Source organism: Asticcacaulis benevestitus DSM 16100 = ATCC BAA-896 (assembly GCF_000376105.1).
Taxonomy (GTDB): domain Bacteria; phylum Pseudomonadota; class Alphaproteobacteria; order Caulobacterales; family Caulobacteraceae; genus Asticcacaulis; species Asticcacaulis benevestitus.
The window spans coordinates 1-114,619 of the sequence record NZ_AQWM01000011.1 but is presented as its reverse complement, the minus strand read 5'-3'; the positions used below and the strand labels follow the sequence as shown (position 1 = coordinate 114,619).

Below are 114,619 nucleotides of genomic sequence, written 5' to 3'. Positions count from 1 at the left end.
TTCGCTGGTCGGCCTTTGCCATAGCTAGAACCTTTCGATGGAGAAGGTTGAACTGCTCCAGAAGGGCCTGTCGGGCGTCGAGTATTGACCTGGCGATCTGCGTCAGCNNNTCATGACCTTCGCAAAGTTCAAGTATCCGAGCTTCGAATCCTCCGGTTGATATGGCGCCTACCTTCAGGCCAAAGCCCCGAAGAATACCACGAAGACTTTTCTCGATGTCTAGAAGCTTTGTTTGCAGAAGCTTGCGTGCGGTCAAGACCGCACGGACTTCCTGAGCCGGCTGAGATTTGCAATGTACAGGGCGGAACCAGCCCAGCCGCATCAGTTGAGCAATGCCGCGAGCATCCTTCTTGTCGGTCTTGACCGGCATAATTTTAAACGCCGTACGCACATGCCGGGTCTCGATCAGTTCGCAGGATAACCCTTTGGCCGTCATCTCGGCATAGAGCCATTGCGACAACGGACCGGCTTCAAGGCCGATGAGCTCGAGCTCAGTTCCCAAGGCCGCAAACCACGCGACCAGGGATTCAGGATCGCTCAACGCTTCGCCTTCGCGACAAATTTTTGCCCGCCGCATCGACAACGCATACACTTGAACGTTCCAAAGACACATCAATTCCGGCATAGTATTTCATGGTCGTCTCTCGATGATGCTTGGCGCAGGCCACTAACCTGACGCCGTTGGTTGATGACACCATCATTCTGAGGGACGACCACCAAAGCGCAAGCCCTGGCTAAAGCCGGCCCGTTACCCCATCTTTAGGGCCTGTATGCAGGGCTAATTTATAGCGACGCTTGCCGGCGCATGACAGGCAAGCGCTGGAAGCGGCACAGATGACCACCTGGGTTTAGGCCTTATCTGTCTGTTTCAGCTCAGATAGTAACAGGCCATATCTGGTCATTGTTACGGGGACATGCCAATTGCACCTCACCCCGCCGCTTCGCGCCTCATTTCAGCCCCAAAGCCACCCAACCCTTACCGCCTTGTCGCAGCGTTTCGACGCTGTCGTATAGACGACTTATTGGCGCCCTCCTGATTTTCCATGTTCCGGCCACCCGCTTGCCCGCCGCACGCGAACCCATTGGAAAACCGACGACATGCGCAAAAACAGCCTTCTGACCGCCACCGCTCTTGGGCTCGTTCTGAGCGGAGGCCTGAGCCCCTTCGCCGGTCAGGCATTCGCTGAAACCAGCCTCTCTTCCTCGACCACCTCTCCGCTCGTCACCAGCACAACGGGCGATCTGACCGTCACGTCCGACGGCGCGATCACCCTGACCAACGGCACCGCCATTACGGTCAACAGCAACAACGCCATGAGCTTCGCCGGCGCCATCAACATGGCGGCCTCCGCATCGGGTTCAACCGGCATCCTGATCACCGACTACGCTGACCGCACAGCCGCCCTGACCTTTACCGGCGACATCACAGTTACAGACGATTATACGGCGACGGACACCACCAGCCTGGACGGCACGAAAGACGGCTATGTCGAAGCGCCGTGGGCAGAGGGCACCGGCCGATACGGCATCCACTCCACCGGAACTTCCCCCTTCGTGGGCGATATCGATATCGTCAGCAGCTCGGCCATCGACGTCGAGGGTAACAACTCCTACGGCATCCGCTTCGAAAACAAGATCGACGGCGCCTTCACCTACGACGGCAGCATGACGCTGATCGGTGATAACTCAACCGGCATCTCACTGGAAAAAGGCGTGACCCGCAATGTCTACCTGTCGGGCTCGGTGACGGCCGTGGGTGAAAACGCCTCGGCCATCAAGATTACCGGCGACCTGGGGGGCAGTCTGCTGATCGACGGCACCTACAGCGGCTACGCCTACAGCTCGACGTCTTCGCTGACCCAGGCCGTCTACAACAACCTGATCCCTGGCCAAAATCTGTTACAGGCAGGCCCGCTCGTCACCATCGCCGGCAATGTCGCCAATGGGGTGCTGCTCGGTGCCTCGGTAACCAGTCAAGACGCCAACAACACCGACGAAGACGGCGACGGTCTGATAGATACGGAGCAGACCACGGCCTCTTTATCGCAATATGGCAGCGCACCGGCGCTTGTCATCGGCTCGACGACCGAGAACATCACCCTGGGCGGCCTGACCTACACCTCGACGGCGATCGATCCGCCGTCCGTCAACTATGGCCTGCTGATCCGCGGCAACGTTGCGGCCTCCGGCGTCCATCCCGGCGTGACGTCAAACGCCCTGGTTATTGGCGGTACAGGCTACACCACTACCATCGCCAACGGCATCGGTATCAAAGGCTCAGTCACCTCTACATCTTATGGTGGCGACACCGCAGCCATATCCCTGCTTGAGGGCGCCACCACACCGCAGCTTGATATCAACGGCAAGGTCAGCGCCACCACCACGCGCTACCTGACCACCACGGAAGACGATGCCGGCAAGATCACGTCTTACACCGTATCGAATGTCGGCAAGGCCACGGCGCTCAGCATTGCCTCTGGCGCAAGCCTTGGAACCGTCAATGTCGCCGCCAGTTCCGGCATCTACGCCTCCTCCAGCGGCTCGACCGGCAGCGCCACAGCCATTATCGACGCTTCGGGCACCCTTTCCAGCATCACCAACAATGGTTCGATCAGCGCCACCATAACGGCCACGGATGATAACGGCGACGGCGTGACCGAGACCGTCACCGGCACGGCGACTGCCATCGACGCCCGCGCCAATACCTCCGGCGTCACCATCAAACAGGTCGACACCGCCCCTACTGACAGCGATGAGGACAAGGCGATCGCTGCCCCCTACATCTACGGCAATATCCTGCTGGGTTCGGGTAACGATTCGATCTCGTCTTCCGGCGGCTCTATCTATGGCAATATCGATTACGGTGCCGGCACCGGTAGCCTTACCCTGACAGATGAGGCCGTTTTCCTCGGCAAGCTGACCTCCACCGGCGCGATCGCCATGGATATCGATTCGGGCGCCAAGGCCGGCCTGACCGCCGGCAGTTCAGTCCTGCTCTCCAGCCTCCATGTCGGGGCCGACAGTACCCTGGCGCTTACCCTGTCCCTGGACAGCCCCTCGACACCGATCCTGACCAATACCGGTGCCGCGGTCTTCGATAACTCTGCCCTGCTCTATCTCTCGCTCGACAAGATCCTCACCACCCCGACCACCTTCACGGTCATGACAGCCTCGAGCTTTAGCCTTGGCAATATGCCAACCTCGACGCTCGACGGCTATATCCCTTACCTCTACCATGCCGATCTGGAGACCAATACGGACGGCACTGAGCTTTACGCCAACTTCCGCCTCAAGACCAAGGAAGAGGCCGGCTATTCCGACAACCAGTACAAGGCTCTAACCCCCATCCTTGCCATCGTGGCGCAGGATTCAGGCGCCGAAAGCGCGCTGCTCAGCGAGACCACCAAGGCCAGTTTCGACCAGATCTATAATCAATACCTGCCGGACTATTCGGGTGAAAACCTGCTCAACCTGTCGCTCGGCTCATCTGCACTCAACCGCTCGCTCGGCAACCTGACCGTCATCCCCGACAACAATGGCGGCCAGTACTGGCTGCAGGAATACGGTTTCAACACTAAGCGCGGCTATAGCGACACCGCCGGATTCAGCTCGACCGGCTTCAGCCTGGCCGGCGGCCGTGAACGGCAGGTCTATGGCAACCAGATGGTCGGGACCTATATGTCACTGACCTCGTCCTCGCCGAAAGATACCTTCGCCATTGGCAATGAGATCGCCTCGATTTCCGATATCACCCTGGGCGGTTACTGGCGTCTCAACGCCGGCGCCTTCAAGGGCTGGGCCCATGCCGGCGCCGGCTACACCCAGTTCAAGACCACGCGCAATCTGCTCACCACCACGGTCAGCCATACCGCCATCGCCAAATGGGACGGCTATTCGACCAGCGCCGGCGCCGGCGCCGCCTACGATCTGACCTCCGGTAAATTCGGCATCACCCCGCAGGTCTTCGTCGATTATTACGGTCTCAATGAAAGCAAGCATGCTGAATCCGGCGGCGGCGACTATTTCGACCTGACGATCGATGAGCGCGAGGGCCATCTGCTCAGTTCGACCGCGCAGATCAATGTCAGCTATAAGACGGGAATGATCAAGCCCGAGCTCTGGCTGGGCTACAAGCAGAACATCTCGGCCACGCTGGCCGATACCGTCGCCCGCTTCTCCACAGGCGACCCGTTCGCCCTCAGCGGCGGCAACATCGAAGGCGGCGGGCCGGTGGCCGGCTTCCGTATCTCGGCCGATAACCCCTACAGCTATTTTGCCATTGAGGCTGCATACGAGAAGACCGACGCCTATACCAACACCTCCATCTCGCTGCGCACACGGTTCCAGTTCTAAGCGGACGCTGACGAGGCGCGTTACGGAAGATTATTCCGGATAGAAGACATAGACCGTAGCCTCTGCCTTCACCGGCTTGCTCCTGGCCACCACCTCGCCCGCCGTCACCAGCCCGGCGCGCGGCTATTCCTTGCCTAATACAGATCGCGACGGTAGCGACCCGAGACCTTGGCATCATCAACCCAGGCCTGCCCCATGATGCCGGCCAGCGCGTTTTCGACCTCGCGCCCCATGGCCAGACCACCGCAGCACATGACCGCGCCTTCATGGCCCAGCCAGTCCTTGATGGCTGCAGCAGACGACGCCACAACCGCCTGAACGTAGCGTCCTTCACCCTCATCCGGACGTGAGAAGGCGATGTCGAGCCCCTGCAATGTCCCTTCGTCGCGCCATGCCGTCATGGCCTCCGTCAGCGCACCATCATGAAGCGGATGGCGCTCGCCATAGATCAGCCAGGCAGGCCGGCCTATTTGGGCGGCTTGCAGAATATGCGCGCGCAAGCCCGCCAGTCCCGAACCGGCGCCGATCAGCAAAAGCGGCCCCTCGCCTTCCGGCGCATGGAAGTTGCGGTGCGACTTGAGTCTTAGTGGCAGGCTGTCGCCGGCTTGCAGCCCGTGGATCAGCAGGCCCGAACCATCGCCATAACTGCCATCGGTTTTAATAACCTCACGGACATAGAGATCGAGGTGGCCTTCTTCCGGCAGGCTGGCCAGCGAATAATCACGGCGATGCCCCTGTGGTGTGACAATCTCGATCAGATCACCCGCCTGCCATGACGGCGCCTGATCCGACACGAACCTCAGATGATACAAAGGATTATCACCGAGTGGATTGAGGCGGGTGCGTTGCTCCAGTCGCCACGGCACACCGGCCTCGGTGGCGCTGTCCCCCTTGCCGCCGAGCGCATGGATCAGCTCGTCCCATCGTTTCAGGGCTGCGGCGTCCAGATCATCGACCTCGATCAAGGGCTGAGCCTTCCCTCCGCACACCACCAGCCAGTCGAATACCCGGCGTCCAAAAGCACAAAACTGATCATAGTTGCGGTCGCCAAGCGCCAGCACGGCCACACTCTGACCAGACAGATCAGGTCTGTCCTGCATCAGGCTTTGCGCAAAGCGCAGGCCTTCGTCCGGCGCATCGCCCTCGCCGGTGGTAGAGATCACGCACAGAATCGTCTTGGCAGCTTCTAAGTGCGCCACAGTGACCTGCGCGATCGAAAGCGCCTGCGCGTCTCGCCCACCCGCCAGCAAGGCTTTGGCGGTGTTACGCGCAATCTCTTCGGCCTGACCGGTTTGAGACGCATAGAGCACGAGGTAGTCGCTGGTGGCTGTCGTGCGCTTTCGGCCTTTCAGCCCCGCCCACAAACAGACCAGTCCGAACGCTGCCGCCGAGCCGTAAGCCCATGCCAGCCGAGTCGGATCGTCCGTTAGGGTCTCCAAAATCATAGCCAGCCCTCCAGACGCGGACTGCGCACAGCACGAAGGCCGTTATGCAAGGTCTCGGCACGCACCCACAGCAGAGAGGGAATTTCGTGTTGCCGGGCAAACTCGATCGCCCGTTCTTCGCCCATCACCATCAGGGCTGTGGCCAGGGCGTCAGCGCGCCAGCACTGCGGATCGAACACCGTGGCGCTGACGATATCGGAGCGGGTCGGCGATTGCGTCACGCTGTCGATGGTGTGCGAATGGACCTGCCCCTCGTGCATGAACGAGCGCACGCGCTCACCAGAGGTCGCCACCGCCCACCCACATAAGGCCGCCACGGTGCGCGGCTCTTTCGCGGTGTCCGGTGCTTCAATCTCCACCCACCACGGCAGGCCGTCGGGCTGCACGCCCCAGCCCTTCAGTTCACCACCAATTTCGACCAGAGCGGCCCTTACGCCGGGCTCGGCCTGCAACAGGCGCATCAGTTCATCGACCGCGAAACCCTTGGCGATGGCGCACAGATCTAGCCGCACTTCAGCCGGCTTGACCATCCCCCCGTCCTGCACGACCAGATCGCGCCAGCCATGCTTTTGCCCACGCAAGGCGCTGACATCGCTGGCTTCTGGCAGACCTTCGGCAACGACACGGGCGCCAAAGCCCCACAGTTCGACCGCCGACAACAGCGCCGGATCAAAGGCGCCGGCGCTTAAGGCCGCGATCTCCACCGCATGCCCCACCGCAGTGCGCAGGGAGTCCGGCAGGCTCACAAAACCGCCAGCGGGCGCGAGATTAAAACGCGTCAGGTCGGAGTCGATACGATAGGGACTCATCTCTTTATCGATGCGGTTCAGCACGGCCTGACAGCGAACATCAAGCCCTTCCGGCACCGTATCGGCATAGAGCGCGATCGACCAGGTGGTGGCGAAGGCCTTGCCCTTCACATCCATGCGCCGCGCCTGCGGATACCGGTCCGGCGCCTCGTCGAGATCGTGGATCAGTACTTGGCGATCCAGAGTATAGGCCGGCGGGGTCATCAGGCGTGAACAAACAGCAGGAAGAGGATGAAGGGCGCCAGCAAACCGAACGCCACCAGCGGCCAGGTGATACGGCGTCCTTTGGAATAGAGCCACAAAAGGCCAAGGCCGGTGATCGAAAAGACGACGCAGGCTACGGCGATCAGGTCGATGAACAGCGACCACACTGCCCCGGAATGACGCCCCTTGTGCAGATCATTGAGCACGGCAATGAGGCCGCGATCGGTGCGTTCATAAACGATATGGCCGTCATGACGATCGATGGTCATGGTGGCATCGATGCCCGGCTGTGGCATGGCGAGATAGATTTCATCGTCATCGACATCGGGGGCGGTCTTGCCGACATCGACGCCGGTCGCGAGTTTGATCGCCGCGGTTTGCGCCACGCTCAGCGGCATCTTGTCGGCAACGCTCGCCATGGCGACCAGGCCCTCGGCGGTCAGGTCTTTCTCTATCGTGACGATCTGCGGCTTAGCCTCGATCTGGCTGGCGTGATTGAGCGTGAAACCGGTGACGGCGAAAAGCGCCAGCCCCATCAGCGAAATGGCCGAACTGATCCAGTGCCACTGGCGCAACTGATTACGCCAGAAGGTTCCCCAGAAGGAGGGAGAGGTTGTCGGAGAACCGGCCATGGGAAACGCGCACCGTTAGTATTTGATAATCATTCTCACCTAGCAAACTCTATGGGCAGTGACAAGCTTTCCGGTGCTTTATTCATGCACAGGTGGCCTTTTGATGGGTCTGGTCAGGGATTTAACAACAAAAGCCGGCTTTATCGCTCCAGCTTGGCCGCCAGAATGATCGAGGTCGTTGTACGCTCCACGCCATCAAGCAGGCCGATCCGGTTGATCAGTTCGTTCATCTCGATACTGTCGGCAGCTTCCACCAGCACAATGATGTCGTACTCACCGCTGATGGCGTAGATGGCGGCGATCTCGGAAATCTCCGCCAGCCGGATTTCGACTTCCTGGCATAGCCGCGGCAGGGTCTTGATCATTACGTGCGCCCGCAGGCGCGATTTGGAATAGGCCTGCCCCAAACGTACCGTATAACCGTCGATGATGCCCTCAGCCTCCAGCCGTTCCAGCCGCGCATAAACCTGAGTGCGCGGAATATCGAGCATGGTGGCCAGTTGCGACACCGGCAAACGCGAATTTTCGCGCAAACTGGCCATCAGCTTGCGGTCGGTCGGATCGAGTTCGGGAGCAGGCTTGCGAGTCGTCATTTATTTGAGCTTTTCATCGCCATAGATCGCCGTTTGGATAACGGGAGAATCGGAAGAGATCGTCCCACGATACATCCCCAGATCATTGATGGCAAAGGCCGGCTTACCATCGGCGCCCATGGCGATCAGGCCACCGTCTCCGCCGATACTGCCAACCGACATGATAGTGTCGTAAGCCGCCTGTTCGATGCCTTCGTGGTTCCAGCGTACGCGATCGCAAACCTGACGCGCCGCCGAATCGCGGATGAAATATTCGCCGGTACCGGTGGCCGAAACCGCGCAATCACCGTCACGCGCATAGGTGCCGGCGCCGATGAGCGGTGAATCACCGATGCGGCCCCATTGCTTGCCGGTCAGGCCGCCCGTAGACGTGGCCGCCGCCAGATGGCCGTCACTGTCCAGCGCCACCGCGCCGACCGTTCCATACATATGGGTCGGGTTGATCATCGCCGTATGATCCTTCTTCCAGTCAACGAGCATCTGCTCGCGTTCCGGCGTATGGAAATAGCTCGGATCGACCTGCTCAAGCCCCTGCTGCAGGGAGAAGGCGTCCGCCCCCTCACCAGCCAGAAAGACGTGGCGGGTCTTGTCCATGACGGCGCGCGCCGCCATGATCGGGTTCTTCGTGCGGGTGATCGAAGCCACCGCGCCGGCCTTCATCGTGCCACCATCCATGATGGCCGCATCGAGATAGGTCTTGCCGTCTGCGGCGATGGCCGCCCCCTTGCCGGCATTGAACAAAGGATTGTCCTCCAGCGGTTTCAGCGCCGCCTCGACCGCATCGAGCGACGAACCGCCCTTGTCGAGCACCGCCTGACCGGCCTTGAGCGCTTCGGCCAGACCGGCGCGATAGGCCGCGTCCTTTGCCCGCGTCAGGTCGCCGCGATCAATCACGCCGGCGCCGCCATGGATGGCCAGCGACCAGTGCTTTTGCTGGGTCAGCACGCCATCAGTCACATCATAGGTGCGCGTGAAGGACGGCTGACCGACCTCCAGCGTTCTGATGTTGAAAGTGCTGGCCTTGCCGATACCGGTGACACTGACATTCTTCACATTGAGTTTTTTACCAAGGGCCAGGTCATGGACCTCACCGCCCTGCACCAGCCAGGCGTGGCCATCGAGATTGGAATAGACCTTCGCCGTACCGTCCGTCTCCACCGTCATCGCCGCCTCTTCATCGATGCCGAGACCGACGAGCGGGTGAGCATAGCGCTTATTCGGCGAGGCGCGCAGGGCTTCGGCCTTGATCACAAAGGCGATCAGGCGGCCGAGCCGGTCGCGGATGCCGAAATGGCTGTCGGTGACGATGTTACTCATCAGCTCGGAATGCAGGAAGTCGCCCTCAATGGTGTTGGCCGCCCCCATCGGATCATTCATGGCTTCGGGCGAGGTGATGCTGCCGCCATCCATGGCGCCGTAGAGCCAGCTTCCCTGCACAGCAAGGCCCGCCGAGGTGCCACCGATCGGCTTGTTGGCCGCGACGTGGGCGTCGAGCGCCGCGTTCAGCGGTGTGCCCTTCCACATCCGCACATAGTTCGACTGATCGCCACCCGCCAGAAAGATGCCGTCGGCGTTCTTCACCGCTTCCAGCAGCTTGGCGTCATAGGACGCCTTGCGGTCGGTGAAGAGGAAGGTGCGAATCGAGGTGACGCCCTTGACGGTCTTGTACATCTCGTCCTGAGTCTCGGTCGTGCCCGAAGCCCGCAGCACGACGATATGGCCGTGGCCCGAATGCGTCGTAAACCAGCGGAAGGCGTCGAGTGCCCAATCGCCGCCGCCACTTAAAAGAAAACCACCCGTCACCGGATCGGGCGTCGGCTTCTTTTCGTCGCCGATGACGAAGGTTTTGTAACCCGGACCGCTTTTCCACGGTGCGGCCTGTGCCGCATGGCCGAAACTTAAGGCGACAAGCGCGAGACTCAGGGCAAGTTTTGAGGCTAGATTGCGGCGGGACATGCGGGGCTCCGTGCGGTTAGTGCGCAAATGCAACATATACGCACAACTGTGATCGCAAATTGACCTGATGGCAACAATTTGATTGCCACGCATGACACATTGATGTCACTTTTGCTCAAGTTATCTCGCAATTGGTACAGTTTGAAACCATATTTGCGAAATTCCTTTATTTAGCAACCGCGAACGCCACTATGGTAAAAGGAGACTTCCCGACATGACGAGATCGAAGTTCACCCGCTTCTGCAAGCTCACCCTGCTGGCAGGATGCAGCCTATACAGCCTTCATGGCGTGGCGCAAGCTCAGGATGCGGCTACCGCACCGGCGGCTGACGAACCCACCACCGTCACGGTGCTCGGTTCGCGCATTCCCCGCACGCAAAAAGAAGGGCCGGCGCCCGTTACTGTGATCACATCCAGCGATATCAGCGCCCGCGGCTTTGCCAGCGTGCCGGATATCTTGAAGTCGGTCACGCAAAACAGCGGTCAAACCTTAAGTCAGCAATCCTACGGTGGCGCCATCATGACACCGGGTTCGGCGCAGGTCGATCTGCGTGGCCTCGGTCCTAACCACACACTGATCATGATCAACGGCCGTCGCGTGGCGGACTTCCCGATGCCGTTTAACGGATTGAGCAACTTCACCGATATTTCCAATATTCCTGCCGCCCTCATCGACCGCGTCGAAGTTTTGTCGGGTTCGGCCTCCGCCATCTATGGTTCGGACGCCATCGCGGGTGTCGTGAACTTCTCCATGAAGAAAAATGTTGAGGACACCACACTCAACTATCGTTACGGCATGACCGAGCAGGGTGGTGGTGCCAGCCACCGCCTCTCACTGGCGACCGGATTTAATAAAGACCGCCTGAGCGTTACCTTTGGCGCGCAATACGATAAGCAAGACCCTCTGTGGGCTTTTGACCGCAAAATTCAGGATTCCCGCGATGACGCGCCGACAGCGCGCGCCCGTTTCCCGTTCAAGGTGGCGCAGCGCTATGACGATGACGCCGATACCGCCACCGAGGGCGGAACGGACTGTTCTGGTCTAACAAAGCTGGCCGGCGGTACGGTCGTCAAAACGACCGACCGCTCTGACGATTATTATTGCGCCTCACCTACGGCTGTGGCCTACGGCACTATTTTATCGCAAAGGGAAGCGCTGAACACCTTCACCAACATCAATTATCAACTCAACGATACGACGAGCCTGTTCGCAGAAGTATCTCTTGGCACCAGCGACACGGCCCTGATGAACGATGTCACCTACTGGCGCTATCAACTGCCCGATGGCAGTATCTCCGCCTTCTATAATGATTATTCCAGCGGCTATGAAAGCTGGTCGCGCGTGTTCATGCCGGAGGAAATGGGTGGGCTGAAAAAAGGCATGATCACCAATCACTCATCGACCATATCGGTGTCGCCGGGCATTCGTGGGCAATTCGGCGAACAGTGGACCTATGAAGCGGCTTTGAATTATTCGCAATATTCCAGCACGATCAAAATTCCGCAGATTGTTGCCGCCAAGGCCAATGCTTTCTACCTGGGTGAATCTCAGGGCGTGGATTCGGATGGCTACGATATCTTCAACGCGGATCCTGCCAAACTGTTCACGGCTCTGACGCCGGCACAATATGCTTCCATTTCCGAAGAAGCCCGCACCAGCGCCAAGGCCACGACGAAGGGCGTCTCTCTTACGCTGAATCACCCGGATATCTTCGACCTTCCCGCCGGTCCGGTCGGCTTTGCCGTCGTCGCCGAACTCGATCATCAGAACTACTTGGTCAATCCAAATCCAGAAGCTACGAACTTTGGCTATTACTACCAATATGCCGCAACCTCTGGCGCAGGTGAACGCAATCATCAGGCCCTCGGCGTCGAATTCAACCTGCCCCTGCTCTCGACATTGCAAGGCAGCCTCGCCACGCGCTATGATCAGTATAAGTATGACGGGCACACCATCGGCAAACTCACCTACAATGCGGGCCTTGAATATCGCCCTGTCAAAGAGGTGCTGCTTCGTGCCGCTTATGGCACCGGTTTCCGCGCCCCGGATCTGCACTATGTTTTCGCCAATCTCGATCTCTTCCATCCGTCGGTCACCGACTATTACAAGTGCCGCATCGAAGAACCTGGCACCGACTACTCGGACTGCTCCTATTCCGATGAGGACATTCTGAAGCATCGTGAAGGCAACCGGAACCTGAAGCCGGAAACCTCTTCGTCATATAATTATGGCGCGGTCTGGCAGCCTAACCGTTATTTCGACATCTCTGTTGATTACTTCAACGTCGACATGAAGGATCAGGTCAATGACATGAGCCTTGATCAGGTGTTGCGAGATGAGGCCGATTGCCGGGTCGGCGCCACTGAGACAGGAACCGCCGTCAACAGCGGCTCTCCGACCTGCGTTGACGCCCTTTCTCGCGTGCACCGCGACGAAGATGGCAATATTTCCTACGTCTATATCAACCCCATCAACGTCTCGAATGAAAAGACCGATGGCATTGATGTCGAAATGCACGCCCTGTGGCCAACCCCCTACGGTCAGTTCAAGCTGGCCGCCGGTCATACCCACGTCCTGAACCACACTTCCGTCCAGTATGCCGGCGATGCCGAGGTTGATCGCCTGGCGAAGGATAGCGACTACTACATTCCGCGTGACAAGACCAACATGGCGCTAACCTGGTCGCTGGCGCCGGTATCCGTTACCGTGTCAGGCACCCGCATTGGCCGCTTGCCCAACTATGATGAAGATGCGTGGGTGAAGCCTTGGACTCTCTATAATGCAACAGCGCTCTGGGATATCACGCCTTCCGTGAAAGCGACCCTGACCATCAACAACCTTCTCGACACTAAGCCGGCCAAAGACAATACCTGGGCAGGCTACCCCTACTACAATTCCAACTGGTACGATTCCGTGGGACGTAGCGCCTATCTCGAACTCAGCTACAAGTTCAAATAAGCTTTGCAGCTTTAGACCTGAAAAGGCCGGCGGGTTCCCCTCGCCGGCCTTTTTTGTTGTCAGACGACTTCAACCGGTGCCTGCACACTCATTCTTTGGCCTGATAGACCACCTTGCCGCCGACCATGGTCAGCAACACCTGTGTGCCGGAAATCGCTTCTGGTTTGATCTCCAGCAGGTTACGGTCAAGCACGATCAGATCGGCGAACTTGCCCGGCTCAAGCGATCCCGTCACCTTGTCCTGCCGCAGACTGTACGCCGCATTGATCGTGATGGCGCGAATCGCCTGCGCGATCGTGAGCCCCGGGTCGATACCGAGACGGCCGGGATATTTAACCGCGTCTTCGCCCACCGCCGTGCGCGTCACCGCCACCTGCAGGGCCAGCCATTCATCGAGCCTATCGACCGGCCAGTCCGAACCGTAGACAATCCGCGCGCCATATAGCTCCAGCAGTCCGGTCGGCTCAATCAGGGCATAGCGCAGCGGCCCAAGCGCCTCCTTCGAGGCTGCTATATCGACCGACGGCTTGCCCCACTGGAACGACAGCACCGGCAAGGCGCCCACCTCGGCGTAGCGCTTGTAATCGGCCGGATCGATGATTTCGTCATGAGCGATGGCCGGACGGATATCCTCGCCCGGATGGACCTTGCGCATGGCCGCGATGGCGTCCAGTCCCTGGCGCACCGAACCGTCACCATCGGCATGCATGTGCGGATTAAGCCCTGCCGCCGCGAGCTTGATCAGCGTATCGTCGAGTTGCGTCTGACTGAAATAGGGCTTCGGACCGTAATTTTGCCCAGGCCGGCCATGCTCGAAATAGGGTTCGACCATTACCGCCGAAAAGGCCGGTGCCGAATAGACGCCATCCAGGAACAGCTTGGCGGTATCGACCTTCATCACCGGCTTCACGCCATCGTCCTTTTGCTCGAACTCGGCCTTCTGGCGCAGGACTTCGGCTATCGCCTTATCCGCGTCATAATCCGCAGGCGAATCGATCAGCACGGCGAAATGCGCCCGCGCCGTCAGCCCGCCTTCTGCGGCCACCGTGCGATAGGCCGTCATGGTTTCGATATCGGTATAGGCGTCGAGGAACGATGTGATTCCCTGCTCGCGCATGGCTTCCAGCGCCAGGTGCGTAGCCCTATAGTTCTTTTCCACCGAAGGCGGCGGCACCAGCTTATCGACCAGATCCTGCGCGGCCTCTTCCAGCAGGCCGGTCGGTTGGCCGTCAGCGTCACGCACGATCCGGCCGTCTTTCGGGTCGGGGGTATCGCGGGTGATCCCCGCCAGGGCCATTGCGCGCGCATTGACGAGATTGGAATGGCCGAACGACGAATGCACCATGATCGGTCGCGCCGTCTTGACGCCCTCGAGCGCTACGTGCGTCAGCACGGTTCCCGCCGGCTGCATGTTCTGCTCGAACCAGTTGATCACCACCAGCCAGCTTTCGGGACCGGCCTCCGTGTCGGCATCAACGCATGTCTGGATGCGCGCCTGAAACTGCGGGATGGTCAGGGCTTCGTAATTGAGATTGCAGTTGAGCATCCGTAGGCCGCCCGATTGCGGGTGCATATGACCGTCGATCAGCCCCGGCATGACCATGCGGCCTTTAAGATGAATGACCTGCGTCTTTTTGCCGATCAGCCGCTTTGTGCCGGCATCATCGCCGATATAGATGATTTTACCCTCACGCAGCGCCAGGGCCTGCGCCACACTGTCCCTGGCGTCGACCGTATAGACATAGCCATGCAAAAAAACGGTATCCGCCTTGGGAATGGGCCTTGCTTCGGCAGAACCGGCAAACAGAGCCAACGCAACTATCAGATATTTCATGTCGCTTCCTTCCCCCTCGCCCCGTTTACGGGGAGAGGGCCGGGGTGAGGGGTAATACAACCGACCGGCCCGCCCCTCACCCGGCTCGAAGATCGAGCCACCCTCTCCCCGAAAACAGGGAGAGGGGAAGGCAAGTTACATCCCCTGTCGTTTTTTGGCGTATGCACGACTATATAGGGCGCACGCTACCCGGCAAAGGAAATCATATGGATTCGGTCATCTCGATCAAACAGCTCGACAAGACGTACAAGAGCGGCCACCGGGCGCTGAAATCCATCGATCTCGATATCAAACGCGGCGAAATCTTCGCTCTGCTCGGCCCTAATGGCGCCGGAAAGACCACCCTGATTGGCGTCGTCTGCGGGCTGGTGAAGCTGACCGGCGGCACGGTCATCGCCGATGGCCACGACATCACGAAAGACTATCGCGCCGCCCGCGCCAAGATCGGCCTCGTGCCGCAGGAACTGGCTACCGATATGTTCGAGACCGTCTGGGCCACGGTCAGTTTTTCGCGCGGCCTCTTCGGACTGGCGCCCAATCCGGCCCATATCGAAAAGATCCTGAAAGACCTCTCCTTGTGGGACAAGAAGGACAACAAGATCGCCACGCTTTCCGGAGGCATGAAGCGCCGCGTGCTGATCGCCAAGGCGTTGTCGCATGAACCGAAGATCCTGTTCCTCGACGAGCCGACCGCCGGCGTCGATGTCGAGCTGCGCCGCGACATGTGGGCCATGGTTGGCCGGCTGCGCGATCAGGGCGTTACCATCATCCTCACCACCCACTATATCGAGGAAGCCGAAGAGATGGCCGACCGCATCGGCGTCATCAATAAGGGCGAGATCATTCTGGTCGAGGAAAAGCACGCCCTCATGAAGAAGCTCGGCCAGACCCGCGTTACCATCGGCCTGAAGTCAAAACTGGACGCGCCGCCGGACATACCGCAAAAACTCGATCTGTCCGAGGACGGCGAAACCCTGACCTTCACCCTGACCGGTGAAGGCGATTCGGAAGATGCCGGCGTCGCCGATGTGCTGAAAGCGTTGATGGAACGCAAGGTCGACTTCAAATCGGTCAATACCAAGCGCTCGTCGCTCGAAGATATCTTTGTCGATCTGGTGGAGAAAAAGACATGAGCCTGAACCTCCACGCCGTACGCGCCATCTATATGTTCGAGTTGCACCGTACCTGGCGCACCCTGTTCCAGAGTATCGCCGCGCCGGTCATCTCGACCTCGCTCTATTTCATCGTCTTCGGTTCGGCCATCGGCAGCCAGATGACCACGATCGACGGTGTCTCCTACGGCGCCTTCATCATTCCCGGCCTGACCCTTCTCAGCATCCTGACCGAAAGCACCTCTAATGGCTCTTTCGGCATCTATCTGCCGCGCTTTACCGGCACGATCTACGAGTTGCTGTCAGCGCCGGTTTCTGTCGCCGAAGTACTGCTGGGCTATGTCGGGGCGGCGGCGACGAAATCGGTCATCCTGGGCTCAATCATCCTGCTCACGGCGCGCCTGTTCGTGCCCTATGAGATCGTCCACCCCGTCTGGGCGGCGCTGTTCCTCGTCATGATCGCCCTGACGTTTTCGCTATTCGGCTTTATCCTTGGCGTCTGGGCCGATGGCTTTGAAAAGCTCCAGATCGTGCCTCTGCTGATTATCACGCCCCTCACCTTCCTCGGCGGCACCTTTTATTCGATCAAGATGCTTCCGGAATTCTGGCAGACCGTCACCCTGTTCAACCCCATCGTCTATCTGGTCAATGGTTTCCGCTGGGCTTTTTATGGCAAGGCCGATGTCAACGCGATGGTCAGCTTCGGCATGACCGCGCTCTTCATGCTGGCCTGTGTGGCCGCCATCACCTGGATATTCAAGACCGGTTACCGCCTGAGAAGTTGAATCATGCGGAGCGTGCAGACGCGTCGAAGAAGCCTCGCGACACCACCACGATGTCGCGCGAGGGCTTAATAAACTGAAAAAGTTGCACGCCAAAGGTGTCTCACTCAACGCAGCCAGCTTCGCGCATCAAAGCCATGGCTTCCGTGTCAAATCTATAGGCAGGCCGTGCCGAATAGGGCATAAGAGCAGACCCGATCCTTATGCGACCCTTGCGAGCCCTCATGACGACCGACGCGAATGTGCCTGCCGCCGCCCCCACCTTGCGCCAGAAAATCGCCCGCTTCGCCCATGCCCTGTGGAATGCCGATGACAAGACCCTGCGCTGGGTGCTCGGCGTACTGATCGTCATTCTGGCGGTGTTCAACTTCGCCCGCGATATCAATAATCCCAATCGCGCCTTCTGGGACGAATCCTATTATCTGACCTCGACCCAGCGCTACGAAGAAGGCAAGGCGCAATACGCCTCGCATCCGCCGCTTGGTTTCATGTTCATGGATGCCGGCGTCAAGGTCGGCTATATGTTGGGCGTCAATACGGACGTCAACACCCATGCGCTCGGCGATCTGAAGAAGATCGATTCGCGCGTCGTGCCCAAGGCTTACAACTTCACACCGGTCCGGATGCCTTCGGCGCTGTTTGCCGTTCTAAGCGCCCTGCTCTTTTACCTCATGATTCTGCGGCTCAATGGTGAACCGTTCGAGGCCTTTGTCTTCTCGCTGCTGTTCGTCTTTGAGAACGCCTACATCGTCCATTTCCGCGCCGCCCATCTCGATTCCTACCAGTTCACCTTCACCCTCGGCTCGATTCTGGTATGGCTGCATACCTTCGGCAAGGAACCGAAACGGCCGCTACTGATGTACGGCCTATTCGGTCTGCTGTGCGGACTGTCGTTCATGGTCAAGGTCAATTCGCTGGTCATGCTGGCGCTTGGCGCCTTAAGCCTGATCCGAGCTGTCTGGATCGACCGTTCGCGCCACAACTGGCTGCGCCAGATTGGTAATGGCGCCGCTATCGCCGGGGCCTTCGTGGCCGTGGTCGTCACCGTCTTCACCCTGCATGTCGTCTTCAATCCCAATCTGCCCGATTCGACCACCAAGGCCGGCCAACGCGACCTGCGCGCCATGGGCCAGACCTACAAGGATTACCTGGCCGATAAACGCGGTCTGTCACCCGCCGTGGTCTGGGATGCTACCGCCGGCTATTACAAATACATGAAGTACGACTTCACCGGCGAGGTGAAGACCGAACCCAACGGCTCGCAGCCGGCACTTTGGCCCTTCATGGCCAAGGCGATCAGCTACCGCTGGGACTTCGACGGCAAGCGCACCGCCTACACCCATATGGTCGGCAATCCGGTGGACTGGGGCTTAGGTATTGTCGGCATCGTCGGTGCCTGCGTGCTGGTTTTGCGCCGCCGTTTCGACAAGGAAGCCGCGCAGGTTTCGCAGGATTACGATCGCCTCGAAGCCCTGCTCGCCATGTACATGATCTTCTGGACCTTCCACATCTATCTCGGCATCCACCGGGTCATGTACATTTATCACTACTTCATCGGGCTCTCGCTGAGCTTCTTCCTGGTGGCGCTCAGCTTCAAGATCGCCGCACGACAGATCCCGCTGATCGAGAAGCATCGCTTCATAATTCTCTGTGCGATCAGCGTGGCCATCGCCGGCAGCTATCTCTTCTACGCGCCTTTGACCTATCACCACTACCTCACGCGCAAGCAGTGTGAATGGCGCAATATTCCGGTGACGCTGATCGTCTGCCAGCCCTCCAGGAAAAAGCCGGCGCCGTTACCGACGCCGGCTGTTGTGGCCAAGTCTCTCTAGACCTAGATCGCCACGCCGAGATCAATGCTCGGCGGTATAGCCATTGTTACTAAGGCCACAGCGATACGCTGAGATTACGACCAATGTTCAGGTCGGTTTATGGGGTGTTAGGAAGCTTTCCAGCAACCGCAATTTCGAAAGGCGAGGCCTTAACTCTTCGGCGGCAGGTCGATATCCGAGATCATCCGCTCACCGCCGAATCGCGACAACTGCACCACCACGTCGATCAGCGACGAGGCGTAGCTCAGGGTTTCCAGCCGCGTCAGTTGTGTGCCCGATTGCATCACCATCAGGGCGATCTGCTCCAGCGCGCCCTTCGGCGTATTGGCATGCACCGTAGTGAATGAACCCGGGTGGCCGGTATTGATGGCGCGCAGGAAGGTAACCGCCTCCTCGCCGCGAATTTCGCCGACGATGATACGGTCAGGGCGCAGGCGCAGACTGGCCTGCAGCAGGTCGTTGATGGTGACGCGCGCCTCGCCCATCTCGCCTTTCACCGCCACCAGACGCAGGGCATTGGCGTGGTTGTCGGCGATTTCCGGCGTATCCTCGACCAGGATAATGCGTTCATGCGGCGGAATCGTCTTGAGCATGGCGTTAAGGAAGGTGGTCTTGCCGGATGACGTGCCACCAGAGATCAGGATCGTCTTGCGCGCCAGCACGGCCTCTTTCAGGAAGGCGACCGGGTTCTTGCGGGCATAGGCTAGGTCATCGCGCTGAACCTGGCCACCGATATCCGGAATGGGGCCGCGGTCATAGGCTTCGAGCGATAAGTCAACCATGCGGTGACGGCGTATGGCCAGCGCCCAGTGCTTCGCCGCCGGCGGTCCAACCAGTTGCACGCGCTCGCCGCTCGGCAGGCTCGCCGCCAGCAGCGGATTTTCGCGGTTGATGCCCTGGTGCGCCATACGAGCGATTTGCGCCGCCAGACGGCTGAGCAGGACGTCATCGACCTCCGGCAGTTCGATGCGCTGCATGTGTGCCTGTCCGGAGACCTCAATCCATATCTCGCCCGGCTGGTTGACGAGGATTTCGGTGATCTCATCGCGTTCCAGAAACGGCAGGAACGGACGCAGATAGGTGCGTAAATACACCCCATCCAGAGCCACAACGCTATTGTCTGGAGCGGCCATGCTATCCCTACTGATTGAAATCGAGGTCGCGCGCGGCGAAGACCTGGATCGGCGCGCCTTGCGGCACCTTGATCGTCGGCGGGATCTTGATGTCGTTGGACAGCGCCTCCCCCATAACGCCGGAGGCATCTTTCGAGGTCCCGATGACAATGGTCGAGGAACTCTTGCCGCTCAGGGCGCCGGACACGCCATTGACCACGGACAGCAGCATCGCCGAGCCGAAGCGCTTGGCGAAGTGGGTATCGACCTTGCCGGTCATGCCCGCCTGACCAAGATCATCGGTCCCCGGCGAGGCCAGTTGCACCGACAGGCCGTCAGGTCGGATGAGGCGGTTCCAGATGATGAAGGCGCGGGTCTCGCCGCTGGTCAGCCCACTCTTGTATTGCCCGATAAGACGCGAACCGCGCGGAATGAGGATCGCCGTGCCGTCGAAGCTGCGGATATCGCGCGAAACAATGGCGCGGGTGTAGCCCGGCAGGTCGGAATTGATCGCGGTTTCCAGCACGGCCGGGATGACGGCGCCCTGCGGCACGACCTTCGACGGATCGCCGATTTTCCAGGCGCGCTGCGACACATCCGAGGTCTGCGCCGCCAGGAATTGGTCATTGGCATTGCCCGCCGGCTTGGCCGCCAGAACAGCCTGAGCCTGCGCCGCCTGCTGTCCGGCCGGATTGCTGTTGTCGATGATCAGGGCCGGCGATCGCACACTGTTGTCCGGCGCGGGCGCTGCCACAGGTTGCTGCAAGGGCTGTACCGGCTGCGGCATCAGGAAGGATTGCGGCGGTTGTTCGACCGGGTTCAGCGAGGGATCGACCGGCGGCAGAGTCGATGGCTGCGACTGTGGCGGTGCAATTTGTTGGGTCGGCTGTGGCGCAGGCCGCTGCGGCTGCTGGCCGATACTGAACCAGGTGATGGCGCCCAGTCCCATAGCCCCTAGGATACCGAGCATCAAAACGGCGCTGTCGCCCATGGCGGATGAACGCGCGACCTGTGGCAGGGCCTGCGTATTGGCGGCGTCGAGTTCATCGGCGTCGATCTTGAGGCGCGGATCGTTGCCTTGCGGCAAACGACGACTCAGGGTCGGATCTTTGGCGTCGGGTATCACTTTATGCTCCCTTGGCTCTTGGAACGGGGCTTGGGCGACAGCGTGTCCAGCCCCTGCACCACATAGGTATCGTTATAAAGCACGGTTTTGAGATCGCCACGGCGCAACACGAAGCCGCGCGCCACCTGTTCGATGACGAAATAATCCCCGCGCGAGGCATAGTTGACGAGGCTTTCGGTATTATCCGGATTGAGCGCATAAACAGCCGGAACACTGACGCCGGCGGCCCATTTCATATAGGTCGAGGTGCCGTCATCAAACACCCGGATCGGCACCAGCGTTACGTCGCCCGAATAGGTATAGGCGGCGTTACGCTTTTCCGGCACCGGCAGGAAGGCGTTCGGGTCGACAGGTCCCGATGGCGCATTGGCTTCCGGCTTGGCTGGCGCCGGCGGATAACGAAAACGTAGTTCATAGGATATGCGGCCACGGGTACAGTCAGACGCACTGGCCGTGCGCAGCTCGAAATTATAGCTGCGCTTGTCGCTTACCACCGTCATATTGGTATGTCCGCTGCCAGCCGTCGCCTTCACGAACAGGAGATTGCCGCGCTTGTTCGGCATCACCTGCCAGCCGGCAGAATCGCCGACGCCGACGTTCTCGACATGCTCATCCGAGGCAAAACTGATCATGGTCTGGAAATTGACGCAGCCTTCCAGACGCACCACTGCCGCCGGATCATAGTCAATCGTCTGCAGGCGGGAATCGGCCTCGTAGCCTTGCGCAAAGCTTAACTGCGGCAGGGCAAGCAACAGGCTGACAGCCAATGAAATGCGGGTCTTAGTCATGAGGTCGGTCCCTTAGGGACATTTGGGGGTACATTAGGCGTTACAGGTGCGGCGCCGGATGGCTGCATATTAGGCATGGTCGGCGCATTGCGGAAACGCTGGCCCAGCCCCTGAACGCGGCTGAAGCGGTCGGCGCTGCCCTGACGCCCCAGTTGATCGTAAAGCCCGAGCGTCTCGGTGCGGCCGACCGTGCCGGTGGCGGCACCGGCCGCCACATCGGCGCTGCGGGTGATGGCGGAAATCATCGGCTCGGTGCGGTCATAGGATGCGTCCCCGCGCGCGCCCTGCCCGCCACCAGTTTGCCATATGGCGGACTGACTGCCTTGCGACATCATAGGCACCTGCCCCCCCGGGATATCGGTCGCCGGTTTTTCGCGTAAGGCCGCCTGCCAGTCGCGCACCAGCGAGGCTGCGACCCAGATCAGCGTGAAGAGGAATCCGCAATAGATCAGCGAGCCCATGAACAGAATGACCATGGGCTGTATCGCCCTGACCGCGCCCAAGGGGTCATTACTGATATTCTCAATCAGCGGCACAAGCAGCATCAGCGCCGCTGTACCGCCCAGCACGACCAGCATCGGCGAGAGGGCGAACACCACCGTGGTGCGCAGCCAGCCATTGAAGAGGCCTCGCGTCTGCGGAAACAGCGCGAAGACGATGAAGATCGGCCCCAGAATCAGCAGTAGATACAGCACCAGCCGCGTCAGGATCAGCACCCCGAGCGTCGAAACCAACAGGAACAGGCCCGATAGCCAGAACAGGGTCACCGGCATGGATTGCGGCAGCACCAGCACAGGCTGCGCCGTTGTGGTCACCACATTACCGGCATTGGCGGTATAGGCAGGATCAAGACGTCGGGCGATATCGGCGAAACGCACGAACAGGCCGTCCAGAGACTGGGCGAAATTCATCACCGCGCTGCCTTTTTGCCCCAGAAGCGCCGCCGCCACCTCGTCAGGGCCATTCATCATCAGCCCGTAGAAGACGGCGTGATAGGCCGGCCAGAACGACACGAAGGTCAGCACCAGCACCATGGTCATGATGCGCGGGCTCATCATGGTCAGGGTCAGGCGCGTGCGGCCGGTCATAAAGCCGATGCCGATCAAAGCGACATATATACTGAGCAGCACGAAAAGTGCCGAGCCAAAGGCGCCACCCGCACCAAACAGACGGTCATAGCCGGTCTGGACCGCCGCATTGATCTGGCAGTCCATGGCCTGAAGTGACCCCGAAACCGAGGTCTCACCGACCAGATTGATGGCGGGGCAATAACCGGCCATTACAGCCTCCCGGTCTGGCTTGGGACGCTGCCGGGATAGGGCTGGCCAAGCAGATGCGGCCACCAGTCAGCCGGCGCATCGCCATACTGGGCACGCAGTTCATCAAGCTGACGCACGCTCGATTCACGCCCGGAAAGCACGGTTAGGATATCGGGCATCGCCCCCAAATCAAGGCGCGCCACCACCGAATGATTGCCGTGCTTGATCAGGAAGGCGCGTGACGAGGCCGGCAAGGCGCGGATCAGATCGAGTTCATGCAGGGTAAGGCCGAAACCGACGCAATAGTCCTCTTCCTGGGCACGCGGATTGGGCATGAAGATTTGCGTCGCCGCCTGTTCGATGATCGCCGACGAAATGCGGCTGTCGAGCGCATCGCGCGCGCTTTGCGTGCCAAAGCCAAGGATGGCGTTGCGCTTGCGCAGCGTCTTCATCCAGTTACGGATGGCGGCGGCGAACACCTCGTCATCGAGCGCCTTCCAGCCCTCGTCGATGATGATAAGGGCCGGCGTGCCGTCCAGACGTTCCTCGACGCGCTGGAACAGATACATCATGCAGGGTGTGCGCAGGGTCGGCTCATTGAGCAGCAAGGTCATGTCGAACCCAAGCGTGCGGGTCTCCATGTCCAGTTCGTCCTCAGCATTATCGAACAACCAGGCGTGTTCGCCCTCACCGACCCATGGATTGAAACGGGCGGCTAGATCGCCGTGTGTCGGCCGGCGCACACCGCCGAGCAATTCTCGGAAGAAGCGCAGGCGGCGATATCGCGGTTCCTGATCGAAATTGGCGTCGACCGCTTCAGAGATGATCGCCTCTTCTTCCGAATTGAGCGGCAGATCCGGACGCACGATCAGTTGTGCGATAAGCGAGCGTAAAAAAGCGCGATTGCCGGCATTATCCGGCAGTTGCAGCGGATTGAAACCGGTCGGCTCGCCGGGTCGCAAGGTGGCGTAGTGGCCGCCGATGCTGCGGATGAAGATTTCGGCGCCGCGGTCCTTGTCGAACAGCACGGTGCGTGGCTTGAACTTCTGCGATTGCGCCGCCAGGAAGTTGAGCACCACCGTCTTGCCGGAGCCCGATGGCCCGATGACGGTGAAATTGCCAAGATCGGCCTTGTGGAAATTGAAATAATAGGGCGTACCGGACGACGTCTCGAAGATGCAGACCGCCTGCCCCCAGTGGTTGCCCTCCGGCTGGCCGATCGGAAACCCGTGCAGGCTGGCGAAGGAAGAATAGGCGCCTGTGCTGATCAGCGCCTTGCGGGCGATATAGCCCTCATTGCCGGGGAACTGCGCCCAGAAGGCCGGTTCCAGATTGACATCCTCGCGCACCGCCACGGCGCCGAGATCCGCCAGGGCGGCAAGAGATTGCGCCACCGCCGGATCGAGTTGCGCCATCGACTTGGCGCGCACCAGCAGGCTCATATGATGTTCGCCCAGCCCCATGGCGCCGATCGAGAGGTCATCCTTGGCCGACATCAGCCCTTGACGCAGGCTCATCGCCTCTTCGTCGGCGGCACGCATGCGTCGCAGAGCCAGGTTGATGCGTTCCAGCCCGATCTGACGATCGACGAAGCCAAAGCTCTCGGTCAGCACCATCTCGAACGGCAGACGCAGGATGGCATCGCACATGCCCGGCGTGGCGTGCGGCGGATAGTCCTTCAGCGACATAATTGCGGCGAAGTCTTTGCCGTTGCCAAGGCTCGACTGCTCCATCGCTTCCAGCCCGAAGCTGACGCGGCGATAGGGGATATATTGGCCAAGATCGGTGGCCGGACGCAAAACAGGACGCATCTCGCCGTTATAGATGGCCGACAGAAGTTCAAGCGGCTCCGAACAACGGCCATTGGCGGTTTCGTAACCGCTCAAAATGCGTGGACCATAGGCCTGCAAGGCCGCCAATAAGGCTTCGGTCGCGCCCTGCAGCTCCTTGTGATCGCGCGCCAGACCCGCCGCCTGGCTGTTTTCGCCCATCCCGCGACCGAACATATCGGCCAAGCTTTCGGCGAAACCGACCTTGCCCTTGGGGTTGCGACGGACCACGGTGATGAACAGGTCATTGACGAACAACTGGCGCGACGACAGCTTGTTCTGCCAGCGCTGCTGGATCAGGTTGCACACCGGATCATCGAAGGTCGAGTTCAGCCCCACACTGACGCGACGGCGGATAATGTGGTGATAGAGCACGAAGCGCGACGAACCAATGGCGCGCAGGGCGGCGGCGCGGATGATCTGACGGTGGTTGACCTCTTCGGTATCGGCCGTCTCGAAGGCGAACCCTTCGAGATAGATGGACTGCATCAGCGAGCCGTCACGCATCACGATCGTGCGGTCATCGAGCAGTCGGTCATAGGGCAGACGGTCGCCGACACGCTTTTCCGTGGCGAACCAGCTTGCGAAACCCTTCAAAGTTTTTGGACCGGCGGCCATCGTTTGTTATGTTCTCTGGCTTTACGGAAGATACGAATTGCAGCGCCAGTGGCGCCAATTACGAATACGGGTGCAGCGCTGCACCTTGGTCATCCACAGATCGAAAACGCGCGGCTCCCGCAGACAGGCCAGATAACCGATGGCATGGACGACAAGCGCCACGCCAAATGCCCAGAAGGAGCGCGTGATCAGGAAGACCTCGGTCGTCACCACGGCGTTGATGATGAAATAGCTGTAGGTCACGCCGGCGAACATCTGGGGCTGGGTCAGCGCCTTGAAGACCGGCGATTTGATCAGATCAGACATTAATTCGCAACGGCCTGGATGCCGCCGACAATAGTCGCCGCGCCAAACAGGATAAAGCAGCCAACGATAACCGTAGCGCCAAAGCGCCAGTTCATACGGCCGGTCAGCATCATGAAGCCAACGGCCGCGACAGCGATAACGGCGACAGTCGTCGCCACCTTGCCCATCAGGGTACCCTGAATCCAGTCGAGCGCGTTTGAGATCGGCGAAGACCCTTGCGGATTCATCGCCTGCGCATGGGCCCGCGTGGCCAGCGACATCATGGCGGTGGAAAGCGCCACCAGGGTATGGGAAACGATCTTCATTAGCTACCTCGCCGTCAATTCCGGTTATGCTTGGCGCCCCTGAGCTTATCCGTGACGCGCGTCGGATTCGCCAAATGCGGGATTGACCTACTTTTGCCGAAAGACACGCCTGAATCAAGGGGCGGAATCAGAGGTTTAGATGACGAAAGCGTATATTCGGTAAAGGGCCGCTCACATATTCCGCACAATCGCGTCACCTGAATGGCGGCGTGTTGCCTTTTCGACATCATCAGCCAGCAAAGGTGACGGTGACGCCCTTTTTCTTGAAGTAGGACTGCATCAGCTTGCGTCCCTGACGGTTGTTCTGCGCCAGACGCGCAGGCTCGACCACGGCCTCTTTCAAACCTTCTTCGGTCAGGGCCGTCTTCAGATCCTTGATGGCCGCGTCGAGTTCGACATTGTCGTTGGCCAGGGACTCATAGATTTTTTCGAGGGCGTCGTGAACGGTCAAGGCAGGTCTCCAGCATACAGGTGCGCATGTTAAGCGCCGCTGTTACCAGCATTTGCCGTCCGACATCAAGACTTCTTGATATTGTCCAGGGTCGCTTGCTGGCTGCGGCCATAGCTTGCCGGCACGGTCTCGACCTTGACGGCGGCCTTCTTGGGCTTGCGGACTTCCTTAGTGCTCTTCTTTTGTCCCTTGGCCATCGTCGTCTCCTTGTTCGCCAAAATGGCGTAAACATGGTTATCGCAGGTTATCGGCCGTAAAGCGCGTTAAATATCTACTTCGATCTTCAGCGCCTTTAAAACCTCATCCGGAATCGTCTGCTTTGTCGTTGCGAAATCGGCCCACGGGTCGCTTTTCAACTGCGCCAGACGTTTGGCAATCGTGCTGATCGTATAATCCGAAGGCTGGAGTTTTACGTTCAATTCGTCCCAGACTAGCGGTGTCGCCACCCCGGCGCCTTCACGCGCGCGCACCGAGAAGGGCGCCACAGCCGTCGCTGTCAGGTCGTTGCGCAGATAGTCGACGAAGATCTTGCCCTTGCGCGCGGCCTTGGTGGCCACGGCGATATATTTGTCCGGCATGTCATGCGCCATCGATTGGGCGATGGCACGCGTGAAGGCCTTGACGGTGTTCCAGCTATACTTGCGCGTCAGCGGCACAACGATATGCAACCCCTTGCCCCCGGTGGTTTTCAGAAAGTTTTTCAGACCAAGCTCGTCCATGCGCGCCTTTACCTCGTGCACGCCGTCGATCACCTGCTTCCAGGGTGTTTCCGGATCGGGGTCGAGATCGAAGATCATCTTGTCCGGCAGGTCGGGCTTGTCGGCCTTGCAGCCCCAGGGATGCAACTCAATGACGCCCCACTGCACCAGGGTGATCAGGCCTTCGCGGTCTTTGATCATCATATAGTCTTCGTCGCGCCCTTTGACCGCAATGCCCGTGTCGTAGATGTGCTTCATCTCGCCATGACCGATGTGACGCTGGAAGAAGCAGGCGTCGCCTATGCCTTCGGGACAGCGCAGCATCGACAACGGACGCTCCCTGACATAGGGCAGGATCAGGTCGGCCACACTGTCATAATAGTGCGCCAATTGCAGCTTGGTGACATCCAGGCCCGGAAAAATCACGCGCTCCGGATGCGAGATACGGATACCGGCGACTTCTCCATCTTTGCTTTTGGCGGTACTTTTTCGGGCCGGCTTTGGTTCTTCGGTCATGGCGGGCGACTCCGGTTCCAAAACCTTTTTCGTCACATGCAGTTCGCGGTCGCTGCCAATCTCGCTGGCCGGCTTGTCTTCGCGCAAGCCCTGAAACGACGGGTGGCGCAAGCGTCCGTCCGTCGTCCATTCGGTGAACTCGACCTCGCAGACGACCTCCGGCTTGACCCAGTGGGTGCCACGCCGTGCATTGGCCGGCACTTTGTCGTCATAGGCCGGCTTGTCCTGCTCCAGCGCGTCGAGCTTTTTCCGAATAGCCACCGATGATTCGCGGTCGAAGCCGGTGCCGCACTTACCGGCGAAGACGAACTTTTCTTCTTCATAATAGCCGAGCAACAGCGCGCCTATGCCACGTTCGGCGTGGGCAGGTTCGGAAAAGCCGCCGATGACAAACTCCTGCCGCTTGTGACATTTTACCTTTAGCCACGACTTGCCGCGCCCACTGACATAGGTGGAATCAGCGCGCTTGCAGATGATGCCTTCCATCTCCAGATCGCAGATTTTATTCAAGAAACCCTTGTCGGCTTCGAGAAAATGATCGCTGTAGATGATGCGCTCGCTGAGGTCTTTGCCTTTCAGCAAGGCTTCCAGACGCGCCTTGCGCTCAGTCAGGGGCAATTTGCGCAGGTCCTCGCCATCGAGGTGGAGCAGATCGAAGACATAATACTGCAGGTCGGCGCTATGCCCCGCCAACAAGGCATCCTGCAAACCCTTGAAACTCGAGCGTCCGGCCTCGTTGATCGCCACGATCTCGCCATCAAGGATGGCCGAAGTAACGCCGAGATTTTTAAGCCCTTCGGCCGTGTGGCGGAACTTGTGCGTCCAGTCGAGACCGGTGCGCGTCATCATTCTCACATCATCGCCTTCGATCATGGCGAGGGTGCGGTAGCCATCAAACTTGACCTCGTGCAGCCAGTTTGTACCGGTCGGAATCGCATCCGCGAGGGTAGCCAGTTCGGGCGCGATAAATGTCATCGCGTCCTTTGCGGGCGCTGCCTTTTTGGGCGATGAATTCCACACCTTGCCGCCCGCGGCCGCGATTTCATCCATGGTCCGGTCGGAAACGACACTGGTGATGTTATCGCTTAAAAACTGATCATGGTCGCCTTCGACCATATGCTCATCGTGGTGCTTGATCAGCAACCAGTTGTTGCGGCCCTTATCCTGAGGTCGCGGCTTCATCCGCACCAGCACCCATTCGCCTTGCAGACGCTTGCCGCTGAGGCGAAACTTCAGGTCGCCTTTTTTCAGAGCTTCGTGCGGGTCGCCGATGGGTTCCCCAATAAACTCCCATGTGCCTTCGTCCCACAGCATGACCGTGCCGCCGCCATACTGGCCTTTCGGGATGGTGCCTTCAAATGTGCCATATGAAACCGGATGGTCCTCAACCTCAACCGCCAAACGCTTATCAGCCGGATCGAGACTTGGCCCCCTGGTCACCGCCCAGGATTTCAGTGTGCCGTCCAGTTCCAGCCGAAAATCATAATGCACGCGCGTGGCGTCGTGCTTCTGGATCAGGTAGCGGTTGCCCGTCGTCTTTTTCAAAACACCTTCGGGTTCGGCGGTCAGCTTGAAATCGCGCTTCTGGCGATACTTATCCAGATTATCCGCCATAGCTTAGCTCGCTTTTCGTGTCGTCGCCCTGGTCTTCTCGGTCGATTTCGGCGGTGTCGCCTTGCGGGTGCGTTTCGGCGCCGGCGTCTTCGCCCTGGCGGGCGCATCACTGCCCCCCTTTTCACGCAGCGACTGACGCAAGGCGTCCATCAGATTGACGACCTTGGCGGTCGGGCGCTCTTCTTCCACCTGGCGCGGCTCACGGTGCTCAACGCGCGCGTCGATAATCTCCTGCAAGGCCTCGCGGTAATGGTCATGGAACTTGCCGGCGTCGAACTTGACCGTCTTGCGCTTGATCAGCTCCTTGGCGAGATCGAGTTCCTCGCTGTCGGGCTTCTTGTCGCGGATGCCCTCGAAATAGGGATCGGTCTCGCGGATCTCGTCTTCGTAACGCAGGGTTTGCAGCAGAAGCCCGCTGCCGCACGGCTTGATGGCGCATAAGCGTTCACGCCCCCCTATCGCCAGTTGCCCTACCCCCACCTTCTTTGAATCGCGCAGGGCATCGCGGATCACGGCGAAGGTGGCGTCATTGCCCTTGCCATCGGGCGCGATGAAATACGGGCTTTCCATATAGACGTCGTCGATCTCGTCGGTATTGACGAACTCGACGATATCGAGCGTCTTGCTGGAGGGAATTTTGAGATCTTTCAGTTCGTCCGGCTCGATCAGGACATATTCGCCCTTCTCGTATTCATACCCCTTGATCACCTCGTCGCGCTCGATCGTCTTCTCACCGGCCACCAGTTCATGATGGACGCGCTCGCCGGTCGGACGATAGATTTCGTGAAAGGCGATGGTTTTGGAGCGATTCAGCGCCGCGTACATATTCACCGGCAAGGATACCAGCGACAGCCGGATGGTGCCGCTCCAGTAAGGACGTAAGGCCATAGATGCGCTCCCGATTGCAGCCTTAAAGCTTAGGCGCGGGAGGGTAAGGAACGCAGCGTGAAGACACGCCGCGTCCATAAATTTCGGGTAAACCTAACTGCGTAAAGTGCGGTTAAACAGGGCCCGCGTGCGCGACCACGCCAGTTTGGCCGCATCAGGATTGAAGCGCGGCGTGGTGTCGTTGTTGAAGCCGTGCTCGGCGCCGGCGTAGACAAAGGCCTCGTAATGGATATTGGCGGCTTTAAGCGCTGCCTCATAAGCCGGCCAGGCCTCGTTGATGCGCTGGTCGTTGCCGCCCATATGGATCAGCAGGTCAGCCTTGATATTCGCCACCTGATCGAGCGGTGGNGGCGAGCCATAGAACGGCACGGCGGCCTTAAGCCTCGGCAGCTTGGTCGCCAGAAGGTTGGCGATGCCACCACCATAACAGAAGCCGACAACGCCCAGAGCGCCATTGCCGCCCGCGACCGTCTCCGCGTAATGCGCAGCCGCCACGAAATCTTCGCGCGTCTTCGCCTGATCCAGTTGGCCAAAGAGCGCCCGCGCCTTGTCTTCGTCACCGGGATAACCGCCGAGCGTGGTCAGGGCATCCGGCGCGATGGCGATGAAGTTATCGAGGGTCAGACGACGGGCTATATCCTCGATATGCGGATTCAGGCCGCGGTTTTCATGCACCACCAGCACTACCGGAAGCTTGCCTTCAGACTTCAAAGGCCGCACGACATAGGCCTTGATCTTGCCGTAGCCACTGGGTGACGCGATCTCGACCCATTCCGTTTTCAGGCGCGCATCATCGGGTTTGACCTGCTGGGCCCGGGCAAAATTGGGCGTCAGCGCCGCCAGGGTGGCCACCGCACCGGCGGCACCGGCAGTATATTGCGCACATTGGGTGAGGAAAGCGCGACGGTCCATAAGGCCGTGCACATACTTGTCGAACAGTTGCAGGACCTCGGGCTTGAAGCTATCCGAGGCAGGCATATCTGGCTTATCCGTCATGATTGTGTCTCTCGTTGAAAGCGCCCCGGAGCCTAGGTTTAACATGGCCAGGCCGTCAGATGAACCGGTATTTATATCAGCCGCCTATGCACCTGCCTTCAACGCAACGGGAATATCGCGCCCTGGGTTTCGCCATGACGTGTCTCACGATCATACTCTATATCATATTGATTCAGACGCTTAACAGCCGCTTGTCCCACCCTGTTGGCATCGGCGCATCCAGCGGGTCTGATCGCCGCCGCAACCTCATCCATGTGTTCGTAAGCGTGTCGGATATGGCCGGTCTCATGGGTGATCAACGCCGACATGTAGCGATTCCAGTCGTTCCGGACCTCTGGTGTCAGGGCGTCAATTGTGGTCAGTCGCGGCAACAGCACATCGGCCGAAAATCTCATCCGGACCTGTGACGTCTGACAGACGCCGTTGATGACAGGCCAGCGCCAGGAGATATGCCAGCGCGTCATGGCGTCAAAAACGCCACCGTCATTTGGGTCTTTCGCTCCGTGCGCATTCATATAGGCGCGAATGGAGCGGACATCGGTACCCGTGACGTTGTAATACCTTACAGTCGTATTCGGAAAAGCCTTAAGAGGGTTTGAAACCGTCGCGGCCGCCGAGGGCTTCAAAGCCAGGCCATGACCGGCGACCGGCGCGCCGACCGTTACCATCACGATCGCTGCGGCAAAATAGACCTTTATCGCTCTCAGACTCATGGTTGCCCTCCCCCCGTTCCTCTGGTCTGATCTGAAGTTTAGCGTCTTTATGTCCCGCCTACAAACGGAACCCTTCTTCCCTATCGTTTTCCCAGTGCGCCTGTTTCAGCCTTAAGGCTATGAAAACCGCCGCCCTGCTCAATCTGGAAACCCCGCCCGTCCTCGATGGCGCCGCGCAGGCCAAAGCGCAAGGTTTGCGCTATGTCAGCGATCAGACGCCGGGTTTCACGCGTCGCAAACATGGAAAGCACGTCCTGTTCTTCGACACCAAGGGTGAGCACATCCGCGACGAGGCGGTCATCACCCGTATCCGCAAGCTGGCCATTCCGCCGGCTTACAAGAATGTCTGGATCTGCCCGCATGCCAATGGCCATATGCAGGCCACTGGTCTGGATGCGCGCCGTCGCAAGCAATACCGCTATCACGGCGACTGGCGCGCCTTGCGCGAGGCCTCGAAATTCAGCCACATCCTGGCTTTTGGCGAGTTTCTGCCCAAGCTGCGCGAGATCACCCACGAACATATGAGCCAGCGCGGCCTGACGCGCGACAAGGTGCTGGCCACAGTCGTCACCCTGCTGGAAAAGACCCTGATCCGTGTCGGCAATGATGAATACGCCAAGACCAACAAGTCCTACGGCCTCACCACCCTACACCACAAGCATGTCGACGTCGAAGGCCACACGATCCGGTTCCGCTTTCGCGGCAAGTCCGGCAAGGAATGGAACCTGAAACTGGCCGATCGTCGCATCGCCAGGGTCGTCAAGGCCTGCGCCGATATCGAAGGCCAGGAACTGTTTAAATATGTCGATGACAACGGCACTGTGCGCGATGTCACCTCCGGCGATGTCAACGCCTATTTGCAGGCCGTGACCGGCGAACCCTTCACCGCCAAGGATTTCCGTACCTGGACCGGCACGGTTCTGGCCGCCATGGCCTTGCAGGACTACGCCCACTACGACAGCGAAGCCCAGGCCAAGAAAAACGTCGTGGCAGCCATTGAGCATGTCGCGAAAAAACTCGGCAACACCCCGACCGTCTGCCGCAAGAGCTATATCCATCCGCAGATTATCGATGCCTACCTGGACGGCAGCCTGATCGCGCAGATCAGCCGCGACATCGACGCCTCGATGCAAGCCAACTATGCGCAACTGACGTCGGAAGAGATTCTCGTGCTCGCCTTTCTCAAACAGCGCCTGCACGAAAACGCTATTTGACCGGCGCCTGTGGCCAGCACATAAACAGCGTTAAAATTAGGAGTCCCTCATGAGTGATATTTCGGTCGCCGTTATCGTCGGCAGCCTGCGCAAAGAGTCGATCAACCGCAAGCTGGCGAACGGCGTGGTCAAGCTCAAGGCGCCCGGTTTCGTCTTCAATTTTATCGAGATCGGCGGTCTGCCACTCTACAATCAGGATTTCGAGAGCGATCCCTCGCCGGTCGTCGATGACTTCCGTGCCAAGGTGGCTGCGGCGGATGCCCTGCTCTTCATCTCGCCGGAATATAATCGCTCCCTGCCGGGCGTGCTGAAAAACGCCATCGATGTCGGTTCGCGCCCTTATGGCCATAACGCCTGGGGCCAGAAGCCCGCTGGCCTCTTCGGCGCTTCACCGGGCGGCATCGGCACGGCGGTGATGCAGGCGCATCTGCGCGATGTGCTGGCTGCTGTGGGCGTCAACGTCTATTCCGGCGCCGAGGTCTATCTGACGGTCAAGGACGGCTTCTTTACCGAAAGCGGCGACATCAACGAAGGCACGCAGAAGTTCCTGCAGGGCTGGATGGACGGCTATGTCGACTTCGTCAAGAAGATGCTGGCGTAAAAAAAACTCCCTCTTTGTCAGAGGGAGCTTCTTGTCTTACTTCGCTGATTCGGTCGGCACATGCGCCCAGAACTCGATCTCGACCGTGGCGTCATAGGCCAGGTTGGTCACGCCGAAGGCCGTCCGCACCGGCAATTGCGCCGGATGGAAGTACGGCTTGTACAGGCGGTTGAAATCGCCCCATTTGGTGATGTCGGTCAGCATGACGGTCGCCTTGAAGATATGCTCAAGGCCAAGGCCATAGCGCTTCAGGATATCCGCCGTATTCGACATGATGCACTTCACTTCGTTGTCGAAGCCCTCGGCCAGTTTGCCGTTTTCGTCGAGCCCGATCATCGCCGACAGGTAAAGCACCTGTCCGACCTGAACGGCTTCCGAAAAAGGCGAACGCGGGTGAGGATGCAGGAAATAGGTGATGCCATCGGCCGGGATAGGGTTGATGACGGGTCTGTTCGCTGTGTTGCTCATAACCCTGTTTTAGCGATCTTTACGCCAACAGGAAAGTATCATTTGCGCAATTTTTCGTGCGCATCACCCTAAGCACCAGGATGAAAAAAGCCTCCCGGCATGAACCGGGAGGCTTTTTCACAGGACGGTCTGACGGGATCAGTTTTCCGCCACGACCTTTTTGGCGCGGGCGGCAGCCCAACGGTAAAGTCCCGCGACCCCGACCAGGGCCAGCACGATGGCGATGACCATGCCGACATTCTCATCCGGCCAGATGGCGGCAAACGGTCCGGCCAGCGGTGCGGCCTGTCCGGTCAGGACGATAATGCCGGCTAGCGCCACATTGAACAGGCTTTCCCCGACAATGAAACCCGAGGCGATCAGCACACCCAGCCGCTTGGCCGGTTCGGCAAAGTCCTTGCCGTTGACCGTCTTGCCCTTGACGGCGCGCTCGAAAATCCAGCCGGCGAAGGCCCCGATCACCACCGGTGCGGTCACCGAACTCGGCAGATAGATAGCCAGACCGACACCCAGTGGCGGCAGGCTGAGCTTGCCCTTGCTGAGCTTGCGGATGACGATATCGAGCACAACCAGACCAAGACCGATGGCGGCGCCGATGCCGAGTAGCTTCCAGTCGAGATCGTGGCTGATGACGCCCTTCGCCAGGGTCGAGATCAGAGTCGCCTGCGGGGCCGCCAGCGGTTCATTGGTGACAGCGTGATAGTTCGGGTCGCCGGCGAAACCGTTGGAATTGTTGAGCAGATCGAGCACCGGCGGCACCACGATAGCGCCGGCGATGATACCGATGATCAGCGCCACCTGCTGTTTCCAGGGTGTGGCGTCGACCAGTTGGCCGGTCTTGAGATCCTGTAGATTGTCGTTGCCGATAACGGCGACGGCGAGCACGACCGTGGTCACCAGCAGGGCGAACGCCACCAGCGCAGTGGCCGTATTGGGGCCCGTCATGCCGTAACCGATCATGCCAACGATCAGGGCTGAACCCAAAACAGTCAAAATGGCGATACCCGAAACCGGCGAATTAGAGGAACCGATCAGGCCGGCCATATAACCGCAGACGGCGGCGGCCAGCATACCGGCCACGATGATATAGAGCACGCCGCTGATGACCAGCGGCAGGGCGATTTCGGCCAGAGGTCCGCCCGAGACGAAATTGGCCAGAAGCCAACCCGCCGGCACCAGCGAAATCAGCACCACCAGACCCATGATCCAGACCGGCAGATCCTGCTCCGTGCGGGGAATGACCGCGCCTTCGAGCTTGCGCGCTCGGCCCGATTCCATAGCCGACATCAAGCCGCTCCACACCGGAACGATCAACTTGCCGAGCGTCCAGATGGCTGCGGCGCCGATAGCGCCAGCGCCGAGGAAACGCACCTGCGTGCCCCATACCTTGCCCGCGTGATCGGCCGCCGACAGATCGGGCATGGGGGTCAGTTGCGTCAGGATCGGCACGCAGATGCCCCAAGCGATGGCTAAGCCCACCAGCATGGCGATGCCGACGGTGATACCCATCAGGTGACCCGCGCCCAGAAGCGCCAGCGAGGCCGAACCGCCGAGACCGGTCGCGCCGGTGCCGACCTTGAAATACTTGGCGACTTCGCCGGCCATCAGCTTGGCGCCGGCCAGAGCCGCGTAAAAGGCCGAGAACAGGCTGCCCCAGATGATCGACCACAGGCCGGCAGCGCCTTCGGCGCCGCCTTCGCGTGAGGAGGTGCCAACGCGCAGAACCTCAGCGGCCGCTACGCCTTCCGGATACGGCAGGGACGATTGCGTCACCAGAGCACGGCGCAACGGCACGGTGTACATGACGCCGAGCACGCCGCCGATGGCGCAGGCCATGAAAGTCGTGAAGAAGGGAACATTGGTCCACCAGCCGATCATGATCAGACCCGGCAGGACGAAGATGACCGAGGCGAGTGTGCCGGCCGCCGAGGCAATGGTCTGGACGATGTTGTTTTCCTGGATCGTCGCCGTCTTGAAGGCCTGCAACAGCGCCATCGAGATGACGGCGGCCGGGATAGACGTGGCGAAGGTCAGGCCGACCTTGAGACCGAGATACACCTGCGCGGCGGTGAAGATCAGGGTGATCAGGATGCCCAGAATGACACCACGAACAGTGATTTCATTGGGACGTGGGATCGTGGGGAGGTTCATCCTCAGCTCCGGTTCTTGGTTTGCTTTTGGGCGATACTGCCCAAATGCGCGCAGAACACAAGCGCCAGATCCAAAACAGATACAAATTCAACTATTCGCGGTCTGCAAGCCGTGACGCCTGTCTAAGCTGCTCAGCACATATTGAAAAGATCATGTAAGCGCCGCGCCTGATGTCGATCCGATTTTGGGGCTTGTGACCGGCACTGAATTTTTATGCCGGCATGATTAGCTTTGACGTCACCCAATCACCCAGATGCGGAGCCAGACCATGCGCGAAGCGGACCATCCCAGCACCTATTCTATTGACTGGAACACGCCCGAAACCGAAGCCAGGCCAGGTTCGTTTCGTCGCCCTAATGCTTTGGTGATCAGTCTGGCCGCGTTTGTTATGGCCACGATTGGCAGCGGCGTCGCGGTCGCCAGCCAGTTATCGCATCTGCCGGACGTTGATGCCCTGCCGGTCATTCCTGAACATGCCGAGGCCATGAACCCTTATCCGGTGGTGGAACGTTCAGACATCGTGCTGGCGACCGTCAACAACTAATGCCTGATATGGTCAACCGTATCGCGCAACTGACGTGACAGGGCTTCGGCCGTATCGCCTCTCACCTTGCCGTCGATAAACACACGCGCGATGACATCCTTGTATTCACGGTAGTTTCGCAGTTCATAGGCGGCCGCCATCTTGTCAGCCGTAGGCCCATCCGATTTCGCCAGTTGCTCCATGATGGCATGAAAACGTGTGTAGCGCTCATGACGGTTGCGTTCGGCCTGGATCAGCACGAACCACACCGCCGCCCACGCCAGAACAATCAGCGGAAGCACCAGAAGCCCCCAGGCCACCATGTCCTGATAGGTTGCTAACATCACATCACCTGTTTCTACACATACAACGCGTAGCTTAGACCAGATAGCCCCCGCTACCCCATGTCTTTCCCGTAAAGGGTGAGTTTATCTCAGGAAACGACCGGCGCAGCGACGCCGTCCTCTTCTTCCATCAACAGGGAATCACACGTCGCCTGAAAGTCTTTCAGATCGACAACCCCGCTTTTAACTTCGGCCTGAAGGGTGGCGTCGGCCTTGGTGATTTCGGCGTCGATCGCGTCATCCGTGGCCTGTGAGATTTCCTGATAAATCGACCGCGCCAGATCACGCGCGTCCTTGATGGCCTCGGTCTGCGCGCCGCCCTGCCCATTCGCCAGCACCACATCGTAGGTTGCGGTGCAGACCATGGCGAGATCCGCCATATCCTGATCGGAAAGTTCCGGCTCGGCGCCTTCAGGTTCAGCCATTTGCGGGGCGGGTGTTTCCTGGGCGCTCAGGCCAGACGCGCTGAAAAAAGTCAGTGTAGAAAGGACGAGCAGACCCGCCCGGATAGGATGATACATGCAACTGCCGGACTTAAAGCCGCTCCGAAAGGGTTTCCCTCACAAGGTATGGCACCTGACCGACACCCGCAAGAGGGACAAGAAAAAAGCCTCCTGTCTGAGACAGAAGGCTTTTAAATTCTTACCACCAGCGGCCTGGCTTGGTGGTGAAGCCTGCGGCCTTTTCCAGCACCGAGGCGATATTCAGCACCGTGCCCTCATCGAGCGCCTTGCCGATCACCTGCAGACCAAGCGGCAGGCCCTGACTATCGAGACCCGCCGGCACCGAGAGGCCCGGCAAACCGGCCAGATTCGTGGTGACGGTGAAGACGTCGTTCAGGTACATGGCGACCGGATCGGCGGCCTTGGCGGCGTCACCCAGTTCGAACGCCGACGACGGCGTGGCCGGGGTCAGGATGACATCACACGTTTCAAACGCCTTGGTGAAATCCTCGGCGATGCGACGGCGCACCTTCAGGGCCTTGACGTAATAGGCATCATAGAAACCCGCCGACAGCACATAGGTGCCGATCATGATGCGGCGCTTCACTTCCTTGCCAAAGCCTTCCGAACGCGACATTTCATAGGTGTCCGTAAGGGAGGTGACGCCCTCGGCGCGGTGGCCGTAGCGCATGCCGTCATAGCGGGCGAGGTTCGAGGAGGCTTCCGCCGGCGCAATGATATAGTAGCACGGCAGGGCGTATTTCGTGTGCGGCAGGGAGATGCGGACGATCTCGGCGCCGGCGTCTTTCAGCCAGGCAATGCCCTGTTCCCACAGGGCGTCGATCTCGGCAGGAATGCCATCGAGGCGATACTCGTCGGGGATACCGACGCGCAGGCCTTTCACCGACTTGCCAAGGAAGGACGAGAAATCCGGAATGGCCAGGTCGAGCGAGGTCGAATCCTTGACGTCATGCGAGCACATGACCTGCAGCATGATCGCGGCGTCTTCGACCGTTTTGGTGATCGGGCCGGCCTGATCGAGCGACGAAGCGAAGGCCACCATGCCATAGCGCGAGCAACGACCATAGGTCGGCTTGATACCGACCGTGCCGGTGAAGGCGGCGGGCTGGCGGATCGACCCGCCGGTATCGGACGCCGTGGCGGCCAGGCAGAGATCGGCGGCGACGGCCGAGGCCGAACCACCCGACGAACCGCCGGGCGTCAATGGCGCATTTGAACCACGTGACTTCCACGGATTGACGACGCTGCCCCATTTCGAGGTTTCGTTCGACGAGCCCATGGCGAATTCATCCATGTTCAGCTTGCCGAGCATGACGGCGCCCTGATCCCACAGGTTCTGCGTCACGGTCGATTCGTAGGTCGGCACGAAGTTTTCCAGGATGCCCGAACAGGCCGTGGTGCGAACACCCGCCGTGCAATAGAGATCCTTGATGCCGAGCGGTGCGCCTTCCAGAGCCCCGCCCTCACCCTTTGCCAGTTTCGCATCGGACGCGGCGGCTTGTTCGCGCGCCTTGTCGAAGGTCAGCTCGACATAGGCATTGAGCGCCGGATTGGCGGTCTCGATGGCGCCGATAAAGGCGTTGGTCAGTTCCGTCGAGGAAAAGGTCTTGGCCTTCAGGCCATCAACCGCGGCCTTGAGCGTAAGTTTGGTAAGTTCACTTGAGGAATTGGGCATATTATTCAACCACCTTCGGCACGACAAAGAAGCCGTCAACGGTCTTCGGGGCATTGGCGACGATCTGTGCGACCTTGTCACCATCGGAAACCACGTCGTCGCGCATGGGAGTCGGCATCTGGACGGCGGTCGTCATCGGCTCGACGCCTGTGACATCGACCTCGTTCAACTGCTCGATCCAGCCCAGAATGCCGTTCAGCTCGCCGGCTAGCGATTGCAGACGGTCATCGCTTTCGCGCAGGCGCGACAGGCTTGCCACCTTTTTCACGGTTGCCACATCAATGGCCATGGTCGGGACTCCATATAATAATGTGGGTTCCGGTTAGCGATTGAGGGCGTTTTTGGCAAGGGGCAAACATGAAAAAGGGCGTTCGCTCATCGCGCAACGCCCTGTTCCATCTTAGTCTAAAGTCAAACCTAACGCGCTTTATGCTCATTCATGGCCATCTGGGGCGGCGAGCGGTCCGTGCGGGCGGCATGCACGCGGTTCATTTCGGCGCTATGGAGATCAGCGACAGCCTCATCGACCGCCTGTTCTTCACAGGCCCGATCGTCGATAATGCGGAAGCCCGGCCCCTCGCCCTCGCTCCAGCACGCTTTCTTGGCGGCCTTGTTGATCTGGGCGTAGACGACTTCCGCGCGTGCCGGATCACGCAGATCGCGGGTCTCGAAGGTCACATCGACACGGGAGACGTTGTCCTGCGCCGAAGCGGTTTGAGCAGCGAAGATTGCTCCGGCCATCAGGCCGGTCATGAAAACTGCACGCAGCATGGTGGCGCTCCTGTTCCGAAGTCTTAGTGCTGACGGTCGTTCATGGCGTAGGCCGAGGCGCGGTCATTGACTTGGCCATCAAGGGCGCTCAATTGCGGCGCGTTGATTTCGCGTACGGCGTCCGAAACGGCCTGACGGGCGCATTGAGCATCAGCCATGGTGGTCATGGGATCGGAGACTTCGCTGGTGCAGACATTCTTGGCGGCGGCGGTCAGCTTGGCATAGAAGGCGCGGGTTTGGCGGGCGTTGTTGAAGTCAACGTGATCGGCTGAAACCGAGACTTGTGCATCTTCGCGCGTTTGCGCGTTGGCGGCGCCGGCCACCAAGGCGGCGATCGAGAAAGCGGCGGCGATGAGGATCGAACGGGTCATGATGTTATTCCTTTGAAGGTGTAGATGAGGGAGGATGATTACTCGTTAAGAACTGAATCCACATCTACACTTGTAAAAAACAAATAGAAACATGAATATTGTTAAATCGCATCCATGTATTACACGGCGTTTATTTATTACATGGATTTAATTTATTACATTCAGTTAATGCGTCAATCGGCCGTGTAATCGTTAATTAAATTACTGTAATAATCGACACGGCCTCCACAGAGGAATGGTGCGCCTTGATACCGGCGTTGCGTGACACAGACCCGACAGTCACATGACAGTCTGTTGACTCTTTACGGCTTAAGCGCCAAAGCCCGTTCATGGCCATTATCGACATCACCGAACTGGCGGCCGCCGTAACGCCGCGCCGCGCCCTGCTGGGGCTGGACCTGGGCGAAAAGACCATTGGCGTCGCCGTGTCCGACATTTCCCTGACCATCGCCTCGCCGCTGGAGCTGATACGTAAGTCAAAGTTCACGCTGGAGGCCGAGCGCCTGTTCAAGCTGATGGCATCGCGCGAAGCCGATGGCATGGTGATCGGCTTACCCGTAAATATGGACGGCACTGAAGGGCCCCGTTGCCAGTCTTGCCGCGCCTTTGCGCGTAATTTGTTAAGATTGCGCGATTTCCCGATCGCCTTCTGGGATGAGCGCTGGTCGTCGTCGGTTATGAACCGTTTCCTGATCGAGGAAGCCGACCTGACCCGCGCCAAGCGCGCCGAGGTCATCGACCGCTCCGCCGCCGCCTATATATTGCAAGGCGCATTGGATCGCATGAAAGACGCGGCCGGTGTTTAGAAACACCTTTTTTCAGCGCCCGATCGGGCGCCGGCGATCGCTCGCCGCTCCCGCGAAGGCGAGCGCGCAGCGCAACAGCCGTGAGCGAAATGTATGACCTGGCTGACCATCCTTAACGGCATCGTCCCGGTCTTCCTGCTGATCGCGCTGGGGTATGGCCTGAAGAAATCCGGCTTTCTGCCGCTCAATGTCTGGCCGCCGATCGAGAAGTTCGCCGTCTATGTTCTCTACCCAGGCTTTCTGATCCCCGCGATCTGGCACGCCGATCTCTCCGGCTTCTCCACCGGCCCCATTGCGCTTGGCGTCCTGGGTTCGCTAATCATCGCTGTCGCCTTTGGCTTTGCGCTCAAGCCCTTTCTCAGGCTCTCCGGTCCAACCTTCACCAGCGTGTTTCTGGGCCTGATGCGCTTCAATTCCTTTATCTTTATCCCCGTGGCCGCGTCGATCTTCGGACCGGACGCCAACGCCCTCTCCGCCGTGGCGATCAGCGCGCTTATTCCGGCCAGTAACATGATCAGCATTCTGGTGCTGGCACAGTGGGGCGAACCCGAAGGCGAAAAGCCAAACCGCACGCCGCTGTGGTTCGCGCGCACCCTCCTGACCAATCCGATCTTCGCCGCCTGCCTGACAGGGCTGGCGCTGAACGCTTTGCGCATGCCGTCCATTCCCTTCGTTGAAAAATCGCTGGGCATGCTGGGAGACGCCGCGATCCCGACCGGCCTGATTCTCGCCGGTGTGGGACTTAGTTTTGGTTATGTCTGGCGCCGGCCGGTTCTGGTCGGGCTGGTGTCGCTGTTCAAGATCCTGGTCATGCCGGTGCTGGCCTGGTCGATCTGTTATGCGCTGGGCGGCGACCGCATGGCGCAGGGCATTGCGCTGGCTTGCGGCGCGGCACCTTGCGCGGCGGCGGCCTATGTTCAGGCGCGACATATGGGTGGCGATGCGCCTTTGATGGCCGGCATCGTGGCCCTGACCACCACCCTGAGCGCTGTGACAATGCCATTACTGTTATGGCTATTTCATCTGGTGTGAAACCCTACCCTGCCCCTTCTTTCAGCCACTGATCCATCTGCCTGCCGCCGATCAGGTCGGCCACATAACCAAAGCTTTCGTCCTGCGCCGCATTGACAAAAGCTGTCATGGCCGCCGAATGCAGCCAGCTACCCAGGCTGACGCGCCGCACGCCAAGATCCGCCAGCTCACATACCGACAAGGGTTTAGCGCCCAGACCGCCCAACACATTGACCGGCACGTCCACGCTGCGGCAGACCTCACCGATCTCGTCCGCCGTCGATAATCCCGGCGCGTAAAGCACATCGGCACCGGCCGCCTGATAGGCCTGCAAACGTGCGATGGTATCGGCCAGGTCGGCACGTCCATGCAGATAGTTCTCGCAGCGCGCCACCAGCATAAATGGATGCGGCAATCCCTTCGCCGCTTCCGCCGCCGCGCGAATGCGATCCGTCGCTTCGGCGATATCATAGATCACGCGATCATCACCCGTGGCGTCCTCGATCGAACCGCCGACCAGTCCCGCCTCGGCGCCTAGGCGAATCGTCTCCGCACAATCCTCCGGACGATGGCCAAAGCCATTCTCCAGATCGGCCGCCAGCGGCAGGTCGATCGCCGTCGCCAGATCGCGCACATGCGCCAGAACGTGCTCACGTCCGGCCTGATAATCGCTGACGCCCAGCGAGCGCGCATAGCCGGCGCTGGTGGTTGTCAGGGCTCGGAATCCCAGCCCCGCCAGCAGTCGCGCCGAGCCACGATCCCATGGGTTGGGGATGACGAAACAGCCTCGTTCATGCAAGGTTGCAAAGTCGGTCGCCTTTTCGCATTGGCTTTTCACGGATATCTCTTCCTTATCACTTGTACTTTGAGGCATTCTCCGCCAAAACCCGGCAAAGCCAAATCCTGGTAATAGTGATGACCGTGCCGGCAAAATCATGTCAGCATGTCCCATACGCCCCGAAGTTGCCAACACATGACCGATTTTAACGAACTGATCCGCACCCGGTTGCACGCCTTTCCGAAGCCGCACTTCCTCGGTGCTCAGGATCTTGATCCACCCGATATCGCCAATCTGCTTGATCTGGCGGATGTGTTCGTCGATCTCAACCGGCAATCGACCAAGAAGCTCGATCTTCTGCGCGGCCGCACCCTGGTCAATATGTTCTTCGAGAACTCGACCCGCACGCAATCGAGCTTCGAGCTGGCCGGCAAGCGCCTCGGCGCCGACACCATCAATATGAGCATGAAAACCTCATCGGTCGCCAAGGGCGAAACCCTGATCGACACCGCCGTCACGCTCAACGCCATGAAGCCCGACTTGCTGGTGGTCCGCCACTCGGCCTCGGGTGCTGCGGCCCTGCTGGCGCAAAAGGTCGGCTGCTCGGTGGTCAATGCCGGCGACGGCCAGCACCAGCACCCGACGCAGGCCCTGCTCGACATGCTGTCGATCCGCCGCGCCTTCGGTCATGTCGATGGCCTGACCATTGCGATCTGCGGCGACGTCACCCATTCCCGCGTGGCGCGCTCAAACGTCATCCTGCTCAACGCCATGGGCGCTAATGTCCGCCTCGTCGGCCCGCCGACGCTTATTCCGGGCGATGCCGACCAGTGGGGCACGGAGGTCTATCACGACATGCGTGAAGGTATTGCCGGCGCCGACGTGGTGATGATGCTGCGCCTCCAGCTTGAGCGTATGGACGGCGCCTTTATCCCCTCCGCTCGTGAATACTACCGCTTCTTCGGCCTCGATCGTGAAAAGCTGGCGGTCGCCGCCCCCGGCGCCAAGGTCATGCACCCCGGCCCGATGAACCGCGGCATCGAGATCGATTCGGAAATTGCCGACGATCTGTCGGTTTCGCTCATTCAGGATCAGGTCGAGATGGGCGTGGCCGCCCGTATGGCGGTGCTGGCCTCGCTCGCCGCCCGTCTGGAGAACGACCGATGAGCGAGGACGAAGTCAGCGGCAACTTATTTCTGCGTACCGGTCCTAACGATCGGCTATTCCCCGTTCCCGGTAAGGGGCTAATATTATCGCTTTTAGGTATCGGCCTTGGTATCATTCTGGCCTATTTCGCATTTCAATACATCGACTACAGCCATCAAACATATGCCGCAGTCGCCGTGATTGGACTTATCGTTTACATGCTGGTCTTTATAAAATTTGCTTACAGCAAAGCTAATAAGCAGAAGAAACGAGCGCTGCGCAAATGATTAAACAAACCTCCGCCATCGCCTTTGTAAACGCCCGCATCATCGATCCGGCCACAGAATATGACGGCCCGGGTTCGGTCATAGTCGCCGATGGTGTGATCACCGATGTCACCCTGGGCCACGACACCCCTGCCATGCCCGCCGGCATCCGCATCGTCGACTGTGCTGAAAACGCCATCATCCCCGGTCTGATCGACATGCGCGTCAAGACCGGCGAACCCGGCCACGAACCAGCCGAAACGCTAAAATCCGCAAGCCTCGCAGCCGCCGCCGGTGGCGTCACCTCCTTCGTCGTCCAGCCCGACACCGATCCTTGCATCGACGAGCCGGCCATGGCCGACTTCATCCTGCGCCGGGCGCGCGATATCGAGCTGGTTCATGTCTATCCGGCCGGCGCCGCCACCAAGAAGCTCGAAGGCAAGCATATGGCAGAAATCGGCCTGATGGCCGAGGCTGGAGCGCTTTACTTCACCAATGCCGACGAACCTATCATCAATTCCAAAATTCTCAGCCGCGTCCTCTCTTACGCCAACGGCTTCAACGCCCTGATCGCGCACCGTCCGAAAGAGCCGTGGCTTTCCGAAGGCGCCGTGGCGACCTCCGGCGAAATGGCGGCGCGTATGGGCCTCTCCGGCGTTTCGCCGCTGGCCGAGCGCATCATGATCGAACGCGACCTGGCGCTGGCGGAACTGACCGGCGCGCGTTTTCTGGTCGATCTGATCTCGACCCGTGAAGGCCTGGATTCTTTGGAGCGCGCCAAGGGCAAGGGGCTCGAAGTCTTCGCCTCGGTCAGCATCAATCACCTGATGTTCAACGAGATCGATATAGGCGACTACCGCACCTTCTTCCGCCTCGATCCGCCCCTGCGCGCCGAACGTGACCGTCTGGCGTTGATCGACGGCATCGCGTCGGGCCTGATCGATGTCATCGTGTCGAACCATTCGCCGGAACCGGCCGAACACAAGCGCCTACCGTTCTCGGAATCGACGCCCGGTGCGCTCGGCCTGCAAACCCTGCTGCCAGCGCTGATCGGCCTGCACCACGAAAACGATATTCCGCTGATCGATCTTCTGCGCACTGTGACGCAAAACCCGGCGCAATTGCTGGGTCTCGCTGCCGGACGTATCGCCAAGGGTGCGCCTGCGGATATCCTGCTGGTCGATATCGACGCCCCGTTTGCGTTGCGCGAAAAAGACATCCTGTCGAAATCGAAGAACTCCCCCTTTGAAAACCGCACGTTACAGGGCAAGGTGCTCAAAACGCTCGTTGACGGTAGAATCGTCTACGAGGTCTAGTCGCTTCCCCTTCCTTCCCCCTCACCCGGCCTGACGGCCACCCTCTCCGCGCAAGCAAGGAGAGGTAAAGAATGAAAGAGCCTTATGCCCGCCCTTCCCGATGCCGCCATCTACGCGATATCCATCATCGGCGGTTATCTGCTCGGTTCTATCTCGTTCGGCTATATCGCGGCGAAGGCAGCGGGAATCGACATCCGTTCGGTCGGTTCGGGTAATATCGGCGCCACCAATGTGCTGCGCACCGGCCGCAAGGACCTGGCGGCTATCACCTTTATCGGTGACACCGGCAAGGGCGCGGCAGCCGTGGGGCTGGCGTTTTTCCTGTTGCTGAAAGCCGATCTGCAAACGCGACAGATCGCCATGGCGCTGGCCGGTTCGGCCGCCTTCCTGGGCCACCTGTTTCCGGTGTGGCTTAAATTCAAGGGCGGCAAGGGTGTGGCCACCTTCTTCGGCACTCTGTTCGCGGCCTGCTGGCCCATGGGGTTGATGGCGGCGGCGCTGTGGCTCTTGACGGCGTTTATCTTCCGCATTTCGTCGCTGGGCGCCCTGGTCGCGGCGGCTCTTATCGTGCCGCTGGCCTTCTTCACCCATACCGCGCCCTATCCATTCCTTGGCATGGCGCTGTTCATGGCTGTGCTGATCTATATTCGCCACCGCGACAATATCCGCCGTCTGCTCAAAGGCGAAGAACCGAAGATCGGCAAGAAAAAAGTATAATCTCCTCCCCATGTTAATGGGGAGGAGAAGTAGCGTTAGCCCAACTCCCTATTCAGCCAGTAGGTGATGAAGATAATCGCCACTACACACAGCACCATGGCGGCGATAAACATACTGTCGGCGAAGCGTTCCAGAGCATAAATCCGGCGGCGGCGGCGTGTGCGTAAAGCCCAATAGGCGCTTAAAGCCGATACCAGAAACAGCACAGCATCCACCGTCACGATATCATCGGCGAAGGTAGCGACCTTGCGGATTGCCGTGACCACATGCAGAAGGCTTACCGCCGTCAGGCACACGCCAACCATGCCCGATGATACGGTAAAGATATGTATGCAGATGTCCTCTTCGAGAGGCGGGCGCTTATCGTCTTCCATGCCGTTTACAGAGCATTGATCGCCTGGTCAGGCAACTGCGCCCACATGACAAGCCGTAGTGAGCGTCGGCAAAAACCCTGTTATCCTGGCGCGATCTTAGGGAAATTACAACTTTGGGCTTTGATCGCATCACCACCGCACAGGATGAGGCCGAACGCATCGCACGACTGCGGCTGGCGCGCACGCACCGCATCGGCCCGATCAATTTCGCCCAGCTTATGTTGCGTTTCGGCTCGGCCATCCGTGCGCTCGAAGACCTGCCGCACGTCGTCAAACGCACCGGCGGCTCACTGACACCCTTTCCGCAAGCCAGGCTCGATGAGGAACTGGCGCGGGCCGATGCCGCCGGCGCACGTCTGGTTGTTCAGGGCGATGCTGACTACCCCGCCCTGCTGAAACAGATCGACGCGGCATCGCCGATTTTGTGGACGCTAGGGCCGCTGAAAGTCCGCCACCGCGCCATCGGCATTGTCGGCGCCCGCAACGCTTCGGCCGCCGGCCAGAAAATCGCCCAGACCCTGGCGCACGAGCTTGGCTAGGCCGGTTTCCACGTTATCTTCGGCTGGCGCGCGGCGTCGATACGCGGGCGCACGAAACCAGCCTGAAAAGCGGCACGGTCGCAGTGCTCGGGGGTGGCGTCGATGATATTTACCCGCCGGATAATCGCGGGCTCTACGAGAAAATCCGCGACCACGGCCTACTGGTGTCCGAAAGCCCGGTCAGCCATCGCGCTACGGCGTCGGATTTCCCGCGCCGCAACCGCATCATTTCCGGCCTGTCGCTCGGCACCATCGTGGGTCGAGGCCGAACTGCGCTCCGGTTCGCTGATCACCGCCCGGCTGGCAGCCAAGCAGAACCGTGAGGTCTTCGCTGTGCCCGGCTCACTGCTTGATCCACGCTGTCGCGGCACCAACGACCTGCTGCGGCAAGGCGCCAATCTGTGCGAAAGCGCCGAAGACGTCATTCGCGTACTGGAGGGGCAGATGGGCTTCGATGCACCGCCCTTGCCGGCGGTAGATATCATACCGTTCGCTCAAGATAATCGTCCGGCGAATCAGGAAGACGACATCGCACGCGCCGCGCGTGACATGCATCAGCTCATCAGTGAAACGCCTATGCACCGCGACGACCTGCTGCGCCTAATGGCCGCACCGGCGTGGCTCGGCCTGGCGGCGCTGAGCGAACTGGAAATTTCCGGCGTGATCACGGCCAGTGACGGTGGCTATTATAGTCGCTCCTGAGGCCTGTCTTCGGACTGACTTACCGTATTAAGTGCGGACGTGTCGCCGGGCCCGCGGCTTTTTATTATGGCCTGTTTCAGATCGTGACTTAGGGTATCGCAGCCCGCGCGCGCCGCCATATTCGCCAATTCATGAGCGATATCCGTGATATAGTCGAGAACATCTTTTTCCTGATGCGCCAGGTCATACCCGTCTTTTTGTGCAGGAGCCGTCATACCCTACATTCCTCTCTATAATTGCGACGTAATCACACCCATGATTGCAATTTAATATTATCAATGTATAATTGCATTTTCGATTTATTTTATTGCCGTTGACAGGATTGGAATCGCTCAGCATGTATGCCTGAGGTTCGTACCCACAAACCTGAGCGCCACGCCGCCTTGATTTTCTGGTGTGACGCATGATGTAAGGGTCGCGTTTCGACCGCCTTTCCGCTAGAGCACAGGCCTGCACTTCGCCTGACAAGAGATTTTATGACCGTTGTTATTGTAGAGAGCCCGGCCAAGGCCAAGACCATCAACAAGTATCTTGGCAAGGGTTTCACCGTTCTGGCCAGCTTCGGCCACATCCGCGACCTGCCGTCTAAGGACGGATCGGTCAAGCCGGACGATGACTTCGCCATGACATGGGAAGTCGATCCGAAGTCCGCCAAGCGCATGAACGACATCGCCGACGCCATCAAAACCGCTGACCGCGTTATTCTGGCCACCGACCCGGACCGCGAAGGGGAAGCGATTTCGTGGCACGTGCTCGAAGTGCTCAACAAGAAAAAGGGCTTGATGAAGGACAAGAAGGTGCAGCGCGTCACCTTCAACGCCATTACGCAGGCCGCCGTCCAGACCGCCATGGCCGCCCCGCGCGATATCGACATGGAACTGGTGGACGCCTATCTCGCCCGCCGCGCGCTTGATTATCTCGTCGGCTTCACCCTGTCGCCGGTGCTGTGGCGCAAGCTGCCCGGCGCCCGTTCGGCCGGCCGCGTGCAGTCGGTGGCGCTCAAGATCGTGGTTGATCGTGAAATCGAGATCGAGAAGTTCAAGACCGAGGAATACTGGACGGTCGATACCGAGGTTTCGGCCAGCTCACCGCCCTTTAACGCCAAGCTCTTCACGGTGAACGGCAAGCGCCTCGGCAAGTTCGATCTGCCGAATGAGGCCGCCGCCCATGCCGCGCGCGATGCCATCAAGGCCACCACCTTCACCATCACCGAGGTCGACCAGAAGCCCGGCAAGAAGTCGCCGCCGCCGCCTTTCACGACCTCGACCCTGCAACAGGAAGCCGCCCGCAAGCTCGGTTTCTCGGCCTCGCGCACCATGCAGACCGCACAAAAGCTCTATGAAGGCGTCGATATCGGCGGCGAGACCACCGGTCTCATCACCTATATGCGTACCGACGGCGTCTATGTCGAACCGGCCGCCATCGGTGAGATGCGCAAGCTGATCGGCGAGCGTTACGGCGCCCCCTATGTGCCCGAATCCCCACGCATGTATAAGGCAAAGGCGAAAAACGCTCAGGAAGCGCACGAAGCCATCCGCCCGACCTCCTTCTATCGCCGCCCGGAAACCCTGCGCCTCGAAGGCGATCAGGCGCGTCTCTACGAGCTGATCTGGAAGCGCACCATGGCGTCGCAGATGGAATCGGCGCGTGTCGAGAAAACCGCCATCGACCTGACCAGCCCTGACAAACAGATCGGCCTACGCGCCACCGGCCAGGTGGTGACCTTCGATGGCTACATGGCCGTCTATGAAGAAGGCCGCGACGAAAGCGCCGATGACGAAGACGGTGGCCGGCTGCCGATGGTGAAGTCCGGCGCATCGGTTGATGTGCACAAAGTCGAGCCCGACCAGCACTTCACCGAGCCGCCCGCCCGCTACTCCGAAGCCACGCTCGTCAAGAAACTCGAAGAACTCGGCATCGGCCGGCCTTCGACCTATGCTTCCATCCTGACCGTGCTACGCGATCGCGCCTATGTCCGCATGGACAAGAACCGCTTTATTCCGGAAGACAAGGGCCGCCTGGTCACCGCCTTCCTAGATCAGTTTTTCCATCGCTATGTCCAGTACGATTTCACGGCCGATCTGGAAGAAAAGCTCGATCTGGTCTCCGACGGCAAACTCGACTGGAAGCAGTTGCTGCGCGATTTCTGGGTTGATTTCCACGCCGCAGCCGAGGGCATGACCGAACTGCGCACCACCCAGGTGCTCGATGCGCTCAACGAATCACTTGGGCCGCTTATCTTCCCCGACAAGGGTGATGGCTCCAATCCGCGCGCCTGTCCGTCGTGCGCCAATGGCCTGCTGTCGCTTAAAACCTCGCGGTTTGGCGCCTTTATTGGCTGCTCCAACTATCCGGAGTGCAAGTTCACACGCCCGGTCGGAAACCCCGATGCCGAAGGCGCCGATGGCGCTACCGGCGACAAGGATCTTGGCGAAGATCCGGCCACCGGCAAGATGGTATCGCTCAAGATCGGTCGCTTTGGCCCCTATGTGCAGCTTGGCGAACCGGAATCGAAGGAAGACAAGCCCAAGCGTTCGTCGCTTCCCAAGGCCTGGCCGCCCTCGACCATCGATCTCGATCGTGCGCTTAAGCTCCTGAGCCTGCCGCGTGAAGTCGGTATCCATCCCGAAGACAAGACGCCGATCAAGGCCGGCCTGGGCCGCTTCGGTCCGTTCATCGAGACCGGAGGCACCTATGCCAACCTGTCAAACTTCGATGAAATCTTTGAAGTCGGTCTCAATCGCGCCGTCGACCTGATCGCTGAAAAGCGCGCCGGCGGCGGTGGCAAGGGCGGTCGCGGTGCAGCGGCAGCACCTCTGAAAGAACTCGGCACCTTCGGTGAAGGCGGCGACAAGATTTCGGTCATGGCCGGCAAATATGGCCCGTACATCAAGTGCGGCAAGGTCAACGCCACCCTGCCGAAAGAGATGACGCCGGAAACCGTCACGCTGGAACAGGCGATCGAACTGATCAACGCCAAGGGTGGCGCGGCCAAGAAACCTGCCAAGAAGGCCGCCGCGAAAAAGGCGCCCGCCAAGGCCGCTGCTGCCAAGAAACCGGCAGCCAAGGCCGCTGCTGCCAAGAAACCGGCAGCCAAGGCGGCAACGGCCAAAAAGCCTGCTGCCAAGAAAGCGCCGGCGAAGAAGGCCGCGCCCAAAAAAGCAACCAAGACCGCTGAAGACGCATAACTTTCTCCTCCCCATTTTTCAAATGGGGAGGTGTCGAGCACGCGTAGCCCTCAGGCGAAGCGCGTCGAGACGGAGAGGCTCCACCAACTGAGACGCGCCCTCCGTCATTCGCTTTGCAAATGCCACCTCCCCAAACCTTTGGTTTAGGGAGGGGAAGTTTTACGGAACGTCAGGTTATAACGATGACTACCAATGACATGTTGGCCGGCTTTTAACGTCAACACCCCGTGGAAACTCTTGCGCGCCGGACCGCCCCACACCACGACATCGCCGTGGTGGAGCGTGATCTTCTCCACCGGATCGCTGCGCTTTAGGCCGCCGAACTGGAAGGTCGCCGGCAGTCCCAGCGACACCTATACGATCGGCGCCGAATAATCGCCTTCGTTGATATCCTGATGCAGCCCCATTTTCGCGCCCGGTTCATAGCGGTTGATCAGGCAGCCATCCGGCGTGAACCCGAACCCTGCGGCCTGAGCGGCACGCTCCGCCAGATGGGTAAATACGGGCGGCAGGGCCGGCCAAGGCTGGCCACTCAGCGGGTCTATGCGGGCATAACGATAGCCCTTGCTGTCGGCCACCCAGCCGACGCCCGCATTGGTCATGCCCACCGACATGCGGCCACCGCCCGGCACGGTCATATGCCGGAACGACGCCACCCTAGCCACCGCCTCAATAGCGGCCACCAATTCTTGGGCATCGGGCATGGCGAAACCGCGCAGGAGGGACACGCCCTCACGCTTGAACTCAGGCGCACCGAACAGGTCAGGCTGCGTCATGAAAAATAATGCCTAAGGTATGCCGCCGCCCCGAACGCACTCGCGACACACCGTGACGCATCGTGACGCGATAGTCGCCGCGTGTGCCGGCCACCGGCCGCTGATGCACTGCGAAGATCACCGCGTCACCTTGCTGCAGCGGCACGACCGAGGCCACCGACTGCATACGCGGGCGCTGTTCGGTCAGGATGAACTCGCCGCCGGTGAAATCCTCTTCCGGACGCGACAACAGGATGGCCACCTGCAAGGGAAAGACATGTTCGCCATACAGATCCTGATGCAGACAGTTGTAGTCATCGACGCCATAGTGCAGCAAAAGCGGCGTGGGCCGTACCTGCCCTGCCGCATGGCATCGCGCCAGGAAATCGGCATGATCGGCCGGAAAACGGACATCGAGCCCCATGCGCTGCTGCCAGCGGTTGGCGATCGGCACGAGATGCGGATAAAGGCGCGCTCGTAATTCCGCCAAAACATTCGGCAGAGGATAGGCAAAATACTTGTACTCGCCGCGCCCGAAGCCGTGACGCGCCATATGGACATGGCTGCGGAACACCGGCTGCTCATAGAGTGCCGCAAGCATCTTACACGTCTCCGGCGCGACCAAGCTCGGCAGGACCGCGTAGCCACGAACATCGACATCGTGTTCCAGATGCGGCCACTCATGAAGCACCTGTTCGGGAAAGAGATCGGCTTCAAACATGCTTCATGCCTTTTTGGCCCTCCTTCAGCAACAGAGCGCGCTTACGCTCGACGCCCCAGCGATAGCCCGACAAAGCGCCATCGGTACGTACCACCCGATGACAGGGAATGGCGATGGCCAGCGCATTGGCAGCACAGGCGCCCGCCACGGCACGCACGGCTTTCGGCGCACCAATAGCCTCGGCGATCTCGGCATAGGAGCGCGTTTGGCCCGAAGGAATAGCGCGCAGGGCTTGCCATACCCTTTGCTGGAAGGCGGTGCCGCGAATATCGAGCGGCAGATCCAGCGCCTGTTGCTGGTCGATCATGCCAACCACCTGTGCCATATGACGCTCGAAATCGGCATCGGCGCCGATCAGATTAGCCTTGGGGAACCGGTCCTGCAGATCACGCGCCAGCGCCTCGGCCTCATCGCCCAGGGTGATGGCGCAGATTCCCTTATACGATTGCGCCACCAGGATGACGCCGAGTGAGCACTGCCCGATGGCAAATCGGATATCGCCGGCGCCGCCCGTCTGGAATTCCGTCGGGGTCATGCCCAGTATGGCGTTCGAGCGCTCGTAAAAACGCCCGCTCGATCCGTAGCCGGCCTCATAAAGCGCCGCCGTCACCGCCTCACCGGCACTCAAGCTCTGGCGCACTCGCTGCGCGCGGTGCGCATCGCCATAGGCCTTGGGCGTCAGGCCGGTGGACGCCTTGAACAGACGATGGAAATGGTGCGGCGACAGGTCGGCGCGGGCCGCCATTTCGTCAAGCGAGGGCGTGTCTTCCGCCCCTTCGATAAAACGGCAGACGGTAACGATCATCTCCGCCTGCTTCGCTTGTGTGCTGGCGTCGCGTGGCTTGCAGCGCAGGCAGGCGCGAAATCCCACAACTTCGGCAGCCTCGCAACTCGCATGAAAGCTGACGTTTTCCGGCTTCGGCAGGCGTGACGGACAGGTCGGGCGGCAATAGACTCCGGTGGTGCGCACGCTATAGACAAAATCCCCCGGTTCGCGGCGGCTGAGCGTCTGAAAGCGCGGATCAATTTCGGTGGATGTGGCGGTGTCGGGCATAAGGTCTGGCATAGCATTTTCCTTCACAACTGGCTTGTCAATTTCTGTTTAGCCTGCCCTGAAAAGGGACGCGCTCCGGCCCTTGCGGTTAAATTCACGCGGGTCAGCCATTTTCGAATCACCCTATGGCTTTCCACATCGATTTTTTGCGGAAAGTTAAGGCAACGACGGTAATATCGAGAGCGGCAAAGGTTTGCCGCGCGTCTGAGGGCACGTCCTATTCTGATTTCCAAAGCCAGATCTGCGCCGAACTTGTGTGCTGAGCGCATCGCGTTGCCGGTGACCGTGTCGGTTGTCGCCCTGCTGATGTGCGTCCCTGTGCAGGCGCAGACGATAGCGCCGGTGGCACCCAAAGCCCAAAGCGCGCCCGAAGATACCCCCATCATCAATGATGCTGATTTCGACGCCGCCCTGCCGCCGCTTGAAGAGACCGTAGCCCCTGCCCTGCCCGTTCAGCCGGAAGCCGCCCCTGTGCCGGACGCGCCGACACCGGACACGACGATCGCGACCGAGACGCCGGAGGACGCCCTGCCCCCCGTCACCGCGACCGAAGACACCGAACTCGATGCACCCTTGCCGGCTCTGGCCGGTTACGATGTCCAGCCCAACACCACGCTCGTTACCGAAGACGTGCTGCCGGAAATCCGTTACGCCACCGTGGTCGATGGCCTGCATGAGGTCGCCCTCAACGATGAGTTCAAGAAGCTGAGCTCGCTGCAAACGGGTAAGGGCAAGGCCGTCAATGTCACCATGGTGCGCGCCCGCGCTACCGAGGACGAGGCCCTGATCCTGCGCCTGCTGAAATCGGAAGGCTATTACGACGGCACGGTCACCACCACGGTCACCACCCCGACCGACAAGAGCGGCACCAGCCTGCCCAACGGCACGGTTCAGGTGCACATTACCGTGGTGCCCGGCCCCGCCTATCGCTTTGGCCTGATTATGGCCAATGCCAACCCGACCCTGCCGCCCGACCTGATTCGCAACGCCCTGCCGCTCAAAACCGGCGACCAGATCATCGCCACCCAGGTGCTGGCAGCCGAGGCCAATGTCAGCGTGGTCATGCAACAGAGCGGCTATCCTTTCTCCAAGGTCGGTACGCGCGATATCCTGCTCGATGGCGCCAAACTGACCGGCGATTACACGCTCGAGGTCGACACCGGAAATCGCTCACGCTTCGGCGGCTTCAAGTCCGATGGCCGCGAAGCCTTTGGCGCCGATCACGTCGCGGTCATGACCCGCTTCAGGAAGGGCGATCTTTACGACAACCGCCAGGTCGATGACCTGCGCGAGGCGCTCGTCGCCACCGGCCTGTTCCGCAGCGTGGCAGTCGAGCCGGTCGCCACCGGCACCTTTGGCGAGGACGGCACCGAATATGTCGATCTGCTCGTCCACCAGCAAAAAGGCCCCGCCCGCACCCTGGCCGCCGAAGTCGGTTACGGCACCGGCGAAGGCTTCACCGCCACGGCAAGCTGGCAGAACCGCAACCTCTTCCCGCCAGAAGGCGCCCTGATCGTCACCGGCGCGCTCGGCACCAAGACGCAAGACCTGACCACGACCTTCCGTCGATCCAACGCCAAGAAGCGCGATCGCACCTTCCAGCTCAGCGCCAGCGCCGGACATAATGTCTACGACAGCTACGAAGCCTATACGGTCGGGTTCTCCGGTCTGGTGTCGCGCGTCTCGACGCCCTTGTGGCAAAAGGTCTGGACCTGGTCCTACGGCTTCGACATCACCGCCTCGAAGGAAGCGACCAGCGGTCTGAAGGACTTCCTGGGCGAAGCCGACAGCTTCTATGTCGCCGCCTTGCCGACCAAGCTGGCCTATGACCGCTCCGACAGCCTGCTTAACCCGGCTACCGGCTACCGCGCCTCAGCGGAGGTGACGCCGCAGATATCGCTGTCGGGCGGTGGTTCGAGCGTCCGCACCATACTGGACGCCAGCTATTATCACCCCATGGGCGCCAAGGCGGTCATCGCCGCCCGCACCCGTCTGGGCTTTGTGGTCGGCGGCAATCTTGAAGATATCGCCCCGTCACGCCGCCTCTATGCCGGCGGCGGCGGATCGGTGCGCGGCTATGGCTATCAGCAGCTTGGCCCGAAGGACGATACGCTCGATCCGACCGGCGGCCTGAGCCTCTTCGAAGCCTCGGTCGAATACCGCTATCGCTTCGGCGATCTCGGCATCGTGCCCTTTATCGATATCGGCCAAGCCTATACCTCGACCACGCCGTCCTTCAAGGACCTGCGCGTCGGGGTCGGCATAGGGGCGCGCATGTACACCAATTTCGGGCCGATCCGCATCGATATCGCCACACCTGTCAAGCGTAACAAAGAAGCCGGCGAGCCCTTGATCGCGCTCTATGTCGGCATCGGGCAGGCGTTCTAGGATGGCTCGTAAACCCCGCACACCAAAGCCGCCTGTTGATTCTGTCGCGCCGGAAGGCTTGCCGCAGACTGAGCCCGATTTTGCGCCCGAATCCGAAACGCCAGCCCCCGCGCCGAAACAACCGCGTAAGCCCTTCGATTGGCGCGATATTAGCTGGTCACGCGTGGCGCGTAATATCGCCTTTATCCTGTTAGGTTTCACCGTCCTGATCGGCGCGCTTCTGGCCGGGCTGAACACACCGCCGGGCCGTCGCCTGCTGATCGAACTGGCCACCGGCATCAAGCTCAATTCCGGTCTGCAGATCGAGATCGGCGACATCGACGGCTCGCTTTACGGCGAGATGACCCTGCATGACGTCAAGGTCAAGGACCTCAAGGGCACCTTCATCCAGAGTCCGGCAATTCACCTTGACTGGCGCCCCTTCGGCTATCTCAACAAGCACGTCGATATCCGCGATGTCTCGACGCCGAAGATCGAAGTCCTGCGCCAGCCAGTGCTCAATCCGAGCGATACGCCCAAAAGCGATGGTCCGCTGCTGCCTGACCTCGATATAGATATCAACCGCCTGCGCATCGATGCTTTGGTGCTCGACAAGGCGGTCATGGGTGAAGCGCATACGATTGTGCTCAACGGTCAGGCGCACCTCAAGCGCCAGCGCATCAAGATCGACGCCCTGGCGCTTAGCGAAAAAGGCGATCACCTCAAGCTTGTGGTCGATGCCGCGCCAAATACCAATCAGCTCGATATCATGGCCGATCTCGATGCACCGGCCACGGGCATCGCCGCCACCCTGCTCAAGTTCGACAAAGCTTTCACCGCCAATCTGGGCGGCAAGGGCACCTGGAAACAGTGGAATGGCCGCGCGGTGGCCAATTTCGGTCCTGACAACCTCCTCGATCTTGGCGTTGTGGCGCAAAGCGGAGTCTTCCATGTCACGGGCACAGCCCATCCCGACCAGATCCTGACCGGCGACACCGTGGCTCTGCTGCGCCCGGCTGTGCAGGTCGATCTGACCACCACCCTGAAAAACCGCGCGCTCGACAGCGTGGTAGCGCTCTCGACCGACGCCCTGCGCATCGACGCCAAGGGTGTGGTCGATCTCGCCTCGAACCATTTCCGCAAGCTCGAACTGCATGCCCGACTGCTCAAGCCGGACGTGCTGGGCAAGGATTTCACGGCGTCCAACCTGCACGCCGATCTGCTGGTTGATGGCGATTTCAAGACGCCGCGCATCGATTATGACCTTGCCGCCAAGCGCTTCGATCTGGCGGGCATAAAGCTCACCAGCTTTGCCGCCAAGGGGCGCAGCCGCATGACCGAGACCGGCGTCATCGTGCCGGTCAAGGCCGAACTGACCTCCCTGACCGGTATAGCCTCTCAGGTCGATCCGCTGCTGACGCATCTGAAACTTGATGGCGAGGTCCGTCTGGAGGACGGCAAGCTCTCCAGCAATACGATCCGCGTTACCTCCGACCGCATCAAGGCGACCACCACCCTGACCGGCGATCTTGCCAAAAGCCTATTCGCCGCCGATGTGAAGGCCAATCTCAACGCTTACCCGGTCGAAGACGTCGGTACGGTCAATCTATCGACCACCGCACATGTGGCGCTCAATCATAGCCGGGTCAGCGTCAAGGGCAGCGCCAATGCCCAGACGACGAAGCTCAGCGACAGCCTGCAAGGCGTTCTGGGTGGCAATGCCAAGCTTTCCGGCGGCTATGCCTACAGCGAGAACGGCACCGTGGCCCTGACCAACCTGACCGGCAAGGCGCCGAAATTCACCCTGATCAGCGCCTCAGGCACCCTGACGAAAAACGGCGCGATCAACCTGAACGCCAGGGCCAATTCGCTCGACTATGGCCCGCTCGAAGCCGTGGCCTCGGGCACGCTCGATCACCCCAATGCCGTCATCAAGGCCGCCCACCCAGGCCTTGGCGTGAAGATGGTCGATGTGACGGCGCGCCTTTCCAGCACGCCGGAAGGCTTCGCCCTGCTCGCCGATGGCGGCACGGCCTATGGTCCCTTCAATGCCGACGCCCTGGTCATGACCGGTTCGCCCCTGCGCATCGATATCCACAAGGCGACCTTCGCCGGCATCGACGCTTCCGGTCTGTTGACGCAAGAGTCTTCAGGTCCTTTCTCCGGCACGCTGGCGATCAGCGGCTCCGGCCTCAAGGGCACGGCGGACCTGAGCAGTCAGGGGGGCGATCAGGCCGCTGTGGTCAAGGCCACGGGCAATGACGTCAATATTCCCGGTGACATGAAAATCCATATCGGCCGCGCCATCATCGCCGCCAATATCGTGCTGCACGACCAGATGCAGCTCACTGCCGATGTCCAGATGGCCGATATGCGCTATCAGGATCTGGTTCTGGCCACCGGCCGCGCCAAGGTGGCTATGACCGGCGAACGCGGCACGGTGCAAGCCGTCGCCACCGGCAAGAAGGACGTACCGTTCAACATCGCCATCAACGGCACCCTTGCGCCGAACGTCTATACCTTCGCGGCGCAAGGCAAGGCCAACGACCTGCCCTTCCATCTCGATCATCCGGCGGTCATCAAGAAAAGCGGCGATGACTGGGTGCTGGCGCCGGTCAAGGTCGTGCTGTCACAGGGCAGCATCGATCTGTCCGGTCGTTTTGGCGATACCCTCAAGGCGCAGGCCCGCCTCAATAGTCTCGACCTGTCGCTGGCCAATCTGATCCAGCAGGATCTGGGCCTGACCGGTACGGTCACCGGCGCCGTCGATTTCAGCCAGGCTGGCAATGCCTTCCCAACCGCCCGCGCCAACCTCAAGATCAGTCGCTTCTCACGCGCCAGTGCTGCCGTGGTGTCATCGCCGGTCGATATTGTGCTCGATGCCCGCCTCGATCCGGATCGCAGCCCGACCAACAACTATGTCCATGCCCTGATCCGGCAAGGCAACAGTGCGGTAGGCCGCGCCCAGATGGCCTTGTCGCCTGCCGCCGGCGGGGACTGGATCGCCGATATCAACGCCGCGCAGATCAGCGGAGGCGTGCGCTATAACGGCCCGTCCGGGGTACTGTTCTCGCTAACCGGCATGCCGCGCCAGCAGCTTTCCGGCGCCATCGCCATCGCCGCCGACGTCTCCGGTCAACTCAGCAATCCGCACCTCAACGGCGTCATCAAGGCTACCAGCCTGACCTATGACAACGAGGATTTCGGCACGCGCGTCACCAGCATCGCGCTCGATGGCAAGTTCACCAATGACCGGCTTGAATTGACCAGCTTCTCCGGACGCGCCGGCGAAGGCACGGTCAAAGGCAATGGCTGGATCAGTCTGGCCGCCGCGCAGAAGTTCCCGATGATGGTTCATGTTGATCTCAGCAATGCCCGCCTGGCGCGCAGTCAAGCGATCAACTCGACGGTTTCCGGCACGCTCGACATCACGAACAACGAAACGGACGGCGCGCTGATCAAGGGCAATCTGCGTCTGCCGCAACTCAGATATACCATCCTTAAGCAGACCGCCGCTGAGGTAGCCGTGCTCGATGGCGTGCGCCGCAAGGGTGAAAACGCCAATGCTGTGGCGACAGCCGATACCCTGCCCGCCCTCTGGCGTCTGGATATTCAGGTCCGCGCCGATAACCAGATTTTTGTTTCGGGCATGGGGCTCGCTTCGGAATGGTCGGCGCGCCTGCGCGTCAACGGCACCACGCGCGACCCGCGCATTGTCGGTGAAATGAAGGTCGTGCGTGGCAACTATACCTTTGCCGGTCGCTCCTTCGACATCGATTCCGGCACCATCACCTTCGATGGCGGCCCCGTCACCGATCCGGAAATCAGCCTGAGCGCCAGCGCCGATCTGCAGGATATCAAGGGCACCATCAAGGTGACAGGCTCGGCGCAGCGTCCGGATATCGCCTTCTCCTCCACGCCCGCCCTGCCGCAGGATGAAATCCTGTCACGGATGCTGTTCGGCGAAAGCGTGGCCAACATCTCGGCCACCGAAGCGCTGCAACTGGCCTCGGCGGTCAATGGCCTCAATGGCGGCAAGGATTACCTCAATCCCCTCGGCGCGCTCCAGTCCGCCACCGGTATCGACCGTCTGCGCATCATAGGGGCCGATACCGCGACCGGCCGCGGCACGTCGCTCGCAGCGGGCAAGTACCTGACCAACAATGTCTATGTCGAGATCGTGACCGACACCAAGGGCTTCATGGCCACACAGCTTGAGATCGCCCTGTCGCGCAGCTTGAGTATTCTGTCGCAAACCGGTAATGCCGGCACTGCAGCGAGCCTCAGATATTCAAAGGATTACTAGTGCGGCCTCTCCCCAGTACGGGCTGGTAACGGCTACCAGTCCGACTTTCCGCCGCTCTTGGCCGTGACCTCAATACCTTCGATCCGCATGGTCTTGTCGACCGCCTTAAGCATGTCATAAAGCGTGAGTCCGGCCACGCTGACCGCCGTCAGGGCCTCCATCTCGACGCCGGTCTGCGAGGTCGTTTTGACCTCGGCCGTGATGTCGAAGCCCGGCAGATCATGATTGACCGCAATCACCACCGCCACCTTGCTCAGCGCCAGGGGATGACACAGCGGAATCAGGTTCGAGGTCTGCTTGGCGGCCATGATGCCGGCCAGTTCGGCGGTGGATATCACCGCGCCTTTCGGCGTTCGCCCCTCGATCACCAGCGCCAACGTCTCGGTCGCGCAGACCAGCTTCCCTTGCGCCTTGGCGATACGCGCCGTCACAGCCTTATCCGACACATCGACCATGCGGGCGCGTCCGGTTTCATCGAGATGCGACAGGCTCATGGCTTACTCCAGCGTTGCAAATCTTCGGCGTCCTTGCCGGTCGGTTCGATCCAGTGGTCGATATCGGGGCCGACTTCGCGCTTCCACAGCGCCGCCTCCGATTTCAGCCGGTCCATCATGTAGTCCACCGCCTCAAAGGCCGCGCGCCGGTGCGATGACGCCGCCGCCACAAACACCACCGGCTGGCCGGCTTTCACCTTGGCGCAACGGTGTCTGATCACCAGTGCAGCGATCTCGAACCGCTCGGCCGCCGTCTCGGCAATGGCGTGCATCGACGCCTCGGTCATGCCGGGATACCAGTCGAGATAAAGGTAATCGACGATTACGTCCTTCGCCGCTGCACGCACCACACCCGTAAAGGCGGTCACCGCGCCAAGGTGCCCGAAACACGCTAGAAACGCCGCATGCTCTTGAACAGGATCAAGCGTCTCAGGCAGGAGTTTTACATCTATATCCGCCATGATCATCCGCCTGAAAACACGGAGAAAAAGGCCACTTCGTCACCATCGTGTAAAGCCTGGTCACCGCTCTGGATGACCTGATTGACGCTCATCAGCACTTTCGAATCGTCATCGCCGATAAACAGGCGTGCGCGCAAGCTGAGCAGGCTTAGGCCCTCGGCAGGCACGTCGATCTGCGTCCGGCGCTGCCCCAGCGCCTCGGCCACACGGCCGAAAAATAGTGCGTCGATCATCGCCCGCGCCTCATATTCGCCACTTCATGCACAGACTTATGCGTCAGGTTGCAAAAAATTGATCCACTCGTTTGTTATGGCCTTGATAAAACGATCATAACAAGCTCAATACGCACTGTCAGTATCCAGCGTCGAGCGATAATCCTAATCGTCGCGGCGCTCCAGTTTTAATTACGCGCCAGGGACATCCATGAGCCTGAACTATCGACTGCTTCGGTTTATGACCCGGCTGTCCTCCTTTGGTAAGAAAAACGGCACCATCCCCCTGCCCGACCCGAGCGATCCGGCGTCGTTCAAGGTGCTGCTGCATCGTCCTCAGGTCCAGCTTGATACCGATGGCCTGAAAGGCTTTTACAGCGGCAAGCGTATTCTGGTGACCGGCGCCGGCGGCTCGATCGGTTCGGAAATCTGCAAGCAGGTGCTGGCGCTTGGCGCCGAACATGTCAGCCTGATCGATCACTCCGAACTGGCGCTCTATGAGATTGACCGCGCGATCAAACTTGAATTTCCCAACAACGGAGCCGGCGAACGGGCGCGCCCCTTCCTGTGCAGCGTGCGCCGCAAGGAACGCATCGCCGCCCTGGTCGCGCAGCAGAGGCCCGACGTCATCTTCCATGCCGCCGCCCTCAAGCACGTGCCGATGGTCGAGCTGAATCCGAGCGAGAGCGTGCTGACCAATGTGCTCGGTACGCAATATGTCATCGATGCCGCCAAGGCCGCCGGTGTCAAGCAACTGGTGCTGATATCGTCCGACAAAGCCGTGGCGCCATCGTCGCTGATGGGCGCCACCAAGCGACTGGCCGAACACCTCATCCGCACGCAGATTTCCGACACCCACCAGGCCTGCGTCGTGCGCTTTGGCAATGTGCTGGGCTCGACCGGATCCGTGGTGCCTTTGTTCAAGTCGCAGATCGAGCGCGGCGGGCCGATCACCCTGACCGACCGCGAAGTCGAGCGTTACTTCATGACCATTTTCGAGGCGGTGCAACTCGTGCTCACCGCCGCCATGAACAACGCGAAGACGCCGGATCACAAGTCCGGCCTTTACATCCTTGAGATGGGCAAGCCGGTCAAGATCATGGATCTGGCGACGCGGATGATCAAGCTCTACGGCCTCAAGCCCGATAAGGATATCAAGATCACCTTCACAGGCTTACGCGAAGGCGAGAAAATCACCGAAGCGCTGGTGGACGACAATGAGGTGCGTGAACTGGTGCTGCCGGGCATTTTCGAGGTGGTCAATCAGGCGCACGTGGCGCCGGTCCCCGATGAGGTGATGCAGACCCTTTATGCGCTCGCTCAGGAAGGCCACGACGCGCCGGCCAAAACCATGGTCTTCAATCTGGTCAATTCCCTGCGCGCCTAGAGCGTGTTCCGATCTGATTGGATCAGATCGGCGCTCTAATTTTTTATTTTGACGCGCTTTTTTTTTATCCGAAAAGTGCGTCACACTTTTCGGAAAGCGCTCTAGGCAGGCGGGCATGAAAAAGCCGGCCTGACAGGATCAGGCCGGCTCAGCATTCAGGTGGCGCGGGGGAAGCCAGCCTGAAATGTCACTAGTCGATATAGGGGTCTTCGGCATCGGGATCATCGGTGGTATGGAATTCATACCAGATACCGTTGAGAGCACCGACAGCGACGGCCAGGCCGACACCTAAGATCCAAGAAAAATACCACATGTGCTTAGTCCTGTGATGGGCAGGGAGGCCAAAGCCTCCCTGGTTTGATTAATAGAGATCGGGGTTGGTGCGCAGGTCTTCGGTCTTGATCCGGCCAAACAGCACCTTGTAAACCCAGGCGGTGTAGAACAGTACGATCGGCAGGAAGACCAGCGTCACCAGCAACATGATGAACAAGGTCAGGTGCGAGCTGGAGGCGTTCCAGACCAGCAGGCTGGAGTGCGCGTCGACGGTGCTGGGCAGGATGATCGGGAACATCGAGCAACCAACGGTGCCGATAATGCCAACGATCGCCAGGGACGAGCCACTGAAGGCCAGCCAGTCGCTGCGCAGACGTTGGCCGGCAATGGCGATAAGGGGACCGACAAAACCCAGCACAGGAGCCGCCCACATCCAGGGATACTTGGCGAAGTTGTTAAGCCAGGCGCCAGCGGCCGGCACCACTTCGGTATGGATCGGATTGGACGGGGCACCGCTATTGACCGAACCCACGACGGTGAAGCCCAGGCCGGAGAAGCGGATGAACACGTAACCGGCAGCGAAGAGCAGGATCACACCCAGGGCGGCGAATAGGCCAAAGCGCAGGGCGCGTTCACGCACGATGCCTTTTTCCAGCTTGAGGCCGAGCCAGGTCGAACCTTGCAGCACCAGCATGGCCACGGAGGTCAGGCCGCACAGGACGGTGAAGGGCGAGAACAGGCCAAGCAGGCCGCCCAGGAACATGTCATGATAGGTGGCGCGCAGATCGCTATCGAAACTGAAGGGCGCACCTTGGAGCACGTTGCCAATGGCCACGCCGAAGACCAGGGCCGGAATGAAGCCACCAGCGAACAGCGCCCAGTCCCAGTTGCGGCGCCAGGCCTTGCCCGGACGCTTCGAGCGATACTTGAAGCCGACGGGACGCAGGATGAGGGCCGTCAGAACCAGAAACATGGCAAGATAGAAGCCGGAGAAGCTGACGGCGTAGACGAAGGGCCAGGCCGCGAAGATGGCGCCGCCCCCCAGGATGAACCACACCTGATTGCCTTCCCAGGTGGCCCCCACCGTGTTGATGACGGTGCGGCGCTCGGAGTCGTTCTTGGCGACGAAGGGCAGCAGGGCCGCCACCCCCATGTCGAAGCCGTCCATGATGGCGAAACCTATCAGCAGCACGCCGACCAGGCCCCACCAGATAACCCTGAGGGTCATGTAGTCGAGAGGTAATTCCATTGGTGTAACTCCTTATTCCGCGGGGCCGACAACGGGCATGGCGGGGTCATCGGTGGGGCTGACGTCGGGATCATCGTGCATCCGGCCGAACTTGGCCTGATACGGTCCCTTTTTGATGGCGTGGATCATCAGATTGATCTCGATAACCGCCATGATGCCGTAGACCAGGGTGAAGCCGACAATTGTGCTCCAGATCTGTCCCTTGGTCAGGCTGGATGCGCCCAGGAAGGTCGGCAGCACACCGTCCACCGCCCAGGGCTGGCGGCCGATTTCAGCCAATACCCAGCCCGCTTCGATGGCGATCCAGGGAAAGGGAATGGCGATGATACAGGCCAGCAGGAACAGGCGGTTATTGTGCTTCTCGAAAGTCACCATCAAGAAGGCGGTGGCGAAGAGAAGGATAAAGGCAAAGCCCAGTCCGGCCATGACGCGGAAGCTCCAGAACATCACCGGTACATTAGGGATGGTGTCGAGCGAAGCCTGAACAATCATCTGATTGGTGGCCATCCGCGGGTCAGCAACATATTTTTTAAGCAGGAGGGCATAACCGAGATCGGACTTGTGAGCCTCGAAAAGCGCACGCGCCGCCAGATCTTCAGGATTGGACTTCAGCTTCTCAACCCCGTCATAGGCGATGATACCCGAACGGATGCGCGCCTCAGCCTTATCGGTCAGGTCAAGGATGCCGATGACCGGTTGATCGACGCTGCGCGTGGCAATCAGGCCAAGCACATAGGGGATCTTGACGTCAAAATCGGTGCGCTGTTCTTTCACATTGGGGATACCGAACACCGAGATGCCAGCCGGAGCTTTTTCCGTGTGCCACATGGATTCGAGTGCGGCGAGCTTCATCCTCTGGTTATCGGTCAGGGCGTAGCCGGATTCATCCCCCAGCACGACAACCGACAGCGAAGACACCAGGCCGAAAGCGGCGGCGACGGCCATGGAGCGCTTGGCGACGCTGGTCCATTTGTTATTCCAAAGATAGATGGCCGAAACCCCCATCACGAAGACCGCAGCCAGCACGTAGCCAGCACTGACGGTGTGGACGAACTTGGCCTGCGCCACCGGATTGAACAGAACCTCCATGAAGTTGGTGACTTCCATCCGCATGGTGGCCGGATTGAATTCAGCCCCTGCTGGGTGCTGCATCCAGCCATTGGCGACAAGAATCCACAGGGCCGACAGATTGGTGCCGAGCGCGACCATGAAGGTCACCATCAGGTGCGCCGGGCGGGAGAGTTTTTCCCAGCCGAAGAACATCAGGCCGACGAAGGTGGCTTCCAGGAAGAAGGCCATCAAGCCCTCAATCGCCAGAGGCGCGCCGAAAATATCGCCGACATAGTGCGAGTAATACGACCAGTTCATGCCGAACTCGAATTCCATGGTGAGGCCTGTTGCCACACCCAGAACGAAGTTGATGCCGAACAATAGCCCCCAGAAGCGGGTGATTGTGCGCCAGATTTCCTTGCGCGTAAGGACATACACGCTTTCCATGATCACCAGCATGAAGCTGAGGCCAAGGGTGAGCGGTACGAAGAGAAAGTGATACATGGCAGTCAAGGCGAATTGCAGCCTTGAGAGTTCTACGGTACTGAGGTCCATCAGTCGTCCCCGATTAAAAAACTTCGCGTCTCTGGTGATGAAGACGCCTAAAATTCACGCTTAGCAATGCTTTTTCTCAACTCAAAAGGGAAACGGCACAGCTAAAACCATAGAAACAATAAGGCTTAATTTTGCGCCGCACAACATCCAAGATGTCGCACCCTGACGCCGCAGCCGATACCGGTGACAGCCAGGTCAGGCTGCGGAGACAGTTACGGGCATGGGCCAAAGCAGAGACGAAAACCCTGCGCCTGACCGGCTGGCTGGGTCTGGCGGAAGGTCTTTGCATCGCCGCTTTTGCCTGGGGCCTCAGCCATATGGTCAGCGACCTGTTCGGCCACCCCGAGACACTCAGCGCCCTGTTGCCGGCGCTTCTCGTCACGGTCGGAGCGCTGGCTGTACGCGCAGGTATAGGCCTTATAAACCAGAAGCTTAGCCTGAAAGCGGCGCGCAGCATCATCCGGCATATCCGCCTCGATATCATGGGCAAGGCCCTGGCCGGGCGGATCGACTCCGCTCAGCATCAGTCGCGCCTCAACGCCCTGTTTGAAGACAGCGAGGCGCTCGAAGGCTACTACGCCCGGTTCAGTCAGAGCGAGCTTCAGGCGCGCGTCCTGCCACTGGGCCTGCTTGCCCTGATGGCGGTGGTCAGTCCGGTCAGCGCTGGTATTTTGCTGCTCACCCTGCTTCCGTTTGTCGCACTGATGGCGATCCTCGGCATGACCAGCGCCGACGAGTCGAAACGTCAGCTCGAGGCCCTGTCCCGGCTGTCCAACCTGTTCGTCGATCGCATCAAGGCCCTGCCGCTGATCCTCAGCTTCGAAGCTGGGCCGCGTCAGGTGCGCAGCGTCGGCCATGCCGCGCGCGATGTCGCCGAACGGACGCTGCGGGTGCTGAAGGTGGCTTTCGTGACCTCGGCGGTACTCGAATTTTTCAGCGCGCTCAGCGTGGCACTGATCGCCATCTATTGTGGCTTTTATCTGCTCGGCGAACTGCCCTTCCCTTCGCCGGAAATCCTGACCTTTCCGGCCGCCTTCTTCGTTCTGGCCTTGGCGCCGGAGGTTTATGCGCCGATGCGCCGCTTGGCCGCCGCCTATCACGATCGACAAACGGCCATGGCGGCGACACAAAGGCTTATCGCGCTGGACATTTTGCCGGAAACCACACCTGCCGCGCCGCTTATCAGCGCGCCGGAAATCATCTATCAGGATGTGATCTGTGGCTTTGCCGACGATCCCGATTTCCGCATCGGGCCGGTCAGCTTTACCGCCCGTCCGGGTCAGGTTATCGCCCTGCGCGGGCCGACAGGTTCGGGCAAGACCACGCTGCTGCGCCTGTTACTTGGCTATGGGCACAAGATCTCCGGCGACATCCTGATCAAGGGTGAAAGCGCAGGCGATATCAGCGCCAGCATCGCCTGGGTGTCGCAAAATCCGCCCATACTCTCCGGCACCCTCGCCGACAACCTGACCCTGGCCAATCGTGCCGCAACGAAGGCCGATATCGCGCAGGCCATCACAGACTTTCATCTGGAAGGGTTGGTCACCACGCGCGACAAGGCGCTGCTGCACGATCTCAACGAACGCGGCTCCGGCCTGTCCGGTGGCGAACGGCGCAAGCTTGGCCTCGCCCGTGCCGCCTTGAAAGAGGCGCCGATCCTTCTGCTAGATGAACCGACCGCCGATCTCGACTCAGCCGCCGAAGATGACCTGATCCGTTTGCTGCCGGCGCTGTTCAAGGGCCGCACCGTCATCCTTTCCAGCCATTCGCCAAAGCTGTGCGCCCTGGCCGACCTCGTGGTGGATATCACATGACCTTCGCCCATTTCTTCAAAACCCTCAAAACGACCTACGGCTCACGCCTGTTTCTTACCGCTGTCTTTGCGGCCGGTGTCAGTATTTCCGCTGTCAGCCTGCTGGGAATTTCCGGCTGGTTCCTGACCGGGGCGGCGGTGGCCGGGGCCGGCGGCGTTCTGCTGGCGCAGGGCTTTAACTACCTGCTGCCGAGCGCTGCCATTCGCTTCTTTGCCATTACCCGCACCATCCTGCGCTATGGTGAGCGCTATACCGGCCACTCGGCGGCGCTCCGGGCCATGGCCGATCTGCGCCCGGCCCTGCTGACGCGCGTGATCAACGCGCAGCCGGAAATAACCTTGCGCTTAAGCCGCGGCGAAGCCTCCAGCCGCTTTATTCAGGACGTCAGCGCCCTCGAAAACGCGCTGGTGATGCAGAGCGCGCCCATCGCCGGCCTTGCCGGTATGGTGACGGCCCTGATCTTGACCGCGCTGGCCGGCCTATGGGTCGCCCTTGTTCTGCTCGTCTTCATGGCCATTGCTCTGGCCGGCAGCGTGTGGATACACCGCCGCATCAACGATAACAGCGCTTCGGAACAGGCGGCCATGGGCGCGGTGAAGGCGCGCTTCTTCGCCCTCATGACCTTACTGCCGGATATCCGCGCCTACGATCTGCGCAAGCCTCTGCTGACTGAACTTGAGACGCTGGAGACCGCCTTGGTCGAGGCCCGCACGCGCGTTATCGGCAAGGATGCGCTCAGCAACGCCTGGACCACAGGGCTGACCGGACTCGCCCTCGCCTGCGTCGCCATGGCTGCCCTGGGCCAGCCTCTGGCGCATATGGCGCTGGCGATCCTGGCCGCCAGCATGGGCTTTGAGAGTCTCGGCATCCTGATCAAGGCTGTGGCGCAGAAGGACGGATTCGATCAGGCGCGGGCACGCGTCGCCGACATCTACGACCAGCCGCAGGTTTCTGCCCCGCTTGTGTTTGAGACGCCGGCTTTCAGCTTCAAGGGGGAAATGGTCATGCTCGACAGCACCTTGCGCCTGCGCATCGACGGCCCCTCCGGCAGCGGCAAGACGCGCCTGATCGAGACCTTGATGGGATTGCAAACGGTGGAAGGTCTGGAGGTTCACTCAAGCCGGGATCAGTTTTCACTCTGTCCGCAGGACGCCGGCCTGATCACCGGCACGATCCGCGACAACCTGCTGATGGCCTTTTCCGACGAAGCCTTGAAAGGCTTGAACCAGGCCGCGCGAGAAGCGGCTCTTTTCGGCGCATTGGAAGCCGCCTGCCTGTCTAACCGTGTAAAGGCCTTGCCAAAAAGCCTCGATACCTGGATCGGCGATGGTGGCGTCACGCTTTCGGGTGGTGAGCGCAAACGCCTCGCTCTCGCGCGCAGCCTGTTGCGCGAGGCGCCGATCCTTATTCTTGATGAACCGACCGAAGGGCTCGACCTTGCCACCGAAGCGCAGGTGGTCGGGAATCTGGCGAAGCATCTGTCTGAAAAGCGGCAGGGTTTGATCCTGATCAGTCACCGTGAAGGCCCGCGCGCTCTGACGGACCATATCCTGTCGGTTTAGAGCGTGTTCCGATCTGATTGGATCAGATCGGCGCTCTAATTTTTTGTTTTGATGCACTTTTTTATCCAAAAAGTGCGTCACACTTTTCGGAAAGCGCTCTAAGCCTTCGCACCGTAAGCGGCGAAGAAGACAAAGATCGCAGCGTCAACCTCGGCCGCGATCTCGGCATCCGTCGGCACTGGTATAAAGTTGAGCAGGCGCGCCTTGATCATGCGGCCATGGATCAAAGAGGTGAACTGATGCGCCGCCACCATAACGTCCGGCATGGTCAGTTCACCGCGATCCTTGGCCTTTTGCATATAATTGGCCAGCATACGCGCCCCCTGCATAGGGCCGCTTTCATAGAACTCGCGGCCAATCTCGGGCGATTTGGAGCTCTCCGCCGAAATGACACGCCAGTTTTGCAAGACCTGTTCGGCGGTAAAGGCGCGCAGGTAGCCCTTGCCAAAAGCGGTCAATAAGGTGCGGGCATCGCCGTCCCCGATCAGCAAGTCGGCAATATTACCACGATGCAGGGCGCACGTGCGCTGCACATAGGCCAGAAACAGCTCTTCCTTGCTCTTGAAATAGTTATAGAGCGTACCCTTTGAGCCACCGAGCCTGGCCGCGATCGAGGACATCGACGCGCTGGCATAGCCTTCGGTCAGGAATATCTCAGAAGCAACATCGAGAATCGCTTCGCGGCGGTCCTCGCCGCTCATGCGGCCCTTGCTGTCAATCGTCTTGGTAAGCTTGGTATCCATGGTCTGTACGCCTGTAACCTCTCGTTTTGCACTGCGGAAAAAATTAAGAACCGTACTGTATGGTCAGTTGACAGATACAGCGTATGGGACTATGTGTCCACAAGAAATGACCATACCGTACGGTTATTTCAAGGGCCTCCCCCCTAAAGACGTATTCAGAGACGTATAATGACACATGACCGTTCCTCCTCCTCGTTGAAGCCACGCAGCGCAGTCGCCATCGCCGCCTTGCTGGCGGCCGTTGCCTTGAGCGCCTGCACCACGATCCCGCAGAGTGCGCCGTTCGCATCTGAGCCCAGCCAGGCCAAGAAGGTCAACCCCATCGATTCCGTGAACGGAGAATTATGGTGGAAAGGGCTAGGCGACGCCCAGTTACAGACCCTGCTCACTCAGGCTTTCAACAATTCGCCATCTTTGGCCATGGCCGAGGCCCGCCTCAATCAAGCCCAGGCCGCCGTGTCGCAATACCGTGCCAGCAGCGCTCCGCAGGTCGGGCTCAACGCCACCGCCTATGAAGGCAAGCAGAGCTACAACTACCTCTTCCCCAAGGAAGCCGTGCCGCAGGGCTATCAGGACTACGGCCAGGCCACGCTGAGCTTCAACTGGGAACTGGATTTCTGGGGTAAAAACCGCGCCGCCGTCGCCGCCGCCAGCACCAACGCTCAGGCCGCCGCCGCCGATGCCGCCCAGGCCCGACTGGTGATTTCCACTGCCATCGCCAATGCCTATATCGAGCTTGACCGCCTGTATCAGGAACGCGATCTGGCCGAGCGTGCCGTCGCCATCCGTCAGGACAGCGCACATCTGGTGCAGCAAAAGCTCGATAACGGTGTCAGCAACCAGGCCCAGAACGAACAGGCTAGGGCCGGCATCTATGCCGCGCAGGCCGATCTCGACGCGCTGGATGAGCAGATCGACCTCAACAAGCACCTGATCGCCATGCTGACCGGCGCCGCACCCGATTTCGCCGCCACGCTCAAGCGCCCGGCCCTCGCCGCCAACGCTCAGGCCTTCGGCGCCGTGCCGGAGCGCATCGATCTCAACCTGATCGGCCGCCGTCCTGACGTGATCGCGGCCCGCTGGCGCGCCGAGGCCGCTTCGGCCCACATCAAGCAGGCCCATGCCGCCTTCTACCCCAATATCAACCTGGCCGCCTATGTCGGTGCGCAGGCCTTGGGTCTTAACAATCTATTCTCTTCCGGCTCCGATATCGGCCAGGTCGGCCCGGCCATCAGCCTGCCCCTTTTCGATGGCGGCGCGCTGAAGGCCAATCTCAAATCGGCCGAATCCGAACACGCCCTGGCCATTGCCAGCTACAATCAGGATGTCCTCGTCGCCATGCAACAGGTGGCCGACACCCTGACCAGCCAGAAGGCGCTGAAATCAAGGCTCGACAATTCCGAGCAAGCCCTGACCGCTTACGAAAAGGCCTACAGCCTGTCGAAGCTGCGCTATGATGGCGGCCTGTCGGATTACACCACCCTGCTGGTGGCCGAGCAAAGCCTGCTCAACCAGCGCCGTGTCGTCGCCGACCTGCGCAGCCGCGCCCTGACCCTTGACGTCGCCCTGATCAAGTCCCTTGGCGGGACCTATGCGGGCAATACCGACACCTCCACGAATTAAGCTCTTAAAAACAGAGATTTGCACATGCCCGATACAGCCCAAGCCACTGACAAGGTTCAGTCTTCCGCCCCCAAGCCCGTGGCCAACGCCGCCGGCGACGCCAATCGCAAACGCCTGCTGACCTATCTCGGCATCGCCGTCGTCATCGGCGCGGTCGCCTATAGCGCCTATTATGGCCTCGTCGCCTCGCATTACGTCTCGACCGACAATGCCTATGTCGGCACCGATACGGCGCAGGTCAATGCTCTGGTCTCCGGACCGGTGGCCACGATCGTCGTCTCGGAAACACAGGTGGTGAAGGCCGGCGACGTGCTGCTCACCATTGATGACGCTGACGCGAAGATCGCCGTTGCCCAGGCCAAGGCCGCCCTCGCTTTGGCGCAGCGCCATGTGCAAGGCTATTACGCCAGCGATGAAGCCCTCGCCGGTCAGGTCGGCGCCAGTCAGGCCGAGGTGGCCCGCGCCACCGCCATGATCGCTTCGGCGCAATCGGGGCTCGATAACGCCAAGACCGAACTGACCCGCCGACAAAACCTGGCTCAATCCGGCGCCGTGTCGCAGGAAGAACTTACCACAGCCCAGAACGCCTATACCCAGGCCCAGGCTGTCTACAACACCGCCGTCGCCAACCACGCCTCGGCCGTGGCCGGCGTTCAGGCCGCGGGCGGCCAGCGCGCCACCAATGCGGCGCAGTTCACCGGCGCCAGCGCTGACCAGAACCCTGAAGTACTGGCAGCCCAGGCCAAACTCGACGCCGCCAATCTGGCGCTCGAACGCACCGTAGTGCGCGCACCCACCGATGGCATTGTCGCCAGGAAGGCTGTCCAGGTCGGCCAACAGGTCGCCGTCGGCACACCGCTAATGACCGTCGTGCCAACCGCACGCGCCTATGTCGACGCCAACTTCAAGGAAGGCCAGCTCAAGAAGGTCGTTCCCGGCCAGACGGTTGAGCTGCATTCCGACCTGTATGGCAAGAGCGTCACCTATCACGGCACGGTCCGCGGTATTTCCGGCGGTACGGGTTCGGCCTTCTCGCTGATCCCGGCCCAGAACGCTTCGGGCAACTGGATCAAGGTGGTCCAGCGCCTGCCTGTCCGCATCGACCTCGATCCGAAGGAACTGGTCGCGCACCCCTTGCGCGTTGGCCTCTCGATGGATGCCGAAATCGATACACGTAAGTAAGTCAGTACGGTTGAATGCCCCTCACCCCAACCCTCTCCCCGCTCTCGCAGGGAGAGGGGGCTATTAGTGCCGTCAGGCCCCCTCGCCCCGTTTACGGGGAGAGGGTTGGGGTGAGGGGCCGCTCTTCTTTTTAGAGGCTCCACCATGTCCTCCTCCGCTGCGCCCGCTACGGGTGCCCCCGCCTTTCCCGCCCCGATGACCGGCGGCCTGCTGGCCATCACCGCTCTGGCGCTGGCGCTCGGCACCTTCATGCAGGTGCTCGACGGCACGATCGCGAACGTGTCGGTGCCGACCATCGCCGGCGATCTCGGCGTCTCGACCTCGCAAGGCACCTGGGTCATCACCTCGTTCGCCGTATCCAACGGCATCTCCGTGCCCCTCACCGGCTGGCTGATGGGGCGCTACGGCGTGGTGAAGACCTTCACCGCCTCGGTGCTTCTGTTCACCATCGCCTCCTTCCTGTGCGGCATCGCCTGGAACATCGACTCGCTGATCTTCTTCCGCATCCTGCAGGGCGCGGTCTCTGGCCCGATGATCCCCGGCAGCCAAGCCCTGCTGATGATGATCTTCCCGCCCAATAAACGCGGCACAGCCCTGGCGATCTGGTCGATGACCACCCTCGTCGCCCCGATCTGCGGGCCGATTTTGGGGGGCTATATCTCCGATAACTTCACCTGGCCGTGGATCTTCTTCATCAACCTGCCGGTCGGCGCGTTCTGCGCCTTCTTCTGCTGGCGCGGCATGGCTTCACGCGAAACTCCGACCTATCAGCGCCCGATCGATCGCACCGGCTTTGCCCTGCTTGTCATCTGGGTCGGCGCCCTGCAGGTCATGCTCGACACCGGCAAGGACGTCGACTGGTTCAACTCGCCGGCCATCGTGGTCGAAACCATTGTCGCCATCGTCGCCTTCATCGCCTGGGTGATCTGGGAACTGAACGACAAGAACCCGATGGTGGACTTAAGCTTCTTCAAGACGCGCAATTTCGCCTTCGGTACGCTGGTGCTCTGTATCGCCTACGCCATCTTCTTCGGCGCCAACCTCTTGATGCCTTTATGGCTGCAAACCAATATGGGCTATATCGCCACCTGGGCCGGTCTGGTGGCCGCGCCTTCGGGCATCATCGCCGTCATCCTGACGCCGTTTGCCGCGCGGATGCTCAACCGTTATGACGCGCGCATCCTCGGCACGGCATCGCTGGTGCTGTTCGCGCTGTCCTTCTTCATGCGCTCGCTCTACACCACCGAGGCCAGCTTCTTCCAACTGATGCTGCCCACCCTCGTCATGGGCGCAGCAATGAGCTTCTTCTTCATCTCCTTTATCAGCATCGGCCTGAATGGCATTGCACCTGAGCGCGTGCCGGCCGCCTCCGGCCTGTCGAACTTCGCTCGTATCATCGCCGGTTCGTTCGCCGCTTCGCTGGTGACCACTATTTGGGAGCGCAGCGAAAGCCAGCACCAGACCCGTCTGGCTGAGATTATGGGCATGACCGATCCGGCCTTCGTCAACGCCATGCGTCAGGCGCAGGAGTTCGGGCTTTCCACCGCTCAGAGCACCAGCGTGATCATGCGGCAGGTATCTTCTCAGGCCTTCCTCCTGTCTACGGTCGATCTGTTCCGTATCTCGTCGATTGTCATCATCCTGTTGATCCCGGCCGTCTGGCTGTGCCGCAAGACCCTGGTCACCGGCCCGGTCACGCACGCGGCGGATTAAGAAAGGTTGATCCACAGATTACACAGATTAAGAGGCGCGTTCGCGCTGTTGCGTCCCTGACGCCTTCGCGATGTGTTTCCGAGCAAGGTTGGCGCGCAAGTGCGCCAACCTTAATCTGTGTAATCTGTGGATCACCTTTCTTCTCTTGCATCAAAAGTCTCCTCGCGGCATAGCCGGTGGCAAACCTAACGGAGACTACCGATGATCGCTCTCGCCCTTCATGGCGGTGCCGGCGCCAAGGCCGGCCGCGACTATTCCACCGAAATCGACAATATGCGCGAGATCGCCCAATTCGCCCGTGACAGCCTGCTTAATGGTGCGAAAGCCTTCGATGTCGTCACCGAAGTGGTCCGCCAGCTTGAGGATTCCGGCCTCTATGTCGCGGGCAAAGGCGCCTCGCCCAATGCTGCCGGTTTCTATGAACTCGACGCCAGCCTGATGAATGGCGCCGACCGCGCTTGCGGCGCGGTCACCGCCCTGCAAGGTTTCGCCAATCCGGTTCTGGTGGCGCGCGCCGTTATGGAAAAGACCCCGCATGTCATGCTGGCCGGCGATGGCGCAAGCCTTTTCGCTCACGAGCAGGGTTTTGAGCCCATCGCCGACGAGGCCGAGTATTTCACCCGCGCCGGACGCTTTGAATCCAACCACCCGCCCGGCACGCTTGATTCAAGTTCTTTGGCCCACGGCACGGTCGGCTGTGTCTGTCTCGACAGCTACGGCCACCTCGCCGCCGCCACCTCAACCGCCGGCGTCTTCGGTAAACTGCCCGGTCGCGTCGGCGACACGCCGATCATCGGTGCCGGCACCTGGGCCGATGGCCAGACCGCTGTGTCCTGCACCGGTCAAGGCGAATACTTCATCCGCGTCAACGCGTCAGCGCAACTGGCCTTCCGCCACGCCGGCGGGCAAGCGCTCGGCGAAGCCGCCGACGCCATCTTGCAGCAAATCGTCGATATGGGTGGCGAAGGCGGCCTGATCGCCCTCAATGCCAAGGGCGAGGTCATTGCCCCCTTCCGCTCGCAAGGCATGAAGCGCGCCTGGTTCTCAGGTGACAGCGAGATCGTTTCCGAAGCTTTCTAAACGCAAAGCTTGGCGAGATTGGAGATATCGACATCGGCGGGGGCATCCTTCCAGATGTCGATACCTTTTTCTTTCGCCGTGCGCTCAATCAGTAATTGCTCGCCCCGGTGCTCGCTCGGCGCGCTATAGGCCGGATCGCTCTGCGCCTGATCGAGCGTAACGAAATGCGCGCCCGCCTTCTCGAACGTATCGAGCACCTGCGGCAGCATAAGCGCGGTGAAGGCACCTTCGTGGATCAGCAGGACGTGCGGAATCTGGCGGCCGTAAACCTTTTCCGAACCGCTCAGACCCCGCGCAATGGAGGCCTTCACGCCCAACATATATTGCGCTTTCATCGCCTCAATCGTCACCGCATCGCCCTTTGCCATGCAGCGCGCATAGGTATCGGTATAGGCCCAGTCGTTAAAGCTCATGGTGACATCGGCGATACGGTAGTTGTGCGTTTTCAGCCAGGCCATGATGCCGCTGTGCAGCGCCGGATCTGTGCCGGCATTGAGGAACGGAAAGCGCAGCACACGCCAGTCTTCACCCTTCATCAACTCGGCCAGGACGGGCTCATTGCCGATCAGGTCGCCTTCGAAGGCCTCAAGCCCGCCGGCATTGATGTTCATATGGCTATAGCCGTGATTGCCGAGCGGATAACCCGCCGCGCGCCACATCTTCAGCACCTCGGCGCTCGACGGATCTGCCTTGATATGGATGGCGTTGATAAAACCGTAGACACCCGGCACCTCATGCGCCTTGAGCGCCGCCAGATAGTCGCGCGCTACATCGACCCGGTTGATGCCCAGCGGCACCGCACCATGCGCCGGCAGGTCATCGACCGTGATGGCGACATCGAACCCTTTCGGCCCTTCGGCGAATACGGGAAACGCACTTAAGGCGCAGATGGCGGCAAGCGTGACAAAGGCGTTTTTCATACTCTCTCCCGGAACAGGCCCGCTTGTTGACACAGTTCGGGGCCGCTAGCGTCACCATGCTCCGGAAGCGCCACCTTGGCAAGGATCAGCTATCCAGACGAAAAAGGCTTTGTCGTCTATCGTCGGATCGCCATACCTAAAGGCATTATTTTCCGCGATAATGGCGAAATTCGAATTGAAAGTGCACGATTACAGGCATATAGTTTCATTAGATATCATAACATTGGAAACCATCATGCCTTCCCATCTGCTGGCCCGCCCCCATCTTTTCGATGCGCTTGATGATCAGCCACTCGACGCCATGCTGACCTTGCTGCATTTGCTGCGCAACGATCCGCGGTCGGACAAAATTGATCTCGGCATTGGCGTGTATGGCGATGACAACGGCTGCACGCCGGTTATGCAAGCCGCCAAGATGGCCGAACGCAACCTGATCGAGACTCAAACCAGCAAGGCCTATCTGGCCGCTGAGGGCGACGCCCACTTTATCAATCTGCTGGCGCAACGGGTTTTGGGCGGGGCTGAGGTCAACCGCTATTGTGGCGTGCAGACGCCCGGCGGTACGGGCGCCCTGCGCCTGGCGGCCGAACTGATCCACAAGGCCAATCCGGAAGCGCGCGTCTGGTTGGGTACACCGACCTGGATCAATCACCACGCCCTGATCCGTTCCGCCGGTCTGCACATCCTTGAACACCCGTTCTTCGATCAGGCCACGCAGTCCGTGCTGTTCGATGAAATGATGACCGCACTGGAAAGCGCCCGCACGGGCGACGTGGTGTTGCTGCACGCCTGCTGCCATAACCCGACCGGCGCGGACTTCACACCCGCTCAGTGGCGCACTATCGGCGAACTGGTCAACCGGAAGGGCCTGATCCCGCTGATCGACATCGCCTATCAGGGCTTGGGGCATGGTATGGAGGCCGACGCCGCCGCCATGCGCACCCTGCTCGACAGCGTACCGGAAGCCATCATCGCCGCGTCTTGTTCCAAGAATTTCGGCCTTTACCGCGAGCGCATCGGCGCCTTGTGGGTCAAGGCCGACAGCGCCACCGCCGCCCTGCGTGCGCGTGGTAATCTGATCCTGATCGCGCGCGCCATGTGGTCGATGCCGCCCGATCACGGCGCCGCGGTTGTGCGCACCATCCTCGATTCGACCGACCTGACACAGATCTGGCTGACTGAGCTTGAACAGATGCGTACCCGCCTCAACTCCATGCGTGCCGAACTGGCGAAAGCCGTGCCGCAACTGGCATCGGTGGCGCAGCAAAGCGGCATGTTCGCACTCTTGCCCTTAAACCGCGAAGCCGTGGCCGACCTGCGCGTTAAGCATGGCATCTACATGGTGGAAAACGGCCGCATGAACATCGCCGGCCTGCAAGCGGGCAACCTGCCGCGCTTCGCCGCTGCGCTGAAACCCTATCTGCAAGGAGCCCAACATGAACGATAATCCTTTAGGCCTCAATGGTTTCGCGTTTGTCGAGTTCACAGGCCCCGACACCACCGCCATGGCACGTCAACTGGAGATGATGGGATTCGTCGCCGCTTCGCGTCACCCTGAGCGCGACATCGTGCGCTACAAGCAGGGCACGATCGACTTTCTGATCAACAACGCAGCCAGTCCGCAAGCGAAAGAATTTGCCGCGCACCATGGCCCTTCAGCCAATGGCATGGGGTTCCGCGTCGCCGATGCCGCGAAAGCCTATGATCTGGCGCTGAAAAGCGGCGCCATCGCCTACGATGCCGGTCAAGGCGCGCTCGGTGTCGGCAGCTATGTGCTGCAAGGCATCGGCGGATCGCTGCTCTATCTCATCGACCGCGATCCTTATAGCAACTGGATCGCTATCGAAGGCGCAGCAGAGGCAGAGGCCGCCAATAGCGTTGGTTTCCAAGTGGTTGATCACCTGACGCATAATGTGGCGCGTGGCCAGATGCGTACCTGGTCGAGCTTCTACGCCCAGATTTTCGGCTTTGAAGAGCAGAAGTATTTTAACATCAAGGGACAAGCGACCGGCCTGTTCTCGCAAGCCATGATCGCGCCCGATGGCGCCATTCGCATCCCACTCAATGAGAGCCAGGACGACACCAGTCAGATCGAGGAATACCTGCGCCAGTATAAGGGCGAGGGCATCCAGCATATCGCGCTGACCACCGACAACATCTACGCGACGGTTGAAATGCTGGGCGCCCGCGGCGTGAAGCTTCAGGATACGATCGAGACCTATTATGATCTGGTCGATAAGCGCGTGCCTGGCCACGGCGAGGATCTGCAACGCCTGAAGGCCAACCGCATCCTGATCGATGGCGATGTCGAGAGCGAAGGCATTTTGCTGCAGATCTTTACCGAGAACACTTTCGGGCCGATCTTCTTCGAAGTTATCCAGCGCAAGGGCAATCAGGGCTTTGGCAATGGCAATTTCCAGGCGCTGTTTGAATCGATTGAGCTTGATCAGATCCGTCGCGGGGTTATCAAGGTAGCTTAGGACTTAAGACGCAGGAATATCTGTACCTCCCCGCTTGTCGGGGAGGGGGACCATTGAGCAGCAATGGTGGTGGGGTTTCTTGCTTCTACAGGGAGACAACAATGACAGAAAACCCTGCATACGTGACCGGCTTCGCCAACCATGTCTCCACCGAGGCTGTACCCGGCGCCTTGCCGATCGGGCAAAACTCGCCACAGGCCGTGCCTTTCGGGCTCTATGCCGAACAGCTTTCCGGCTCGGCCTTCACCGCGCCCCGCAGTGACAACCGGCGTTCGTGGCTCTACCGTCTGCGCCCGTCAGCCAGCCATGCGCCTTTCATCCCCTATCGTGACGCCCCCACCTTCGCCGCGCCGACGCCCAACCGTCTGCGCTGGTCACCGCTGACCGCGCCCACTGCGCCCACCGATTTCATCGACGGCCTGATGACCTACGCCGGAAATGGCGATGCCACGGCCCAGACCGGCGTGGCCATCCATCTCTATGCCGCCAACCGTTCGATGGACCGCGCCTTCTTCAATGCAGATGGTGAATGGCTGATCGTGCCGCAATCAGGTCGGCTGGTCATCTTCACAGAGATGGGCGTGCTGAAAATCGAACCGCTCCAGATCGCCGTCATTCCGCGTGGCGTGAAGTTTCGCGTTGCCCTGCCTGAAGGCCATGCCACGGGCTATATTCTGGAAAACTACGGCCATCCTTTCCGCCTGCCCGATCTGGGCCCGATCGGCGCCAACGGACTGGCCAACCCACGCGATTTCGAGACGCCGGTCGCCGCTTTCGAGGATATCGACGGCGATTATGAACTGCTGCAAAAATACGCCGGCAGGCTATGGACGACGCGGATCGACCATTCACCGCTCGATGTCGTGGCCTGGCACGGCAATCTGGCACCCTATCGTTATGATCTCAGGCGCTTTAACACCATCAACACGGTCAGTTTCGATCATCCCGATCCGTCGATCTTCACGGTCCTGACCTCGCCTTCTGAAACACCCAGTACGGCCAATGCCGATTTCGTCATCTTCCCACCGCGCTGGATGGTGGCCGAACACACCTTTCGTCCGCCGTGGTTCCACCGTAATATCATGAGCGAATTCATGGGTCTAATCACCGGCACCTATGACGCCAAGGCCGCCAAAGACGATGGAAACAACTTCGCGGCCGGCGGAGCCTCCTTGCACAACTGCATGAACGGTCACGGTCCTGATAAGGCCAGTTATGAAGCCGCCGTGGCTGCGGATCTGAAACCGCACAGGATTGATGCCACCATGGCCTTTATGTTCGAGACCCGTCTGCCCCTCACCCCCACCACGCATGCGATGGAAACACCGCTGTTGCAGAGCGATTACGACCACTGCTGGGATAATTTCAAAAAGGCCGAATTGCCAGTAAAGTAAGAAGGTTTATCCACAGATAAACCAGATAGGCACAGATGGTTCATAGAGATAGCGAACCCTCAAAACTGCCCGCGCGAAACGCAATATCTGTGCTTATCTGGCTTATCTGTGGATCACTTAAACCCTACGCGCCGCAAGCGCTGGAGCCAGAATGATAGACGCGACACACGATCCGAAACTGACCTCATGGGTGGCCAGCGCCAACGGGCATAGGGATTTTCCGATCCAGAACCTGCCGTTTGGCCTGTTCAGCCCTGCCAATGAAGTGCCGCGCACCGGTGTCGCCATCGGTAATGAGATCATCGAGTTACAGACGCTGGTGGCGGCCGGCCTGCGGCAGGACAGCGTCACCCTGGATCAGGTTCTCGCCACGCCGGCTTTACGCAAAAGCCTGCGCCAGCAGATGTCGCAATTGCTTCGCGATCCGCGCCATGCCGATTCCGCCGAACCCTATCTGCATAGCGCCACCGACTGCACCCTGCATCTGCCGACGCACATTGGCGACTATTCTGACTTCTACGCCGGCATCCATCATGCGGTGACGGTCGGCAAGCTGTTCCGGCCAGATAACCCCTTGTTGCCCAACTACAAGCACGTGCCGATTGGCTATCATGGCCGCGCCTCCTCGATCCGCCCGACCGACGCAACGGTTATCCGCCCCAAGGGCCAGACCAAAGCACCGGATGTTGAAGCCCCATCCTTCGGACCCAGCAAGCGACTTGATTTTGAGCTCGAACTTGGAGTCTGGATCGGTCAGGGTAATGATCTTGGCACGCCTGTCGATATCGGCGATGCTGCGCACCATATCGCGGGCTATTGCCTGCTCAACGACTGGTCGGCGCGTGATTTTCAGGCCTGGGAATACCAGCCACTCGGTCCCTTCCTCGCCAAGAACTTCATGACCACGATCTCGCCGTGGATCATCACGCCGGAGGCCATGGCGCCCTTCCGTCAGGCGCAACAACCACGCCCGGAAGGTGATCCCAAGCCCCTGCCCTATCTGTGGGACGAGGCCGATCAGGCCACGGGCGCGCTTGGGCTCAAGCTGGACGTTCTGATCCAGACCGAAGCCATGCGAGCGCAAAACCTGCCGCCCTATACTTTGAGCCAAAGCGAGGCGCGCCATATGTACTGGACGCCGGCACAACTGGTCACGCATCACACCAGCAATGGCTGCAACCTGCAAACCGGTGATCTGCTCGGCACTGGCACGATCTCAGGGCCCACACCCGACAGCGCCGGCAGCCTGCTCGAATTGTCCGAAGGCGGTAAAAAGCCCGTGATCCTGCCATCAAACGAGTCGCGCACCTTTCTTGAAGACCATGATGAGCTTATCTTGAGGGCACGCGCTGAGGCTGACGGTTTTGTCAGCATCGGATTCGGGGACTGCCGCGGGCACATAGCGCCTGCCAGATAAGAACAAAGGCGAGGATCATGCTCAAGTTGCACGACTACTGGCGCTCCAGCGCTGCCTACCGCGTTCGCATCGCCCTGAATCTCAAGGGACTATCCTACGAATCGCATAGCCACGACCTGCGTAGCAACGCGCACCATGACCCGGCCTACAAGGCACTCAATCCGCAAGGCCTGGTGCCGGCGCTCGATATCGGTGGCCACGTGCTGACGCAGAGTTCGGCCATTATGGAATGGCTGGAAGAGACCTGCCCGGAGCCACCGCTCTTGCCGCCAGCCGCCGCCGATCGCGCCGCGGTCAGGGCCATGGCAGCACTGATCGCCTGCGATATCCACCCGCTTAACAATCTGCGTGTGCTGCGCGAACTGAAGAACGACTGGCAGGCCGACGAAACCCAGACGAAGATGTGGGCCAAGGGCTGGATCGCCGAAGGTTTCACGGCGCTGGAAACCCTGGTCGGTCAGCACGGCAAGGGCTATAGCTTCGGCAGCGAACCGACCCTGGCCGACTGCTACCTGGTGCCGCAGGTCTTCTCCGCCCAGCGCTTCGGTGTCAGCCTCGATCCGTATCCCAATATTCGCGCCGTCAATGAACGCTGCGACGACCATCCGGCGTTTGTGCGCGCGCATCCGCGTCATCAGCCTGATGCCGATACGGTGGATTCCAACCACTGATCACGATTGCCAACCCTTGACTATGATTGCCAACTCTTGACTAAAATTGAACGTGTTTTCGCCACCCCCGCCGGCGTTAAACTGGGGCCGGCGGATCTGATCGCTGATAAGGCCGCTCGCAATTTCGTGCTGCAGATTGGCGAAGCGCACTTCCACGGCTTTGTTGTGCGCAAGGCAAATGATTATTACGGCTATGTCGACCGCTGCCCGCACGCCGGATTGCCGCTGGCACAGGAGCTCGACGACTATCTGACACCGCAGGCCGATTTGATCTCATGCAGTTGGCACGGCGCCCTGTTCCAGATCGCCTCCGGCCGCTGCATCGGCGGTCCGTGCGCCGGTCAGTCATTGACGCCATGGCCAGTACGTATTGAAGACGGGGAGATCGTCACGGCTTAGTAAACTTCCTCCTCCCCTGTAGCGAAGCGTTCGGGGGAGGTGTCAGCGCGAAGCCCGTAGGGCTGGTGTCGCTGACGGAGGGGGCAGCCCCGCAATCAGTTATGCCCTCCGGCGAAACCACGGCCGCACCTCCTCCGCTTTACAGGGGAAGAGATTTACTAAGCCGTGGCGTCGTTCGATCCACGCTTCGCCGTCAGGCTGGAACCCGCTGACGCGACAATCACCAGCGCTATCGCCAGCCATTGCAAGGGCGTCAACAGTTCGTGCAGGATAACCAGCCCCAGCAGCGATGCCACAGCCGGCTCCAAGCTCATCATGAGGCCAAAAGTCTTGGCGGGCATGGCCTTCAGCGCGATCATTTCCAGCGAATAAGGGATGGCGCTGGCCAGAATGCCGATGCCGACGCCGTAGAGCAGGATGGTAGGCGACCACAAGGCAGCACCCGCAAAAGCCACGCCAATCGGCACCGTGAAAATCGTCGAAAACGCCATGCCGAGCGCCACCGCCTTGCCACCATGCACACGGTCGCCGACCTTTTGTCCGACAATGATATAAAGCCCCCACAGCACGCCAGCGATCAGAGCGTAGACCACGCCGAGCGGATCAAGCGCGCCCTTGCTCTCCCCCCATGGTAACAGGATCAACAGGCCGGCCACGGCGCAGCCCACCCAGATGAAATCGCTCCATTTGCGTGAACCGAAAATCGCCACGGCCAGCGGGCCGGAAAATTCCAGCGCCACGGCAATTCCCAACGGAATGCGGTCAATCGAGGCGTAAAACACCAGGTTCATGATGCCGAGTATGGCGCCATAAAGCGCCAGCACCGGCCAGTGCTTGCGCTCAGGTCCGCCCCGCCATGGCTGGAAAACGATCAAAAGCGCGACCGTGGCAAAGAACTGGCGCAGCGCCGTCGTGCCTTCGGAACCGACCAGCGGAAAGACGTTCTTGCTGAGCGTGGCGCCAAGCTGCACCGACACAATCGCTATCAAGATGGCGATGATCGCCCATAGTTTCGGATTTTTGAACATGGCTCGACTCCAGTTTTGGCGTCGTCTTGTCGTAACCGGGTACGGCGCACCTCGTCCGGAGAATATCTGTTCTTTGGATAGCCTTTTCAGATGCCCTTCTCAACCTGTGGGAAAAATAAAATTGGTCTTATTGATAAGGACCAAAGAGAGTGCCAATTTGAGCAGATATAAGAGGAGACGCCATCATGAAACGCCTTATTGCCCTTGCAGCCCTGTGTCTGTCTGCTGCCCTGCTCGCCGCGCCCGTCATGGCCAAGCCGGCGCCAAAGCCCGTCGTCATCGGCTATATCCCCGCGTTCAAAGGGCCGATGCTGGCGCATATGGAGAATGTCGACCTCAGCAAGGTCACCCATATCAACCTCTCCTTTGTCAATCCGGATGCGGCCGGCGCCGTTGCCAAGGATGGTCTGATGACCTGCATGGATACGGATGGCGGCGCACCCATGTCGGTCGGCGATGTGCAGGCTGTGATCGATCGCGCCCACAAGGCTGGCGTCAAGGTGCTGATCTCGCTCGGCGGTGGCACTATCCCGAAATGTTCTGGCGATTGGCCCACCCTGCTTGATCCGGCCAATCGCGCCACGCTGGTGCAAAATCTCGTCCAGTTCCTCGATGATACCGGCCTCGACGGCCTCGATGTCGATCTAGAATGGGCTGTATTGGCCGCGATCGACAAGGCCGGTGAATATACCCCCTTCATTCAGGAACTGAGCGCCGCCATGAAGAAGCGCGGCAAACTCCTGACCTGCGCCACGGCTTCCGGCGAAGGTGGTATGGTGCCGGTGTCGTCCGTGCCCTATTTCGACTATGTGAACATCATGTCATACGATGGTATCGGCCCGACGTGGGGCAAGCCAGGCGATGAGCATTCCAGCCTGCAAATGGCGAAGGACGATATCGCCATCTGGCAAAAACGCGGCGCCACAAAGGCGCAAATCGTGCTGGGCGTTCCCTTCTATGGTCACGCTTTCGGCAGTTACAAGCTCGGTTTTCACGATTACAAAGGCCTGCTGTCCGAACACGGCGAGGCGGTTGCGGAAAATGACGTGCTCGGCACGCGCTGCCCCGGTTGCGATTACGTCACCTATAATGGCCGCCCGACCTTGCGCGCCAAGGCGGAACTGGCGCGTAAGCATGGCGCAGGTATCATGATCTGGGAACTGACCGCCGATCAGCCCGGCCCCAGCAGCCTGCTCAATGCCGTTTACGAGTCGCTGAACCCGGCCGCACAATAGTTGCAGCATAAATTTGCAAATACCGTCGAAATGGTAAGAAATTATCCCAAATTGCGCGATATTATATAAATTTGACATAAGTGTCAGTTTTTGAAATTGACCCTGCGTCGACTTTTTTGTAGTGTACTTTCAACGATAAGAGAAAACGCCACAGAACCGCACATATGTTTGCTTTGCCGATTCACAACGCTGGAACGATCGCCACGTCGCGCCGGCAGGCTGTCCGCCAGACGGACGTCGCCAAGCGGTTTTTACCCCGAAATCGATTCAAGATGCTGCGCCGCCATCCGGTGCAGCATCTTTCGTTTGTTGCGGTAGGGGCGCGTTTCCATCCTTTAAACGCAAAGAAAAAGGTACAGGGAATATGAGAGATCCCATCTTCGATTACAGCCTCCGTCTCGGCGATGACGCCCTGATCCTCGGCAAACGCCTGAGCGCCTGGTGCGGCCACGCCCCCAGCCTTGAGGTCGATCTTGGCCTGTCGAGCCTTGCGCTTGACCTGGTGGGCCAAGCTACCTTCTGGCTAGAACTGGCGGCAAAGAACGATCCGCAGGGACGCGACGCCGATGCCCTGGCCTTCCACCGCGACCCGCACGATTTTCGCAACTGCCTGCTGGTCGAACAGGCCAATGGCGATTTCGCCCAGACCCTGGCGCGTCAGTTCCTCTTCTCCAATTACCAGTATCTGTTCCTAGAGGCCCTGACGGGCTCTTCGCACAAAGGGCTGGCCGATATCGTTGAAAAGAGCGTGCGCGATGTCAGTTACCATGTCGATTTCGCCCGCGACTGGATGATTCGCCTCGGGGATTCGTCCTGCCTCAGCCATCAACGCTTGGTCAAAAGCATGGACTACATGTCGCATTTCGTCGACGAGCTTTTCATGATGGACGAAGTCGATGAGGTCTTGCTGCAGAAAGGCATTTCCATTAGCAAGGCCGCCCTGCGGGCTGAGTTCGACAACCGCGTCAGTGCCGTGTTGCACGAGGCCGGCCTGACACCACCAAAGCCGCAGCGCTCGGTCATGCTGGGCCGCAAGGGTCATGACAGCGAGCACGTCGCCCTTCTGCTGCACGAGATGCAGATCCCGCCACATGAGTCCGATCCGCGCTGGTAAGATCGCCGTTTTGCGCTTAGAAAAGGCGCATGGACAAGATCAGAAAAGCCCCCGAAATAGGCTCTCGTTTGCAGGCCCTGCGTAAACAGCAGGGCCTTTCCCTCGATGACATGGCCGGCCGGTCGAAGATTTCGCGCTCGATGCTGAGCCAGGTTGAGCGCGGCCTGGCCAATCCCACCTTCGCCACCTTGTGGGCGCTGACGCAGGCGCTCGGCATCGATATCGCCACGCTGATCGGCGAAGCGGCCGACGCAAGCGAACAGGCGATTGAACTGGTGGAAGCGCACAATACGCCGCGCATCCATTCGGCGGACGGCCATTGCGTGCTCCAGATCCTGAGCCCGCCGGAAACCACAGGCGATATGGAATGGTATCGTCTGGAGATCGAACCCGGCGCCTCGCTGACCTCGCAGCCCCACGCTTCGGGCAGCCGTGAGCACCTGTCCATCCTCTCCGGCGAAGCGCTCGTCATCGCCGCCGAAGCGCAGCAAAAGGCGCTGGCCGGCAGTACGGTGCGCTATCGCGCCGATGTGCCGCACAGCATCAGCAATACCGGAAACGAAAAGCTGGAAGCCTTGCTGGTGGTGCTACCGGGATAATCCCCATCGCAAAAACTCCACTATAGTAGATTTTTCGGCTTTATAATGGAAATTGCGTTTGAACCCGCTCGCATTATATTGTACAAAAATGCAATATAATGGAATTGAGAGCGAAGGTCACATGCGCACAGCCTTTTACGAACGGGTGGAAACCACCCTTGCCGACATCGAATCGCGCGGGCTGAAAAAGCCGGAACACGTTATCGCCTCACCGCAACGCCCGGCACTTCGACTGGAGGACGGCCGCGAGGTCATCAATTTCTGCGCCAACAATTATCTCGGCCTGGCCGATCATCCCGACGTCATCGAAGCCGGTCGCGCCGCCCTGCTGCAATATGGCGCCGGCATGGCCAGCGTGCGCTTCATCTGCGGCACGCAAACCCTGCACAAGCAACTGGAAGCGAAGATCGCGTCTTACGTCGGCATGGAGGACGCCATCCTTTTCGCCGCGTGCTTCGACGCCAATGGCGGTGTGTTCGAGCCGCTGCTCACCGACGAGGACGCCATTGTTTCCGACAGCCTGAACCACGCTTCGATCATAGACGGCGTGCGTTTGTGCAAGGCGAAAAAGTACCGATTCAAGAACGCCGACCTGACCGATCTGGAAACCCAGCTCAAGGCCGCTCGTGATAACGGCGCGCGCACCATCCTGATCGCCACCGACGGCGTGTTTTCCATGGACGGCTACTACGCTCCCCTGGAAGGCATAGCCAAACTGGCGGAGCAATACGATGCGCTGGTGATGGTCGATGATTGCCACGCCACCGGCTTTACCGGCCCCAAGGGCGCCGGCACCCCTGCCCGCGCCGGCGTGAACGTCGACATCCTGACGGGCACCTTCGGCAAGGCGCTCGGCGGTGCGATGGGCGGTTATATAGCAGCGAAGAAGACGGTCATAGACCTCCTACGTCAACGCGCCCGTCCCTACCTCTTCTCCAACGCCCTGGCGCCTTCGATCACCGCCTCCAGCCTGAAGGCCATTGAACTGGCCGAAACCGGCGATCACCTGCGCGCCCAACTGACGCAAAGCGCCGAGCGTTTTCGTGCCGGCCTAACGGCGGCAGGATTCAATCTGCTACCGGGTTCGCACCCGATCATCCCGGTCATGCTGCACGATGCCAAGCTGGCGCAGGCCATGGCCGCCCGTTTGCTCGAAGAGGGCATCTACGTCATCGGCTTCTCCTTCCCGGTTGTGCCGGAAGGTCAGGCGCGCATCCGCACGCAGATTTCCGCCGCGCACACCTTCGCGCAGATTGACACAGCGATCGCTGCCTTCACCAAGGCTGGCCGCGAACTGGGGGTGATCTGATGGACGATCTGCGCCCTGTCATCTCCGCCAAGACCTTGCCCGCCACCATGACCGCTCTGGCCAAGCTCAAGGCCGAGCCCGGCATCTGGCAGACCACCGCGCCGGTGCCCGATTGCGGTCCGGACGATGTGCTGATCCGCATCACCCACACCGCCATCTGCGGCACGGATGTCCATATCTATAACTGGGATCAATGGGCGCAAAAAACCATTCCGGTGCCGATGGTGGTTGGCCATGAATTTGCCGGCGAGATTGTCGCTATCGGCGCGCGCGTCAGCCGTCCGTTAAAGGTCGGACAGCGCGTCTCCGGCGAGGGCCACGTTATCAATATGGATAGCGATGCCGCCCGCGCCGGCCACTTCCATCTCGATCCGGAAACGCAAGGCATCGGCGTCAATCGCCCCGGCGCTTTTGCGCAATATCTGGCCCTGCCGGCCTTCAATGTTGTGCCCCTGCCCGAGCGCGTTAGCAACGAACTGGGCGCGGTGCTCGATCCGTTCGGCAATGCGGTCCATACCGTGCAGCAAACCGATATGGTCGGCGCCAATGTGCTGGTGACAGGCGCTGGCCCCATCGGCATCATGGCGGCCGCTGTGGCGCGCTTCATCGGCGCGCGCAGCGTGACACTCACGGACATCAATCCCTATCGCCTCGACCTGGCAGCAAAGGTTGCCGATATCCGCACGGTGGATGTGTCAAAGGAAGACCTGAACGATGTCCGGCATGAGCTCGGTATCGCCAACGGCTACGATGTCTGCATGGAGATGAGCGGCGCCAAGCCCGCCATTCCGCAGGCCATCGAACACCTGCGCATGGGCGGCGCCTTGACCCTGCTCGGCATTCCCGCTGGCGAGAGCACGGTGAACTGGAACGACATCATCATGAAGGCCCTGACCGTACGCGGCGTTTATGGTCGCGAGATGTTCGAGACCTGGCGCAAGATGCTGGGTCTGATCGAGGCGGGCTTCCCGCTGGAACGCATCATCACGCATCGCCTGCCGGCATCTGAGTTCCAGCAGGGCTTCGATATCATGCGGGCCGGTCAATCGGGCAAGATCGTGCTCGATTGGCGCCAAGCCTAGATCATCTTCTTCAGTGCGCGCGACGCACAAAGCTCAAGTGATCCACAGATAAACCGTCTAACCTACAGCCAGCGATGCCGCCGCCAGATCCTGCGCGGCATCCCCCACGCTCTTGAACAGCGTGATTTTGTCTGCAAGACCTTCGATCGGTCCACTGGCGAACAGATCCGACAGGGTGCCCCTGATCATCTCATGGTGCAGCAAGCCTGCCGCTATCGGCTGGGTCAGGTCGCCGGCTTCGCTCATGGCCGCATAGGTATCGACCCAGATGTCCGCGCGCGTCATGGCGGCGTCATCGGCCTCGCGCATGTCTTTCAGATAGCCTCCGATCAGCGCCACATGCTGGCCTGCGTGCAGCCATTCCCCCTTGATCAGCGGCTCCTGGGAAAGCGTGGCGCAGGCAATGATATCGGCTTTCGCGACCCCCTCGGCCAGATTGTGGCACACCTCGGCGTGAAAGCCACCCGCCTTAAGTGCGGAGACCAGCTTTTCGGCATTGGCCGTCGTCGGGCTGAAAACCTGAACCGTTTCGATCTCGCGCACCGCGCGGTAGGCGAAGGCCAGTTCGGAAGCGATCCGTCCCGAGCCGACCAGCAGCAGGTGTTTGGCGCCGTCTGCAGCCAGCCGGTCCGCCGCGATCGCCGCTACCGCCGCCGTGCGCCGCGCCGTCAGTTCGCCGCCATCGAGCAGGGCCATGTGTTCGCCGGTCACCGCATCGAACAACAGATAACTTGCTGTCACCGCCGACAGATTGCGGCGCGCATTGCCGGGCGTCACGTTGACGATCTTGACGCCCCCTACGCCCTGGCTCCACGCCGGCATCATCAGCAAGGTAGCGTCCGGTTCACCGTCGTTCTGCATCGTGTGGACATGGCGCTGGGGCGAGGTCGTTTCGCCTTGCAGCAATTTCGGCAGTTGCTTGGTGAGCAAGGCATAGGGCAGACGTTCGATGAGGTCGTGCGCGGTCAGGTTTTGCATTGTCTTATCCTAAAGCGTTTTCCCAAAAAGTGGTCGCCACTTTTTGGATAAGAAAGAGCGACTATAAAATGTCGACATCGGTTTCAGTCAGGAGCCAGTCGCGGAAGGCGATCAGCGGCGGATGGTCGGCGCGGTCTTCCGGCCAGGCGAGATAATAGGCTTCGGCGTTCTTCATCTGCAGGTCAAGCGCCCGCACCAGTTGGCCGGTGCGCAGTTCCTCTTCGATGAGGAAATCCGGCAAGAGCGCCACACCCAGTCCGGCCCGCGCCATCTGCGCCATGGTGGCGAACTGGTCGAACAGCATCCCTTGCACGTGCTCGGCCGGCGCGTCGTTCTGGCGCAGCCAGCGCTCCCAGGCGTCAGGCCGCGTGGTGATGTGCAGCAAGGGCGCCTTGCGGATATCCGTCGGCGTCTCGAAACGGTAGCGCTCCAGCAGCGCCGGACTGCATGCCGGCACGACATATTCTTCGCGCAGGATCTGCGTCTGCGCGCCGGGCCAGTCACCGGTGCCGTGGTGGATGGCGGCATCTATCGCTTCCTGACGGAAGTCGAACAGGCTGAGGCGCGTGATCAGGTTGAGCGTGGTGCCCGGATGCTGGCTTAAGAAAGCCGGCAGGCGTGGCGCCAGCCAGCGCGCACCGAAGGTCGGCAGGACGGCGAGATTGAGCGTACCGCCAAAGGGATTGGCGCGCAGATTGAGCGAGGCCGTGCTGATTTTCTTGAGCGCATCACGCACCTCGCGCGCATAGGCCTCCCCACCGGGGGTGAGACGAATCGTTTGCCGCTCACGGATAAACAGTTCGACCTCAAGCTGGTCTTCCAGCGCCTTGATCTGGCGGCTGACCGCGCTTTGCGTCAGGGCCAGTTCGCGCGCCGCCGCGGTGATGCTGCCGGTGCGCGCCGCCGCCTCAAAGGCCTGTAGATGGCTGGTCGGTGGTAAAAATCGACGCGGGGCAAGCATCAGGTTTCATTCCATTTGAGAATGATGTAATGCCGAAATGGCAATGGATAAGACTTATATTAGCGCGTATAAGCCCATTGTCCATACAGATACGGAATGACATGCCCAAGACTATCAGCGCCGATCTTAAAACACACGGCCTCTGGGAAACCACCGCGCCCGCCGCGCCGGTAACGACCGCGCTGACCGGCGATGTGCGGACGCAGGTGTGCATCATCGGCGGTGGCTATACGGGCAATTCAGCGGCGCTGCATCTGGCGAAAAAGGGCATAGCCTCGGTCGTTCTGGAAGCGCATGACATCGGCTTCGGCGGTGCCGGTCGAAATGTCGGGCTGGTCAATGCCGGTATGTGGGTCATGCCCGATGAACTGCCAAACGTGCTTGGCGAGGTCCATGGTGACCGCCTGCTGAAACTGCTCGGCGATGCCCCTTCCGCCGTATTCGATATCGTCGATACCTACGGCATCGAATGCCAATTGCAAAAGCACGGCACCCTGCATTGCGGCGTCGGCCAGGTGGGGCTGGAAGAACTGCAACAGCGTGAAAAGCAATGGCAGGCGCGTGGTGCGCCGGTGCGTCTGCTGTCGGCTGAAGAGACCGCGCAAAAGGTTGGCTCCCGCGCCTATAGCGGCGCCCTGCTCGATCTGCGCGCCGGCACCATCCAGCCGCTGGCCTATGTGCGCGGACTGGCCAAGGCGGCGCATACGGAAGGTGCCACGCTTTATACCGGCTCGCCCGCGCTGGACGTGACGCCCAATGGCGCACAGTGGCGGGTAAAAACGCCGCAAGGCTCGGTCACCGCCGATTGGGTGATCATGGCCACCGACGCCTATACGCAAGGCCCGTGGGAGATCATCCGCCGCGAACAGGTTCACCTGCCCTACTTTAATTTCGCCACCGAACCCCTGAGCCATAATGTGCGCGCCACCATACTGCCAGGCCATGAAGGCGTATGGGATACCAAGGAAGTGCTGTCGTCCTTCCGCATGGATGTGCATGGCCGCCTGATCTTCGGCAGCGTCGGCGCGCTGAACGGTGTGGGCCATGGCATCCATCGCGGCTGGGCTCTGCGCGCGCTGCACAAGATTTTCCCGCAACTAGGCCATGTCAAATTCGAAGCGGAATGGTACGGCCAGATCGGCATGACCGATGACAACCTGCCGCGTTTCCATAAATTTGCGACAAACGTCATCGGCATTTGCGGTTATAATGGTCGCGGCATAGCGCCGGGCACGGTCATGGGCCGCACCCTTGCCGAGCTCATTGCCGGCGAGAAAACCGAAGATGATCTGCCCCTGCCCGTCACCACGCCCGCTGAGGCGAAGATGCGGGCGCTGAAAGAAGTATTTTACGAGGTCGGCGCTCAGGCCGTCCACTTCACAGACTCACGTTTCTAAGGAACCGAACATGATCACCGAAACCACACGCTTTGCCGAAGATGTCTCTTCGCTTCTGACAACCCTCGGCGTCGACGCCAAGACCTATACCGGCGGCACGCTGGCCGTAACCTCGCCGGTCACCGGCGACATCATCGCCAAGGTTGTCGAGACCTCGACCGCCGACGCCACGAAGGCCATCGATGCGGCACACAAGGCGTTCCTCGACTGGCGCGTCATCCCCGCCCCGAAGCGTGGCGAACTGGTCCGTCTCTTCGGTGAAGAACTGCGCGCCCACAAGGCCGAACTCGGCAAGCTCGTTTCCATCGAAGTCGGCAAGGTCACCTCGGAAGGCCTCGGCGAAGTGCAGGAAATGATCGATATCTGCGACTTCGCAGTTGGTCTCAGCCGCCAGCTTTACGGCCTCACCATCGCCACAGAGCGTAGCAGCCACCGCATGATGGAAACCTGGCAGCCGCTTGGCGTCGTCGGCATCATCTCGGCCTTCAACTTCCCCGTCGCCGTCTGGGCGTGGAATGCGGCCCTGGCGCTCGTTTGCGGTGACTCGATTGTCTGGAAGCCATCGGAAAAATCCCCCCTCACCGGCCTCGCCAGCCACGCGCTGTTCGAGCGCGCCCTCAAGCGCTATGTCGATCAAGGTTATGACGCCCCGGCCGGCCTGTCGGCCCTGATCATAGGCGCCCGCGAGATCGGCGAAGTGCTGGTCGACCACGAAAAGGTCGCGCTGATTTCCGCCACGGGCTCGACCGCCATGGGCCGCGCCGTCGGTCCGAAGCTGGCCGCCCGCTTCGCCCGCTCGATCCTGGAACTCGGCGGCAACAACGCTGCCATCGTCTCCCCCACCGCCGATCTCGACCTGACCTTGCGCGGCGTCGCCTTCTCGGCCATGGGCACCGCCGGCCAGCGCTGCACCACCCTGCGCCGCCTGTTCGTGCACGACAGCGTCTACGATACGCTCGTGCCGCGCCTCAAGAAGGCCTATGCCTCGGTCAAGATCGGCAACCCCATGGAAGACGGCGTGCTCGTCGGCCCGCTGATCGACAAACTGGCCTTCGATGGTTTTGAAAAGGCCCTGAATGAAGCGAAAGCGGCCGGCGGCGTGGTCACCGGCGGTGAGCGCGTCACGGTCAGCGGCGATAACAGTTATTATGTCCGCCCGGCCATCGTTGAAATGGCCAGGCACGAAGGTCCGGTGCTGCGTGAAACCTTCGCACCGATCCTCTACATCCTGCGCTATTCCGATGTGAAGGACGCTATCGCCATGCAGAACGATGTCGGCGCAGGCCTGTCCTCCTCGATCTTCACCAACGATATCCGCGAAGCCGAACTCTTCATGTCGGCGGCCGGTTCGGATTGCGGCATCGCCAATGTCAATATCGGCACATCCGGCGCTGAAATCGGCGGCGCCTTCGGTGGCGAAAAGGAAACCGGCGGCGGCCGTGAATCGGGCTCCGACGCCTGGCGCGCCTATATGCGCCGCACCACCAACACGATCAATTTTGGCAGTTCGCTGCCGCTGGCTCAGGGCGTGGTGTTTGATGTCTGATTTTGTCTGGAATGATCCCTTTCTGCTCACCGAGCAACTGACCGACGACGAGCGGATGATCATGGAGGCGGCGCGCGACTATGCGCAAGGCTCGCTGATGCCGCGCGTGCTCAAGGCCTATGGCGAGGAATATACCGACCGCCACATCTTCAACGAGATGGGCGAACTGGGGCTCCTCGGCGCGACGCTGCCGGAACAATACGGCGGCGCCGGTGCAACTTACGTTGCCTATGGTCTGGTGGCGCGTGAAGTCGAGCGCGTCGATTCGGGATACCGCTCGATGATGAGCGTTCAGTCGTCGCTGGTTATGTATCCGATCTATGCCTATGGCACTGAAGAACAGCGTATGAAGTATCTGCCCAAGCTGGCTTCCGGCGAATGGGTTGGCTGCTTCGGTCTGACCGAACCCGACGCCGGTTCAGATCCGGGCGCCATGACCACCCGTGCGGAAAAGATCACTGGAAGTTCTGGGGGCGGCTATCGCCTGACCGGCGCCAAGATGTGGATTTCCAACTCGCCGATCGCCGATGTCTTCGTGGTGTGGGCCAAGCTTGATGGCGTCATCCGCGGCTTTGTGCTGGAAAAGGGCATGAAGGGGCTTTCCGCGCCGAAGATCCACGGCAAGCTGTCGCTTCGCGCCTCGATCACCGGCGAGATCGTCATGGACGGTGTCGAAGTCGGTGAAGACGCCTTGCTGCCCAATGTGGCGGGTCTCAAGGGGCCGTTCGGCTGCCTGAACCGCGCCCGCTACGGCATCGCCTGGGGCGCCATGGGCGCCGCCGAAGATTGCTGGCACCGTGCGCGCCAGTATGGCCTTGATCGCAAACAGTTCGGCAAGCCTCTGGCGCAGATGCAACTCTTCCAGAAGAAGCTGGCCGATATGCAGACCGAGATTACGCTGGGCCTGCAAGCCGCTCTGCGCGTCGGGCAGTTGTTCGATGCCGGCAAGATGCAGCCGGAAATGATCTCGCTGATCAAGCGTAACAACTGCGGCAAGGCTTTGGATATCGCCCGTCAGGCGCGTGACATGCACGGCGGCAACGGCATCCATGAGGAATACCACGTCATGCGCCACGCTCAGAACCTGGAGTCGGTCAATACCTATGAAGGCACGCACGACGTCCACGCTCTGATCCTGGGTCGTGCGCAGACCGGGTTGCAGGCGTTTTATTGATGGTAAGTGCGCATGAGGGTTTCAAGTTTTTTCCCTCCCCGTTTACGGGGAGGGGGGACCGCGAAGCGGTGGGAGGGGGAACGGCTGACTATTCCCCCCCTTCCGTCATTCGCTGCGCTCATGCCACCTTCCCCGTAAACGGGGAAGGAAAAACTATCCATGGCTGCCAATTATGAAACCGCACGCCAAGCCCCTCGCCGGCCTCAAAGTACTCGAACTCGCTCGCATACTGGCCGGCCCGTGGTGCGGGCAATTGCTGGCCGATCTGGGCGCGCAAGTGATCAAAATCGAGCGTCCGGAGGTCGGCGACGACACCCGCACCTGGGGGCCACCGTTCGTTACAGACGCCGCCGGCAATTCATGGGGCGCGGCCTATTTCCACGCCACCAATCGCGGCAAGTCCTCGGTCGCCATTGCCTTTGAAACGCCTGAAGGCCAGGCCGCCATTCGTGCGCTGGCCGCCGAGGCCGATATCCTGATCGAGAACTTCAAGGTCGGTGGCCTGAAAAAATATGGCCTGGATTACGACAGCCTCAAAGCCGTCAATCCGCGCCTGATCTACGCCTCAATCACCGGCTTCGGCCAAACCGGCCCGTATGCCGCCCGCGCCGGCTATGACTACATTATTCAGGGCATGAGCGGCCTGATGGACATCACCGGCGAACCCGAGCGCGAACCGCAGAAGGTCGGCGTCGCCGTGGTCGATATCTTCACCGGCATATATACCGCGACCGCTATCCTGGCCGCCGTCCATGGCCGCGAAACCCGTGGTGAAGGCTGCCATATCGACATGTCGCTGTTCGATACCGCCACCTCGATCCTCGCCAACCAGGCCAGCAATTATCTGGTGTCCGGAAAATCACCGACGCGGCTTGGCAATGCCCATCCTAATATCGCGCCCTATCAGGTGTTTCAGGTGGCCGACGGCCATATCATCGTTGCGGTCGGCAATGATGGCCAGTTCCAGAAGTTTTGCGCCACGCTCGGCGCCGGCGATATCGCTGCCCAGCCGGACTACGCCACCAATGCCCTGCGTGTCGCCCGCCGCACGGATTTGCAATCCGCTGTGCAACCTTACCTGATGCAAAAGACCCGCGCCGAATGGCTGGCGGCGTTCGAGGCCGCCGGGGTTCCCGCCGGACCGATCAACCGTATCGAGGACGTGTTCAGCGATCCGCAGATTATCCATCGTGGTATGCGGCTCGAATTGACCGCCGCCGATGGCTCAAAGGTCTCAGGCGTCGCCTCGCCCATCGTTATCAACGACGAACGCATGTCCGCCCCCTCTCCTTCCCCCATGCTCGGCTCCGGGCAAGCGCAATGGACTACGCAATGACTTCACGCACCGGTGGCCAGATTCTGGTCGATCAACTCGTCAAACAAGGTGTCGAGCGCGTCACCTGCGTGCCCGGTGAAAGCTATCTGGCGGCGCTCGACGCCATGCACGACGCCGATATCGACGTGCTGATCTGCCGTCACGAAGGCGGCGCCGCCATCATGGCCGAGGCCTATGGCAAGCTGACCGCACGTCCAGGCGTCTGTTTCGTGACGCGCGGCCCCGGCGCCACCAACGCGGCGCATGGCGTTCACATTGCGCAGCATGACTCGACACCGATGATCCTGTTCATCGGTCAGGTCGAGCGCGCCATGCTCGGCCGCGGCGCCTTTCAGGAAATGGATTATCAGGCCTTTTTCGGCAGCACGGCCAAGTGGGTGGTCGAGATCACCGACGCCAAACGCATCCCCGAAATCGTCGCCCGTGCTTTCCGCGTCGCCATGCAGGGCCGCCCCGGTCCGGTGGTCATCTCCCTACCGGAAGATGTGCTGACGGATATTGAGGACGTGGCCGACGCTCCGGTGCTTAGCTTTGCCAAACCCGAACTGTCGGTCAAGGCCTTGCAACAGTTTGAAGTCCTGCTTGCCAAGGCAAAAAAGCCGCTGGTCATACTGGGTAGCAGCAACTGGAGCCTTGAGGGCTGTCAGGCAATTGTCAATTTTGCCGAAACCTTCGCCCTTCCGGTCGCCACCGAATTCCGCCGTTCGGCGCTCTTTCCGGCTGACCATCCGTCCTATGCCGGCGATCTTGGCTTTGGCCCCAATCCCAAGCTGGCGCAACGCGTCAAGGACGCCGATCTGCTAATCCTGCTGGGCGCACGCATGGCTGAGGTGCCGTCGTCGAGCTACACCCTGATTGACCTGCCGACGCCGCAGCAAACCCTGGTCCATATCTTCCCGGATGCTGGCGAAATCGGCAAGGTTTACCAACCGGCACTTGGCAATGTCTGCGCGCCGGATGCGTTTGCACAGTCGCTGGCCGATCTCAAGCCGCCGGTCACCAAACCCTGGCTGGAAGAGACGCAAAACGCCCATATGGACTTCCTGATGTGGACAACCACGCCAGCCAAGATCCCCGGCGATTTCCAGTATGGCGAGGTCATGGTGTGGCTGCGGGAAAATCTGCCGGCTGACACCATCACCTGCAACGGCGCCGGCAACTACGCCATCTGGCTGCACCGCTACTGGCGTCATAACCAGCCGCGCACACAGATCGCCCCCACTTCGGGCAGCGTCGGCTACAGCGTGCCGGCGGGCGTCATGGCCAAGCGCCAGTGCCCCGACAAGACGGTCGTTGTTTTCGCGGGCGACGGCTGCTTCCTCATGCACGGCAACGAGTTTGCCACCGCCGTCCAATACGATATCCCGGTCATTGTCCTAGTTATTGATAACGGTATGTATGGCACTATCCGCATGCACCAGGAGCGCAACTATCCGCACCGCGTCGTCGGCACCGACCTGAAAAACCCCGACTTCGCCGCCTATGCCAAGGCCTTTGGCGGCCATGGTGAAACTGTCCGCACCACGGCGGAGTTTGCGCCGGCCTTCCAGCGGGCGCAGGCTTCCGGTAAGCCCGCCATCATCCACTGCTACATCGATCCGCAGGCCATCACCCCCGCCAAGACGCTTGATCAGATCGCCGACGGGAAATAGTTCTCAAACATTAAAAAAGCCGGTGGAAGTTACCTTCCACCGGCTTTTTCATGGCTTCAATGTCTCTACCTAGAGCGCGAGTTGCTGCGCGTCAGTCAGGGATTCCAGTTGAGGGTCCGAGAAGGCTGAAAGCTGGATTCCCGTGATGCCGGTGATCTGCGTCGTCGAGAGCGAAGGGATCTGATCAGTCGTCAGGCCGGTGATCGCCGAGGTGGTAAGGGCACCAATCTGCGACGTCGTCAGCAGCGTCAGTTGTGTGGTCGAGAGGCTGCCGACCTGCATTGCGCTCAGTCCGGCGATGGCCGTGGTGCTGATGGCCGACAATTGCGTCTGATCAGCCGCTGCCAGTTGCGCCGTGCTCATCGATTTCAGCTCGTTGGCCGTAATCAGGCCGATCTGCGTCGTCGTCAGGGCATCGATCACGCTGGTGGAGAGCGAGCCAAAGACCGTGGTGCTAAGGCCCGGCAGCTGGGTATCGGTGATGCCGGAGAACTGGGTCGTGGTCAGGCTGTTGGCCTGAGTGGCGTTCAGGCCGGCAATGACCGTCGTGCTCAGCGAACCGAGTTGGGTAGAGGTCAGACCCGCAAGCTGATCGGAGGTCAGGGAGGCCAGTTGGCTCGCCTTAATGCCACCGAGTTGTGTCGTCGTAAGATTGCTTAGCTGCGTCGTCGTCAGACCATTCAGCGCCGTTTCCGTAAGCGTGGAGAGTTGGGTCTGGGTCAGGCCGCCAAGTTGCGTCGTCGACAGGCCGCCGAAGGTCGTCTCGGTGAGAGCCGAAAGCGTCCGCGTCGAGATGGCGCCGATCTGGGTCGAACCGAGGCTGCCCAGTTGCGTCGTGGTCAGGGCCACCAGATCCGAAGACGTGATACCAGCCACCTGAGCGGTGGTCAGCGCGCCGAGTTTGGTGGTGCTCAGGCCGGCGAAGGCCGTGGCGTTGAGAGCACCGATCTGGAGCGCACCAAGGCCCGCCAGTTGCGTCGAGTCGATGGCGCCAATGTCGGTGGCGTCAAGCACCGCGATACTGGCCGTGGTCAGGGCACCAAGCTGGGTCGAGAGCAGGACACCAAGCTGGGTCGAGGTCAGGTTGCCCGCTTGCGTCGCCGTCAGGCCGGTGAGTTGCGCAGTCGTCAGGCCGCTCACTTCTGTGGTGGTCAGACCAGCGACGGCCGTCGAGGTCAGGGCGTTCAGTTGCGGCGCCTTCAGCGACTGGACCTGGGCTGTGCTGAGCGTGGTGATCTGGGTCTCATCCAGCGCGGCGATCGCGCCAGTGGTCAGGGCCGCGAGCAGCGTAGTGGCCAGTCCGCCGACCTGCGTGGTGGTCAGGGCATCCGCCAGGGTGGCGTTCAATCCGGCCACAGCGGCGGTGGTCAGCTTGTTGATCTGGTCGGTCGAGAGCGAACTGATCTGGGTGGTGGTCAGGGCGCTGACCTGTGATGAGGTCAGGCCGAGCGCCTGGGTCGAGGTCAGTCCTGTCAGGGTCGTCGTCGTCAGGGCGTTGACCGCTGCTGTCGTCAGCGAACTGATGCGCGTCACGGCCAGACCGGACAGGCCGGTCGAGGTGATGGCAGCGGCCTGATCGGTCGTCAGCGACTTAAGCGCCAGCGTCGTCAGGGCGTTGAGCGAGGTCGAGGTCAGGGCGCCGACCTGGGTCGAAGTCAGGGCCGCCAGTTCCTGCGAACTGACGCCGGCCAGTTGGGTGGCGGTCAGGGCATTGATTTTGGTGGTGCTCAGTTCCGAGAAGTTGGTGGCGCCAAGCGCTCCCACCTGCACTGAGCTAAGCTTGCTGAGTTGTGTCGTGCTGAGCAGGCCAATATCGGTCGTGGTCAGGCCGCCGAGTGCGCCGGTCGAAAGCGCCGCCAGCTTGGTTTCGGTCAGGCCCGAGATCTGCGTGGTGGTCAGATTGGCGACCTGCGTGGAGGTGATGCCGGCAAGGGCGGTGGCGGCCAGGCTGTTAAGCTGATCGGTGGTCAGGGCCGCCAGCGAGTCGGTGGCGATGCCGCTGACCTGAAGCGAGGTCAGGCCAGCCAGAGCGGTCGAGGTAATGGCGCCAAACTGGGTCGAGTTAAGGGCCGATAGCTGGGTCGTAGTCAGCTTGCCTACCTGCGCCGAGGTGACGCCGGCCAGTTGGGTCGTGGAAAGAGCATCGATATCGTCCGTCGAGAAGGTCGAGATCGTGGCCGCAGTCAGGGCGCCGAGTTGATCGGAGCTGAGGCCGCCAACCTGGGTCGAGGTCAGACGCTCGACCTGGGTCGAGTTCAGGCCCGCCACTTGCAAAGTCGTCAGGGCGGCGACGTCGGTCGTGGTCAGGCCGCTGAAGGACGTCGCATTGATCGCATTGAGTTGCGTCGTCTTGAGCAGACCCACCTGAGTCGAGGTCAGGCTATCGACCTGCGTAGCGTCCAGCGCCGTCAGAAGCGTCGTGTTCAGCGCCTGCAGACGGGTGGTATCGAGGCCCGAAAGCTGCGTCGTCGTCAGGCCGGTCGATTGCGTGCTCTTGAGCGCGCCAAGCGCCAGCGCCGTGATGCTGTTTAGTTGTGTCGTCGTCAGAGCAGCGAGCTGGTTGGTGGCGAAGCTACCCAGTTGGGCGCCCGTCAGGCCTGCCAGTTGGGTCGTTTCCAGATTGGTGATGTTAGTGGTGTTGAGATTGGCGATCTGGGCAGTCGAGAGGCCGGCGACCTGGCTCGAGGTCAGGCCGTCCAGTTCGGTCGTCGTCAGGCCGCCGATGGCCGTCGAGGTCAGGGCATTGAGTTGCGCCGTCTTGAGAGCCTGCATTTGCGCTGTGCTGAGCGTCGCGATCTGTGTCTGGTCAAGCGCGGCAATCGCGCCGGTGGTCAGTGATGACAGGATCGTTGTCGCCAGACCACTCACCTGAGTGGTGGTCAGAGCCTCGGCGAGCGTAGCGTTTAGCCCCGCGACCGCCGCCGTGGTCAGCTTGTTGATCTGGTCGGTCGAGAGCGAGGCGACCTGGGTCGTGGTCAGCCCGCTGACCTGCGAGGAGGTCAGACCAAGCGCCTGGGTCGAAGTCAGGCCCGTCAGAGCCGTCGTCGTCAGGGCGGTAACAGCCGATGTCGTGAGCGAACCGATACGTGTCACAGCCAGGCCGGACAGGTTGGTCGAGGTGATCGCCGCCGCCTGATCGGTGCTGAGCGCCTTGATGGCTACAGTGGTCAGAGCGTTCAGTTGTGTCGAGGTCAGGGCCGCTGTCTGGGTTGAGGTCAGGGCGGCGATCTGGCCGGAGGTCACGCCGCCGACTTGAGCCGAGGTCAGCAGGGCCAGGTTCGTCGTGGACAGTTGCGCCAGGTTGGTGGCGCCGAGCGCGGTGATCTGAGCCGAGCTCAGCTTACCAAGCTGTGTCGAGCTGAGTGTGCCGGCTTCGGTTGTCGTCAGGCCACCGATGGCGGCTGTCGTCAGGGCGGCCAGCTTGGTTTCGGTCAGGCCCGTGATCTGGGTTGTGGTCAGGGCGCCGGCTTGAGCCGAGGTGATGCCGGACAGGGCGACGGCGCTCAGGGCGTTGAGCTGATCCGTGCCGAGCGCGGCCAGTGACGCCGTGGCGATACCGCCGACCTGAGCAGCGGTCAGGCCGCTGAGCGCTGTCGAGGTGATGGCGCCGAACTGGGTCGAGGTCAGGGTGGAGAGCTGGGTCGTGGTCAGCTTGCCGACCTGCGCCGAAGTGACGCCGGCCAGTTGCGTGGTTGACAGCGCCGTAATGTCATCGGTCGAGAAGGTCGAGATCGTGGCGGCGGTCAGGGCGCCAAGCTGGGTCGAGGTCAGCGTCCCGACCTGGGTCGAGGTCAGGCGCTCGACCTGGGTCGCATTCAGACCTGTCAGTTGCGTGGTCGTCAGCACACCGACATCGGTCGTGTTCAGATCTGTAAAGGCCGTAGCGTTCAGCGCGTTCAATTGCGTGGCCTTGAGATCAACCATCTGGGTCGAGGTCAGCGAGCCGATCTGCGTGCTGTCGAGCGTCGCCAGAAGCGCTGTGTTCAAAGCTTGCAGGCGCGTGGTGTCGAGGCCTGAAATCTGTGTGGTCGTCAAGCCGGTCGCCTGCGTCGTTTTCAGTGCGCCGATGGTGGCGCTCGTCAGGCTGTTCAGTTGCACCGTGGTCAGGGCACCGAGTTGACTGGTGGCGAAGGCGCCGAGTTGCGCGGCCGTCAGGCCTGCCAGTTGCGTGGTTTCAAGGTTGGTGATGTTGGTGGTGTTGAGATTGGCGATTTGCGCGGTCGAGAGGCCGGCGACCTGGGTCGAGGTCAGGCTGTCGAGTTCCGTCGTCGTCAGGCCACCAATCGCCGTCGAGGTCAGGGCATTGAGCTGCGCCGTCTTGAGCGACTGTATCTGAGCCGTGCTAAGCGTGGCGATCTGCGTCTGATCAAGCGCGGCGACCGCACCGGTGGTCAAGGCCGACAGGACCGTCGTCGCCAGACCTGACACCTGCGTGGTGGTCAAGGCTTCCGCCAGGGTCGCATTGAGGCCGGCAACCGCCGCCGTGGTCAGCTTGTTGAGCTGATCGGTCGAGAGCGAGGCGATCTGTGTGGTCGAGAAGCCCCCAACCTGCGTGGCACTCAGGCCGAGCGCCTGGGTCGCGGTCAAACCGGTCAGGGCCGTGGTGGTCAGGGCATTGACGGCCGCCGAAGTCAGCGAACCGATGCGGGTCACAGCCAGGCCAGACAGGCCGGTCGAGGTGATGGCGCCCGCCTGACCCGCGCTGATCGCCTTGACGGCGACCGTGGTCAGGGCGTTCAGTTGTGTCGAGGTCAGGGCCGCTGTCTGGGTTGAGGTCAGCGCGCCGATCTGCGCGGAGGTGACGCCACCGACCTGTGCAACGGTCAGCAAGGCCATATTCGTAGTGGACAGTTCCGCCAGATTGGTGGCGCCGAGCGCCGTCACCTGCGCCGAGCTGAGCTTGCCGATCTGGGTGGTGGTCAGGTTATCGACTTCGGTCGTGGTCAAGCCACTGATGGCCGTGGTGCTGAGCGCGCCGATCTTCGTTTCATTGAGGCCGGCGATTTGCGTCGTCGTCAGGTTAGCCACCTGAGTCGAGGTGATGGCGGCGACAGCGACGTTATTGAGGGCGTTGAGCTGATCGGTAGAAAGCGCCGCCAGCGAGTCGGTGGCGATGCTGGACAGTTGCGCGCCGGTCAGGCCGCCCAGCGCGGTCGTGGTCAGGGCGGTGAACTGGGTTGAGTTGAGATTGCCCAACTGCGTGTTGGTCAGGCGCGACACTTGCGCCGAAGTGATGCCGGCGATCTGCGTCGTCGTTAGGGCGTCAATATCGGCCGTGGAGAAGGTCGAGATATTGGTGGCAGCGATCGAACCAATCTGCGTCGCGTCAAGCGCGCCGATTTGCGTTTCGGTCAGGCGCTCGACCTGGGTCGAGTTCAAGCCCGCCAGTTGCAGCGTCGTCAACGCGCCGACATCGGTCGTGGTCAGGTCAAGGAAGGCCGTACCGTTCAGAGCATTAAGCTGGGTCGTCTTGAGCAGCGCGACCTGCGTGCTCGTGAACGAACCGACCTGCGTGCTGTCCAGCGCCGTCAGGAGCGTGGTGTTGAGCGCCTGCAGGCGCACGGTATCAAGGCCGGAAAGCTGCGTCGTGGTCAGGCCGGCAGCCTGCGTGCTCTTGAGCGCGGCAATGGAGACGGAGGTCAGGCCATTGAGCTGAGTGGTGCTGAGCGCGGCCAGTTGATTGGTGTCCAGGGCGCCCGCCTGAACGGCGGTGAGCGAACCAAGTTGCGTCGTCGTAAGCGCTGCGGCATCGGTCGTCGTAAGGCCGGCCAGCGCGGCCGTGCCAATGGCGACCAGCTGCGAGGTCGAAAGCGTCGTGGCCTGCGTCGAGGTCAGGGCGCCGATCGAAGTGGCGTTGAGACCACCGATCTGCGTGGCGGCCAGGGCCGAGATCACCGTGGTAGCGAGCGCGCCAATTTCGGTGGTCGACAGGCTGTTGAGGTTGGTGGTCGAGACCGACTTCAGTTGTGTAGCCGTCAGCTCGCCGATCAGCGTGGTCGAGACATCATTGAACTGCGTCGTGCTCAGGGCGGCGATGGCGACGGTGCTGAAACCCTGCACCTGCGTCGAACTCAGGGCCAGCAGAGAGGTCGAGGTCAGAGCGCCGATGGCGGTGGCGCCGAACGCGCCGAGCTGTGCCGTCGTCAGGCCGGAAAGCTGGGTGGTGGTCAGGGCGCCGACTTCAGCCGTGGTCAGGCCGCGAATTTGCGAGGTCGAGAACTTGCCGACCTGATCCGAGGTCAGGGCCGCGAACTGCGTGGTGGTCAGGTTGCTGATTTCGGAAGCGGTCAGGCCGGAGAGCTGGGTGGTGTCGAGCGCGGCGATCGCGGTGCTGGAGAAGGCTTCGAGCTGAGCGGTCAGCAAAACCGAGAGCTGAGAACTGGTAAAGGCGACCGCACCGGTCGCCAGGAAGGTAATCTGGCCAGTCGTAAGCGCCTTGACCTGCGTGGTGGTCAGTGACTTGAGCTGGCTTGTACTGAGCGCCCCGATCTGGGTGGTCGAGAGGACCGCAACCCCGGAGGTCGATAAAGCGCTGATCTGAGTCGTTTTCAGTTCCGCCAGCTGACTGGTCGACATGTTCTGAATGAACGCGTTACTAAGCTTCGAAATTTGTGCTGCTGACAGCCCGCTGATAGATGACACGACTCAACCCCTAAATTTCCCAACCACTTTAATTAAGCAGTTTATTAATCTTTAAAGTAAACTTTTGATTAACTTTGCCGCAACGTCACAGAATACAACCCAAGAGCACCCCAACCGCAACAGGTCAGAGGTTCAGCTCGCTCTTGAAATAGGCAATGGTACGCTCAAGGCCTTCATCCAGCTTGACGTTCGGCTGCCAGCCGAGCTTTTCCCTGGCCAGTGAGATATTGGGCTGGCGCTGACGCGGATCGTCCTGCGGCAAGGGCTTATGAACCAGTTCGCTGCCTGCCCCTGTCAGCCGGATAATCTTTTCGGCCAGTTCCTTCATGGTGAACTCGACCGGATTGCCGATATTGATCGGGCCGGTGATGTCGTCCGGACTGTCCATCAGCTTGATCATGCCGTCGATCAGGTCATCGACATAACAGAAGCTGCGCGTCTGGTCGCCTGTGCCATAGAGCGTGATCGGCTCACCGCGCAGGGCCTGCACGATGAAATTGGACACCACGCGCCCGTCATTCGGGTGCATGCGCGGACCATAGGTGTTGAAGATGCGCATGACCTTGATGCGCAGGTTATGCTGGCGGTTATAATCGAAAAACAGGGTCTCGGCGCAGCGCTTGCCCTCGTCATAGCAGGCGCGCGGGCCCTGCACGTTGACGCGGCCCCAGTAGTCCTCGGTCTGCGGATGGACTTCCGGATCACCGTAGATTTCGCTGGTCGAGGCCTGAAGGATCTTGGCCTTGGTGCGCCGGGCCAGGCCCAGCATGTTGATCGCGCCGATCACGCTCGTCTTGGTGGTCTGGACCGGATCGAACTGATAATGCACCGGCGATGCCGGACAGGCCAGATTGTAGATTTCATCGACCTCGACATAGAGCGGGAAAGTGATGTCGTGGCGCATCACCTCGAAATAGGGATTGCTCATCAGGTGCGCGACGTTCTTGCGCTGGCCGGTGAAGAAGTTATCGACGCACACCACATCGTCGCCGCGCGCCAGCAGGCGCTCGCACAGATGTGAACCGAGGAAACCCGCACCGCCCGTTACCAAGATCTTCTTCATACTATCCCCTCGGCTTACATATGCGCCGTATTGTCCCGCCTCGCGCTTTGCCACGAGTCGCCACATTTGCCGAACTTATTTCACCGCCGGCGCGCACTGACCCGCTTTGACAAAAGGTTAACCGCGTTTAAACTCTCATGCGTAACGAATCGGGGACACCATGCCGGACACAGCACAGATCAAGCCTGCGGACACGAACGCCGGCAACGCCATGGGCGTGATGGAACTCATCCAAACGGCCGAAGCGCTGAAAAGCTCTGGGCAGGAAATGTCGGCCATCGCTCTCTACGATCAGTTCGTGGCCAACAATCCCGACCACCCCCTGCTCTACGCCCTGCTGTTCAATCTCGGCGTCATCCTCACCGACGCGCGCGACTTGCACCGCGCCCGCGAAGTGATGGAGCGCGTGGTCGAGATCGCCCCCGATTTCCACAGCGTCTACATTAATCTCGGCCGCATCTATGAGGGGCTGGGCGATAACGCTCAGGCCGTCATCACCTGGAACAACCTCGCCAGCCGCCTGAACCAGCTCAACGGCTCGGCGCTCAAGCACAAGACCATGGCGCTCAATCAGTCGGCGCGCGTGCTCGAAGGCGCCCATCAGGACGAGGCCGCCGAAACCGCCCTGCGCATCAGCCTAGAACTTGATCCGCACCAGCGCGAGGCCATGCAGCACTTCATCGCCCTGCGCCAGCGCCAGTGCGCCTGGCCGATCGTGCTGCCGTTCGAGAACATGACGCGCGATAATCTGCTCTCCGGCATATCGCCCCTGTCGATCGACGCCTATACCGACGACCCGATGTTCCAGTTAGCGGTCAGCTATCACTACAATCTGAAAGATGTCGGTGAACCGGTCGGCGAGATCATCACCAAGCACTGGGCAGCCCGCAATGGCAAGAAGACCGCTAACACCCAGCAGAAGATCCGCATCGGCTACCTGTCGTCCGACCTGCGCGAACACGCCATCGGCCACCTGATGTATGAGGTCATGGGCCTGCATGACCGGAGTAAGGTCGAGGTCTACAGCTATTATTGCGGCATCGCGACCGATGATGCGATCCACAACCACTATAAAGAAACCTCGGATCATTTCATCGACATCACCGGCATGGACGATGTCACCGCCGCCCGCCGTATCGCCGACGACGGCATCCAGATCCTGATCGATGTCAACGGCTACACCCGCGATGGCCGCGTCAAGCTTCTGGCCCTGCGCCCTGCACCGGTGATCGTCAACTGGCTGGGCTTCCCCGGCTCACTCGGCAGCCCCTACCACAACTATATCGTGGCCGATGACTGGGTGATCCCCGCCGGCGACGAAATCTATTACTCCGAAGCCGTCACCCGCCTGCCCTGCTACCAGCCGAACAACCGCCTGCGCATCGTGGCCGATACCGTGCCGACGCGCGCAGAGGTGGGGCTGCCGGAAAAGGCCTTCGTCTATTGCTGTTTCAACGGCACACACAAGATCACCAAATTCACCTTCGATCGCTGGCTGGAAATCCTCGCCCGCGTGCCCGACAGCGTGCTGTGGCTGCTCTCTGGCGCCGAAACTTCGCACGGCCGCCTGAAGGACTACGCCAAGGCCAAGGGCATCGATCCCGAACGCATCATCTTCGCCGCCAAGATGGCCAATGCCCACCATTTGGCGCGTTACCAGCTTGCCGACCTGTTCCTCGACACCACCCCCTACGGCGCCCACACCACCTGCTCGGACGCCCTGTGGATGGGCGTGCCGGTGCTGACCCTTTCGGGCCGCACCTTTGCCTCGCGCGTCTGCGGATCACTGGTCAAGGCCGCCGGTCTGCCCGACGACCTGGTGTGCACCACGGTCGAGGACTATATCGATCAGGCCGTGGCGCTCGGCCGCGGCAATGGCGATCTTGCGGCCTACCGCGAACAGCTTCTGGCCAACCGCATGACCAGCACCCTCTTCGATACCACCAAGCTGGTGAAGCACCTGGAAGACCTCTACGCCGGCATGTGGCAGGACTGCCTCGATGACAAACTGCCCCAGCCCGATCTCAGCAATCTCGATACCTATTTCGAGATGGGCCTGAAATACGACCACGAGGGCGTCGAGGTGCAGGCGATCAAGGATTATCGCGGCTTCTGGCAGGAGCGTCTGGCCCAGCGCCATGCCTACCGCCCGGTGCCCTACGATAACCGCCTGTGGAAAAAGCCGGACTAAGGCGGGCCTGCCAAAGAACTGCCCATCGCCTGAGCCCATGGGTGCGCTGCTCTCAGCGGCAGCGTTCTTCGGCGATTCTATGGGAAGAAAAAGTGGTGGTGCGGGCGGCCGGACTCGAACCGGCATGGGGTTGCCCCCGACAGATTTTCTTACCACTTCGGCTTTCGCCGCCGCACAGGCGTTCGTGGTCTGGACTATCCCTTCACCATGCCCTGATGGGGTTTAGGTGCTGCCCGTCTAGTCTCTACACCTTCCGGCTTTCGCCGGCTTGGCTCGGGATTACCAGTAAAAGGCTTCCCCGAATTTGAGCAGTTCTACGCATCGGATTTCCCCGATGGCACTCAATTTGGTCTAAGTCTGTAGCGTCTACCATTTCGCCACGCCCGCATAACCAGCCCGGCTTATAACGGGGGCATACGGCTCCTGTCGAGTGACTTTTGACGTCGGTCGCTTAAATGCGCATCGCAGCGCAAAAAAACTGTGCCCTCCCTCAATCAGAGGATTGAGAGAGGGCACAGACTTAGTGAGCCTCTTTGGGCGGCAGCTTGAAGCGGACGTCGGTATTGGCCATGAGCCACAAGGTGGCGGTATAGGCGGCGACGTTCTGGTTCAGTTGCTGCGGATCTATGCGGTCGAACGTATCATTGGCGGTATGGTGCGTATCGAAATAGCGGTAACCGTCCTGATTGAGATCGAAGGCCGGCACGAAGCCGTTCATGGCGCCGGAATCCTCACCGCCATTGGGCGTGGCCTTATCGTCGTAATAGATACCGAGCGGATAGAGCAGATTGCTCAGCTTGGTGACGAAGCTGGCATCATCCGTTGGCAGCAGCGCAAAATTGTTGAGCTTGTCGGCGCCAAAATCGGATTCGGCGTGCGCAACATAGTTCGAAAGCTCCGACTTGTGCGCCTCGCGAAAGGCACCGCCGCCGGTATCCGTCGTGTCACCCGCAGGTTGCGACACCTCTTCCGAACCCCAGAACACGACGCGGATGGTGCGCTTGGGCTTCACGCCCTGGTCCATCATGACCTTGGCGGCGGCCATGGTGATGGCGACGCCCGCGCCGTCATCAATGGCGCCCGTGCCGAGATCCCAGCTATCGAGGTGACCACCGACCACAATCACCTGCTCCGGATGTTCCGAACCGACCAGATCGGCGACGACATTCTGCGAGGTTTTCAGACCCAGGAACTGGCCCGTGGTCTTCATGCTGATGCGCACCGGACCGCCCTTGCCCGCCTTTTGCAGCACTTTGATGCGGCTCAGTTGCGAAACGTCGGGCGCGCTGATTGCCATGGCGGGGATGCCCTTGCCGTCGGTCCAGGCGCTCGCGCCAGCGTGGGCGAAGCGGTTGTTGTCAGTGCTCAGCGAGCGCATGACGTAGCCCACCGCGCCGCGCTTTTGCGCTTCAAGTTGCCCCTTGCCGCGCACCGTGCCCGACATGCGGCCATAGCCCGAACCGTTGCTGGCCTTGGCCATCGGCTGCAGAATGACGACGATCTTGCCGGCCACGTCGGCCTTGGAATCGAGAAACTCCCGATAGGTGTCGAACATCACCGCCTCGGCCTCGACCTCGCCGGCGGTCGAGCCGCCCAGCGATACACCGACCAGCGGCTGCGCAAACTCGCCCGTGATAGCGATGGTTTCGGGGCCACCGCGCGCCCAGACGTGCAGCGGGAAGCTTTCGATATGGACGTTCTGGAAGCCGAGCTCCTTCAGGCGCATCGCCGACCATTCGGCCGCACGCTTTTCCGAGTCGCTGCCGGCCGGACGCGGACCAAAGCGCGTCGTCAGCTCGGAGAGGAAATCGTAGGCGCCATTGGCCGTCAGGGCCGCATCGCGCAGGGCCGCGGCCTGATCCTCAACCGGCATGGGTGAGGCTAAAGCCCCAGAAGCAGAAACAGGCGCCTTCTTGGGCGCGGCTTCAGCGTGAAAGGCGGTCAGGGCGAGCACGGTGGCAAGGCCGGTGGCGATAAGCTTCATAAGTGTCCTCAGATCTAGGCGGTTATTTCTTCAAAACTGGCAAGCGGATTACGCGCCTTGCCCTGTTCGACGACAGAGACTAGGGCGGCTTTCAGCTCGTTTACGGCAGCATCGACGCGCTCGGCGTCCTGGCCGCGCACCACAAGCTGCGTGCCGAATGCGCCATCAAGCGACAGGCCGTAAGGATAGCTGCCGAGCGACAGATCGGTATAGCGCCCGTTGATCTCACGCAGGGCGTCGGCGGCCGAGCTTTCCCCGACATAGGACAGCTTGATGGTGCGCGACAGGACCGTATTGCCGGTGCGCAGGCGATGCACGACGTCTTCCAGCATGGCTTCCATGATCTTGGGCACGCCGGCCATGACGAACACATTGCCGATCTGGAAACCGGGCGCCGCCGACACCGGGTTGCTGATCAGTTCGGCGCCATGCGGAATGCGCGCCATGCGGCGGCTGTTGTCGTTGAGCGCCCAGCCCATTTTGAGCGCGCGATCGGTCAGCGCCTTGAGCGCCGCGGGATGTTCGCTGATATCAACGCCAAACGCCTTGGCTATGCAGTCGGCGGTGATGTCGTCGTGCGTCGGGCCGATCCCGCCGGTGGTAAAGACGTACTCATGGGTGTTACGCAGGGCATTGACCGTGCTGACCACCTGAGCCTCATCATCGCGGATCATCCGCACTTCCAGCAGGTCGATCCCTAAAGCGCCTAAGAATTTGGCGATTGTGTTGACGTTCGAGTCGATGGTACGCCCCGACAGGATTTCGTCGCCAATAACGATGATGGCGGCTGTAGGATTGTTCGGCATGGATGACACTCCGGTGGCAGATAATCAGCTTATACGCATGAGCGGCCTCATCAGAGGGCGGCTTGTGATGCGATACAAGCGATTCTTTGTGGATATCGAACTCGATACCGGCGACATCATTACAGCACACTGCCCCAATCCCGGCAAGATGCTAGGCCTGCTTAACGCCGGCACGCCCGCCCTGGTAACGCCGCTCAATGATCCGAAGAAGAAGCTGCCATATCGCCTGGAGGCTTTGAGCGAGAATGGTGCCTGGGTCGGCGTCAATACGCAGTGGCCCAATCGGGCGATTTACGAGGCCATAGCCGCGCAAAGGTTGCCAGAGCTTACGGGCTATACAGCTCTGCAGCCGGAGAAAAAATACGGTCACAACTCCCGCATCGATATCTATGCCAGCGGCCATTCGTTCCTGCCTGACGCCTATATCGAGGTCAAGAATGTCCACCTGTCGCGCCGCGCCGGTCACGCCGAATTTCCCGATTGTGTGACAGAACGCGGCGCCAAGCATCTCTATGAACTGATCACCATGGTGCAGACCGGCTATCGCGCCGTTGTCGTCTTCTGCGTCCAACGCGAGAATTGCACCACCTTCGATATTGCCCGCGATTGCGACCCGGCTTTCGGACGCGCCTATGACGCCGCGCGCAGTGCCGGCGTTGAGTTCATCGCTGTGGGGTTTGCTTTTTCGGAAGACGGCCTGCGCTTTGAAAAAGCGCTTAAAGTACTTTAGTCGAACAGAGCGTCGATAGCGCTCTGATCAGTTTCGGGGCCGCCAATCGCCGGGCCATTGAGCAACAGGTCGCGGCGACGAATCTCTTCCGCCGTCAACGCGTGCTCAGCCGATTCGCCTATGCCCAGGGTTTGCGACAGCCCGTTCAGCCGCTCCTCGATCTGCTTCAGCACCTTGATGATCTTGCTGACTCGCTGGCCGGTGATATCCTGAAAAGCGCAGGATTCGAACATCTTCATCACTTCGTCGTCGATCGCCACCTTGAGGTCAGGATCTCCGGCGTTCATGCCCATGATGGTTTCGGCCGAGGTCATAATGGCGTTTGTGGCGACCTCGGTATCGCGCGTGATGGCTTCCAGCTCCGCGTCGGCAGAGGGCAGCCCTTTTTCCGAGATTTCATGCGGGCGCAAATCGCGCAGCTCGGCCCGGGCCTTTTCGAGAAAACCGGCGATCACGCGAAATTCCGCCGTGCGCTGGGCATCAAGCTGGTGGAAAAAATCACGCGTCTGCGTCACAACCCCTTGCGATTGGTGCATCAGGTCAAGCAAATTATTATCCAGCGCCGCGTTAACGGTCGTGGGATCGGACGGGCTGGGCGCGTTCATATCTGTCTTCAGGTTGTCAGCAGCGTCAGGCAAGCTACCCTTGGTGCCGTGATGTGGGTCAGGATGCAACGGCCTGTTTGGAGGCGTCGATGTGACTCCAATAGGTATCGACATCGCCACAAATCTGCTTGACGTCATCAAAATAGAAAGGCTTTGGCAGCAGGAAGTTGACGCGGGCGCGACGGGCCTTGTTCAGGGATTCAGCGCTGGCGTCGGGGTTATCGAGCTGGCCGGCCGTCATGATCGCCACAGGCACATGCGGTGCCAGATCGCGGTAACCTTGCAGGTCGTCAAGCGTATTATGGCTTTCAACAAAGACATCGAGCAACAACAGGTCGAAGGCGCCAACCCTCAACTGTTCCTGTGCTTCATCGGATGTGACAACACAGGTTGTTTCATAACCTACGCGCTGAAACATCTTACTGATAATCGTCGCCTGGGTGCGACTGTCTTCAAGAATCAATACATGGCGAGACACGCGGGGCTCCACTACTTCGTCAACTGTGACATACTGTCGGCCATTATCATGATTATGTGTGATTATTAGGTTAACTGCAGGGTTCCGTTTCGACGCAAAATGCGCTAGGCCCCGTGGTCATGACCTCTGCTTCCCCTTTGACCGCCCAAAAGCCGCTCAACTCGCCGGCCCATGTCCTGATCGCCAGCCTGATCGGCACAACCATCGAGTTCTTCGATTTTTACGTCTACGCCACGGCGGCGGTGCTGATTTTTCCGACCGTTTTCTTTCCGGCCAGCGACCCGACGTCCGCGCTGTTACAGTCCTTCGCAACCTTCTCGATCGCCTTCTTCGCGCGCCCGATCGGCGCCATCGTCTTCGGTCATTTTGGTGACCGCATCGGCCGTAAGACCACCCTTGTCGCCGCGCTTCTGACCATGGGGATCTCAACCGTCGTCATCGGCCTCCTGCCCGGCTACGCGCAAATCGGCGTCTGGGCGCCGCTCTTCCTGGCTTTGTGCCGCTTCGGCCAAGGCTTCGGACTGGGCGGCGAATGGGGTGGGGCCGTGCTGCTGGCCACCGAAAACGCGCCCGAAGGCAAGCGCTCGTGGTACGGCATGTTCCCGCAACTGGGTGCGCCCCTAGGTCTGTTGCTGGCTTCGGGTATCTTCTGGATTTTGCTTCACTTCATCTCGCAGCAGGCCCTGCTGAGCTGGGGCTGGCGCATCCCGTTTATCGCCTCCATCGCTCTGATCGCTGTCGGGCTATGGATGCGCCTGTCGATCACCGAAACACCGGAATTCCAGTCAGCGATCGACAAGGCCGAGCGCGTGAAAGTGCCGCTGGTCGAAATTTTCCGCCACCATAAACGTAGCCTGTTCCTCGGCACCTTCGTGGCGCTGGTCACCTTCGTTCTGTTCTATATCGGCAGCGCCTGGCTTTTGTCGTATAACGTCAAGGTGCGCAAAATCCCCTTCCTTGAAGCCCTCGAAGTCCAGATCCTCGGCTCGATCGCCTTTGGCCTGTTCATCCCTTTCACCGCCAAGCTGGCCGAGCGTTTTGGCCGCCGCGAAGTGCTGATCGCCACCACCGTTTTGATCGCCCTTTTCTCTTTCCTGCTACCTGTGCTGATGAGCGGTGGCGAGAGCGGTATCTTCATCTTCGCCGCCGCGGCCATGGCGTTGATGGGCATGACCTACGGCCTGATCGGTACGGCGCTGGCCGCCCCCTTCCCGACCGGCGTGCGCTATACCGGCGCCTCGCTCACCTTCAATTTCGCCGGAATTTTCGGGGCCTCACTGGCGCCCTATGCCGCCACCTGGCTGCAAAGCCATTACGGCCTTGGCTTCGTCGGCTACTATCTTCTCGGCGCCGCCCTGATCACCCTGGCCTGCATCTTCGCGTCCGGCAAGGACGAGGTCTAGAGCATTTTGCGACCTGTTTGACTCTTGGGGTTTCCAAAAGACTCGAATAGTGATTCAAGCTGGAGGCCGCGGAGGAGGCGGCTTTCATGAGTCATGCCTATTCAGTCGATCTTCGCCAGCGCGTCGTTGATTACGTGCTGTCCGGTCATAGTTGCGCATCTGCGGGTGACCGTTTTGGTGTCAGCGAGTCAAGCGCGATCAAGTGGACGCGCCGTTATCGGGAGACGAAGGAGATAGCTCCTAAAAAGCTGGGTGGGGATCGGCGTTCA

At 60.5% G+C, this 114,619-nt stretch carries 98 protein-coding genes, 1 pseudogene and 1 riboswitch; of the genes and pseudogenes, 48 read left to right on the top strand and 51 right to left on the bottom strand.

The annotated features are described in order from the left end of the window. Window positions 1–577, bottom strand: a 577-nt coding sequence (locus tag B060_RS24465) for an IS110 family transposase (protein WP_425303994.1), incomplete at its 3' end; no start/stop codon positions are given. A gap of 521 nt (window positions 578–1,098) precedes the next feature. On the opposite strand from B060_RS24465, the gene B060_RS0113030 reads away from it, so the two are divergent. Next, complete coding sequence (locus tag B060_RS0113030) at window positions 1,099–4,353, top strand: autotransporter family protein (protein WP_018082233.1); 3,255 nt, start codon at window positions 1,099–1,101, stop codon at window positions 4,351–4,353. 134 nt (window positions 4,354–4,487) lie between these two features. On the opposite strand, the gene B060_RS0113025 is transcribed toward B060_RS0113030, so the two are convergent. The 5 genes from B060_RS0113025 to B060_RS0113005 all read right to left on the bottom strand — a co-directional run bounded on the left by B060_RS0113025 (window position 4,488) and on the right by B060_RS0113005 (window position 9,992). Continuing rightward, a complete protein-coding gene (locus B060_RS0113025) occupies window positions 4,488–5,798 on the bottom strand; it encodes an NADPH cytochrome P450 oxidoreductase family protein (RefSeq protein ID WP_018082232.1) in 1,311 nt (436 codons plus the stop codon). Further along, complete coding sequence (locus B060_RS0113020) at window positions 5,795–6,811, bottom strand: FAD:protein FMN transferase (RefSeq protein ID WP_018082231.1); 1,017 nt, start codon at window positions 6,809–6,811, stop codon at window positions 5,795–5,797. The genes B060_RS0113025 and B060_RS0113020 overlap by 4 nt, the downstream gene beginning before the upstream one ends. Beyond that, complete coding sequence (locus tag B060_RS0113015) at window positions 6,811–7,443, bottom strand: PepSY-associated TM helix domain-containing protein (protein ID WP_018082230.1); 633 nt, start codon at window positions 7,441–7,443, stop codon at window positions 6,811–6,813. Before B060_RS0113015 ends, B060_RS0113020 begins: the two co-directional genes overlap by 1 nt. Before the next feature lie 140 nt (window positions 7,444–7,583). After that, complete coding sequence (locus tag B060_RS0113010) at window positions 7,584–8,036, bottom strand: Lrp/AsnC family transcriptional regulator (protein WP_018082229.1); 453 nt, start codon at window positions 8,034–8,036, stop codon at window positions 7,584–7,586. After that, window positions 8,037–9,992 (bottom strand): isoaspartyl peptidase/L-asparaginase, encoded by a 1,956-nt coding sequence (locus B060_RS0113005; RefSeq protein WP_018082228.1) that lies wholly within the window; start codon window positions 9,990–9,992, stop codon window positions 8,037–8,039. It lies immediately after the preceding gene. A gap of 214 nt (window positions 9,993–10,206) precedes the next feature. Here B060_RS0113005 and B060_RS0113000 point away from each other — a divergent pair, with 214 nt between their 5' ends. Continuing rightward, the gene (locus tag B060_RS0113000; protein WP_018082227.1) at window positions 10,207–12,951 is read left to right on the top strand and encodes a TonB-dependent receptor domain-containing protein; all 2,745 of its coding nucleotides are present in this window, start codon (window positions 10,207–10,209) and stop codon (window positions 12,949–12,951) included. 88 nt (window positions 12,952–13,039) lie between these two features. Here B060_RS0113000 and B060_RS0112995 read toward each other — a convergent pair whose 3' ends face one another. Beyond that, a complete protein-coding gene (locus B060_RS0112995) occupies window positions 13,040–14,785 on the bottom strand; it encodes an amidohydrolase (protein WP_018082226.1) in 1,746 nt (581 codons plus the stop codon). 206 nt (window positions 14,786–14,991) lie between these two features. Between B060_RS0112995 and B060_RS0112990 the strand changes: the two genes are divergently transcribed. From B060_RS0112990 to B060_RS0112980, 3 genes are all read left to right on the top strand, one after another. After that, window positions 14,992–15,918 carry an ABC transporter ATP-binding protein gene (locus B060_RS0112990; RefSeq protein WP_018082225.1) on the top strand — a complete coding sequence of 309 codons (927 nt, stop codon included), beginning with the start codon at window positions 14,992–14,994 and terminating at the stop codon, window positions 15,916–15,918. Window positions 15,919–15,920: 2 nt separating this feature from the next. Next, window positions 15,921–16,682 carry an ABC transporter permease gene (locus B060_RS0112985; protein WP_026172812.1) on the top strand — a complete coding sequence of 254 codons (762 nt, stop codon included), beginning with the start codon at window positions 15,921–15,923 and terminating at the stop codon, window positions 16,680–16,682. 221 nt (window positions 16,683–16,903) lie between these two features. Then, complete coding sequence (locus tag B060_RS0112980; protein ID WP_023447246.1) at window positions 16,904–18,511, top strand: phospholipid carrier-dependent glycosyltransferase; 1,608 nt, start codon at window positions 16,904–16,906, stop codon at window positions 18,509–18,511. A 149-nt stretch (window positions 18,512–18,660) separates the two neighbouring features. Here B060_RS0112980 and virB11 read toward each other — a convergent pair whose 3' ends face one another. From virB11 to B060_RS0112915, 13 genes are all read right to left on the bottom strand, one after another. Then, on the bottom strand, window positions 18,661–19,644 hold the full coding sequence (virB11, locus tag B060_RS0112975) for a P-type DNA transfer ATPase VirB11 (protein ID WP_018082223.1): 984 nt from the start codon (window positions 19,642–19,644) through the stop codon (window positions 18,661–18,663). Between the two features lie 7 nt (window positions 19,645–19,651). Next, the gene (gene virB10 / locus B060_RS0112970) at window positions 19,652–20,749 is read right to left on the bottom strand and encodes a type IV secretion system protein VirB10 (RefSeq protein ID WP_018082222.1); all 1,098 of its coding nucleotides are present in this window, start codon (window positions 20,747–20,749) and stop codon (window positions 19,652–19,654) included. Beyond that, window positions 20,746–21,537 (bottom strand): TrbG/VirB9 family P-type conjugative transfer protein, encoded by a 792-nt coding sequence (locus tag B060_RS0112965; protein ID WP_018082221.1) that lies wholly within the window; start codon window positions 21,535–21,537, stop codon window positions 20,746–20,748. The genes virB10 and B060_RS0112965 overlap by 4 nt, the downstream gene beginning before the upstream one ends. Then, window positions 21,534–22,817: a TrbL/VirB6 family protein gene (locus B060_RS0112960; RefSeq protein WP_018082220.1), complete on the bottom strand. Its 1,284-nt coding sequence runs from the start codon at window positions 22,815–22,817 to the stop codon at window positions 21,534–21,536. Before B060_RS0112960 ends, B060_RS0112965 begins: the two co-directional genes overlap by 4 nt. Next, the gene (locus B060_RS0112955; RefSeq protein ID WP_018082219.1) at window positions 22,817–25,243 is read right to left on the bottom strand and encodes a VirB4 family type IV secretion/conjugal transfer ATPase; all 2,427 of its coding nucleotides are present in this window, start codon (window positions 25,241–25,243) and stop codon (window positions 22,817–22,819) included. The genes B060_RS0112960 and B060_RS0112955 overlap by 1 nt, the downstream gene beginning before the upstream one ends. A 21-nt stretch (window positions 25,244–25,264) precedes the next feature. Next, window positions 25,265–25,549 carry a VirB3 family type IV secretion system protein gene (locus tag B060_RS0112950; RefSeq protein ID WP_018082218.1) on the bottom strand — a complete coding sequence of 95 codons (285 nt, stop codon included), beginning with the start codon at window positions 25,547–25,549 and terminating at the stop codon, window positions 25,265–25,267. Next, window positions 25,549–25,854, bottom strand: a complete 306-nt coding sequence (locus B060_RS0112945) for a TrbC/VirB2 family type IV secretion system protein (RefSeq protein WP_018082217.1) — start codon at window positions 25,852–25,854, stop codon at window positions 25,549–25,551. The genes B060_RS0112950 and B060_RS0112945 overlap by 1 nt, the downstream gene beginning before the upstream one ends. 229 nt (window positions 25,855–26,083) lie before the next feature. Further along, window positions 26,084–26,305: a hypothetical protein gene (locus tag B060_RS0112940; protein ID WP_018082216.1), complete on the bottom strand. Its 222-nt coding sequence runs from the start codon at window positions 26,303–26,305 to the stop codon at window positions 26,084–26,086. Window positions 26,306–26,370: 65 nt separating this feature from the next. Further along, window positions 26,371–26,502, bottom strand: coding sequence for a hypothetical protein (locus B060_RS28240; protein ID WP_018082215.1), 132 nt, complete (start codon window positions 26,500–26,502; stop codon window positions 26,371–26,373). Window positions 26,503–26,568: 66 nt separating this feature from the next. Further along, window positions 26,569–29,133 (bottom strand): DNA ligase D, encoded by a 2,565-nt coding sequence (gene ligD / locus B060_RS0112930; RefSeq protein WP_018082214.1) that lies wholly within the window; start codon window positions 29,131–29,133, stop codon window positions 26,569–26,571. A gap of 3 nt (window positions 29,134–29,136) precedes the next feature. After that, a complete protein-coding gene (gene ku / locus B060_RS0112925) occupies window positions 29,137–30,021 on the bottom strand; it encodes a non-homologous end joining protein Ku (protein ID WP_018082213.1) in 885 nt (294 codons plus the stop codon). Between the two features lie 93 nt (window positions 30,022–30,114). Further along, entirely contained in the window at window positions 30,115–30,999 is an 885-nt protein-coding gene (locus B060_RS0112920; protein ID WP_425303993.1) for a dienelactone hydrolase family protein, read from the bottom strand. Window positions 31,000–31,115: 116 nt separating this feature from the next. Continuing rightward, complete coding sequence (locus tag B060_RS0112915; protein WP_018082211.1) at window positions 31,116–31,730, bottom strand: DUF922 domain-containing protein; 615 nt, start codon at window positions 31,728–31,730, stop codon at window positions 31,116–31,118. Window positions 31,731–31,849: 119 nt separating this feature from the next. On the opposite strand from B060_RS0112915, the gene B060_RS0112905 reads away from it, so the two are divergent. Both B060_RS0112905 and B060_RS0112900 read left to right on the top strand, forming a co-directional pair. Then, on the top strand, window positions 31,850–32,944 hold the full coding sequence (locus B060_RS0112905; RefSeq protein ID WP_018082209.1) for a DNA topoisomerase IB: 1,095 nt from the start codon (window positions 31,850–31,852) through the stop codon (window positions 32,942–32,944). 49 nt (window positions 32,945–32,993) lie between these two features. Then, window positions 32,994–33,545: an NADPH-dependent FMN reductase gene (locus B060_RS0112900; RefSeq protein ID WP_018082208.1), complete on the top strand. Its 552-nt coding sequence runs from the start codon at window positions 32,994–32,996 to the stop codon at window positions 33,543–33,545. Window positions 33,546–33,581: 36 nt separating this feature from the next. On the opposite strand, the gene B060_RS0112895 is transcribed toward B060_RS0112900, so the two are convergent. Both B060_RS0112895 and B060_RS0112890 read right to left on the bottom strand, forming a co-directional pair. Then, window positions 33,582–34,013, bottom strand: a complete 432-nt coding sequence (locus B060_RS0112895; protein ID WP_018082207.1) for a RidA family protein — start codon at window positions 34,011–34,013, stop codon at window positions 33,582–33,584. A gap of 138 nt (window positions 34,014–34,151) precedes the next feature. After that, window positions 34,152–36,164 carry an OPT family oligopeptide transporter gene (locus B060_RS0112890; RefSeq protein WP_018082206.1) on the bottom strand — a complete coding sequence of 671 codons (2,013 nt, stop codon included), beginning with the start codon at window positions 36,162–36,164 and terminating at the stop codon, window positions 34,152–34,154. A gap of 268 nt (window positions 36,165–36,432) precedes the next feature. Between B060_RS0112890 and B060_RS0112885 the strand changes: the two genes are divergently transcribed. After that, a complete protein-coding gene (locus tag B060_RS0112885; protein ID WP_018082205.1) occupies window positions 36,433–36,708 on the top strand; it encodes a hypothetical protein in 276 nt (91 codons plus the stop codon). Here B060_RS0112885 and B060_RS0112880 read toward each other — a convergent pair. From B060_RS0112880 to B060_RS0112855, 6 genes are all read right to left on the bottom strand, one after another. Beyond that, window positions 36,705–37,031 carry a hypothetical protein gene (locus B060_RS0112880; RefSeq protein ID WP_026172808.1) on the bottom strand — a complete coding sequence of 109 codons (327 nt, stop codon included), beginning with the start codon at window positions 37,029–37,031 and terminating at the stop codon, window positions 36,705–36,707. The two genes, B060_RS0112885 and B060_RS0112880, sit on opposite strands and share 4 nt — an antisense overlap. A gap of 89 nt (window positions 37,032–37,120) precedes the next feature. Continuing rightward, window positions 37,121–37,456, bottom strand: coding sequence for a hypothetical protein (locus B060_RS0112875; protein ID WP_157405639.1), 336 nt, complete (start codon window positions 37,454–37,456; stop codon window positions 37,121–37,123). A 217-nt stretch (window positions 37,457–37,673) separates the two neighbouring features. Beyond that, on the bottom strand, window positions 37,674–39,170 hold the full coding sequence (gatA, locus tag B060_RS0112870; protein WP_031220140.1) for an Asp-tRNA(Asn)/Glu-tRNA(Gln) amidotransferase subunit GatA: 1,497 nt from the start codon (window positions 39,168–39,170) through the stop codon (window positions 37,674–37,676). A gap of 1 nt (window position 39,171) precedes the next feature. Beyond that, complete coding sequence (gatC, locus tag B060_RS0112865; protein ID WP_018082201.1) at window positions 39,172–39,459, bottom strand: Asp-tRNA(Asn)/Glu-tRNA(Gln) amidotransferase subunit GatC; 288 nt, start codon at window positions 39,457–39,459, stop codon at window positions 39,172–39,174. Between the two features lie 128 nt (window positions 39,460–39,587). Further along, entirely contained in the window at window positions 39,588–39,941 is a 354-nt protein-coding gene (locus B060_RS0112860) for a UrcA family protein (protein WP_018082200.1), read from the bottom strand. Window positions 39,942–39,964: 23 nt separating this feature from the next. Beyond that, window positions 39,965–40,312 carry a UrcA family protein gene (locus B060_RS0112855; protein ID WP_018082199.1) on the bottom strand — a complete coding sequence of 116 codons (348 nt, stop codon included), beginning with the start codon at window positions 40,310–40,312 and terminating at the stop codon, window positions 39,965–39,967. A gap of 329 nt (window positions 40,313–40,641) precedes the next feature. Here B060_RS0112855 and ruvX point away from each other — a divergent pair, with 329 nt between their 5' ends. Beyond that, window positions 40,642–41,118 (top strand): Holliday junction resolvase RuvX, encoded by a 477-nt coding sequence (ruvX, locus tag B060_RS0112850; RefSeq protein WP_018082198.1) that lies wholly within the window; start codon window positions 40,642–40,644, stop codon window positions 41,116–41,118. A 93-nt stretch (window positions 41,119–41,211) separates the two neighbouring features. Beyond that, window positions 41,212–42,150 carry an AEC family transporter gene (locus tag B060_RS0112845; protein WP_018082197.1) on the top strand — a complete coding sequence of 313 codons (939 nt, stop codon included), beginning with the start codon at window positions 41,212–41,214 and terminating at the stop codon, window positions 42,148–42,150. Window positions 42,151–42,154: 4 nt separating this feature from the next. On the opposite strand, the gene B060_RS0112840 is transcribed toward B060_RS0112845, so the two are convergent. Continuing rightward, on the bottom strand, window positions 42,155–42,967 hold the full coding sequence (locus tag B060_RS0112840; RefSeq protein ID WP_018082196.1) for an isocitrate lyase/PEP mutase family protein: 813 nt from the start codon (window positions 42,965–42,967) through the stop codon (window positions 42,155–42,157). A gap of 135 nt (window positions 42,968–43,102) precedes the next feature. On the opposite strand from B060_RS0112840, the gene B060_RS0112835 reads away from it, so the two are divergent. The 4 genes from B060_RS0112835 to plsY all read left to right on the top strand — a co-directional run bounded on the left by B060_RS0112835 (window position 43,103) and on the right by plsY (window position 46,352). Next, window positions 43,103–44,074, top strand: a complete 972-nt coding sequence (locus B060_RS0112835) for an aspartate carbamoyltransferase catalytic subunit (RefSeq protein ID WP_018082195.1) — start codon at window positions 43,103–43,105, stop codon at window positions 44,072–44,074. Continuing rightward, window positions 44,071–44,340, top strand: coding sequence for a hypothetical protein (locus B060_RS0112830; RefSeq protein WP_018082194.1), 270 nt, complete (start codon window positions 44,071–44,073; stop codon window positions 44,338–44,340). The genes B060_RS0112835 and B060_RS0112830 overlap by 4 nt, the downstream gene beginning before the upstream one ends. Continuing rightward, the gene (pyrC, locus tag B060_RS0112825) at window positions 44,337–45,635 is read left to right on the top strand and encodes a dihydroorotase (protein WP_018082193.1); all 1,299 of its coding nucleotides are present in this window, start codon (window positions 44,337–44,339) and stop codon (window positions 45,633–45,635) included. Before B060_RS0112830 ends, pyrC begins: the two co-directional genes overlap by 4 nt. A gap of 84 nt (window positions 45,636–45,719) precedes the next feature. After that, window positions 45,720–46,352, top strand: a complete 633-nt coding sequence (gene plsY, locus B060_RS0112820) for a glycerol-3-phosphate 1-O-acyltransferase PlsY (RefSeq protein ID WP_018082192.1) — start codon at window positions 45,720–45,722, stop codon at window positions 46,350–46,352. Window positions 46,353–46,387: 35 nt separating this feature from the next. Here plsY and B060_RS0112815 read toward each other — a convergent pair whose 3' ends face one another. Beyond that, a complete protein-coding gene (locus tag B060_RS0112815; RefSeq protein ID WP_018082191.1) occupies window positions 46,388–46,726 on the bottom strand; it encodes a hypothetical protein in 339 nt (112 codons plus the stop codon). Between the two features lie 113 nt (window positions 46,727–46,839). Between B060_RS0112815 and B060_RS28330 the strand changes: the two genes are divergently transcribed. Genes B060_RS28330 through B060_RS28320 form a run of 3 tightly spaced genes read left to right on the top strand, consistent with a single transcriptional unit; the run spans window position 46,840 to window position 47,967 of the window. Continuing rightward, window positions 46,840–47,265 (top strand): DNA-processing protein DprA, encoded by a 426-nt coding sequence (locus tag B060_RS28330; protein WP_023447247.1) that lies wholly within the window; start codon window positions 46,840–46,842, stop codon window positions 47,263–47,265. Further along, window positions 47,151–47,588 carry a DNA-processing protein DprA gene (locus B060_RS28325; RefSeq protein ID WP_342341563.1) on the top strand — a complete coding sequence of 146 codons (438 nt, stop codon included), beginning with the start codon at window positions 47,151–47,153 and terminating at the stop codon, window positions 47,586–47,588. Before B060_RS28330 ends, B060_RS28325 begins: the two co-directional genes overlap by 115 nt. Continuing rightward, a complete protein-coding gene (locus B060_RS28320) occupies window positions 47,470–47,967 on the top strand; it encodes a DNA-processing protein DprA (protein ID WP_244874631.1) in 498 nt (165 codons plus the stop codon). Before B060_RS28325 ends, B060_RS28320 begins: the two co-directional genes overlap by 119 nt. Here the strand turns inward: B060_RS28320 and B060_RS0112805 are convergent. Beyond that, on the bottom strand, window positions 47,952–48,182 hold the full coding sequence (locus B060_RS0112805) for a hypothetical protein (protein ID WP_018082190.1): 231 nt from the start codon (window positions 48,180–48,182) through the stop codon (window positions 47,952–47,954). The two genes, B060_RS28320 and B060_RS0112805, sit on opposite strands and share 16 nt — an antisense overlap. A gap of 261 nt (window positions 48,183–48,443) precedes the next feature. Between B060_RS0112805 and topA the strand changes: the two genes are divergently transcribed. After that, complete coding sequence (topA, locus tag B060_RS0112800) at window positions 48,444–51,155, top strand: type I DNA topoisomerase (RefSeq protein ID WP_018082189.1); 2,712 nt, start codon at window positions 48,444–48,446, stop codon at window positions 51,153–51,155. Window positions 51,156–51,298: 143 nt separating this feature from the next. On the opposite strand, the pseudogene alkB reads toward topA, so the two are convergent. The 3 genes and pseudogenes from alkB to ada all read right to left on the bottom strand — a co-directional run bounded on the left by alkB (window position 51,299) and on the right by ada (window position 53,697). Then, a pseudogene (alkB, locus tag B060_RS28025) lies at window positions 51,299–51,859 on the bottom strand (DNA oxidative demethylase AlkB). Window positions 51,860–51,917: 58 nt separating this feature from the next. Beyond that, window positions 51,918–52,631 (bottom strand): 2OG-Fe(II) oxygenase, encoded by a 714-nt coding sequence (locus B060_RS0112790; protein ID WP_018082186.1) that lies wholly within the window; start codon window positions 52,629–52,631, stop codon window positions 51,918–51,920. Then, window positions 52,624–53,697: a bifunctional DNA-binding transcriptional regulator/O6-methylguanine-DNA methyltransferase Ada gene (gene ada / locus B060_RS24450; protein WP_018082185.1), complete on the bottom strand. Its 1,074-nt coding sequence runs from the start codon at window positions 53,695–53,697 to the stop codon at window positions 52,624–52,626. The genes B060_RS0112790 and ada overlap by 8 nt, the downstream gene beginning before the upstream one ends. Before the next feature lie 240 nt (window positions 53,698–53,937). Here ada and B060_RS0112770 point away from each other — a divergent pair, with 240 nt between their 5' ends. Together B060_RS0112770 and B060_RS0112765 are read left to right on the top strand one after the other, a co-directional pair. After that, the gene (locus B060_RS0112770) at window positions 53,938–56,073 is read left to right on the top strand and encodes an autotransporter assembly complex protein TamA (RefSeq protein ID WP_236621534.1); all 2,136 of its coding nucleotides are present in this window, start codon (window positions 53,938–53,940) and stop codon (window positions 56,071–56,073) included. Between the two features lies 1 nt (window position 56,074). Then, window positions 56,075–60,358, top strand: coding sequence for a translocation/assembly module TamB domain-containing protein (locus B060_RS0112765; RefSeq protein ID WP_018082183.1), 4,284 nt, complete (start codon window positions 56,075–56,077; stop codon window positions 60,356–60,358). 32 nt (window positions 60,359–60,390) lie between these two features. Here the strand turns inward: B060_RS0112765 and moaC are convergent, their stop codons facing one another. From moaC to B060_RS0112750, 3 genes are read right to left on the bottom strand one after another with little or no spacing between them, the layout of a single operon-like run. Continuing rightward, window positions 60,391–60,852 (bottom strand): cyclic pyranopterin monophosphate synthase MoaC, encoded by a 462-nt coding sequence (gene moaC / locus B060_RS0112760; RefSeq protein ID WP_018082182.1) that lies wholly within the window; start codon window positions 60,850–60,852, stop codon window positions 60,391–60,393. Next, window positions 60,849–61,313, bottom strand: coding sequence for a molybdenum cofactor biosynthesis protein MoaE (locus tag B060_RS0112755; protein ID WP_051081079.1), 465 nt, complete (start codon window positions 61,311–61,313; stop codon window positions 60,849–60,851). The genes moaC and B060_RS0112755 overlap by 4 nt, the downstream gene beginning before the upstream one ends. A gap of 2 nt (window positions 61,314–61,315) precedes the next feature. After that, window positions 61,316–61,546 (bottom strand): MoaD/ThiS family protein, encoded by a 231-nt coding sequence (locus B060_RS0112750; RefSeq protein ID WP_018082180.1) that lies wholly within the window; start codon window positions 61,544–61,546, stop codon window positions 61,316–61,318. A 190-nt stretch (window positions 61,547–61,736) separates the two neighbouring features. On the opposite strand from B060_RS0112750, the gene B060_RS0112745 reads away from it, so the two are divergent. Beyond that, window positions 61,737–62,912: a polysaccharide biosynthesis protein gene (locus tag B060_RS0112745; RefSeq protein WP_023447249.1), complete on the top strand. Its 1,176-nt coding sequence runs from the start codon at window positions 61,737–61,739 to the stop codon at window positions 62,910–62,912. 190 nt (window positions 62,913–63,102) lie between these two features. Here the strand turns inward: B060_RS0112745 and cydX are convergent, their stop codons facing one another. Genes cydX through B060_RS0112730 form a run of 3 tightly spaced genes read right to left on the bottom strand, consistent with a single transcriptional unit; the run spans window position 63,103 to window position 66,039 of the window. Next, window positions 63,103–63,225, bottom strand: a complete 123-nt coding sequence (gene cydX / locus B060_RS0112740; protein WP_018082178.1) for a cytochrome bd-I oxidase subunit CydX — start codon at window positions 63,223–63,225, stop codon at window positions 63,103–63,105. 48 nt (window positions 63,226–63,273) lie between these two features. Beyond that, entirely contained in the window at window positions 63,274–64,434 is a 1,161-nt protein-coding gene (gene cydB / locus B060_RS0112735; protein WP_018082177.1) for a cytochrome d ubiquinol oxidase subunit II, read from the bottom strand. Between the two features lie 12 nt (window positions 64,435–64,446). Continuing rightward, window positions 64,447–66,039, bottom strand: a complete 1,593-nt coding sequence (locus tag B060_RS0112730; protein WP_026172804.1) for a cytochrome ubiquinol oxidase subunit I — start codon at window positions 66,037–66,039, stop codon at window positions 64,447–64,449. Window positions 66,040–66,170: 131 nt separating this feature from the next. Between B060_RS0112730 and B060_RS0112725 the strand changes: the two genes are divergently transcribed. Together B060_RS0112725 and B060_RS24445 are read left to right on the top strand one after the other, a co-directional pair. Continuing rightward, the gene (locus tag B060_RS0112725; RefSeq protein ID WP_236621535.1) at window positions 66,171–67,853 is read left to right on the top strand and encodes an ABC transporter ATP-binding protein/permease; all 1,683 of its coding nucleotides are present in this window, start codon (window positions 66,171–66,173) and stop codon (window positions 67,851–67,853) included. Beyond that, window positions 67,850–69,415: an amino acid ABC transporter ATP-binding/permease protein gene (locus B060_RS24445; protein ID WP_018082174.1), complete on the top strand. Its 1,566-nt coding sequence runs from the start codon at window positions 67,850–67,852 to the stop codon at window positions 69,413–69,415. The genes B060_RS0112725 and B060_RS24445 overlap by 4 nt, the downstream gene beginning before the upstream one ends. A 98-nt stretch (window positions 69,416–69,513) precedes the next feature. Here the strand turns inward: B060_RS24445 and B060_RS0112715 are convergent, their stop codons facing one another. Next, a complete protein-coding gene (locus B060_RS0112715; protein WP_018082173.1) occupies window positions 69,514–70,158 on the bottom strand; it encodes a TetR/AcrR family transcriptional regulator in 645 nt (214 codons plus the stop codon). 168 nt (window positions 70,159–70,326) lie between these two features. Here B060_RS0112715 and B060_RS0112710 point away from each other — a divergent pair, with 168 nt between their 5' ends. The 4 genes from B060_RS0112710 (at window position 70,327) to B060_RS0112695 (ending at window position 75,756) form a co-directional block, all read left to right on the top strand. Next, a complete protein-coding gene (locus B060_RS0112710; RefSeq protein WP_018082172.1) occupies window positions 70,327–71,781 on the top strand; it encodes an efflux transporter outer membrane subunit in 1,455 nt (484 codons plus the stop codon). Window positions 71,782–71,805: 24 nt separating this feature from the next. Then, window positions 71,806–72,963 (top strand): HlyD family efflux transporter periplasmic adaptor subunit, encoded by a 1,158-nt coding sequence (locus tag B060_RS0112705; protein ID WP_018082171.1) that lies wholly within the window; start codon window positions 71,806–71,808, stop codon window positions 72,961–72,963. Between the two features lie 144 nt (window positions 72,964–73,107). Beyond that, window positions 73,108–74,676, top strand: coding sequence for a DHA2 family efflux MFS transporter permease subunit (locus B060_RS0112700; RefSeq protein ID WP_026172803.1), 1,569 nt, complete (start codon window positions 73,108–73,110; stop codon window positions 74,674–74,676). A gap of 201 nt (window positions 74,677–74,877) precedes the next feature. After that, a complete protein-coding gene (locus B060_RS0112695) occupies window positions 74,878–75,756 on the top strand; it encodes an isoaspartyl peptidase/L-asparaginase family protein (protein ID WP_018082169.1) in 879 nt (292 codons plus the stop codon). Here B060_RS0112695 and B060_RS0112690 read toward each other — a convergent pair. Then, complete coding sequence (locus B060_RS0112690) at window positions 75,753–76,676, bottom strand: polysaccharide deacetylase family protein (protein WP_018082168.1); 924 nt, start codon at window positions 76,674–76,676, stop codon at window positions 75,753–75,755. The two genes, B060_RS0112695 and B060_RS0112690, sit on opposite strands and share 4 nt — an antisense overlap. A 235-nt stretch (window positions 76,677–76,911) precedes the next feature. On the opposite strand from B060_RS0112690, the gene B060_RS0112685 reads away from it, so the two are divergent. The 6 genes from B060_RS0112685 (at window position 76,912) to B060_RS0112660 (ending at window position 83,037) form a co-directional block, all read left to right on the top strand. After that, entirely contained in the window at window positions 76,912–78,123 is a 1,212-nt protein-coding gene (locus B060_RS0112685) for an amino acid aminotransferase (RefSeq protein ID WP_031220149.1), read from the top strand. Further along, complete coding sequence (gene hppD / locus B060_RS0112680; protein WP_018082166.1) at window positions 78,113–79,156, top strand: 4-hydroxyphenylpyruvate dioxygenase; 1,044 nt, start codon at window positions 78,113–78,115, stop codon at window positions 79,154–79,156. Before B060_RS0112685 ends, hppD begins: the two co-directional genes overlap by 11 nt. Window positions 79,157–79,257: 101 nt before the next feature. Next, window positions 79,258–80,550, top strand: coding sequence for a homogentisate 1,2-dioxygenase (hmgA, locus tag B060_RS0112675; protein ID WP_018082165.1), 1,293 nt, complete (start codon window positions 79,258–79,260; stop codon window positions 80,548–80,550). Window positions 80,551–80,701: 151 nt separating this feature from the next. After that, complete coding sequence (gene fahA / locus B060_RS0112670; RefSeq protein ID WP_018082164.1) at window positions 80,702–81,967, top strand: fumarylacetoacetase; 1,266 nt, start codon at window positions 80,702–80,704, stop codon at window positions 81,965–81,967. Window positions 81,968–81,984: 17 nt separating this feature from the next. Continuing rightward, complete coding sequence (gene maiA, locus B060_RS0112665; protein ID WP_018082163.1) at window positions 81,985–82,638, top strand: maleylacetoacetate isomerase; 654 nt, start codon at window positions 81,985–81,987, stop codon at window positions 82,636–82,638. Between the two features lie 36 nt (window positions 82,639–82,674). After that, on the top strand, window positions 82,675–83,037 hold the full coding sequence (locus B060_RS0112660; protein WP_026172801.1) for a Rieske (2Fe-2S) protein: 363 nt from the start codon (window positions 82,675–82,677) through the stop codon (window positions 83,035–83,037). Window positions 83,038–83,195: 158 nt separating this feature from the next. Here the strand turns inward: B060_RS0112660 and B060_RS0112655 are convergent, their stop codons facing one another. After that, complete coding sequence (locus tag B060_RS0112655; protein WP_018082161.1) at window positions 83,196–84,065, bottom strand: EamA family transporter; 870 nt, start codon at window positions 84,063–84,065, stop codon at window positions 83,196–83,198. Between the two features lie 15 nt (window positions 84,066–84,080). Beyond that, window positions 84,081–84,143: riboswitch (guanidine-III (ykkC-III) riboswitch) on the bottom strand. 107 nt (window positions 84,144–84,250) lie between these two features. On the opposite strand from B060_RS0112655, the gene B060_RS0112650 reads away from it, so the two are divergent. From B060_RS0112650 to tdh, 6 genes are all read left to right on the top strand, one after another. After that, window positions 84,251–85,300, top strand: coding sequence for a glycosyl hydrolase family 18 protein (locus tag B060_RS0112650; protein WP_018082160.1), 1,050 nt, complete (start codon window positions 84,251–84,253; stop codon window positions 85,298–85,300). 164 nt (window positions 85,301–85,464) lie between these two features. Next, window positions 85,465–85,668: a hypothetical protein gene (locus B060_RS0112645; protein ID WP_018082159.1), complete on the top strand. Its 204-nt coding sequence runs from the start codon at window positions 85,465–85,467 to the stop codon at window positions 85,666–85,668. Beyond that, complete coding sequence (gene paaC / locus B060_RS0112640) at window positions 85,665–86,414, top strand: 1,2-phenylacetyl-CoA epoxidase subunit PaaC (RefSeq protein ID WP_018082158.1); 750 nt, start codon at window positions 85,665–85,667, stop codon at window positions 86,412–86,414. The genes B060_RS0112645 and paaC overlap by 4 nt, the downstream gene beginning before the upstream one ends. A gap of 29 nt (window positions 86,415–86,443) precedes the next feature. Beyond that, window positions 86,444–87,013: an XRE family transcriptional regulator gene (locus tag B060_RS0112635; RefSeq protein ID WP_018082157.1), complete on the top strand. Its 570-nt coding sequence runs from the start codon at window positions 86,444–86,446 to the stop codon at window positions 87,011–87,013. A 121-nt stretch (window positions 87,014–87,134) separates the two neighbouring features. Then, a complete protein-coding gene (locus B060_RS0112630) occupies window positions 87,135–88,322 on the top strand; it encodes a glycine C-acetyltransferase (protein WP_018082156.1) in 1,188 nt (395 codons plus the stop codon). Further along, window positions 88,322–89,404 (top strand): L-threonine 3-dehydrogenase, encoded by a 1,083-nt coding sequence (gene tdh, locus B060_RS0112625; protein WP_018082155.1) that lies wholly within the window; start codon window positions 88,322–88,324, stop codon window positions 89,402–89,404. Before B060_RS0112630 ends, tdh begins: the two co-directional genes overlap by 1 nt. Window positions 89,405–89,461: 57 nt before the next feature. Here tdh and lhpI read toward each other — a convergent pair whose 3' ends face one another. Further along, the gene (gene lhpI / locus B060_RS24440; protein ID WP_018082154.1) at window positions 89,462–90,382 is read right to left on the bottom strand and encodes a bifunctional Delta(1)-pyrroline-2-carboxylate/Delta(1)-piperideine-2-carboxylate reductase; all 921 of its coding nucleotides are present in this window, start codon (window positions 90,380–90,382) and stop codon (window positions 89,462–89,464) included. Between the two features lie 61 nt (window positions 90,383–90,443). Then, a complete protein-coding gene (locus tag B060_RS0112615; protein WP_018082153.1) occupies window positions 90,444–91,343 on the bottom strand; it encodes a LysR family transcriptional regulator in 900 nt (299 codons plus the stop codon). Window positions 91,344–91,444: 101 nt separating this feature from the next. On the opposite strand from B060_RS0112615, the gene B060_RS0112610 reads away from it, so the two are divergent. The 5 genes from B060_RS0112610 (at window position 91,445) to B060_RS0112590 (ending at window position 98,448) form a co-directional block, all read left to right on the top strand. Then, window positions 91,445–92,740: an NAD(P)/FAD-dependent oxidoreductase gene (locus B060_RS0112610; RefSeq protein WP_018082152.1), complete on the top strand. Its 1,296-nt coding sequence runs from the start codon at window positions 91,445–91,447 to the stop codon at window positions 92,738–92,740. A 10-nt stretch (window positions 92,741–92,750) separates the two neighbouring features. Then, on the top strand, window positions 92,751–94,286 hold the full coding sequence (gene amaB, locus B060_RS0112605; RefSeq protein WP_018082151.1) for an L-piperidine-6-carboxylate dehydrogenase: 1,536 nt from the start codon (window positions 92,751–92,753) through the stop codon (window positions 94,284–94,286). Then, on the top strand, window positions 94,279–95,460 hold the full coding sequence (locus tag B060_RS0112600; RefSeq protein ID WP_018082150.1) for an acyl-CoA dehydrogenase: 1,182 nt from the start codon (window positions 94,279–94,281) through the stop codon (window positions 95,458–95,460). Before amaB ends, B060_RS0112600 begins: the two co-directional genes overlap by 8 nt. A gap of 172 nt (window positions 95,461–95,632) precedes the next feature. Beyond that, window positions 95,633–96,796 (top strand): CaiB/BaiF CoA transferase family protein, encoded by a 1,164-nt coding sequence (locus B060_RS0112595; RefSeq protein ID WP_018082149.1) that lies wholly within the window; start codon window positions 95,633–95,635, stop codon window positions 96,794–96,796. Beyond that, window positions 96,793–98,448: a thiamine pyrophosphate-binding protein gene (locus B060_RS0112590; protein WP_018082148.1), complete on the top strand. Its 1,656-nt coding sequence runs from the start codon at window positions 96,793–96,795 to the stop codon at window positions 98,446–98,448. The genes B060_RS0112595 and B060_RS0112590 overlap by 4 nt, the downstream gene beginning before the upstream one ends. A 69-nt stretch (window positions 98,449–98,517) precedes the next feature. Here B060_RS0112590 and B060_RS0112585 read toward each other — a convergent pair whose 3' ends face one another. Beyond that, on the bottom strand, window positions 98,518–105,024 hold the full coding sequence (locus B060_RS0112585; protein WP_018082147.1) for a beta strand repeat-containing protein: 6,507 nt from the start codon (window positions 105,022–105,024) through the stop codon (window positions 98,518–98,520). A gap of 190 nt (window positions 105,025–105,214) precedes the next feature. Further along, the gene (locus B060_RS0112580; protein WP_018082146.1) at window positions 105,215–106,153 is read right to left on the bottom strand and encodes a UDP-glucuronic acid decarboxylase family protein; all 939 of its coding nucleotides are present in this window, start codon (window positions 106,151–106,153) and stop codon (window positions 105,215–105,217) included. Window positions 106,154–106,313: 160 nt separating this feature from the next. Here B060_RS0112580 and B060_RS0112575 point away from each other — a divergent pair, with 160 nt between their 5' ends. Further along, window positions 106,314–108,344, top strand: coding sequence for an O-linked N-acetylglucosamine transferase, SPINDLY family protein (locus B060_RS0112575; protein ID WP_018082145.1), 2,031 nt, complete (start codon window positions 106,314–106,316; stop codon window positions 108,342–108,344). A 520-nt stretch (window positions 108,345–108,864) separates the two neighbouring features. On the opposite strand, the gene B060_RS0112570 is transcribed toward B060_RS0112575, so the two are convergent. After that, a complete protein-coding gene (locus B060_RS0112570; RefSeq protein WP_018082144.1) occupies window positions 108,865–110,328 on the bottom strand; it encodes a M20/M25/M40 family metallo-hydrolase in 1,464 nt (487 codons plus the stop codon). Between the two features lie 14 nt (window positions 110,329–110,342). Beyond that, window positions 110,343–111,134, bottom strand: a complete 792-nt coding sequence (locus B060_RS24435; RefSeq protein WP_018082143.1) for a competence/damage-inducible protein A — start codon at window positions 111,132–111,134, stop codon at window positions 110,343–110,345. Between B060_RS24435 and sfsA the strand changes: the two genes are divergently transcribed. Further along, complete coding sequence (sfsA, locus tag B060_RS0112560; protein ID WP_342341562.1) at window positions 111,133–111,864, top strand: DNA/RNA nuclease SfsA; 732 nt, start codon at window positions 111,133–111,135, stop codon at window positions 111,862–111,864. The two genes, B060_RS24435 and sfsA, sit on opposite strands and share 2 nt — an antisense overlap. Here the strand turns inward: sfsA and B060_RS24430 are convergent. Both B060_RS24430 and B060_RS0112550 read right to left on the bottom strand, forming a co-directional pair. Next, window positions 111,861–112,469 carry a hypothetical protein gene (locus B060_RS24430; RefSeq protein ID WP_018082141.1) on the bottom strand — a complete coding sequence of 203 codons (609 nt, stop codon included), beginning with the start codon at window positions 112,467–112,469 and terminating at the stop codon, window positions 111,861–111,863. The genes sfsA and B060_RS24430 overlap by 4 nt on opposite strands. A 58-nt stretch (window positions 112,470–112,527) precedes the next feature. Next, window positions 112,528–112,947: a response regulator gene (locus B060_RS0112550; RefSeq protein WP_031220155.1), complete on the bottom strand. Its 420-nt coding sequence runs from the start codon at window positions 112,945–112,947 to the stop codon at window positions 112,528–112,530. 119 nt (window positions 112,948–113,066) lie between these two features. Here B060_RS0112550 and B060_RS0112540 point away from each other — a divergent pair, with 119 nt between their 5' ends. Both B060_RS0112540 and B060_RS26540 read left to right on the top strand, forming a co-directional pair. Further along, window positions 113,067–114,350, top strand: a complete 1,284-nt coding sequence (locus B060_RS0112540; RefSeq protein ID WP_018082139.1) for an MFS transporter — start codon at window positions 113,067–113,069, stop codon at window positions 114,348–114,350. An 86-nt stretch (window positions 114,351–114,436) separates the two neighbouring features. Further along, a partial coding sequence (locus B060_RS26540) for a helix-turn-helix domain-containing protein (protein WP_157405638.1) occupies window positions 114,437–114,619 on the top strand: 183 nt, incomplete at its 3' end.

What these genes read in the sequence shown, in the direction of transcription:
- B060_RS0113030 (WP_018082233.1), top strand. Translation starts at nt 1,099, where the DNA reads ATGCGCAAAAACAGCCTTCTGACCGCCACCGCTCTTGGGCTCGTTCTG.
- B060_RS0113025 (WP_018082232.1), bottom strand. Translation starts at nt 5,798, where the DNA reads ATGATTTTGGAGACCCTAACGGACGATCCGACTCGGCTGGCATGGGCT.
- B060_RS0113020 (WP_018082231.1), bottom strand. Translation starts at nt 6,811, where the DNA reads ATGACCCCGCCGGCCTATACTCTGGATCGCCAAGTACTGATCCACGAT.
- B060_RS0113015 (WP_018082230.1), bottom strand. Translation starts at nt 7,443, where the DNA reads ATGGCCGGTTCTCCGACAACCTCTCCCTCCTTCTGGGGAACCTTCTGG.
- B060_RS0113010 (WP_018082229.1), bottom strand. Translation starts at nt 8,036, where the DNA reads ATGACGACTCGCAAGCCTGCTCCCGAACTCGATCCGACCGACCGCAAG.
- B060_RS0113005 (WP_018082228.1), bottom strand. Translation starts at nt 9,992, where the DNA reads ATGTCCCGCCGCAATCTAGCCTCAAAACTTGCCCTGAGTCTCGCGCTT.
- B060_RS0113000 (WP_018082227.1), top strand. Translation starts at nt 10,207, where the DNA reads ATGACGAGATCGAAGTTCACCCGCTTCTGCAAGCTCACCCTGCTGGCA.
- B060_RS0112995 (WP_018082226.1), bottom strand. Translation starts at nt 14,785, where the DNA reads ATGAAATATCTGATAGTTGCGTTGGCTCTGTTTGCCGGTTCTGCCGAA.
- B060_RS0112990 (WP_018082225.1), top strand. Translation starts at nt 14,992, where the DNA reads ATGGATTCGGTCATCTCGATCAAACAGCTCGACAAGACGTACAAGAGC.
- B060_RS0112980 (WP_023447246.1), top strand. Translation starts at nt 16,904, where the DNA reads ATGACGACCGACGCGAATGTGCCTGCCGCCGCCCCCACCTTGCGCCAG.
- virB11 (WP_018082223.1), bottom strand. Translation starts at nt 19,644, where the DNA reads ATGGCCGCTCCAGACAATAGCGTTGTGGCTCTGGATGGGGTGTATTTA.
- B060_RS0112965 (WP_018082221.1), bottom strand. Translation starts at nt 21,537, where the DNA reads ATGACTAAGACCCGCATTTCATTGGCTGTCAGCCTGTTGCTTGCCCTG.
- B060_RS0112960 (WP_018082220.1), bottom strand. Translation starts at nt 22,817, where the DNA reads ATGGCCGGTTATTGCCCCGCCATCAATCTGGTCGGTGAGACCTCGGTT.
- B060_RS0112955 (WP_018082219.1), bottom strand. Translation starts at nt 25,243, where the DNA reads ATGGCCGCCGGTCCAAAAACTTTGAAGGGTTTCGCAAGCTGGTTCGCC.
- B060_RS0112950 (WP_018082218.1), bottom strand. Translation starts at nt 25,549, where the DNA reads ATGTCTGATCTGATCAAATCGCCGGTCTTCAAGGCGCTGACCCAGCCC.
- B060_RS0112945 (WP_018082217.1), bottom strand. Translation starts at nt 25,854, where the DNA reads ATGAAGATCGTTTCCCATACCCTGGTGGCGCTTTCCACCGCCATGATG.
- B060_RS28240 (WP_018082215.1), bottom strand. Translation starts at nt 26,502, where the DNA reads ATGGCCAAGGGACAAAAGAAGAGCACTAAGGAAGTCCGCAAGCCCAAG.
- ligD (WP_018082214.1), bottom strand. Translation starts at nt 29,133, where the DNA reads ATGGCGGATAATCTGGATAAGTATCGCCAGAAGCGCGATTTCAAGCTG.
- ku (WP_018082213.1), bottom strand. Translation starts at nt 30,021, where the DNA reads ATGGCCTTACGTCCTTACTGGAGCGGCACCATCCGGCTGTCGCTGGTA.
- B060_RS0112915 (WP_018082211.1), bottom strand. Translation starts at nt 31,730, where the DNA reads ATGAGTCTGAGAGCGATAAAGGTCTATTTTGCCGCAGCGATCGTGATG.
- B060_RS0112905 (WP_018082209.1), top strand. Translation starts at nt 31,850, where the DNA reads ATGAAAACCGCCGCCCTGCTCAATCTGGAAACCCCGCCCGTCCTCGAT.
- B060_RS0112900 (WP_018082208.1), top strand. Translation starts at nt 32,994, where the DNA reads ATGAGTGATATTTCGGTCGCCGTTATCGTCGGCAGCCTGCGCAAAGAG.
- B060_RS0112895 (WP_018082207.1), bottom strand. Translation starts at nt 34,013, where the DNA reads ATGAGCAACACAGCGAACAGACCCGTCATCAACCCTATCCCGGCCGAT.
- B060_RS0112890 (WP_018082206.1), bottom strand. Translation starts at nt 36,164, where the DNA reads ATGAACCTCCCCACGATCCCACGTCCCAATGAAATCACTGTTCGTGGT.
- B060_RS0112885 (WP_018082205.1), top strand. Translation starts at nt 36,433, where the DNA reads ATGCGCGAAGCGGACCATCCCAGCACCTATTCTATTGACTGGAACACG.
- B060_RS0112880 (WP_026172808.1), bottom strand. Translation starts at nt 37,031, where the DNA reads ATGTTAGCAACCTATCAGGACATGGTGGCCTGGGGGCTTCTGGTGCTT.
- B060_RS0112875 (WP_157405639.1), bottom strand. Translation starts at nt 37,456, where the DNA reads ATGGCTGAACCTGAAGGCGCCGAGCCGGAACTTTCCGATCAGGATATG.
- gatA (WP_031220140.1), bottom strand. Translation starts at nt 39,170, where the DNA reads ATGCCCAATTCCTCAAGTGAACTTACCAAACTTACGCTCAAGGCCGCG.
- gatC (WP_018082201.1), bottom strand. Translation starts at nt 39,459, where the DNA reads ATGGCCATTGATGTGGCAACCGTGAAAAAGGTGGCAAGCCTGTCGCGC.
- B060_RS0112860 (WP_018082200.1), bottom strand. Translation starts at nt 39,941, where the DNA reads ATGCTGCGTGCAGTTTTCATGACCGGCCTGATGGCCGGAGCAATCTTC.
- B060_RS0112855 (WP_018082199.1), bottom strand. Translation starts at nt 40,312, where the DNA reads ATGACCCGTTCGATCCTCATCGCCGCCGCTTTCTCGATCGCCGCCTTG.
- ruvX (WP_018082198.1), top strand. Translation starts at nt 40,642, where the DNA reads ATGGCCATTATCGACATCACCGAACTGGCGGCCGCCGTAACGCCGCGC.
- B060_RS0112845 (WP_018082197.1), top strand. Translation starts at nt 41,212, where the DNA reads ATGACCTGGCTGACCATCCTTAACGGCATCGTCCCGGTCTTCCTGCTG.
- B060_RS0112835 (WP_018082195.1), top strand. Translation starts at nt 43,103, where the DNA reads ATGACCGATTTTAACGAACTGATCCGCACCCGGTTGCACGCCTTTCCG.
- B060_RS0112830 (WP_018082194.1), top strand. Translation starts at nt 44,071, where the DNA reads ATGAGCGAGGACGAAGTCAGCGGCAACTTATTTCTGCGTACCGGTCCT.
- pyrC (WP_018082193.1), top strand. Translation starts at nt 44,337, where the DNA reads ATGATTAAACAAACCTCCGCCATCGCCTTTGTAAACGCCCGCATCATC.
- plsY (WP_018082192.1), top strand. Translation starts at nt 45,720, where the DNA reads ATGCCCGCCCTTCCCGATGCCGCCATCTACGCGATATCCATCATCGGC.
- B060_RS0112815 (WP_018082191.1), bottom strand. Translation starts at nt 46,726, where the DNA reads ATGGAAGACGATAAGCGCCCGCCTCTCGAAGAGGACATCTGCATACAT.
- B060_RS0112805 (WP_018082190.1), bottom strand. Translation starts at nt 48,182, where the DNA reads ATGACGGCTCCTGCACAAAAAGACGGGTATGACCTGGCGCATCAGGAA.
- topA (WP_018082189.1), top strand. Translation starts at nt 48,444, where the DNA reads ATGACCGTTGTTATTGTAGAGAGCCCGGCCAAGGCCAAGACCATCAAC.
- B060_RS0112790 (WP_018082186.1), bottom strand. Translation starts at nt 52,631, where the DNA reads ATGTTTGAAGCCGATCTCTTTCCCGAACAGGTGCTTCATGAGTGGCCG.
- ada (WP_018082185.1), bottom strand. Translation starts at nt 53,697, where the DNA reads ATGCCAGACCTTATGCCCGACACCGCCACATCCACCGAAATTGATCCG.
- B060_RS0112765 (WP_018082183.1), top strand. Translation starts at nt 56,075, where the DNA reads ATGGCTCGTAAACCCCGCACACCAAAGCCGCCTGTTGATTCTGTCGCG.
- moaC (WP_018082182.1), bottom strand. Translation starts at nt 60,852, where the DNA reads ATGAGCCTGTCGCATCTCGATGAAACCGGACGCGCCCGCATGGTCGAT.
- B060_RS0112755 (WP_051081079.1), bottom strand. Translation starts at nt 61,313, where the DNA reads ATGGCGGATATAGATGTAAAACTCCTGCCTGAGACGCTTGATCCTGTT.
- B060_RS0112750 (WP_018082180.1), bottom strand. Translation starts at nt 61,546, where the DNA reads ATGATCGACGCACTATTTTTCGGCCGTGTGGCCGAGGCGCTGGGGCAG.
- B060_RS0112745 (WP_023447249.1), top strand. Translation starts at nt 61,737, where the DNA reads ATGAGCCTGAACTATCGACTGCTTCGGTTTATGACCCGGCTGTCCTCC.
- cydX (WP_018082178.1), bottom strand. Translation starts at nt 63,225, where the DNA reads ATGTGGTATTTTTCTTGGATCTTAGGTGTCGGCCTGGCCGTCGCTGTC.
- cydB (WP_018082177.1), bottom strand. Translation starts at nt 64,434, where the DNA reads ATGGAATTACCTCTCGACTACATGACCCTCAGGGTTATCTGGTGGGGC.
- B060_RS0112730 (WP_026172804.1), bottom strand. Translation starts at nt 66,039, where the DNA reads ATGGACCTCAGTACCGTAGAACTCTCAAGGCTGCAATTCGCCTTGACT.
- B060_RS24445 (WP_018082174.1), top strand. Translation starts at nt 67,850, where the DNA reads ATGACCTTCGCCCATTTCTTCAAAACCCTCAAAACGACCTACGGCTCA.
- B060_RS0112715 (WP_018082173.1), bottom strand. Translation starts at nt 70,158, where the DNA reads ATGGATACCAAGCTTACCAAGACGATTGACAGCAAGGGCCGCATGAGC.
- B060_RS0112710 (WP_018082172.1), top strand. Translation starts at nt 70,327, where the DNA reads ATGACACATGACCGTTCCTCCTCCTCGTTGAAGCCACGCAGCGCAGTC.
- B060_RS0112705 (WP_018082171.1), top strand. Translation starts at nt 71,806, where the DNA reads ATGCCCGATACAGCCCAAGCCACTGACAAGGTTCAGTCTTCCGCCCCC.
- B060_RS0112700 (WP_026172803.1), top strand. Translation starts at nt 73,108, where the DNA reads ATGTCCTCCTCCGCTGCGCCCGCTACGGGTGCCCCCGCCTTTCCCGCC.
- B060_RS0112695 (WP_018082169.1), top strand. Translation starts at nt 74,878, where the DNA reads ATGATCGCTCTCGCCCTTCATGGCGGTGCCGGCGCCAAGGCCGGCCGC.
- B060_RS0112690 (WP_018082168.1), bottom strand. Translation starts at nt 76,676, where the DNA reads ATGAAAAACGCCTTTGTCACGCTTGCCGCCATCTGCGCCTTAAGTGCG.
- B060_RS0112685 (WP_031220149.1), top strand. Translation starts at nt 76,912, where the DNA reads ATGCCTTCCCATCTGCTGGCCCGCCCCCATCTTTTCGATGCGCTTGAT.
- hppD (WP_018082166.1), top strand. Translation starts at nt 78,113, where the DNA reads ATGAACGATAATCCTTTAGGCCTCAATGGTTTCGCGTTTGTCGAGTTC.
- hmgA (WP_018082165.1), top strand. Translation starts at nt 79,258, where the DNA reads ATGACAGAAAACCCTGCATACGTGACCGGCTTCGCCAACCATGTCTCC.
- fahA (WP_018082164.1), top strand. Translation starts at nt 80,702, where the DNA reads ATGATAGACGCGACACACGATCCGAAACTGACCTCATGGGTGGCCAGC.
- maiA (WP_018082163.1), top strand. Translation starts at nt 81,985, where the DNA reads ATGCTCAAGTTGCACGACTACTGGCGCTCCAGCGCTGCCTACCGCGTT.
- B060_RS0112655 (WP_018082161.1), bottom strand. Translation starts at nt 84,065, where the DNA reads ATGTTCAAAAATCCGAAACTATGGGCGATCATCGCCATCTTGATAGCG.
- B060_RS0112650 (WP_018082160.1), top strand. Translation starts at nt 84,251, where the DNA reads ATGAAACGCCTTATTGCCCTTGCAGCCCTGTGTCTGTCTGCTGCCCTG.
- B060_RS0112645 (WP_018082159.1), top strand. Translation starts at nt 85,465, where the DNA reads ATGTTTGCTTTGCCGATTCACAACGCTGGAACGATCGCCACGTCGCGC.
- paaC (WP_018082158.1), top strand. Translation starts at nt 85,665, where the DNA reads ATGAGAGATCCCATCTTCGATTACAGCCTCCGTCTCGGCGATGACGCC.
- B060_RS0112635 (WP_018082157.1), top strand. Translation starts at nt 86,444, where the DNA reads ATGGACAAGATCAGAAAAGCCCCCGAAATAGGCTCTCGTTTGCAGGCC.
- B060_RS0112630 (WP_018082156.1), top strand. Translation starts at nt 87,135, where the DNA reads ATGCGCACAGCCTTTTACGAACGGGTGGAAACCACCCTTGCCGACATC.
- tdh (WP_018082155.1), top strand. Translation starts at nt 88,322, where the DNA reads ATGGACGATCTGCGCCCTGTCATCTCCGCCAAGACCTTGCCCGCCACC.
- lhpI (WP_018082154.1), bottom strand. Translation starts at nt 90,382, where the DNA reads ATGCAAAACCTGACCGCGCACGACCTCATCGAACGTCTGCCCTATGCC.
- B060_RS0112615 (WP_018082153.1), bottom strand. Translation starts at nt 91,343, where the DNA reads ATGCTTGCCCCGCGTCGATTTTTACCACCGACCAGCCATCTACAGGCC.
- B060_RS0112610 (WP_018082152.1), top strand. Translation starts at nt 91,445, where the DNA reads ATGCCCAAGACTATCAGCGCCGATCTTAAAACACACGGCCTCTGGGAA.
- amaB (WP_018082151.1), top strand. Translation starts at nt 92,751, where the DNA reads ATGATCACCGAAACCACACGCTTTGCCGAAGATGTCTCTTCGCTTCTG.
- B060_RS0112600 (WP_018082150.1), top strand. Translation starts at nt 94,279, where the DNA reads ATGTCTGATTTTGTCTGGAATGATCCCTTTCTGCTCACCGAGCAACTG.
- B060_RS0112595 (WP_018082149.1), top strand. Translation starts at nt 95,633, where the DNA reads ATGAAACCGCACGCCAAGCCCCTCGCCGGCCTCAAAGTACTCGAACTC.
- B060_RS0112590 (WP_018082148.1), top strand. Translation starts at nt 96,793, where the DNA reads ATGACTTCACGCACCGGTGGCCAGATTCTGGTCGATCAACTCGTCAAA.
- B060_RS0112585 (WP_018082147.1), bottom strand. Translation starts at nt 105,024, where the DNA reads ATGTCGACCAGTCAGCTGGCGGAACTGAAAACGACTCAGATCAGCGCT.
- B060_RS0112580 (WP_018082146.1), bottom strand. Translation starts at nt 106,153, where the DNA reads ATGAAGAAGATCTTGGTAACGGGCGGTGCGGGTTTCCTCGGTTCACAT.
- B060_RS0112575 (WP_018082145.1), top strand. Translation starts at nt 106,314, where the DNA reads ATGCCGGACACAGCACAGATCAAGCCTGCGGACACGAACGCCGGCAAC.
- B060_RS0112570 (WP_018082144.1), bottom strand. Translation starts at nt 110,328, where the DNA reads ATGAAGCTTATCGCCACCGGCCTTGCCACCGTGCTCGCCCTGACCGCC.
- sfsA (WP_342341562.1), top strand. Translation starts at nt 111,133, where the DNA reads ATGGATGACACTCCGGTGGCAGATAATCAGCTTATACGCATGAGCGGC.
- B060_RS24435 (WP_018082143.1), bottom strand. Translation starts at nt 111,134, where the DNA reads ATGCCGAACAATCCTACAGCCGCCATCATCGTTATTGGCGACGAAATC.
- B060_RS24430 (WP_018082141.1), bottom strand. Translation starts at nt 112,469, where the DNA reads ATGAACGCGCCCAGCCCGTCCGATCCCACGACCGTTAACGCGGCGCTG.
- B060_RS0112540 (WP_018082139.1), top strand. Translation starts at nt 113,067, where the DNA reads ATGACCTCTGCTTCCCCTTTGACCGCCCAAAAGCCGCTCAACTCGCCG.